The following is a 113,193-nucleotide window of genomic DNA, read 5'->3' as shown; positions in this document are numbered from 1 at the left end:
GTGTCGATTTCGCAGGGCTTCGTGCCGGTGGCGCTGTCCTGGGGGCTGGCAGCCGTGGTCGTCGCGAGCGCCTGCTTTTTTACCGTGCGCCGCCGCCGCAATCGCGCGCGCATGCATATTGCGTCCTCGCCCTTCTGGGCCGACGCGCTGCGCCTGCTGGTCATCGCGGCCGCCGTGATCGGCTTCGTCGCCGAACTGAATCGCGCCAATGGTGTGCCGATTCCCGTGCTGATTCTGCTGATTCTGCTTGCGATCTTCTCGTACATTGCCATGCAGACCGTGTTCGGCCGTCACGTCTATGCCGTGGGCGGCAACCTGGAAGCCACGCGCCTGTCCGGCGTCAACGTCAATCGCGTCAAGCTGGCGGTGTTCGCGCTGATGGGACTGATGTGCGCCTTTGCCGGCATCGTCACGACCGCGCGTTCTGCGGCCGGTTCGCCTTCGGCCGGCGACGGCGGTGAACTCGATGCGATCTCGGCCTGCTTCATCGGCGGCACGTCGATGCGCGGCGGCTCCGGCACGGTCTACGGCGCGCTGATTGGCGCGCTGGTGATGGCCAGTCTGGACAACGGCATGGAACAGATGAACGTCGACAGCTCGTGGCAGATGATCGTCAAAGGTCTCGTGCTGGTGCTGGCGGTCTGGGTCGACGTGCTATCGGGTTCCAGCCGGAACTGAACGGCAGGCCTGCGGTCAGGCTGCGCTGCCGTTTTATGCCGACGGTCTGCGGGTTGAATCGCGGATCACCAGTTCGTATTCCAGTATTTCGCTTACCGGATGGCGCTTCAGGCCGGGGTGCTGGGGGCGCTGCACGGCGACGATCTGTTCGATTGCCGCATAGGCCATGGCCTGAATGGGCTGGCGCACCGTCGTCAGGCTGGGCCATACTTGGCGCGATAGGGGCGTGTCGTCGTAGCCGACCACCGATAGCGCGCCCGGAACGTCCAGGCCTTGTGCATGCGCCGCATAGAGCACGCCGGCCGCCATGTCGTCGTTGCCGGCGAAGATGGCGGTGGGGCGGGGGGGGCGTGCCAGTAGCCGCCGCCCGCACTCGATGCCTGACTCGAAGGCGTGCGTGCCTTGCTCGATCAGGTTCTCGTCCACGGGCAGGCCACTTTGCCGCATCGCTTCGCGGTAGCCCGCCAGGCGTTCGTGCGCGGCGCCGTGATCGGGATGACCGCAGACAAAACCGATGCGACGATGCCCGAGTTCGATCAGGTGCAGCGTCATGTCGCGCGCCGCCGAGCGGTCGTCCATGCTGACGGACATGCCATGGTGTTGGCGGTCGATGGGCGATAGCCGGACATAGTCCACGCCGGTTTCGTCCAATGCCTGCGTCAGTGCCGCCACGTCGCAGACGGGCGGGGTCAGGATCAAGCCGGTCAGGGCGCGCTGGCGCAGGTTTTGCACGATATGCGCGCTAAGGTCGGGCGCGCGGTAATTGCAGGGCAAGAGCAGCAGGCTGTAGCCGTAGAGGCCGCAGGCCTGCAGCGCGCCGCGCTGCAGATTGACGACGTAGTTGTCGCTGGGGTTGTCGTAGACCAAGGCGATGATGTCGGTGCGTTTGCTTGCCAGCCCGCGCGCCGAAGGGTTGGGCTGATAGCCTAGTCTAGCCATCGATTCGGCGACTTTCTGGCGGGTTTTCTCGCTAACGTTGGGCTCGTGGTTGAGCACGCGCGAGACCGTCTTGATCGAAACGCCGGCATCCTCGGCGACGTCGTCGACCGTGATGGATCCCGTGGTGATCCTGCTGTTTTTCATGAGGCGGGTGAAAAAAGAGGGAGTGGGAATTCTAAGGCCAAGAACGAAGCGGCGTCGCACGGCGCCTCGAGTACAAATAGGCATAATTCCTAATTGACAGCGCTGTCAATTTTAGAGATTCTTTCACTTCTACATCAAAGAAGCCACAAGGAATACCGGGTGAGCAAACCTGATTTCGATATGGTGCTGTTCGGCGGCACCGGCGATCTGGCGCGGCGCAAGCTGCTGCCGGCGCTGTTCTGCGCGCATTGCGCGGGGCAGCTGCATCCAGACGCGCGCATCGTCGCCACCGGCAGCCGCGCCGCCAGCACGCAAGACTATGTGGCGCAGCTGGAAGAGGCCATGAGGGAGCAGCGGCACGGCGCGCCGCAAGACTGGGCGAGTTTTGCGAATCGTATTGTCTACATGCAGGTTGATGCGCTCGATCCGGCGCATTTCGATACCTTGGCGCAACGGATCCAGGCGCGTTCGCCGCAGGTGGTGGTGTTCTATCTGGCTACCGCGCCGCATCTTTTCGTGCCGGTCTGCGAGCAACTGGGTCGCGTCGGCCTGAACCATCCGGGCGCGCGGGTCGTGCTGGAAAAGCCGCTGGGGCACGACCTGGATTCGTCCGAGTCGATCAACGACGCGGTCGCGCGCCACTTCGCCGAAGACCAGATTTATCGCATTGATCATTATCTGGGCAAGGAGTCGGTGCAGAATCTCATGGCGATCCGCTTTGGCAACGCGCTGTTCGACCCGCTGTGGCGGCGCGAGTGGGTGCGCGAGGTGCAGATCACTATCGCCGAAGAACTGGGTGTGGAAGCGCGCGGCGATTTCTACGACCGTACGGGGGCGTTGCGCGATATGGTGCAGAACCACCTGCTTCAGCTCGTATGCATGGTGGCGATGGAACCGCCGGCCAGTCTGGCCGAAGACGCTATCCGTGACGAAAAGATCAAGATCCTCAAGGCGCTCAAGCCCATCCTGCATCGAGACGTGGCCGAAAAAACCGTGCGCGGGCAATATCACGCCGGGGCCATCCAGGGCCAGCCCGTGCCGGGCTATTTGCAGGAGCAGGGCATCGTTGCCGGCAGCGGCACGGAGACGTTTGTCGCAATCAAGGCCGAGATCGCCAATTGGCGCTGGGCCGGCGTGCCTTTTTTTCTGCGCACCGGCAAGCGCATGCAGGCGCGCGTGGCCGAGATTGTGATCCATTTTCGCGACGTGCCCCATGCCATTTTTCCGCGTCCCTACGGTCTGACTGCGCCGAACCGGCTGGTGATCCGGCTGCAGCCGCAGGAAAGCATCCGCCTTTACTTTTTGGTCAAGCAGCCGGGAGACACGGTGGCGTTGACGCAGACCTCGCTCGATCTGGATCTGGCTGCGTCTTCCAAAGTGCGCCGCGCCGGCGCCTACGAGCGCCTGTTGCTGGACGTGATCCGCGGCCGGCTGGGTCTGTTCGTGCGGCGCGACGAGCAGGTGCAGGCCTGGCGTTGGGTCGAACCCATTCTCGATACCTGGCGCGATAGCCCCATACCGCCCAAGTCCTATACGTCCGGTACCTGGGGGCCGGCGGCTTCGTCGGCGCTGCTGTCGCGCGACGCCTCCTCCTGGCACGAAGAAAGCTAGTGTTCTATCCCATAAGTTCACGGCCAAGATGAAATTGATGGATACGTCCGCAAGGCTAGGCGCGAACCACAGCGATAGCCCAAGCTATCGCGAGGATTCGCAACAACGCCTTGCGGGCGAAGACGCGATTTCATGGACGCGAACTTATGGGACAGAACACTAGGTGGCAGCCGTCACCGCGATCGATCTGAGTTTTTGTTTTCCTGAAATCCGAATTACGCTATTTCATGCCTTCCTACGGACTTTTCCCTCGTTTGCTCGCCGACGTCGGTGGAACCAATGTGCGCTTCGCATTGGAGCGCGAAACCATGCGGCTCGACCCGGTCGTCACCCTCAAAGTGGCCGATTTTCCCTCGCTGGAGGCCGCCGCGCGGCATTACCTGTCCAGCGTCGGCGAAATGCCTCGCCATGCGGCCATCGGACTGGCCAACCCCGTTACCCGCGATATGGTCAAACTGACCAATCACAGTTGGGCCTTTTCGTTGGAAGGCATGCGCTGCGCGATGGGTCTGGACACGCTCCTGGCGATCAACGATTTCACCGCGCTGGCGCTGGCGCTGCCGCATTTGCCGCCACAGGGGCTGGCGCAGATCCGCCCGGGGCAGGCGCAGGCTTTGATGCCCAGCGTGCTGATCGGCCCGGGAACGGGGCTGGGCGTGTCGGGGTTGATTCCCGGTCACGCGGGGGCGCCCGCCGTCGCTGTGGCGGGAGAGGGCGGGCATATCGAAATCATGCCCGACACCGACGACGAGTGGGTGGCCTGGCGTGCTGCTCAGCGCGAATTCGGCCATGTGTCGGCCGAGCGTTTGCTCTCGGGTGCGGGCTTGTCGCTGATTCACGACGCCTTGGCTGCGCAAGCTGGTGCCGTTGCCTTTGCGCCGCTGGCGCCCGAAGCGGTCACGGCGGGCGCGCTGGAACAGGGCGACCCCCTGTGCCTGCGCAGCATGCGCGTGTTCTTTGGTTTGCTGGGATCGGTCGCTGCCGACGTCGCACTGGTGCTGGGCGCGCGCGCCGGCGTCTACATTGGCGGCGGCATCGTACCGCGGTTCATCGGCGCGCTGCGAGACTCGCCATTTTGCGAACGCTTTCTCGCCAAGGGCCGGATGCGCGCCTATTTGGATGCCGTGCCGATCTTCGTGGTGACGGCCGCGCATCCCGCCTTGCTGGGTTTGTCGGTGGCCTTGTCGCGGGCGGTGTCCAAGCCGGGCTGAGACCCTTCCCGCGGATCCGCGGGAAGGGTCCGATCGATCTACCGCCGCAGGCGCTCCGCGATCCGCCACCCCAGCAGCGAGATCAGCACGCAGGCGTAGATGGCCGGCTCCTGGAAGTTGTTCTTGCCGGCCCGCATCCACCAGAAGTGCAGGATCGCCAGCATGCCAATCACATAGATTACGCGATGCAGACGCTGCCAGTTGCGTCCCATCGCCCGCATCATCGCTTGCGGCGAGGTGATTGCCAAAAGGCTCATCAGCACGAAAGCGGTGAAGCCGACCAGAATGAAGGGCCTCTGGCCTATGTCTTCGATCATCGAAGACAGATTCCAGTTGCGGTCCCACCAGGCCCAGGTCAGAAAGTGCATGCAGGCGTAGAAGAAGGTGAAAAGCCCGCACATGCGGCGCACGCGCACCAGGGCCGGCTGATTGGTCAGGCGGCGCAAGGGCGTGATGCCCAGCGTGACCAGCAGGCACACCAGCGTCCAGGTGCCTGAGGATCGCGTCAGAAACTCGACCGGGTTGACCGTCAGACCATCGTGAAAGCCGAGCCATATCCAGCGCAAAAAGGGCAGCAGGCCGACCACGAACAGGAAAGGCTTGATGCGGCCTACGGCCCGCACGTCAAGCTTGCGGCGCACGATAGGCGCTTGCGTCAACTCGACCATTTCAGAAATTGGCCTTCAAGTCCATGCCCGCGTACATCGACGCGACCTGGTCGCCGTAGCCGTTGAACATCAGCGTTTTGCGCTTGGGCGCGAACAAGCCGTCCGGGTCGCCGATGCGGCGCTCGGTGGCTTGGCTCCAGCGCGGATGCGGCACGTTGGGGTTCACGTTGGCATAGAAGCCGTATTCGTTCGGCGCGGCCTTGACCCAGGCCGTCGCGGGCTGCTTTTCGACCAGGCGTATCTTCACCAGCGACTTGCCCGACTTGAAGCCATACTTCCACGGCACGGCCACGCGCAGCGGCGCGCCGTCCTGATTGGGCAGCATCTTGCCGTACAGGCCGAACACCAGCATCGACAGCGGATGCATGGCTTCGTCCATGCGCAGCCCCTCGATATAGGGCCATTCGAGCACATCCGAAGTCACGCCCGGCATGGTTTCCTTCTGTACCGCGCTGACGAATTCGACGTACTTGGCGTTGCCGGTCGGCTCGACCTGTTTGAGCAGCGCCGACAGCGAGTAACCCACCCAGGGAATCACCATGGACCAGGCCTCGACGCAGCGCAGCCGGTAGACGCGATCTTCCATGGGGGCGAGCTTGAGCAGGTCGTCGATGCCGAAGGTGCGCGGCTTGGCGACCTCGCCTTCGACGCTCACCGTCCAGGGCCGGGTGATGAGCTTGCCTGCATAGTCGGCCGGATCGGACTTGTCCAGACCGAATTCGTAGAAGTTGTTGTAGTGCGTGATGTCCTTGTATGAGGTCTGCGTGTCCATCACCACGTACTTCGGGTTGGGTGTGCCGGGCAGCGGCGCCAAGTCCGGCGCGTCGGCGGCCAGCGCGTCGGGCATGCGTGCCAGTCCCAGCGCGGCGCCGCCCAGGGCGGTTTGCTTGAGCCACCTACGCCGCGATTGCCACACCGATTCGGGCGTTATCTCGGAGGCAGGAACATCTGAAGATTGGCGTATGAGCATGGGACTCACCTTTTTTGCGGGATTTGAGCAGTGTGCGCCTTTGGTAATTCGCTGGGCGGGAAAGAATGGTTACCGTCCGGGCGAAATTAATTACGGCGCTTCTACCATTGAAATAAATACCTGCCCAGCAAGGCGCCGATGCCCGTGGGGATGAGCACGCCGAGCAAATACCAGAACCCCACGAACGGCGCCGCCAGTTCCGGGCAATGCAGGCAATAGACAACCGCGCCCGCGGCGCCGGAAAGCAGGCCTACGGCCGCGCCGGCCAGCCGCAGTCGGGTGGGCGCCAAACCGCGCATGGCCCAGGTCGTGCCGGCAAACACGGGTATGGACAGCATAGCAATGAGGAAGGGGCATACGATCCAGGTCTGGCCGAAGAAGGCTTCAGCGCGTTGCGCGGCATCGTCCGGTACCAACGTTGCCACCGCGATTGCCCATATCGCCAGAATGGGAATGGCCAGGGCCAGGGGTGCGCGGCCCAGCTTGACGCCGGGGCGCGCCAGGCGCAGCACGATGACCAGGCCGATGCAGGCGAGGGCGGCGGCAAACGAGAGCTTCATCCAGAAGTTCGGCAATTCGAGATATCGGCCCAAGGCGGGGTTCAGGCCAAGCGTGGCCAGCATCAGCAGCGCCGAGCACGGCATGCCCGTGCCCAGGGCCAGCGCGAAACGTCTGCCGCCGCGATCGGGTTGTACCGCGCCGGCATCGCGGGCAAGCATGGCGATAAGATCGTCGGTCTTCATGATTGATTCCTGATTCTTGCAGCCAAGGCCTTCAGGCCTCGATGCACGCCTACCTTGACTGCCGCCTCGGACATGCCCGTCATGCCGGCTGTTTCTGCTACGGACCAACCCTCCAGCTTGACGTACACGATAGGCAGGCGCTGCCGGTCGGGCAGCAGGTCCAGCAGCTTGGCCACGTCCCGCCGCGCCTGCATGGCCTCGGAGTCCGAGTTGCAGAGGATGTCCTGCGCATCGTCCAGCGGGTCGGTCAGCAACTCTTGGCGCGATCGCCGGCGCAGCAGATCGACGAGCTTGAACTTCGCGATGGCGTACACCCAGGCAGTCAGGGGCAGCGCCATGTCATAGGTATGGCGCTGGTTGTGGACTGCGATGAGGGCTTCCTGCACGAGGTCTTCCACTTCGTCCGGCAGGCCGCGCAAGCGGTTGCGCAGATAGGCGCGCAGCCGCTTGCCGAGTTCCGACAGAAAGGCGTGGTAGGCCCTGTCGTCGCCCGCAAGGCCGCGAGAGAAAAGACTTTTTAGTCTTTCCTCTATGTCCGACTGCGCCTGGTTGCTATCTCGCTGCGGCATCGATATGTGTTTTCTTGTTTATTCGTTGTACCGGCGTTTCGGGTTACCGGGCTGCGTACTTTTTCAGCCCGGGCTGTAACCGGAGTGGGCTGTGCGTCGAACTGGATTGTACCGGCCGCGATTTCCCGCGGCCCTTACCCCGATAGGAGTCAAGCCATGAAGAAAATTTCGATTTCCGGCGCGGTTGCGTGTGTGATGCTGCTGGGTCTGGCCAGCGCCCATGCGGCGGGCATGGGCCAGGACGACATGAAGAAATCCGGCATGTATGCCAAGAGCGATGCCATGCTGCACAAGGCCATGCGCAAGGCAGGCAAGAACGACGGCATGATGCAAAAGAGCGGCGCCATGCACAAGGGCATGCAGAGCAGCTCCATGGACAAGGGCACCATGCAGAAATAGGGCGTGGGCTGGCGAGCAGCCCACTGTCGGGCATGCTATGGCGCCCAGAACCCAGGGTCCTCGCGCGGCGCCGCGGAGGTTATGCCTGCGCTTGCGCGCTGGCCCCATCCAGAGCCTGGATGTCGGAAGCGTCGAGCTTGAGTCGCACCGCCTGCGCGAAACTGTCCACCTGGGCGGCCGAAGTGGCGCTCACGATGGGCGCCGTGATGCTGGGCCGCGCGATCAGCCAGGCCAGTGCCACGGAGGCCTGCGTGACGCCTTGGCGCTCGGCAACCTGGTCCAGCGCCGCTAGAATGGCCATGCCACGCGGGTTGAGATATTTGGGCACCCCTCGACCGCCGCGCACGCTCTTGGACAGATCGTCGACAGAACGGTACTTGCCTGACAGAAAGCCTGAGGCCAGGCTGTAATACGGCACCACGCCCAGGTGCTCTGCCACAGCGATGGGCTCGAGCTCGGCCTCATAGGCCGCGCGACTGTACAGGTTGTATTCGGGCTGCAGGATCTGATAGCGCGGCAAGCCATTTGCATCGGCCACGCGCAGGGATTCCAGCGTGCGCGCGCCGCTGAAATTGGACGCCCCGATGACCCGCACCTTGCCCGCCTGGATCAGCTTCTGATACGCGCCCAGTGTTTCTTCGATGGGTACGTTGGGATCGTCTTCGTGCGAGAAGTAGATGTCGACATAGTCCGTCTGCAAGCGTCTGAGCGAGTCTTCGATCGCGGCCTGGATGTTGGCCGACGACAGGCCTGGACGCTTGGCGGTGTGCTTGGCCACTTTGGTGGCGATCACGACGCGATCGCGCTTGCCGCTTCCGGTCAGCCATTTGCCGATGAGGGTTTCGGACTCGCCGCCCTGGTTGCCCGGCACCCAGGCCGAATAGACGTCGGCCGTGTCGATGAAGTTCAAGCCTGCGTCGACGAAAGCGTCCAGAATCGAGAACGACGCGGCTTCGTTCGCCGTCCAACCGAAGACGTTGCCGCCCAGCATCAGCGGCGCGACCTGCAGGGTCGACTGGCCTATTGTGCGCGTGGCAATTGCCATATGTGATCCATTATCCAAAGAAATAAGCCGATCTGGCCAGGATAACGCGGCGTGGCCGATATGTCGCTTGCCGGGCAATCCGCCGGGCCTCAAACCCGGGCGAGCAGCCAGGCCTGCAGTTCGGCCATTCTATGCACCACCACCTGCGGCGCGCAGGCCTGCAACTCGTCGGGCGGATGGGCGCCGTAGGCCACGCCCACGCCGTGGACCCCGGCGCTGTTGGCCATTTGCAGGTCGTGCGAGGTGTCGCCCACCATGGCGACATGCTCGGGCGCTGTGTCCAGTTCCTCCATGATCTGCAGCAGCATGGCCGGATGCGGCTTGCTGAAAGTCTCGTCGGCCGTGCGGGTGGCTTCGAAGCGCCCGGCCAGGCCCGTGGCGGCCAGCACCCGGTTCAGTCCCACGCGGCTCTTGCCCGTGGCCACGGCCAGTTTCACGTTGCGCGCAGCCAGGGCATCGAGCATGTCGAGCGCGCCGTCAAAGAGTTTGATGTCGGGATCGCGCTGTAGATAGTGGACGCGGTAGCGCTCCAGAAAGCGCGGCAGCAGGGCCGGCGTAAGCTTGGGCACGGCGCGCAGCAGCGCGCTGTCCAGCGACAGGCCTATCACCCAGCTGGCTTCGGAGGCAGAGGGTTCGGGCAGTTCGAGGTCGCGGCAGGATGCCTGGATGGCGGCCACGATGGTATGGGTGGAATCCATCAAGGTGCCGTCCCAATCGAACACCACCAGGGAATAAGACATATCAGCCTCCGCTCGGCCGCCCGAAGGGGGCTGAAGTCCCCTCGGGGGGCAGCGAACGCGGTGAGCGTGGGGGGTGTTTCATCTTTTCTCCAACTGATTCAGGAGCCGTGTGCAGGCTTCGGGCAGCGGCGCGGCCAGTGCCAGAGTCTCGCCCGTGAGCGGATGGGGCAGCGTCAGGCTGTGCGCGTGCAGGAACATGCGGTTGAATCCTTGCCTGGCCAGCGCGGCGCGGGTTTCGTCGCGGCCGTACTTGTCGTCGCCTGCGATGGGAAAGCCGCTGGCGGCCAGGTGCACCCGGATCTGGTGGGTGCGCCCGGAGCGCAGCTCGGCGTCGACCAGGCTGTAGCCATCGTAGCGTTTCTGCAGCGTGACGATGGTGTGGGCCGACATGCCGTCTTCGCGGTCGACCTTGACGCGGCGCTCGCCGCTGGCGGTGGTCCACTTGGTCAGCGGCAGCTTGATGTGCTGGCGGTCGTTGAGCCAGTGGCCTTCGACCAGGGCGTAATAGTGCTTGTCGCCTCTGCCTTCGCGCAGCATGGCGTGCAGGGCCAGCAGGGCGCTGCGCTTTTTGGCCACCATGAGCAGGCCCGAGGTCTCGCGGTCGAGCCGATGGACCAGTTCCAGGAATTTCGCTTCGGGCCGGGCGGCGCGCAGCTGCTCGATGACGCCGAAGGACACGCCGCTGCCGCCGTGCACCGCCACGCCGGACGGCTTGTCGATCACCAGCAGGGCCTCGTCCTCGAAGATCACCGGGAATTGCGCGCCCGGTACCGGGCGCGCAATTCCCGGATCGGGCAGGCGCATCGGCGGTACACGCAGCACGTCGCCTGCGGCCAGGCGATAGGCGGCATCAATGCGTCCCTTGTTAATGCGCACCTGCCCGCCGCGGATGGCCTTGTAGATATGGCTTTTTGGGACGCCCTTGCACAGCCGAATGAGGAAGTTGTCGATACGCTGGCCGTCGTGTTCAGCGTCGATTTCGACCAGGCGGACGGCGGGGGCGGGTTGGGTCGGAGACGGTTCTTTTTTGCGCATTGCGGAAAGCGGGGATACAATCGTCGGAACCTTAAGGGGTTGATTCCGCCTATGCCGTCATATGGAGAGGGTACGGCTGGACGTAGAGATGTGCGTTTTACATTACAAGAAGTGCGTTCGAGCAAAATCCGAACGCCACGCGCGGTTCCGTCCGGCATGATGCCGCCATTGTACTGCCTGCGGGTTCAGCTCCGGGGTCCCTTGGTCGGCGGCGCCTGGCTTTTTAAGTTGGCAGCCGCACGCGATCTGAAGCACAAGAGAATCGTCGCAATCGTTTTACGCACCAGGTGCGCGCGGCGTGGCCTAGCCCGTCGCCGCATCTGTCGTTCCCAGCAACCCTCCCGTCATCCCCCACTCACGTGAAGTTGACCGTCCTGCTGAAAGAACCTCGTGCCATCTGGCACGACGTGCCCGCCTGACTCGCGGCGGATACGCCCTGGCTGCCAAGCCCGGGTACGGTCCGCATCTTCTCCGCTTCAGTTTGCCGCCCGAGTGATCCGAGGTCGCGCGCCGAACCCGGCGCGTTCCTGACTACGGAGAATCGCACTCATGAAGCGCATGCTGTTTAACGCGACGCACCAGGAAGAACTGCGCGTCGCCATCGTCGATGGGCAAAAGCTCATCGATCTGGACATCGAAACCGCCGGCCGCGAACAGCGCAAAGGCAACATCTACAAAGGCGTCATCACCCGCATCGAGCCCGGCCTCGAAGCCTGTTTCGTCAACTACGGCGAAGACCGCCACGGCTTCCTGCCTTTCAAGGAAGTCGCCCGCACCTATTTCAAGGAAGGCGTCGATGTGCGTACCGCGCGCATCCAGGACGCCCTCAAGGAAGGCCAAGAACTCATCGTCCAGGTCGAAAAGGAAGAGCGTGGCAACAAGGGCGCGGCCCTGACCACCTTCATCTCGCTGGCTGGCCGCTATCTGGTACTGATGCCCAACAATCCGCGTGGCGGCGGCGTTTCGCGCCGCGTCGAGGGCGAGGATCGCCAGGAACTGCGCGATACGATGGACCAGCTGGACGTGCCGCAAGGCATGAGCATCATCGCCCGTACCGCGGGCATCGGCCGCAACGTCGAGGAACTGCAGTGGGACTTGTCCTACCTGATGCAGCTCTGGACGGCTATCGACGGCGCCGCCCGCGACAATGCCGCGCCTATCCTCATCTACCTGGAATCGAGCCTGGTCATCCGGGCCATACGCGACTATTTTTCGCCCGATATTGGCGAGATCCTGATCGATACCGACGAGATCGCCGAGCAGGCCATCGCTTTCATGAGCGTGGTGATGCCGGACAACGTGCAGCGCGTCAAGCGCTACCGCGACGACATTCCCCTGTTTTCGCGCTTCCAAATCGAACACCAGATCGAGACGGCCTATTCGCGCACGGTCAACCTGCCGTCGGGCGGCGCCATCGTCATCGACCACACCGAAGCGCTGGTGGCCGTGGATGTGAACTCGGCGCGTTCGACCAAGGGGTCGGACATCGAAGAGACGGCCCTGCGCACCAATCTGGAAGCCGCCGAGGAAGTGGCCCGCCAGTTGCGTCTGCGCGATCTGGGCGGCCTGATCGTGATCGATTTCATCGACATGGAAGAAGGCAAGAACCAGCGCGCCGTCGAGCAACGCCTGCGCGAGGCCTTGCACTTTGACCGCGCCCGCGTGCAGATGGGCAAGATCTCGCGCTTCGGCCTGATGGAGCTGTCGCGCCAGCGCCTGCGCCCGGCGCTGAACGAAGGCTCGCACATCACCTGCCCGCGCTGCAACGGCACCGGCGTGATCCGCGATGCCGAGTCCAGCGCCCTGCACGTGCTGCGTCTGCTGCAGGAAGAGGCCATGAAGGAAAACACCGCCGCCGTGTATGCCCAGGTGCCGGTCGAAGTGGCCACCTTCCTGCTGAACGAAAAGCGTGCCGACATCTCCAAGATCGAGACGCGCCTGAAGGTCAATCTGGTGCTCATCCCCAACAAGCACCTGGAGACGCCGCATCACCACATCGAGCGCCTGCGCCACGACGATCCGCGCCTGGAAGAAATCCGGACCAGCTTCGAACTGATCGAGGCGCCGTCCACCATCGAGACCTGGTCGCCGCACTCCGAAACCGCTGAAGTCAAGGCCAAGCCCGAAGCGCTGGTCAAGGGCATCACTCCGGCTCAGCCCGCGCCGGTGCACACGCCGGCTCCGGTGCTTGCGGCCGCGGTTGCGGCGCCCGCCTCCGGCGGCCTGCTCAAGCGCGTGTTGAACTGGTTCACTGGCGGCGACGCTGCGCCCGCAGCGTCGGTCCAGGCCAGCGAGGAGCCCCGCGGCGGCAGCGGGCCGAACCGCGGCCGCCGCAACCACGACGGCCAGGAACGCCGCGGCGAACGCCATGGCTCCGATCGTTCGCGCAACAGCCGCCGTGGCGGCAATGAGGCTGCCGCCGAGCAGGAAGGCAATGCAGGCCGCTCGCAGCAAGCTCGCGGCAACCGCCGTAACGAAGAACGCGTGCCGCGCACTGAACGCACCGAGCAGCGTGCCGAGCGCGATGCAGCGGCCCTCCCCGAGCGCGTGCAGGAAGCTGCCGCGGACGAAGAGTCGGCCGTGCCTCGCAACGGCCGTGGCCGCAACCGCCGCGGTCGCGGTCGCCGTGAAGACGGCGCCAATCAGTCGCCGGTCGATCAGGATGTGCTGAGCACGTCCGAGGCTGAGAATCTTGCTGTCACGCCCGAGACGGTTACCCCGGCGCACGCCGCAGTCCAGCCCCTCGTCGATACGGTCGATGACCAGGCCATCGGGGCGTCCGACGCGCCGGCCGACCAGGCCGAAGCCGATCCCGAGCGTAAGCGCCGCCGCCGCCGCAGCCGTCGAGGCCGCCGCAATGGCGAAGAGACGACGGGCATAAGCGCCGAAGGCCAGGACGATGAGGTCCGCGAACAGGACGAAGACCAGGAGACGGCCCAGGCCGAGCCGCTTTCCCCGGCTCCTGTCGAGTCTGCGGACGCTGCGCTGGCCTTGGCGCCTGTCGCACCGGTTGCCCTCGAGCCTGCCCCAGTTGCCGAGCAGCAGGATCCCGAAGGTGCCGTGATCAAGGCCATCGCGGCCGCGCACGCCGAGTCCCGGGAGTTCCAGACGAGCGCCGCGCCGGCCGAACCCGCGGTGACCGAGCCTATCATCGAGGCAGCGCCTGCCGCCGTGGAGGCCGCACCCGTTGTTGCCCCCGCCGCGCCTGCTCCCGTCGTCGCGGTACCCGCTCCGATTGCGGCTGCCCCGGCCGCCGCCGAACCGGTGCAGGCCAGCACGCTGCATGGCATCGTCAATGCCGCCGGACTGACCTGGGTGGAAACCGATCCGAGCCGTCACGTTCAGACCCAGCAGCGTATCGCCGCGAGTCTCGTGCCTGTGGGCTTGGGCCGCGAACGCAAGCCCGTCGCGCCGGTCTCCAGTGTGCCGCTGCAGCAGGTCGAGACGCGCCGTTGAATCGCGGCCCCGCGGTAGCGGGGTTCGGCGATGAAAACCCGCGGGATGCATCGAGCGTCCCGCGGGTTTTTTCTTGCCCGCAATGGGTCGATGGCGTTCAGGTGCCATAATGGCCTATTAAAGTAGGTATTTTTATTTTTTGACTACTTTAATATTCCATTTAATTGACGGAACTGGCCTAATAAAGTAGGGTTTACGTAATAAATCCTGCTTTGTTAGGCCATGAAATCCTTATTCGATCTCGCTGAACTCCTACGTTCGCGGCTCAAAGCTCAAGGCATCTCTCAGCGCGTGCTGAGCACGCGGGCAGGGCTTGCCCGCCGCACCCTGGAAAACATGCTGAGCGGGCGTGTGGATTACAAGGTCACCACGCTGATTGCCGTGCTCGACCGCCTGGGGCTGGAACTGGTGATCGTGCCCCAGGAAGCCGCGCCGGGGCTGGCCGATCTGGCTCCCCATACGCAGGCCCAGGCTGCCGTCAAGACCCGGCTGCAGGCCGCGCGCGAGGCACTGCAGGCACGCTTGGCCGCCGGGCATGCCCCCCGTGCCCTTTCCTCCGCGCTTCTGGCTTCCCAGAAGGGGGCTCCTGTTCTGGAACGCTCCGCCGGCAAGAAAAAATCATGAACGTCAAAGCGCTGGCTATCCACCTGGGCCGGTTTCGCGTCGGCGTGCTGTTCCAATACGCCGCAGCCGCAAGCCATGTCGTCACCCGTTTCGTGGTGGACGACGCCTTTGCTTCCAATCCTGATCAGCCCATGGTTTCGCTCTCCATGCTGGCCGACGATGCCCAGACTCAGCGCGCGCTTTGGGCCGACGTCCGTTCGCCGATTTTCAACGGCCGGTACAGCCCGGAAAATGGCTGGCTGCTGCCCGCTTTCTTCCAGAACCTGCTGCCCGAGGGCGTGTTTCGCGACCGAGTCGCCGAACTGCGCGGCTGCGATCCCAAGGATCACTTCGAGATGCTGGCGGCCTGCGGTCGCGATCTGCCGGGCGACCTTGCCGCGCAGCCCGTGGACCTAACGCGCTCTGCGCTCGCCCGCTATGTGACGCAAGATGCGGATGCCCTGGAAATGACGGTCACCGCCGAACCTCTGGAAGAGGGCATATCGCTCTCCGGCGTGCAGCCCAAGCTCGGCGTGCAGTTCGAGTCGGGCCGCTACGTGGGCCGTACCCGGTTGCGGGATGCACAGATCATCGCCAAGCTTCCGGTGGTCGGCCAGCCCCTGCTGCCGCAGCTGGAGGCCCTGTCGCTGCACCTGGCCGAAGCAGCCGGCGTGGCGGTAGTCCAGGCGCACCTGGAGCCTCTGGAAAAACTCCAGGTCGAGCACGGCTACGATCTCGGCGAGGTCGAGGCGAAAACGCAATTTCTCGCCGTCACCCGCTACGACCGTGACGCAAGCAGCAATCCGGCCGCGCGCGTGCATTGCGAGGATTTTGCCCAGATCCTGGATGTCATGCCCGAGCAGAAAAATACCGGCGGCACCTATCTGGACGTGGCCAACATCATGATGGCTTTTCCATCCCTGGGCGAGCCTGCTGTGCATGAACTGCTGCGCCGCCTGGCGGTCAACGAAATGCTGGGCAATCCGGATATGCACCTGAAGAATATTGGTGTGATCTATCCGGACGGCAGGACGCCGCTGCTGCCGCCTGCCTACGACATCGTGGCCTATGCCGCCTACAACAAGCGGATAGGCCACGCACTGCATATTTTGCCGCCGGATCGCCAGTCGCCGGATCGCCGGCCGCCGGATCGCCGGCCTCCCGATTCCGGCAGATCCGCGGCCAAGCCGAAAATGTCCGCGGCCGCGGCGCAGGCCGGTCAGGCCGCGAAACCGGGACTGAGTCCCGCGGTCGTGCGCGAATTCTGCGCGCTGCTCGATATTGCGGAAAAACCCGCCGCGGCGGCCGTACGTCAGGCCGTTGCCGCCGCTGTGCGCCAGTGGCCGGCCATGATCCACGATTCCGGGCTGACCGTCGCGCAGAAAGAAAAGCTGCTCGCGCACTTTCTGGCTCACCCGCTGGTGGCTTCGCTGATGCGCCGACGCGTCAGGTAGGACCCGGGCTTCGTCTTCCGGAACAATTTATTTCATTGTCATCATGATTGCCGCCGTCTGCGCATCCGGCTCGCCATCGTAGTTCGACGGACGGTAATGCATCTGAAACGCCGCGATCACGCGCCGCGTGGCGGGCGTGAGCAGTCCGTCCTGCGGGCAGTCGTAGCCCAGGCGCCGCAGTTGCTGCTGGAACCATGCCACACCGGGCAGCGGCCCGGCCTGCAACTGCACCCGTGTTGCTGTCTCGGCCGCTTCATCGTACCAGCGTCCCAGGCCTTGCTGCGCCAGCAGGCGCCAGGGAAACAGGGGGCCCGGATCGACCTTGCGCTGTGGCGCGACGTCGCTGTGCGCCACGATATTCTGCGGTTCGATGGCGTTGCGTTGCACGATGTCGCGCAGCAGAGGGATCAGTGTGCGGATCTGACCCCGCGTGAAGGGTTGCCAGGTACCGGTGCTGTTGCCCAGGTTGACGATCTCGATGCCGACCGAGCTGTCATTGAGCGCGATCTCGCCATACCAGGAACTGTCGCCGGCATGCCAGGCCCTGCGTGTCTCGGGCACCAGCTGGTAGACGTGCGGCGGTTTAGAGTCGGTGATCAGGTAGTGGGCGCTGACGTCCTGCGTGGACAGCACGCGCAGCGATTCGGCCGCGGGCAGGGCCGTGTAGTGCAGTACTACGTAGCGTACACGGCTGTCCTGCGCGACGGCGTGTATCGAGTGGTCGATGGGCACAGGGCCGGTGGCACAGCCGGACAGGGTGGCCGCAAGGCAGGCCGCCATGACGGCCGCGGCGCGTGCAACGGCGCGTGGGATAGTGTGTCGTATGCCGTTTGGCATGATTGCTGCGGGTCCAGGGCTGTGCGTCATCACATCAGCGGGCTAGGAACAGAAATAGTGTGGGCTTCCTGTCCAGATCGGGCGCGGGCATCCGCTTCCATTCGGTCACGGTGCGCGTTTGCACCAGTTCGTCCTCGGAAGTGAGCGAGCGGGCGATGCACAGGCGGGTGTCGCCGCGCAGGGCGCTCAGCAGGGTCTTGAACATGGCGGCGTTGCGATAGGGAGTTTCGATCAGCATCTGCGTCTGGTCGTGTTTGGCCGAATGCTGCTCCCAGGTGCGTAACTGCCTGGCGCGCTCGGTCGGGTCCACCGGCGCGTAGCCATGGAAGGCAAAGCGCTGGCCGTCCAGGCCGCTGGCCATGAGGCCCAGCAGAATGGAGGACGGTCCTACCCAGGGCCGCACGGCCAGGCCTTGCCGGTGAGCTTCGGCCACGACGCGCGCGCCGGGGTCGGCCACGGCCGGACAGCCTGCTTCCGATACCAGGCCGACTTCGGCCCCTGCGCGCAGGGGCTTGAGCCATTGCGTGATCTGGTCCGCATCGATGTCGGGCGACAGGGTGTGGATGGTGATTTCCTGCAGGGGGCGGACAGCGCCTACCTGCTTGAGGAAGGCGCGCGCCGTCTTGGCGTTTTCGGCGATATAAGTGTCGAGCCGCGCCGCCAGGACGCGCACATCGTCGGGCAGCCAGCGGGTCGCGGGCGATTCGCCCAGGCCTACGGGTATCAGGTGCAGGGCGCCGCCGTCTGCCGCGCTCATGCCTGTGCTCCAGCATGCTGCAGCGGATCCAGGCCGAACGAAACCAGCATGCCCGTGAGCGCGATCAGCGGCAGGCCGATGATCGCGGTGGGATCGTCGCTGCGCATGCTTTCCATCAGGGCGATGCCCAGACTCTCTGCCTTGGCGCTGCCGGCCGTGTCATAGGGCTGCTCGGCATGCAGGTAGGCTTCGATGGCAGCCTGCGTAAGAATACGGAAACGGCAGTAGGTGACAATATCGGTGCGTTCCACGCGGACGCCGTCGGTTACGGCCAGGGCGCTGTGAAACTGCACCTCCCGTCCCGACAGGCGGGTAAGTTGCTCCAGGGCGCGCTCGAAATTGCCGGGCTTGCCTATGGGTCGACCGTCCACGGTGGCCACCTGGTCCGAACCGATGACGACGGCCCCCGGACGGCCTGCCGCTACGGCCTGGGCTTTTTCCACAGACAGGCGCAGCGCCAGGTCGGCGGGCGTTTCGCTCGGACGGGGGGTTTCGTCGATGTCGGGCGACACGGCGCAAAAGGGCAGGCGCAGGCGGGCGAGCATCTCGCGACGGTAGCGCGAGCTGGAGGCCAGGATCAGAGTTGGCGTATTAGAGGCTACGGACATGCTGTTTTTTGACAATTGGTCGTAAGTCACGGTATTATCTAATGTTTTTACAAGCTTTGTCTGGCTTGGCATTTGGCTGTGCGGAGCAAGAGGGCTGTGCGCAGCAAGAGGGGAAGACCCGGGGAAAGCCCAATGGTGGCTAGAAATTTGGCCGATCCACGCAATATCGATGTCTTTGCCTTGGCAAAAAGTGCCGACCTGGTTTCGGGTGAAATAGCGCTTTCACGCTTTATGCGGCTATGCGCAGGATTGCCGGAGCAAGAGGGTCGGGTGGTCTGGCAGGTGCAAGGCTCGATGGGGCAGGGTACCGGCAAGACTGGCGTGATTTCTGGTCAGCCGCTTTTGCATATGCATGTGCGGGCCGATCTGCTCCTGGATTGTCAGCGCTGCGGGCAGCCTTTGACCTTCGCGGTGGATGCGCAGTCCGCGCTGCAGTTGGTCCAGTCTGATGCGGATCTGGATGATGTGCTTGGCATTTTGCAGGAAGATGAGGGTTCGTTCTTCGATGACGAAGACGAGGAAGATGATGTTGCTGCGGCGGACCCCTCCTCGGGGGGCTACCCCGAAAAAGTAGTGGGTTCGCGGCATTTCGACCTGTTGGCCCAGGTCGAGGACGAGCTGATATTGAACGTCCCCTATGTGCCCCGGCATGATGTATGTCCGGGCGCGCAGGCCAGCGCCGCGGCGGAGCAAGAACCCGCCGAACGTCGCCCGTCACCGTTCGCGGTGCTCGAGCAGCTCAAGCGCAAGTAATTTGTAAACATAGATAGGTATTTTTCACGGACTGCTTCGCGTACAATGCGGCCCGTTTCAAGGAGTCATCATGGCTGTTCAGCAAAACAAGAAGTCCCCGTCCAAGCGTGGCATGCACCGCTCGCACGATTTCCTGGTCAATCCGCCCAGCGCGGTTGAACCCACGACCGGCGAAGCGCATCTGCGCCACCATATCAGCCCCAACGGTTTCTACCGTGGCCGCAAGGTTCTGAAGACCAAGGCCGACGAGTAAATCGTCGCCCACATTTGCGGCTTCGTGCGTAGTGTTTATGCGTACATTCGGCCGAACTGATTGAAGTTTCCCGTGATACGCATCGCCATCGATTGCATGGGCGGCGACGCCGGGCTGCCTGTAACCATACCGGCCGCTGTCGAATTCGCCCGGCAGTTTCCGGATACCCGGCTGTTGCTGGTCGGCTTGGCCGACCAGATTGAGGCTGCCCTGGCCGGGCAGCGCAACGTGCCGCGCGATCGCATCGAGATCGTGCCTGCTTCCGAAGTCGTCGCCATGGACGATTCGGTCGAGATCGCGCTGCGGCGCAAGAAGGATTCCTCCATGCGCCTGGCCGCCCAGGCCGTCAAGGACGGTCGCGCCGACGCCTGCGTCTCGGCCGGTAATACCGGCGCCTGGATGGCCATCTCGCGCTATGTGCTGAAAACCTTGGATGGCATCGACCGCCCGGCCATCGCCACTTCGCTGCCCAACCAGAAGGGAACCGCCACCACGGTGCTCGATCTGGGGGCCAATGTCGACTGTTCGGCCGAGCATCTGTTGCAGTTCGCCATCATGGGTTCGGCCCTGGCTCAGGCGCTGGACCATCGCGAGTCGCCCAGCGTGGGCCTGCTCAATATCGGCGAAGAAGTCATCAAGGGCAACGAGGTCGTCAAGGAAGCCGCCGAACTGCTGCGCGGCAGCCAGCTCAACTTCTACGGCAACGTCGAAGGAAACGATATTTTCAAGGGCACGGTCGACGTGGTCGTTTGCGACGGTTTCGTGGGCAATGTGGTCCTGAAGGCCATCGAAGGCCTGGCCAGGATGCTCTCGGGCGTGATCCGCGAAGAATTCAAGCGCAATTGGCTGACCTTGCTGGCCGGGGCATTTTCCCTGCCGGTGATCGGACGCCTGCGCAAGCGCGTGGATAATCGGCGTTACAACGGCGCGGCCCTGCTGGGCCTGCGCGGTGTAGTCATCAAGAGCCACGGTTCGGCCGACGTCTACGCCTACGGCTTTGCTCTGCAGCGGGCGCGCGAGGCCGTGGTCAGTAAACTCCTGGAGCGCACGGCCCGCGCCGTGGCGCAGATAACCAAACGCCATCAGGCCTGCGGCGAGACCGCGCCCGGCGAAGCAGGGACCCAGGCATGATCAATACTCCCATGACTTATTCCGCGATCGCGGGGTCGGGCGGTTTTCTGCCCGAACGCGTCGTATCCAACGACGCCCTGGCTGCCGATCTGGCTGCGCACGGTGTCGAGACTTCCGACGAATGGATTGTCGAGCGTACCGGCATCCGCCAGCGCCACCTGGCCGAGCGCGGCGTGACGACCAGCCAGTTGGCCACCGAGGCCGCGCGCCTGGCCCTACAGGACGCCGACCTGCAAGCCAGCGACGTCGATCTCATCATCCTGGCGACTTCCACGCCCGATTTTGTGTTTCCCAGCACTGCCTGCCTGGTGCAAGCCAATCTGGGTATATCCGGCGGCGCGGCGTTCGACGTGCAAGCCGTCTGCAGCGGTTTCGTCTACGCGCTTACCATCGCGGATAGCTTTATCCGGACCGGTCGCGCGCGCTGCGCGCTCGTAATAGGCGCCGAAGTCTTTTCGCGCATCCTCGACTGGAACGACCGTAAAACCTGCGTGCTGTTCGGCGACGGTGCCGGCGCGGTGGTGCTCAAGGCTGCTCAGGAGCCAGGCATCATGGCCGCGCAGTTGCATGCCGACGGCAGCCTGGCCAAGATCCTGAACGCATCGGGCAACGTGGCCTACGGGGAAGTGACGGGAGATCCCTTCCTGCGCATGGATGGCCAGGCGGTGTTCAAGCAGGCCGTCACAGTGCTTGAGCGTTCGGCGCGCGCCGTGTGCGACGAAGCGGGTTTACAGGTTTCGGACCTGGACTGGCTGGTGCCGCACCAGGCCAATGTGCGCATCATCAATTTTCTGGGCCGCAAACTCGGCGTGCCTACCGAGCGCGTGGTGGTCACGGTCGACCGGCATGCCAACACCTCGGCCGCCAGCGTGCCGCTGGCGCTGGACGCCGCGCGTCGCGACGGCCGCATCCAGGCTGGCCAGACGGTGTTGATGCAAGGCGTGGGCGGCGGCTTCACCTGGGGCTCCGTGCTGGTCCGCATGTGAGCCGGCACGCAGAGGTAAAACGAGACGGGGCACATTCATGAAAATCGCATTTGTTTTTCCCGGCCAGGGGTCGCAGTCGGTCGGCATGCTTGATGCCTGGGCCGGCAATGCCGCCGTGACCGATGTGCTGGCCCGCGCCAGTGCGGCGCTGGGCCAGGACCTGGGCGCCCTGATCGCTCAGGGGCCTGCCGATCAGCTCAACCTCACCACCCATACGCAGCCCGTCATGCTCGCGGCTGCCTATGCCTGCTACGCCGCCTGGACGGTCGCCGGCGGCCGCAGGCCCGACGTCATGGCCGGCCACAGTCTGGGCGAGTACACCGCCCTGGCGGCCGCGGGTTCCATGGCTCTTGAAGACGCCGTTCGCCTGGTGCGCGTGCGTGCCGATGCCATGCAGACCGCCGTGCCGGTGGGTACGGGTGGCATGGCCGCCATCCTGGGCCTGGACGACGATGCCGTGCGTGCCGCGTGCGCCCAGGCGGCACAGGGCGAAGTAGTCGAAGCAGTCAATTTCAACGCGCCGGCCCAAGTGGTCATCGCCGGCCACAAGACGGCCGTCGAGCGCGCCTGCGAAGCCGCCAAGGCCGCAGGCGCCAAGCGCGCCCTGCCGCTGCCGGTGTCGGCGCCGTTTCACTCGAGCCTGCTCAAGCCCGCCGCCGATGTACTGGCCGGCGCGCTGAGCAAAATCCCAGTGTCCGCGCCGTCCATTCCGGTCATCAACAACGTCGATGTAGCCCAGGCCGGCGACCCTGCCGCAATCCGCGACGCGCTGGTACGCCAGGCCTGGCATCCCGTGCGCTGGGTCGAAACCATCCAAGCCATGAAGGCGCAGGGCGTCACCCACGTGATCGAGTGCGGTCCCGGCAAGGTGCTGACCGGCCTGGTCAAACGCATCGACGGCGACCTCGTGGGCCTGTCCATCGCTGACCCCGCCTCTTTGGAAGCCGCTCTGGCGACCCTGAAAAGCTAAGGAATATATGAGCACTTCCGAACTGCAAGGCAAGATCGCGCTGGTTACCGGCGCCACGCGCGGTATCGGCCGCGCCATCGCGCTGGAGCTGGCCCGCCGCGGCGCCACCGTGGTCGGCACGGCCACTTCCGAGTCGGGTGCCAAAACGGTGCAGGACGCGCTGGCCCCCATGGGCGGCCGCGGCGTCGTGCTGGACGTGACCGATGCGACCGCCTGCGATGCCCTGATCGAGGAACTGACCAGGCAGGGCGGCCCGAATATTCTGGTCAACAACGCCGGCATCACCCGCGACGGCCTGGCCATGCGCATGAAGGATGATGACTGGTCCGCCGTGATCGATACCAACCTGTCGGCGCTGTTCCGCCTTTCGCGTGGGGCGATGCGCCCCATGATGAAGGCCCGCTGGGGCCGCATCATCAACGTGACCTCGGTCGTCGGAGCCAGCGGCAACGCCGGCCAGGCCAACTATGCCGCCGCCAAGGCGGGCGTGGCGGGCATGGCGCGCGCGCTGGCGCGCGAACTGGGCAGCCGGGCCATCACCGTCAACTGCGTGGCCCCGGGTTTCATCGATACCGACATGACGCGCGTGCTGGGCCAAGAGCAAACCGCCTCGCTGATCCAGCAGATTCCGCTGGGTCATCTGGGCCAGCCGGAAGATATCGCTCATGCGGTGGCTTTCCTGGCCAGTCCGCAAGCTGGGTATATTACGGGTACAACGCTGCATGTTAACGGCGGAATGTATATGCAATAACGTCGAAATGTCGCCGGTAAAAGAAATTTAGCGATATTTTGCCCTGATCCCGCAGCCACACCACCGTGCTGGCCGACCGTCAGGCCAGGCGTGCGGGACAACAACTGAGCCAGTGTGATTTATTCCACGCTTGGCTATAATTCGCGGGGTTTTTTCCCGTTACTGGAGATCTGCATGGAAAGCATCGAACAGCGCGTCAAGAAGATCGTCGCTGAACAACTTGGCGTCAACGAAGCCGAGATCAAGAACGAGTCCTCTTTCCTTGACGACCTCGGTGCCGATTCGCTCGACATGGTCGAACTGGTCATGGCGCTCGAGGACGAATTCGAAACCGAGATCCCCGACGAAGAGGCAGAGAAGATCACGACGGTGCAACAGGCCATCGACTACATCAACTCGCACAGCAAGCAATAAGTCTGTCAGCTATCCATCATGCCGCGCGTCCGGAATAATCCCGGACGAGGCGGGTGCGGGGCGGTTTCAGGAGTTTGCCGGGCGGACCTGGTGCCATGCAGAGGCCTAGCGGCCTGCTGCGCGGCCATCCGTTGGGCAAATTCCGAGAGCCGCCTTTGTTTTGTTTTAGGAGTCATCCGTGAAGCGACGCGTCGTCATCACCGGGCTGGGTATCGTATCTCCCGTGGGTAACGATATTCCCACCGCCTGGGACAATATCGTCAACGGACGTTCGGGCATTACCCGCATTACGCGCTTCGATTCTTCGGCGCTGACGGCGCAAATCGCCGGCGAGGTCAAGGGCTTCGACGTTACGCAGTACCTGTCGGCCAAGGATGCTCGCCAGATGGATACGTTTATCCATTACGGCCTGGCCGCGGGCGTGCAGGCTTGGCGCGACAGCGGTCTGGAGGTCACCGATGCCAATGCCGAGCGCATCGGCGTGATCGTGGGTTCGGGCATCGGCGGCCTGCCGCGCATCGAAGAAACCAACGCCGAGATGCTGGCCAAGGGACCGCGCCGCATTTCGCCCTTCTTCGTTCCGGGTTCGCTGATCAACCTGATCTCGGGCCATCTGTCCATCATGTATGGCTTGAAGGGGCCGAGCTATGCGGTGGTGTCGGCCTGCACGACAGGCCTGCACAGCATCGGCGACGCCGCTCGTCTGATCGAGTACGGCGATGCCGACGTGATGGTCGCCGGCGGCGCCGAGGCCACCGTATCGCCCTTGGGCGTCGGCGGCTTTGCCGCCATGCGTGCGCTGTCCACGCGCAACGACGATCCCGCCACGGCTTCGCGTCCTTGGGACCGCGACCGCGACGGCTTCGTGCTAGGCGAAGGCGCGGGCGTGCTGGTGCTGGAAGAATACGAACACGCCAAGAAGCGCGGCGCGCGCATCTACGGCGAATTTGCCGGCTACGGCATGAGTTCCGACGCGCACCACATCACCGCGCCGGACCGGGACGGCCCGCGCCGCGGCATCGTCAATGCCCTCAGGAACGGCGCCATCAACCTCGATCAGGTCGACTACGTCAACGCCCATGGCACCTCTACGCCGCTGGGGGACAAGAACGAAACCGAGGCGCTCAAGCTGGCTTTCGGCGATTACGCCAAAAAGCTGGTGATCAATTCGACCAAGTCCATGACGGGCCACCTGCTGGGGGCTGCCGGCGGCATCGAGGCCGTGTTCACCACTCTGGCGGTGCATCACCAGATTTCGCCGCCCACCATCAATATCTTCAACCAGGACCCGGAATGCGACCTGGATTACTGCGCCAACCAGGCGCGGCCCATGAAGATAGACGTGGCCCTGTCCAACTCCTTCGGCTTCGGCGGCACCAACGGCTCGATGGCCGTACGTCGTATCTGAGCCGGCCGGAGCGTACGGACCCGATGAGTGTGCCGGGCCGCTCGCGGGTGCCCATTCCTCTTCGGGGGAATGGCGTCCAGGGTCAAAAGGGGTAATGAGTGAGCGAGCGCGACGCCGACGCCGAGCTGGTCGCACGCGTGCAACGCGGCGACAAGCAGGCGTTCAACCTGCTGGTCATCAAGTACCAGCGCAAGATCCTGCGGCTGCTGTCCCGCATGATCCGCGACCCCGCCGACATCGAGGACGTCGCCCAGGAGGCCTTCATCAAGGCCTATCGGGCGTTGCCGCAATTTCGCGGCGAAAGCGCCTTCTACACCTGGTTGTACCGCATTGCCATCAATACGGCCCGCAATTGGTTGTCATCTGTCGCCAAGCGCCCCAGTGCGCCCAATGCACTCGAAAGTGAGGACGGTGAAACTTTTAACGAGACGGACAGCCTAAGCGATATTAGTACGCCGGAATCCATGGCCGCCAGCCGCGAGATCGCCGAAACAGTGAATGCGGCAATCGAGGAACTCCCCGAGGATCTGCGCAACGCCATTGTCCTGCGTGAAATCGAAGGTATGAGCTACGAAGACATCGCCCAGACCATGGGCTGCCCCATCGGTACGGTGCGCTCGCGCATTTATCGTGCGCGTGAAGCCATCGCCCGGCGGCTTCGCCCTATCCTGGATACCGATGCCCAACGTCGCTGGTAAGGAGTTTCCCATGCAATCTGTCGCTTCCCCCCCCGTCCCGGAAGACCCCCGCGACGACGCTCTCTATGTCCAGGTTTCGGTCTGGATGGACGGTGAATTCGAAGGCGATCTGCCCGATATCCTGGCCACGCCACAGGGGCGGCAAGCCTGGGATACCTATCATCTGATCGGCGACACGCTGCGCAGCGGCGATCTGGCCTTGCCTGCGGGTGCCGCTTTCCAGGCCCGTGTGCTGCGGGCGCTGGAGGCCGAGCCGGCCATCGTGGCGCCCGCAGTACCCGCTGGCGCCGCCAGCAGGCGCCATCGCCTGCGCATGGCCCTGTCCGGGCTGGCTGTGGCCGCCGCCGTCGCCACCGTGGCCTGGATGATCCAGCCTTATCTGGGGGGCAGCAGCTCCGCAGGCAGCCCGGCCGTGGCCGATGCGACCTCGGCAGGCCAGGGCAATACGGCCACCCTGGACGAAGCCAGCCTGCACGATTACCTCGAAGCGCATCGCCAGCTCGCCGGCCCCACCGCCGTGCGCCAGGTTTCCTTCGACATCGGGACGAGCCATTGAGTGCCCTCGGCCAGTCCGGGCGCACCGTCCGGCCATCGCGCCGGGTCTGGGCCGCAGGCATGCTGGTCTGCGGCGTCCTGGCAGGCGGCGGCGCCCTGGTCAGACCGGCCGCTGCCGCGCCGCAGCCTGCTGCCCATGCGGTCCCGGCCACCTCCGCCGACGATATCGGCCGTCTGGCCGACAGTCCCGCCCAATTGCTGGCCTACATCCAGGCGGCGTCCAGAAACCAGGACTACGAAGGCGTTTTCATGTACCAGCAGGGCGAGAACACGCAGTCGTCTCGCATGGTGCATGTGGTCGATGCCAGCGGCGAGCGCGAGCGCGTCGAGACGTTGGACGGCCAGCCGCGCATCTATCTGCGGCACAATGATGACGTCCAGTATCTGCAGCCCGACCGCAAGATCGTGCGCCGCGACAGCCGGCATACCGTGCGATTTCCGGGGCTGCTGCAGCGCGGCCCCGCCCAGGTGCTGGGCCATTACAAGCTCAAGGTGCTCGACAGGCTGAACCGCGAGGCGGGCCGCGAGTGCCGCGTCGTGCTGCTGGAGCCGCGCGATGCGCTGCGCTACGGCTTGCGGCTGTGCGTCGATACCCAAACCGGTCTGCTGCTCAAGGAGCAGACGCTCGATTCCGCGCGACGCATTGTCGAGCAGGTGAGCTTTTCTTCGGTGCGTCTAGGCAAGGACGTGGACCCCGCGCGCGTCGACTCATCCTGGGATACGGGCGATTGGAAGGTGCTGCAGCCTTCCATGAAGCCGATCGACCTGCTTGCCCAGGGCTGGCGCATCGCCATGCCCGAAGGCTTCAAAGCCATCTTGGAAGTGGCGCGGCAGATAGGGCCGGCCTCGGGCGGTGCCCCGCATGTCGTCAGCCAGATGGTGCTCTCCGACGGACTGGTCGCCATTTCTCTTTTCATCGAACCCTACGATGCCAGCAGACATCGCCATCCGCCGGCCGGCCCCATCCGCCATGGAGCCATCAACATCTATGGCCGGCGCGTGGCCGGCTATTGGCTTACCGCCCTGGGCGAAGTTCCCATCGTTACGCTTGAGCGCCTGGCCAACTCTGCCCGCTACATCGCCAAGCCGCCTGCCGGGGCGGCGCACTGATTGCATTCGCGACGCGCTCAAATGTGAGATGCCAGCATGGCTGGCGGGCATAGAGTCCGAAACCCATATCAGCCGGTGTCGCGGATTTTGTCCCTATCGCTTTCTGCACTAGACTTTGCCGACTGATTTGGCGGCCCGTTGCCGCGCACTTGCGCGCCGCGGGCCATTTCGGAGCCGTTCTGATGTACTTCACTTCTGTATCCATACCGCTGACGCGCCGCGTCGCCGCGTTCGCCGCCGCAACCGTCCTGTCGCTGGCGGGCATCGCGCCCGTGCAAGCTGCCGAGCAGCATGCCGCTGCGGCGACAACCGCCGCCACGCCCGCGCCGCTGGTCAATCTGCCGGACTTCACGCCCATCGTCGAAAAAGCCGACCCGGCGGTGGTCAACATTCGCACCACGGCTACCGTGTCGCTGCATGGCGGCCCCGGCGGAATGGATCCGTCCGATTTGTTCCGCTTCTTTTTCGGCCCGGATTCTCAGGGGCAAGGCGGCGCGCAACCCGGCCAGGGGCAGCGCAAGGCACCCAAGACCCAGCCGGCGCCGCAAGAGCGCGTCGTCCCGCAAGGCGTGGGCTCGGGCTTCTTCATTTCCAGCGACGGCTACGTACTGACCAACTACCACGTCATCGACGATGCTACCGACATCTACGTCACTCTGAATGATGGCCGGGAATTCAAGGCCAAGGTCGTCGGCTCGGACAAGCAAACCGATGTGGCGCTGCTCAAGATCAACGCCAAGGGCATGGCAACCCTGCCCATCGGCGATTCCGACAAGATCAAGAAAGGGCAGTGGGTGCTGGCCATAGGCTCGCCCTTCGGCCTGGACTCCACCGTGACGGCGGGCATCATCAGCGCCATCAATCGCGACACGGGCGACTACCTGCCCTTCATCCAGACCGACGTGGCGGTCAACCCCGGCAACTCGGGCGGCCCGCTTATCAACATGCAGGGCGAGGTCATCGGCATCAATTCTCAGATCATCTCGCGCAGCGGCGGCTTCATGGGCATTTCGCTGGCCATCCCCATCGACGATGTCATGCGGGTCGTCAACCAACTGCGCACGTCGGGCAAGGTTACGCGCAGCCGCATCGGCGTGCAGATCAGCGAGGTGTCCGACGATGTGGCCAAGGCCTTGGGCCTGCCCAAGGCCGAGGGCGCCATGGTGGGCAGTGTCCAACCCAAGAGCCCCGCCGAGACGGCGGGGGTACAGCCGGGCGACGTCATCACGGCCTTCAATGGCGCTCCGGTCAAGCGCTGGTCCGATCTGCCACGCATGGTGGGCGATCTCAAGCCGGGTACGACTGCGGCGCTGCAAGTCTGGCGCAAGGGCAAGAGCATCAAGCTCGAGGTTAAGGTGATCGAGATCCAGGCTGCCAAGCAGTCCGGCGCCGACAGCCAGAGCGGCGATCAGGGCAAGAAAGAGCCCTCGACCGATAACCTGCTGGGTCTGGGGGTGGTTGATGTGCCGGCCGATCAGTTGAACAAACTGAGCATCAAAGGCGGCGCGCTGGTGCGCGAGGTCACGGGCCTGAGCGCCGATGCCGGCATCCAGCCGGGCGACATCGTCCTGGCCATCAACAACACCGACATCGCCGACGCCGCAGCCTTCGCCAAGGTGGTGGCCAAGCTGGACAAGCACAAGGTGGTGGGCGTCCTGGTGCGCCGCGGCGGACAGGTGCAGTGGGTGGCCATCCAACCGGAAAAGTAAGGTCGTCAGGGGATAGGTTTGGCCCATGCGGTAAAATGATGGGTTAATCCCAAAAAGGGACGGGTTGCCTCTTTTACAAGAAAGCAGGCAAGCCGCCTCGCACATCCGTACGGCCTTCATGCAGCACATCCGCAATTTTTCCATCATTGCCCACATCGATCACGGCAAATCGACCCTGGCCGATCGCCTGATCCAGCGCTGTGGTGGATTGGCCGATCGCGAGATGTCCGCCCAGGTGCTCGACTCGATGGACATCGAGCGCGAGCGCGGCATCACCATCAAGGCCCAGACGGCCGCCCTGCAGTACAAGGCGCAGGACGGCAAGGTCTACAACCTCAACCTCATCGACACCCCGGGGCACGTGGACTTCTCGTACGAGGTCAGCCGCTCGCTCTCGGCCTGCGAAGGCGCGCTGCTGGTGGTGGACGCCTCGCAGGGCGTCGAGGCGCAGACGGTGGCCAATTGCTACACCGCCATCGAACTGGGCGTGGAAGTGCTGCCGGTGCTCAACAAGATGGACCTGCCGCAGGCCGATCCGGAAGGCGCGCGCCAGGAGATCGAGGATGTCATCGGCATTGACGCCGCCGATGCCGTGCCCGCCAGCGCCAAGACGGGCATGGGCATCGACGAGATCCTCGAAGCCATCGTGGCCAAGGTGCCCGCGCCCAGGGGGAATCCGGCCCAGCCGTTGCAGGCATTGATCATCGACTCCTGGTTTGACAACTACGTGGGCGTGGTCATGCTGGTGCGCATCGTCAACGGCGTGCTCAAGCCCAAGGACAAGCTTCTTTTCATGGCCTCGGGCGCGACCCACCTGTGCGAACAGACCGGCGTGTTCACGCCCAAGTCGCAGCCGCGCGATCTGCTCTCGGCAGGCGAGGTGGGTTTCGTCATCGCCGGCATCAAGGAGCTGGCCGATGCCAAGGTGGGCGACACCATCACCCTTGCCGGCAAGCCCGCGTCCGCGCCGCTGCCCGGTTTCAAGGAAGTCAAGCCGCAGGTGTTCGCGGGCCTGTATCCGGTGGAAAGCTCCGAATACGACCAACTGCGCGACTCGCTGGAAAAGCTCAAGCTCAACGACGCCGCGCTGCAGTTCGAGCCCGAGGTGTCGCAGGCACTGGGCTTTGGTTTCCGCTGCGGCTTCCTGGGCCTGCTGCACATGGAGATCGTGCAGGAGCGCCTGGAGCGCGAATTCGACATGGACCTCATCACCACCGCGCCGTCGGTGGTGTACGAGGTCGAGCAGCGCGACGGCGAGATCATCCGGGTCGACAGTCCCTCCCGCATGCCCGAAGTGGGCAAGATCCTCGACATCCGCGAGCCCGTCGTCAACGTCACGCTGTTCATGCCGCAGGAATACGTGGGCCCGGTGATGACGCTGTGCAACAACAAGCGCGGCGCCCAAGTGGACATGAACTACTCGGGCCGGCAGGTCATCCTCAAGTATGAGATTCCGCTGGCCGAGATCGTGCTCGACTTCTTCGACAAGCTCAAGTCGGTGTCGCGCGGCTATGCGTCCATGGATTACGAGTTCCTGGAATACCGCTCCGGCGACGTGGTGCGGGTCGACCTGCTCATCAACGGCGACAAGGTCGATGCGCTGGCCATGATCGTGCACCGCTCGAACGCGCGCTACCGCGCGCGCGAGGTGGTGTCCAAGATGCGCGAGCTGATTCCGCGCCAGATGTATGACGTGGCGATCCAGGCCGCCATCGGCGCCGAGGTGATCGCCCGCGAGAACGTCAAGGCGCTACGCAAGAACGTTCTGGCCAAATGCTACGGCGGCGATATCTCCCGCAAGAAAAAGCTGCTGGAAAAGCAGAAGGCCGGCAAGAAACGCATGAAGCAGGTGGGCAGCGTCGAAATCCCGCAGGAGGCCTTCCTGGCCATCCTCCAGGTCGAAGACAAATAAGAACCCGCGCATCAATCACGCTCGCTCATTCCTTTATAGGTTGACCTTATGAGTTGGAATTTCGCCCTGATCCTGTTTGTGCTGCTGGTGATGACCGGCATCGTATGGGTCCTGGATCTGGCCTGGCTGCGCCGCGGCCGGGCCACGCGCGCCCAGGCCGCCGTCGCGGCTTACGACACGGCCGCTGCCTACAACACGCAACTCTCGGACGCCGAGCGCGAGCGCGAGCGCCAGGAGGTGGGCGAGAAAGCCGGCAAGATGCCCTGGTGGGTCGAGTACTCGATCAGCTTCTTTCCGGTGATTCTGTTCGTCTTTGCGCTGCGATCGTTCGTGGTCGAACCCTTTCGCATCCCGTCGGGTTCGATGCTGCCCACCTTGCAAAATGGCGACCTGATCCTGGTCAGCAAGTTCAGTGACGGCATTCGGCTGCCCATCGTGGACCGCAAGATCGTCACAACCGGGGGGATACAGCGCGGCGACGTCATCGTGTTCCGCTACCCGGCCGACCCGAGCCAGGACTACATCAAGCGAGTCGTCGGACTGCCGGGCGACAAGATTGCCTACCTGGATAAGAACCTCTACGTCAATGGAAAACTGGTGACGCATGTTCGCGATGGCGATTATTTCGATCCCGATCAGGGATACGTCTCGAAATACACCGAGCAATTGGGTGGCGTAAAGCACGAAATCCTGCTAAATGACCAACGTTCGGCGCAACTTGGCCCAATCTGGAACTACCCGCACCTGAACGACTGCCAGTACTCCGGCACCGACGAGCGCTGCACGGTGCCCCCGGGCAATTACTTCGCCATGGGTGATAACCGCGACAACAGTGAGGACAGCCGCTATTGGGGCTTTGTTCCTGACGGTAATATCGTGGGCAAGGCCTTCTTCATCTGGATGAATTTCAGCCATCCCAGCCGTATCGGCCGCTTTCATTAAGGGCCCGCCGTCTATCCCGACCTACGTCATGCTGCCTCTCGCCACCCTGGAAACCCGCCTGGACCACCGCTTCCGCGATCAGGCCCTGCTCGAGCAGGCGCTGACGCACCGCAGCCACGGCGCGCGCCACAACGAGCGGCTGGAATTTCTGGGTGATTCGGTGCTCAATTTCGTGATCGCCGCCATGCTGTTCGAAAAATACGGCAAGCTGGACGAAGGCGATCTTTCCCGCCTGCGTGCCAACCTGGTCAAGCAGGCCTCGCTGGTCGACGTGGCGCAGCGCTTGGAGCTGTCGCAGCATCTGCGTCTAGGCGAGGGCGAACTCAAGAGTGGCGGCTTTCGCCGTCCTTCCATCCTGGCCGACGCGGTCGAGGCTATCTTCGGCGCGGTGTTCCAGGACGCCGGGTTCGAGGCGGCGCGCAAAGTCGTGCTCAAGCTCTACCAGCCGGTGATGGCCAACGTCGATCCCAAGACCCTGGGCAAGGACGCCAAGACGCTTTTGCAGGAATTCCTGCAGGGACGCAAGCTGCCGCTGCCTCTGTATACCGTGGTGGCCACCCATGGCGCCGCGCACAGTCAGCAGTTCGAGGTTGAATGCGCCGTCCCGGCCTTCGACATCAAGGTCCTGGCGGCCGGCTCCAGCCGCCGCGCGGCCGAACAGTCCGCCGCCACGCTGGCGCTCGAGGCCGCTCAGGCCGCCAGTCCGTCGCTGCGTGCGCCTCGCAAGACCAGCAAGGCCCGCAAGACCACCCAGCTGTCGCTGCCCGTTGCGGTGGCGCAAGAGGTTAAATGAACCAAGTTTCCGATACGCACGCAGGCGGATTTCGCGCCGGCTTCGTCGCCGTGGTGGGCCGACCCAACGTGGGCAAGTCCACGCTGATGAACGCACTCATCGGCAGCAAGATCTCCATCGTTTCGCGCAAGGCGCAGACCACGCGGCACCGCATTCACGGCGTGCTCACGCGCGAGCGCGAGCAGTTCGTTTTCGTCGACACGCCGGGCTTTCAGAAGCGTCACGGCGGCGCCATGAACCGCATGATGAACCGCGTGGTCACCCAGGCCCTGGCGGATGTGGATGTGGTGGTTCACGTGGTCGAGGCCGGCAAATGGACCGACGGCGACGCGCAACTGCTGCCCCTGCTGCCGGCGAGCGAACGCACCATTCTCGTGGTCAGCAAGATCGACGCGGTCAAAAACCGCGACGAACTCTTTCCCTTCGTGGGTAAGATCATGGCGCAGCACGCCTATGGCGCTGTCGTGCCCGTGAGCGCTGCGAAGGCGCAGCAGCTGGATCAATTGCTGGCCGAGATCGCCACGCGCCTGCCCGAGGGCGAGCCCATGTTCGAGGAGGACACGCTCACCGATCGATCCATGCGCTTTATCGCCGCCGAACTGGTGCGCGAGAAGATTTTTCGCCTGGTCGGTGATGAACTGCCCTACGGCTGTACCGTGGTCATCGAACAGTGGGAGGAAACCGAGGCCACGGCCCGCGTGTCCGCCTGTGTGGTGGTCGAGCGCGACAGTCACCGGCCCATCCTGCTCGGTGCGGGCGGGCAGCACATGAAGCGCATCGCCACCGAGGCGCGCCAGGACATCGCCAAGCTCCTGGACAAGAACGTGCACCTGGAGGTTTACATCAAGGTGCGCAAGGGCTGGTCGGACCGTGAAAGCGCGCTGCGCGACCTCGGTTACGAGTAAGCCGGCGGTCTGAGGCAGGGGACGGCCCAGTGAGCAAGCGCGCCCAGCGCATCACCGATACTCCGGGCTACATGCTTCATGCCTCGGCATGGCGCGAGACATCGCTGGTGGTTCAGGCCTTCTCGCGCGAGCACGGCTGCCTGGCCCTGGTGGCCAAGGGCGCCAAGCGGCCTTACTCCGTTTTGCGGCCCGTGCTCTCGGCCTTCCAGCCGTTGTCGCTGTCGTGGACGGGAGGCGGGGAGGTCAAGACGCTGACCCGCGCCGAACCCGCGGGCGTGCGGCCGCTGGGCGGCGGCGCGCTGATGTCGGCCTGGTACATGAACGAGCTGCTGCTGCGCCTGCTGCCGCGTGAAGACGCGCATCCGGCGCTGTTCGATGCCTATGATGCGGCCCTGGCTCGACTGGCCGGCGGTTCGCGCGCCGCCGGCGCGCTGCGGCGTTTCGAATGGATACTACTACGCGAAACGGGCTACGGCCTGGACGAGGACGACCCCGATTTCGAGGATCCGCGCATCGAACCCGAGCTGCGCCGCAGCCTGCGCGACCGCCTCGAAGCCAATCTGGCCGGCAGGCCGCTGTCCACGCGCAAAGTGCTGATGGCCTTGCAGCGGTATTGAGGCGCTGTCTGCCTGGCCATTGTGGCGTTTGCTGCAATGCGATATCGTGGCGGCACGATGAACTGCCGCCCCGCGATCAGCGCTTTTCCGGCGTTTAGCCGACGAACGACTCGACGCTTGCGTTGAGTGGCTTTGTCGCGGGCTGACGGTTCGCATCCGGTTCAGCGTTCCCCGACGAAGGCCACGATATTTCTCGTGGCCTTCGGCTTTTCAGGGGGGGGCGCATTCATCGGGTCCTATCGGGCTTTCCTGTTTCACTCCCGATCTCCGAGAGGAAAGATGAAGCCGTACGAAATCGAAGTTGTTCCCGGCGAGGCGTCGCTGAATGAATTGAGCAAGGGTGATTACCCCGATGCCGGCGCGCCCTGGCGCGATACCCCGGGCGGTGGGGCGGCCGATTCGGGCCAGCCCGCCGTGCTTTCATTCGACCCAGTCCAGGCCTGCGACTTCGATGCCATGGCCGATCTGCGCGCGCTGGCCATGCAGCCCAGCCTGGAACGGCTTGATCGTTTTGATCCGGAGCGGTCCCGGCGGCGCCTGCGAGCCGGTTTCGTGCCGGCGCGTATGCGCTGGATCTGCCTGAACGGCGAGCGCGTCGGGTTTTATTCGCTCTTTGCACACGAATCTGCCTGGTGCCTGGATCATTTCTATCTGCATCCTTGCGCGCAGGGCCGCGGCGTGGGCAGCGCGGTGATGCGGCTTTTGTGCGCGCAGACGCAGGAGGCGCCCATGCGGGTCGCGGCCCTGCGCGCCAGCGAGTCGAATGCGTTTTACCGACGGCACGGCTTTGTGCGGACCGGCGAATCGGAGTGGGATATCGAATACGAGAGGGCCGCCGGGCCAGTATCTTGATTGCGCGGTTTTTGCCCGCCGGTTCCGGTGATCGGCAGGCGGGCATGCCTGCAATTAAATAGCTTGCTATTTAATTTTGAGCTATTTAAAATGCACGCATCATGAACGCCCGTACTCGTGTCTCGTCCCATCAGGCAGCCAAGCCTGAGATCCAGGCCCCTTTGCAGTTGGACAGCCAGCTTTGTTTCGCGCTGCATTCCACTGCGCTGGCAATGCAGAAGGTCTACCGCAAGCTGCTGGGCGGCCTGGGCCTGACCTATCCGCAGTATCTGGTGATGCTGGTGCTGTGGGAGCGCGATGGACTCATCCTGTCCGAGATCGGCAGGCGCCTGTTTCTGGATTCGGCCACGCTCACGCCGCTGCTCAAGCGCATGGAGGCCGCTGGCCTGATCCGCCGCACCCGCGACGAGCGCGATGAGCGCCAGGTCGTGATCGACCTGACGGCCCAGGGCAGGGCGCTCAAGCGACAAGCGGCCGGCATTCCGCCGCAGATCCTGTGCGCCACGGCTTGTGCGCCCGAAACCTTGCACCGGCTGAAAGACGAACTGGTGCAACTGCGCGGGCATCTGGCGCAGTACGAGTAGAGTAAGCGCATGGGCAGGGTGGAACACTGCCTGCGCTTTGCGGAGAATATTATATAGTGTACTATTTAATAGCTTGATATATATTTAACGCGTTGGAATTTTCATGATGCCGCCATACGGGCGGCATAGCTTGATCCCGGCAGTGCCCACCCGGTGCCCAGCACCTTCATCCTCAAGGAGTTTTGCCATGTCTCTCGAAAAAGTCCTCTATCGTGCCCAAGCCCAGGCTACTGGTGGCCGCGACGGCCACGCCGTGTCATCCGACAAGGTCCTGGATGTCAAGTTGACGGTTCCACGCGAACTGGGCGGTGCCGGCGATGTCGGCACTAATCCCGAGCAGCTCTTCGCGGCAGGCTATTCGGCCTGTTTCATCGGGGCCATGAAGTTCGTGGCCGGCCGCGACAAGTTCGCCATCCCGGCGGAGGTGTCGGTACAGGGCAATGTGGGCATCGGCCCCATTCCCACGGGCTTTGGCATCGAAGTGGAGCTGAAGATATCCCTTCCCGGCATGGATCCGGCGCAGGCCCGGGAACTGGTCGAGCGCGCGCACATCGTCTGCCCGTATTCGAACGCCACGCGCGGCAATATCGATGTGACGCTGACCTTGCTGTAATCAAGGGCCGGACCGATCCGGGACCGTATGGCTGGAACACAGCTGTTCGGCCATACGGCTAATCGACACGGTGTGTCCCGGTAGAATAGCGCCATTACTTTTTATTCTAGGGGGGCGTTGTGCAGCCCGTCATTTCCGTGCAGGGCGTGTCCAAGACTTATGCGTCGGGACACCAGGCTCTCAAGAACGTCGACCTCGACATCCAGCCGGGCGAGATCTTCGCGCTGCTGGGTCCGAACGGCGCCGGCAAAACCACGCTGATCAGCATCATCTGCGGCATCGTCAACGCCAGTTCGGGCCACGTGCGCGCCGACGGGCTGGACATTCTGCGGGATTATCGCGCCGCACGCGCCAAGATTGGCCTGGTCCCGCAGGAACTCACCACCGACGCCTTCGAGACCGTATGGAACACGGTTTCGTTCTCGCGCGGCCTGTTCGGCATGGCGCCCGACCCAGCGCACATCGAGAAGGTGCTGCGCGATCTTTCCCTGTGGGACAAAAAAGACGAACGCATCCGCGCCCTGTCCGGTGGTATGAAGCGCCGCGTGATGATCGCCAAGGCGCTCTCGCACGAGCCGCGCATCCTTTTCCTGGACGAGCCCAGCGCCGGGGTCGACGTGGAGCTGCGCCGGGGCATGTGGGAGATGGTGCGGCATCTGCGCGAAAACGGAGTGACCATCATTCTGACCACGCATTACATCGAGGAAGCCCAGGAGATGGCCGACCGCGTCGGCGTGATCCGCAAGGGCGAGATCATCCTGGTCGAGGAAACCGCCGCGCTGATGCGCAAGCTGGGCCGCAAGCAGCTCGCCCTGAGCCTGGTCGCGCCGCTCGCGGCCATACCCGAGGCGCTGCGCGGCGATCCGCTCGAACTGTCGGCCGACGGCATGAGGCTGGTCTACACCTACGATCAGCATCGGGAAGGCAGCGGCAGCATCGCCGGCCTGCTGGCGCGGGTGGGCGAGGCGGGCATCGCCTTCAACGATCTGCAGTCGTCGGAAAGCTCGCTGGAAGAAATCTTCGTCAGCCTGGTGAGCGAGCGGCAGGGAGGCGCTAAACAATGAATTGGTACGGTATACAAGCGATCTATCGCTTCGAAATGGCCCGCGCCTGGCGCACGCTGATGCAGAGCGTGGCTTCGCCGGTAATCTCCACCGCGCTGTATTTCGTGGTCTTCGGCTCGGCCATCGGCGGGCACATGGGACAGATCGACAACGTGAGCTATGGGGCATTTATCGTGCCGGGCATGGTGATGTTGTCGCTTCTGACGCAGAGCACGTCCAATGCGTCGTTCGGCATCTATATGCCGCGCTTCTCGGGCACCATCTACGAAATCCTCTCGGCGCCGGTGTCCTACATCGAGATCGTCATGGGATATGTAGGTGCGGCGGCCAGCAAGTCCATCCTGCTGGGCGTCATCATCATGGTCACGGCGCGTGCCTTCGTGCCTTTCCACATCGAGCATCCGGTGCTGATGCTGGGCTTTCTGGTGCTCACTTCGCTGTCCTTTAGCCTTTTCGGCTTCATCATCGGCATCTGGGCCGACGGCTTCGAGAAGCTGCAGATCATCCCGCTCATGATCCTCACGCCGCTGACCTTCCTGGGCGGCACCTTCTATTCGATCAGAATGCTGCCGCCGTTCTGGCAGAAGGTCACGCTCTTTAACCCGGTGGTTTACCTGATCAACGGTTTTCGCTGGAGCTTCTATGGCGTGGCCGACGTGGCGGTGGGTGTGAGCCTGGGCATGACGGTGCTGTTCCTGGTGGTCTGCCTGGGCATCATTCGCTGGATATTTCACACGGGCTATCGCATGAAGCAGTAAGTTTCACGGGGTTTCCGGCATACGGGCAGGCCGGTGCGCGAGGCGGCGGGAGTGGCCGCAGCGGGTTATGCTGGCGGCTTTGCACGCGGTTTTTCCTGACCCCGACGCTTAGCCATGACTGAAGAAAGCGAGACCGAACGCCGCCTGACCGAGCTCGAAGTCAAATTGAGCTTTACCGAGGACACGCTCGATCAGCTCAATCACACGATTTTCCGCCAGCAGCAGCAGATGGATCTGCTGCTGCGCGAATTGGCCGAACTGCGCCGCCAGATGCCCGTCGATCCGGGGCGGGGCGGCAATCCGCGCGATGAGCTGCCGCCGCATTATTGATCCGACGTTCATGCAATCGACCGCGCTCGATAATGCAAGGCCCCCCACTGCCTGGGGCCTTTTCCTCATTTTCTCGCGCATCGGCCTGACCAGCTTTGGCGGGGGGCTGAGCGGCTGGCTGCTGCGCGAGTTCGTGCAGGATCGGCACTGGATGCAAGAGGAGGCGTTCCTCAATGGTCTGGCGGTTTCCCAGGCATTGCCCGGCGTGAACGTGACCAATATGGCCATTTGGATCGGCTTTCACCTGGTCGGTCCGCGCGGCGCGGCGGCGGCCTTGGCGGGCATCATTTTGCCTCCCGCAGTCCTGGCGGTGCTGCTCAGCGTGGCGTTTGCGCTGCTGTCGGGTTACCCGCTGGTGCATATCTGGCTCGATGGCGCGGCCGCGGCGGCCATCGGTCTGTCGCTGTCCATGGCGATCCGGGCGGTGCGGCGTGTGCGCCGGCAGGTCCTGCCGCTGTTTCTGGTCGCGCTGGTGTTCGTGATGATCATCGTCCTGCATCAGTCGCTGGTGTGGGTGGTGGTGGCCGTGGCGCCCGTCAGCGTCGCGTTGGAATACGCGCGGCTGCGAATGGCGAGGAAACGGGCGTGATGTCCTTGTTCTGGACCTTGTTCATCACTTTCGTTCCCATTTCGCTGGTGACCGTGGGCGGTGGCCAGACCACGATCGCGGCGATCAACCGCCAGGTGGTCGACGTCCATCATTGGATGACACAGGCGCAGTTCATCGACGCGTTTGCCATTACCCGTATGGCGCCCGGCCCGGGGTCGCTGCTGGTTACCTTGATAGGCTGGCACGTGGCCGGATTCTGGGGGGCGGTGGCGACCACGCTGGCCATGTTCGGCCCTCCGGCCTGTCTGCTCTTTATCATTGCCTATTTCTGGCGCAGGCAAAAAGGCGCGATCTGGCAATTGGCATTGGAAGGGGGCCTGCGGCCCGTTGCAGCCGGCATGATGGCCGCATCGGTCTATGTGCTGGTGCGCGCGCTGGAAGGCGGCTGGGCGGCACAGGCGGTGGCATTGGTCTCGACTGCGCTGGTGATGTTTACGCGTCTCAATGCCTTGCTGCTGGTGCTGCTGGGTGGCGTGGCGCTGATTTTGTGCCAGTTCGCAGGCGTGTTCTGAAAAATTACACAGAGTCCGTTTCCACACAACAGAGGTGATGATTTGGATTGGAACGCACAAGTGAGCGACAGCCTGATATGGCTGGCCAAGACCTTCTGCATTGTCATCGTCGTCTCGGCGATCGCGGCGGCGGTTTTCGCGCGCACCACCCAATGGGGGCGACAGTTCTGGCGCCTGGCCTGGCCTTATTTCACGCCCAGGCGCAGCGGCAAGCCGCTGGCGGTCGTCTGCCTGCTGATCCTGCTGTCGCTCTTCTCGGTGCGCATGGATGTGCTGTTTTCGTTCTGGTACAAGGGCTTCTACGACGCCTTGCAGAAGCTGGACGAACCGGCGTTCTGGCATTTCCTGGGCCTGTTCGCGATACTGGCCGCGATTATCGTGACGCGCGCCTTGATCGCTTACCTGATCAACCAGGCCTTCGACATCCACTGGCGCACCTGGCTCAACGAGCGCCTGCTGCAGGACTGGATGCAGGGACGCTCCTACTATCGCGGGCAATTCGTCGAACCGGTCGTGGACAACCCCGACCAGCGCATCCAGCTGGACGTGTCCTCGTTCACCTCGGGATCCAGGACGCTGGCCCTGGGCGTCATCAGCTCCCTGGTATCGATGTTCGCCTTCACCGGCATCCTGTGGCAGTTGTCGGCACCGCTCATGGTGCTGGGCCTCGAGATCCCGCGTGCCATGGTGTTCATCGTTTATCTGTATGTGCTGGTGGCGACCTGGCTGGCGTTTCGCATCGGCCGTCCTCTGATCCGCCTGAGCTTTCTGAGCGAGCGGCTGGCGGCCAACTACCGCTATGCGTTGATACGCCTGCGCGAGAATGCCGAGAACGTGGCCTTCTACCAGGGTGAGCGCGTCGAGAACGCAAACTTGATTCGGCGATTCCTGGCGTATATCGCCAATTTGTGGGCGCTGATCTACCGGACCCTGAAGTTCGACGGCTTCAATCTGGTGGTAAGCCAGGTGGCGGTGGTGTTTCCGTTTCTGCTGCAGGCGCCGCGTTTTTTCAGCAAGGCCATCCAGCTGGGCGACGTGATCCAGACCGCACAGGCCTTCGGCCAAGTGCAGGATTCGCTGTCCTTCTTCCGTTCTTCCTACGACAGCTTCGCCTCCTATCGTGCCACGCTGGATCGTCTCGAAGGTTTTCTCGATTCCAGCGCGGCCGCCCGCGCACTGCCGGCCGTGCAGAGCGACGAGCGGGACGCGGGCCTGCAGTTGAGCGGGCTGTCGGTGAGCCGGCCGGACGGAAAGTCGTTGCTGCGCGACCTGGACATGACACTGCTGCCGGGCGAATCGGTGCTGATCAAGGGGCCTTCGGGCAGTGGCAAGACCACGCTGCTGCGCGCGGTGGCCGGACTGTGGCCCTATGCGCAAGGCAAGGTGGCACGGCCCCTGGGCGCACAGTCGCTCTTTCTGTCTCAGCGTCCGTATTTGCCGTTGGGTGAGCTGCGCGGCGCGGTGGTGTATCCGGGCCAGGCAGACCCGGCCGACGATGCCCGTCTGCGGGATGTCCTGGGCCAGGTGAGCCTGGGACATCTTGCCGGCAAGTTGGACGAGGCGGCCGACTGGTCGCGCATTCTGTCCATCGGCGAGCAGCAGCGCGTGGCGTTTGCCCGCGTGCTGGTCAATCAGCCCAAGGTCGTGTTCCTGGACGAGGCCACCTCGGCCACCGATGAAGGTCTGGAGCATGCCTTGTACACGTTGCTGCGCGCCCGCCTTCCTGACAGCGTACTGGTCAGCGTCGGGCATCGCAGCTCGCTGGATGCCTTCCACAGCCATCGCTTGATACTCGATGGTGTCGGGGGATGGCAGATGGCGGCGGTTTAGCCGGCGCCGCATTACGCGTTCTCGTATCGAGGCGAAAGCGGGTTACACGAATATTCGACGCTGGAAGCGGCTACCATGCCATTTCCAGCCGTATTTCGAGGCCGCCATGAAGAAATTCCTCCTGCTGATCGCCGCCTGCCTGGCGCTGCCGTGCGCTGCGGCGCCGACCCAGACGACGCAGCACTACCAGTTCCCCGCCGCGCCAGGCAGTCTTTCCCCGCCGTCCACGCTGACCATCACCCAGGACGCGGCGGGCGGCCCGCCCGCCGCGTCCGGCATCGTTCACGATACGCCCGAAAGCCTGGCCCAATATCAGCGCTGCCGCACCGTGTCCGATCGCGCCGCGATCACCAATGCCGACAGGCAGAGCGGAGTCATGCAATGTCTGAAGGCGCTGCAGGAGCGCCGCAAACAGGGAGCGGTACGGCCATGAGCGAAAAATCTTCGCGCGAGGACGCGCACCTGATCGAGACCAAGCTCGACAGTGAACTGGTCTACGATGGCGGCTTCTTGAAGGTGCGCCGCGATGCCGTGCGCCTGCCCAATGGTCGCGATGCCTGGCGCGAGTACATCGTGCACCCCGGCGCGGTGGTGGTGATCGCGCAACTGGACGACGGCCGTGTGCTGGTCGAGCGCCAGCATCGCTACCCGGTGGGTAGGGTGATGACGGAGCTGCCGGCCGGCAAGCTCGACCCCGGCGAAGAACCGCTGGTTTGCGCCCAGCGCGAGCTGTTCGAGGAAACCGGTTATACCGCCTCGCAATGGGCCCATGCGGGCGCCCTGCATATCGCCATTGCTTACTCGACCGAAATCATTCACATTTTCTTCGCGCGCGGCATGAAGGCCGGAGAGCGCCGGCTCGACGAGGACGAGTTCCTGGACGTGGGCGCCATGACCCTTCCCGAACTGCTGGCCGCCAGCCGCGAAGGCCGCATCACCGATGCCAAGACTCTCACCTGCCTGCTCTGGCTGCAGAACGTGGCTGCGGGCACCTGGCAACTGGACTGGCAGGACGCATGACCGATTCGGCCGGCACGGCATACACGGTGGCCTTGCGGCCTTCGGATTGGCGTTTCGAGAGCCGTCCGCAGGCCACCGTGCTGCTCGAGGCGCAGCGGGCGGGTATACGCTTGCCCAGTTCGTGCCGCAACGGCGTTTGCCGCAGCTGCCTGTGCCGCATGCTGCAGGGGCAGGTGGATTATGTCGTGCAATGGCCGGGACTGAGTTCGGACGAGAAGGCCGATGGTTGGATACTGCCCTGCGTGGCGCAGGCCCGCGCGGACTTGCTGATCGAGGCGCCCGATGCGGTCGTGCTGGAAAGGCGCGAGTCCACGCCTTTTCCGCTAACGGGCGCGCGCAGGGACTGACCTCGCCCGGTTATCCGCGAGGCTGGGCCGGCAAGGCTTTGCATGTCGCGCTGGTGGCCCAATCGCCGCTGCCCAGCAGGGCCTTCGCCGCGCAGGCCGATGCGTACATCCCCGCTTCGTTGTGTCCGATTCCCTCGACGGTGAAGCCGTGGCGCGCCGGCTTGGGCGCGTTCCTGCCATGCCCGCGCATTTCATAGCCCCAATATCCCAGGCCGCGCGCCAGCGGCGTGGCGCCCTCCGCCTCGGCGCCGCAGCTTTTGTCCAGGCCGCGGTATTCGGGGTTGTTGTCGGCGCTGCCCAGCAAGTAGGTCACATGGCGCAGGGCGTAGCGCGATGCGAGCTGGGCACGGCCCAGCCTGCCGTCATAGGCCTGCAGCACGGCCGGCATGTCTTCGAGTCCGTAGCGGTAGTGCTCGTAGGTCGGGCATATGCCGCGCTCGTAGCGGGCATAGCCGCGGCCGGTGCGGCTGGGCCGCAGCGGCGACAGGTAGAGATAGGATTCGGCGTTGGCGACGAGGTAACTTATGCCCAAGCCGGTGGCGCGCAGGCTCTCGTCCAGCGGATTGAGCACCGCATAGCGCTGCACCATCTGCGCGCCGGCGCCGTGGCCGGCCAGGACGATGGTCTGCAGCGACGGCAGCCGGTCGGGCGCGGTGAAATGGCGCAGCAGGTCGTCCAGGATGAGGAAGGAACTGCGCGGGAGCGGCCTGCCCCGTACGGCGATGCTGGGCAGGCCCTCCATCCATCCGGTGCGGTGCCAGGCCGGCATGCCGCGCAAGGCGGCATCCACCATGCTTGGAAAGCGGGGCGCGACCACCAGCGTGTCGGCTGCAACACGGGTCTGGCCGGCATACAGGGCGGTAATGTCGCGCAGGCTGCGCTCGGCGTCGCGGCGCTCGTCGTGTACCACGATCACCAGACGCTTTACTTTTCTCAGTCCGGCAGGAGCGTCCAGGGGCAAGCTGGCATAGATCGGGAATGGATACCGGTGGCCGGGTGCGCCCAGCTCCAAGCGCTGCGAAATCAGCGGGCTGGGCCGCGGCGCCGGAGCGGGCGAAGCATAGGGGTCTGAGTAGGGGTTGATGTAGGGCGCATCGCCATCAGGGCCGGAAGGACCCGGCGTCTGGGCCGTCGCGCTTGCCGAAGCGGCAAACAGCAGCAAGGCGCAGACAAAGTAAGAGAGCGGCTTCATGAGCGTTCCGATAAGCGTTCCGATCTATAGCCGACCCAATCATACTCATCCCCCGGCATGTCCCGGGCCGTGCCGCGAAATGCCGGATCGATGGGGTAGTACTGGCAGTCCACCGGCCCATCATCGGTCCGCGCCGTCACCTGCCGGCGCACGAAGCAGCAGGGCGTATCGGGCGTGTATTCCTCGATCTCATCCATCAGCGGGATCAGGCTGGGATCGACTTCGTACAGGTCGCCCAGCACGGTTCCTGGCCCGGGCAACAGCCCGGGCCAGTCGCCGAAATCCACCAGTCGGCCCGGCACCCGCGCTGGACCGAGCAGCCTGGGCGCCGGCAGGCCGGCCCGGCACGCCGCCAGGGACAGGTCATTGATTTCGCCGCTTCGTAGCGTGCCGTAGACAAAAATGGTTATGCTCATGAAACGAATCGGACATATAAACGAATCGGGATCGCATCGAACGGCAAGTGTTGAATTTCGCGGCACGGTCCCCATATGTAGATCATCGAGCCGCGCCTCGCAGTCTGCCTGGCGGTTGGCTCATTAACACTCGCCAACCGACTACCATGCGATTCGACAAACTTACCACCAAGTTCCAACAGGCGCTGGCCGATGCCCAAAGCGTGGCCGCCCGCAACGACAATCCCTATATCGAACCCGTGCACGTGCTGGCTGCCTTGCTGGGCGACGCCGACAGCGGTGCGGCCGGCCTGCTGGCACGCGCTGGCGTGGCCATCAACCGCCTGCAGCCGGCGATCGATACAGCCCTGAAAAACCTGCCCCAGGTGCAGGGGGGCGAGAACGTGCAGGGCAGCCGCGAGTTGCAGGCCGTGCTTACGCGCACCGATAAAGAGGCCGCCAAGCGCGGTGATGCCTACATCGCCAGTGAGCTCTTTCTCCTGGCGCTGGCCGACGACAAGGGCGAGGCCGGCCGCATCCTGCGCGACGCCGGCTTGCAGAGGAAGGCCTTGGAAGCGGCCATCCAAGCCGTGCGCGGCGGCGAGAGCGTATCGGGTGCAGAGGGCGAATCCAACCGCCAGGCCCTGGCCAAATACACCGTCGACCTGACCGAGCGCGCGCGCGAAGGCAAGCTCGACCCGGTCATCGGCCGCGACGACGAGATCCGCCGCGCCATTCAGATCCTGCAGCGGCGCACCAAAAACAACCCCGTGCTGATCGGCGAACCCGGCGTGGGCAAGACCGCCATCGTCGAGGGACTGGCGCAGCGCATCGTCAACGACGAAGTGCCCGAGAGCCTGCGTGGCAAGCGCGTGCTTTCGCTCGATCTGGCGGCGCTCCTGGCAGGCGCCAAGTTCCGCGGCGAATTCGAGGAACGCTTGAAGGCCGTGCTCAAAGAACTGGCCCAGGACGACGGTCAGAACATCGTTTTCATCGACGAGATCCACACTATGGTCGGCGCCGGCAAGGCCGAGGGCGCCATGGACGCCGGCAATATGCTCAAACCCGCGCTGTCGCGCGGCGAACTGCATTGCATCGGCGCAACCACGCTGGACGAATACCGCCGGTACATCGAGAAGGACGCCGCGCTCGAGCGCCGCTTTCAGAAGGTGCTGATCGACGAACCCGACGTCGAATCGACCATTGCCATCCTGCGCGGCCTGCAGGAGCGCTACGAGATTCACCACGGCGTGGAGATCACCGATCCGGCCATCGTGGCCGCGGCCGAACTCTCGCACCGCTACATCACCGATCGCTTCCTGCCCGACAAGGCTATCGACCTCATCGACGAGGCTGCTGCGCGCATCCGCATGGAGATCGACTCCAAGCCGGAGGTGATGGACAAGCTCGATCGCCGCATCATCCAGCTCAAGATCGAGCGCGAGGCCGTCAAGAAGGAAACCGACGACGGCTCCAGGCGCCGCCTGACCGTGATCGAGGAAGAGCTCGAGAAACTGCAGCGCGAGTACAACGACTACGAGGAAATCTGGAAGGCCGAGAAGGCCGCGGTGCAGGGCACGCAGACCATCAAGGAAGAGATCGACCGCGTGCGCGCCGAGATGGCCGAAATGCAGCGCAAGGGCCAGTTCGACAAACTGGCCGAGCTGCAGTACGGCAAGCTGCCCGAACTGGAAGCGCGTCTGAAGGCGGCCGACACGGCCGAGCGCACGGCGGTGAGCAAGGACGGTGAGTCCGGCAAGCCGCGCCTTCTGCGCACGCAGGTCGGCGCCGAGGAAATCGCCGAGGTGGTCTCGCGCGCCACGGGCATCCCCGTGTCCAAGATGATGCAGGGCGAGCGTGACAAGCTGCTGCAGATGGAGGACTTCCTGCACCAGCGGGTGGTGGGCCAGGACGAGGCGGTGCACCTGGTGTCCGATGCCGTCCGGCGTTCGCGCGCCGGCTTGTCCGATCCTGCCCGCCCGCTGGGTTCTTTCCTGTTCCTGGGCCCCACGGGCGTGGGCAAGACCGAACTCACCCGCGCGCTGGCCGAGTTTCTCTTTGACACGCAGGAGCACATGATTCGCATCGATATGAGCGAGTTCATGGAGAAGCACTCGGTTGCGCGCCTGATCGGCGCGCCGCCGGGATATGTGGGATACGAGGAGGGCGGCTACCTGACCGAGGCGGTGCGCCGCCGGCCTTACAGCGTGGTGCTGCTGGACGAGGTCGAGAAGGCCCACCCGGACGTGTTCAACGTGTTGCTGCAGGTGCTGGACGACGGGCGTCTGACCGACGGCCAGGGCCGCACGGTGGATTTCCGCAATACGGTCATCGTGATGACCTCGAATCTGGGTTCGCAGCACATACAGGCCATGGCCGACCAGCCCTACGAGGTCATCAAGGAAGTCGTGTGGGACGAGCTCAGGCATACGCTGCGGCCTGAATTCCTCAACCGGATCGACGAAGTCGTGGTGTTCCACGGGTTGCATGCCGAGCACATCGAGTCCATTGCGCGCATCCAGCTCAAGCGCCTTTCCGATCGGCTGGAGAAGCAGGAGATGCGGCTGGACATCAGCGACGCGGCGCTGGCCGAACTGGCCCGCGCGGGTTTCGACCCGGTGTTCGGAGCGCGGCCCTTAAAGCGCGCGATCCAGCAGAAGGTCGAGAATCCCGTGGCCAAGCTGATCCTGGAGGGCGCCTTCGGTCCGCGTGACGTGGTGCCGGTGGATTGGCGCGACGGCAAGTTCGTGTTCACCCGAACTTTGCAGTAAAGGCGGCAGCCGGACCCGCAGCACCGGACGGCGGCAGGGGCGACAGGGCGCTGTTCCTGCCGTTTCCGCGAATGGCCGCAGGAAGATCAGCCCGATGAACACCGCCATCCGGGGGGTATCTTGCGGTGTGACTGCCCTGCTGTGCTCCTTGGCCTTGACGACCCTGGGCTTGGCTACTACGGCTCGCTTTTTTCAAATGAGACGGGTAACTGCGGCCTGAGCGTCGTGTCTCAAACCACCAGATATTGTTCGACGCGTGGGCGGTCGAATTCGGCGGTCGGCCCGCTCGCAACGATCGAACCGTGGTCGAGTACCAGCAAGATGTCGGCCAATGACAATAGAAAGTCCAGATTTTGCTCGACGATCACGAATGCTGCGCCTTGCGCCTTGCGTTCAGTGATGGTCCGCGCGGTCAGGGCGATATTTTCCTGAGCGACGCCTTCGGTCGGTTCGTCCATCAGCGTAAGAAGCGCGTTTTCGCCGATTGCACGCACGAAGGACAACAGCTTCTTCTCGCCGCCGCTCAGGCGTCCCGCCTTCTGACGCAGGCGTTGGGCAATGCGGGGAAACCGTTCGAAGGTATGGCGATAGCGGGCGAGGTTGCGCGTGGGCCAGCCTATCGTCAGATTGTCGGCGACCGACAAGTCATCGAAGACGACGCGATCCTGGGGGGCGTAGCTGATGCCGCGCGCATGGCGCTGGTGTGGCGTGAGGCCATCGAGAGGCTCGCCCGAGAAGGCGATGCGGCCGGAGAATGGGGTGATAAAGCCAGCCAATGTGTGCATGAGCGTAGTCTTGCCCACGCCGTTGCGGCCGACGACGCCCAATACTTGGCCCGGACCGATACGTCCGCTGATGCCGCGCAACACGGTCGTGTCGCGATAGCCGGCGATGATGTCGTCGAATTCCAAAGAGGCGATGGCACTCATTTTCGTCCTCCAGCATAGACGGCGCGAACTTGCTCGGACGCCTTGATGTGCGTCAGCGGACCCTCTGCCAGCAAGCGGCCTTGGTGCAGAACCAGGATTTGGCCGTTGATCGCTTCGACGGCGCTCATGTCGTGTTCGATCAGCAGTGCGCTGGCATCCAATTGGTCTACCACCCAGATGATGGTGCCGAGCAATTGATGGGTTTCTCCGGGAGACAGTCCTGCGCAGGGTTCGTCGAGCAGAAAAAGGCGCGGCTCCATCAATGCCACCATTACGAACTCCAGCATCTGACGCGCGCCTTGGGAGAGCGTTGCGGCGGGCGCATGCTGATAAGCGCGGAGCATGGGTAGGCGCCCGAGCAAGGCGTGCTTAAGCGGCGTGGCCCACCGCAACGGCCGTCGATCAAGGTAGGCTGCAGCGCCTAGCCGGTTGGCCCAAAGCGCGACAAGCAGGTTTTGCTCGACGGTCAGGGTCATGAAGACAGACGGAATCTGGAATTTGCGGCCGATGCCCAGGCGGGCGACTTGCCAGGCTTTATGCCGCGAGATTTCGTGCGCGTCCAGCGTGATCGAGCCAAGGCTTGGTGCAAGACGGCCCGTCAAGGCGTTGAAAATCGAGGTTTTTCCGGCCCCATTGGGGCCAATCAGGCAAGTGATGCCGCGTTTGGCAATATGCAGCGCCAAGCCATCGAGAATGGCGACGGGACCCCGTTTGACGTGAACTTGATCGAAAACCAGTTTTGGCGCACCCGGAATGGGGTCGCAACGATAGGCCGGAAGCGGCGCCGCGATGTCGGGGCCGCGGCACGCGCGCTTGGGGCGCGTCAGGCCAGATCCGAGCGCAGCCGCGGCGCCGGCCAGTCCGTTCGGAAGCCATAGTACCGAACCGATGAATACCAGCGCAGTCAACGCTTCCCAGAACGGATAACGGTCGCGCAACGCGGCCGACAGCAGTCCTATGGACAGCGCGCCCAATTGCGAACCGACCGGGCTGTGGCGGCCGCCCACGGCGGCCCAGATGACAAATTGCGTCGATAGCAGAATGCCGATTGCGTCAGGCGTGACAATACCCTCCTGCGGCGCGTAGAGCGCACCCGCGAAGCCGGCCGCGGCGGCGCTGACCGCAAAGGCGCAGGCCTTCAGCCGATCGGTCGCGAAGCCGAAGAACTGCAGACGGTCTTCGTTTTGCGCGAGGGCGGTCCACAGCACGCCCAGTGGTTTGTGTCGCAGCCACGAAAATAGCGCGGTCCAGGCGATGGCTCCGGCGGCGATCACGTAATAGAGTGTGGCGTACCGGTCCGTGCCGGGAAGATCCGGGATCCCGGTCAGGCCGTTGAAGCCGCCGGTCATGCCGCTCCAGCTATTGGCGAGGACGGTGGCCAGCATGGCCAGCGCAAGGGTGATCAGGGAAAAGTACGGACCGCTGTCTACGCGTCGGGCGAACACCAGGCGTCCTACGATATACGCAAGCAAAGCTGGCGTAAGCAGGCACAGCGGAAGTAGCGCAAGCCATGACGCATGCTGCGTGGCGGCGCGCAAAATGAGTCCCGACAGATAGGCGCCCGTACCGAAGAAGACGGCTTGTCCCAGGCTCAGGAAACCGGCTTGTCCCCAGCATAGGGCAACGCCTTGCGTGGCGATGCCGTACAGCAGATACAGTCCGATCTGATAGGCGTAGTAGTCGCCGAAAAGCCGCGGCACGGCGAGCAGGATCACCGCGAGCGGGGCCTGCACGGCGAAATCAGCGGCGCGCGACGAGGCCATGAGGACGCAGCCACAGGAAGACGATGGAAACCAGCAGTACGGCCGCATAACCGTAGGTCTGGTCCAGCAGCGAGGCCACCGTGCTTTGCGTGCCCGCAACGATGCCGGTGCCGGCCGCAAGTCCGGCCAAGGTGCCCAAGCCGCCGACGATCAGCACGAAGAACGCGTTCAATAGATAGTTCAGCCCCATGTACGGATCGACCCTGACGAGCGGCGCCAGCAATACGCCCGATACGCCAGCCAGGACCACACCGATGACGAAGCTGGTGCTGGCAAGCCGCACCGTATCGATGCCCATGGCCTGCGCCAGCAGGGGATTGCCCGTCATCGCCCGGATGCGTGCGCCCGCTTGGCTGCGCCGGAACCATAACCCCAGCGCGGTCAGGCCGAGCGCGGTGCAGGCAATCAATGCGAGGCGGTACGCCGGATAGTCTGCGCCGGCGACATGAACCGGCCGAGCCAGCACGAGATCGACATTCTGGTAGCCGGCGCCGAAGATCGCCTTGACCGCCTCGCGCAGCAGAATGGACAGGCCCCACGTCGCCAGCAGGGTATCGAAAGGCCGGCGGTAGAGCGGACGGATCAGCCAGCGTTCCATCACCCATCCGAGCACGCAGCACAGCGCCACGGCAAGCGGCAAGGCTGCCAGCGCCGGCCATCCCTCCTGCTGGACGTAGACCGAGCAGTAGGCGCCCATCATCACGAACTCGCCGTGCGCCATGTTGAGCACGCCCAGCAGGCCGAATATGATGGCCAGGCCGAGCGCGGTGAGGGCAAGGATGGCGCATTCATAGCACAGGTCAAGCGCGAAGATGGCCAGCGTTCCGTCATGCATGGCGTTTCCCGGTGGCCGTGCTCATGATCCGATTGTGCAGGTCTGGCCGGAGCCAACTTGCGGGAAAGTTTTGACGACCTCGAAGCCCGCGGAGCTGACGGAGGCGACGTGGATGTCCTCGATCACATGGCGTGCGTGCATCCTGACCTTGCCGCGCGGCCCGACGTAGTTCGCTCCTTCGCTTGCAGGCTCGAATTTGTCGACGCTGATCGAACCGGCGCGCCGCGCGATCGATTCGAGCATAAGAAAGCCTTCATAGCAGGATTCGGCCAACGCATTCATCAGGGATTTGTCGCCAGCGAAGCGTTTGCGGTAGCGCGCATCGAAAGCACTCGCGTCCGGCGTATCGAGGGCCGCGAAATAGCCGGCCGAAGAATATAGGTTGGCGGCGTTCTGCACGCCTATTCCGGCCAGGGTGTTTTCTTCGATGAGCGTGCCCAGGCGCGTTACCTTGTCGGCCAGGCCGAAGCCCGCGAACGCGCGATTGAAGGTGACGGAGGCGCCACCGACCAGCGTGACGAGTACGGCATCGGCACCGCTGGCGCGTATCTTGGCGAGACTGGCGTCGAAATTGTCGACCGAGAACGGGATGTATTCTTCGCCCACCACGCCGCCTCCAACGGCCGCAATATATTGCTTGGCTGCGGCGTTGGTGTCGCGCGGCCAGCTGTAGTCGTTGCCGATCAGGTACCAGCGCTTGAGATTGCGCTGCGCGGCCAGCCACGGAATCACTGGCGCCAGTTGCTGTTGCGGCGTTTCACCGTTGACATAGACGCCCCGCGCGCATTCTCCGCCTTCGTAGCTCGGCGTATAGAAGTAGGGGACTTGCGCGCGGAACAATGTCACCAAAGCGCCCCGCACCGCGCTATCGTGCATGCCGACAAACACCTCGGCGCCGGATACCTTCCAGAGTTTAAGTGCGGTCTGCGCCGCGGCTTGCGGTCCGGCTCCGGCGTCGCCGTAGAGTACTTGCAGCGGGCGGCCGAGGATGCCGCCTCGCGCGTTGATATCGTCCCGAGCCAGTTCGCAGCAATTGCGACTGGATGGGCCGAATAGCCCCGCCGGACCGCTCATCGGAATGAGTGCTGCGACTTTGAGCGGCTTGGCCGCGCCTGCGGATGCGGGTGTCAGCGCGCTCAGGGCGGCGATGCCGGCCGCAGTACTGCCGAGAAATTGACGACGCTTCATTTGAGGGATCCTCCTGGATGACGGCTCAATGCAGTGGCAACGCAGGCTATCGGGACGGTGGTGCGGACTCAGGTCAAGGCTGCGGCGGGATGCGGGATCGGGCCCAGTATTCTTTCGATGGTGGCCGCGACGGCCAGCAACGCGCGATCTCCGTTGTCGGGGCCGTCCAGTTCGAGGCCGACCGGCATGCCGTCGGCCGTGAGACCGGCCGGCACGCTGACGCCCGGAATGCCCGCGTTGCTGGCCGGATCGGTGTTGCGGATGAAAGTGGCGAAGGTCGGTACGCGCGCGCCGTTCAATTCCACTGATTCGTCGTCTCCGATCGGTCGAGCGGTCAGCGGCGAGGTCGGGAATATCAGTGCGTCCAGCGTGTGCTTGTCGAAGCACGCCTGGTAGGCTCGCTGCAGCTCGCGCCGGGCTTGCAGGGCCTGGTGATAGGCGGCATCCGGAATGCCCTGGGCGAGCAGGCCGCGGACGATCGTGGCCACGTCCGGGCTGCCTATGCCGTCGGCCAGTTCGACAAGCGTCAGGGCGCTGCCGCCTGCATGCAGATAGGCCGGCAAGTCGCGGACCAGTTCGTACAACGCCACAGGAAAGCCGATCGCGGCATTCAGGGCTTGCAGCTTGTCGACCGATACGTCGATCAATGTGATGCCGGCGTCTGCCAGCTTGGCTAACGCTGCTTCGCACACTGCGGCGACACCGGGATCGAGATCTTGCCAGGCGCCGGCGGACAAGACCCCAAGGCGCAGATTTTGCGGGAGGGCCGCGCAAAAGGTGGCGCCGGGTGCGCGTCCGCACAGTATCGTGTCGAGCAGGGCGACGTCGTGCACCGTGCGCGCCATCGGCCCGGCCGTGTCGCGTGTATGCGAGATCGGTGCGATGCCTTGTTGCGGATAGCGGCCCGCCGAGGGGCGCAGACCCACGACGCCGCAGAGCGCCGCGGGCAAACGCACCGACCCCCCGGTATCGGTGCCGATGGCGCCGGGCACGATCCTTGCCGCCAGCGCGGCGGCGCATCCACCGCTGCTGCCGCCAGGCGAGTGCGTGGGAGCATAAGGATTGCGGCAAGCGCCGAAGACGCCATTGTTACTCGTAATGCCCAGTGCAAGTTCGTGCATATTGGCCTTCCCGGCCAGCAATGCCCCAGCCTCGAAGAGGCGCTTGGCGATTTCGGAGTCGGCGGACGCAATGTGGTCGCGCAGTCTGCTCGTGCCGGCCGTCGTCGGCAGGCCGGCTACGTCGATGTTGTCCTTGAGAACGAGCGGTATGCCGGCAAGCGGGCCGCTGCCTGGGTTCGCGTCGAAGGCGCGCGCACTGCGGCGCAGGGCTTCGGTGTCTTGCTGGATAAGGCAATTCAGGCGCTGTTGTCGTTGCGCTTGATTGAGCAAAGCATCGACGTACTCCAGGCAGGAAAAATTGCGTCGCATCAAGTTAAAGCGAGCGTCGATGATGGAGAGTTCTGTCAGGTCCATGGAAATATCCAAAGCTCGGGGTGCGGACGATTCTAGGCATCTCGCGTGCGCGGCGGCCATCGTCATTCTTGAGGATGGCGCGGGAAATTCGAGAGATTTAACCTGACGGCCGATTCAATCGGCTGTTTTCAGATTCGTCGATCAACGCAGGGCGACCGGAGGGTAAGGCATGGCCATTATTCCGAATATGAGGACGCGCATTACGGCAGCTCAGCCGTTTTCCTATGTCGATAATCTTTTCAATTACGGAGCTTTCATACAAGGTGCGACGACTTCAATAGGCACCCTGCCGGCAGCTCAACAAAAAATGCCAATTGCCGTGATCGGATCTGGAATCGCGGGTCTAGTCGCTGCGTATGAATTAATGCGCGCGGGCGCGCTGAGCGTTGATATCTACGAAGCCTCGCCGCGTTTCGGCGGGCGCGCCTACAGCGCCACTTTTCCCGGCGGCCCGGCCGGTTTTCTGGCGGAGTTGGGCGCCATGCGCTTTCCGCCCAGTGAATTCGGCTTATTCACGTATTTGGATCGCTTCGGTATTGCCTATTCGCCCAATTTTCCTGATCCCGGGAAGGTCGACACCAAGATTGGCTACCAGGGGAGGACCTATGATTGGCCGGCAGGGGGGCAGCCACCTGCCATCTTCAATATCGTCAACGCAGGATGGAACGCCTTCGTCAGCGACGGGTACCAAGTGCCCGGCGGGCCAGCGCTGCTTGCGCCGGCAAAAATTACGGCCTTGCTTGAGGCAGGTGATCTGACCGACGCACAAAGCGCTTGGCAGCAATATATCGACGTGTTCGAGAATGTCTCGTTCTACGACGGTCTGGTGCATATGTTTACCGGCGCCAATCCGCCGGGAGGCACGCCCTGGGCGTTCCCTTCGGATTTTCAGTTGTTCGGCGCGCTGGGTTTGGGTTCCGGCGGATTCGGACCACTCTATGCAATAGGCTTTTTGGAGCTGGTGCGCCTGATCGTCAACGAACTGGAGACTAGTCAGCAATTCGTGCCCGGAGGCATTCAGTCGCTTGCTACGGCCTTCTACAAGCAGAACATCAACGGCATCGTGCTCGGTAGCCGCATCCAACTCGGCACGGCGGTTATGTCCGTCATGCCGGGCGCGCAGGGACAGCCTGTGCTGACATTGTCGAACGGCAAACGGGTGCAATACGGCCGCGTCGTCGTCGCTACCAGCAACCGTGCCATGCAGATCGACATGGGTTTGTCATCGAGTCTCGAGATTCTGAATGCGGCCCAGTCCAGCGCGCTCAACGAAGTGCACATGACAAGCTCGTCCAAGGTTTTCGTATTGACCAAGAACAAGTTCTGGCTGGCGAATGCCGGTCTGCCCGCCAATATCCAGACCGACACCTTGGTGCGGGGCGTCTATTGCCTGGATTACACGCCTGGCAATCCGAACGATCCCGGTGTCGTGCTGCTGAGCTATACCTGGGAAGACGATTCGATAAAGCAAATGGCGATCACGGATAAGCAGGCGCGCGTAAAACGGCTAGTAGCCGACGTGGCGCAGACCAGCCCGGCCTTCGCGAGCTTTGTCGTGCCGCTTAACAACGATTATGAAAACAACGTGCAGATGATGGATTGGGACTTGCAGCCCTACTATTACGGAGCCTTCAAGCTGAACTTCCCCGGCGATGACGGGTTGAGCAACCAGCTGTTTTTCCAATATATGTCTTCGAACAATCCGTCGATCGATAAATATGTCTATCTGGCGGGCGATTCCCTTTCGTACACCGGAGGCTGGATCGAGGGTGCGGTGCAAACCGGGGTCAACGGAGCTTGCGCGGTGATCCGCAGCCTGGGTGGGACGTTCTACACGTTTGCCAACCCCATCGACACGCAAAATCCGAAGGCATACAACTATTATCCCTGACGGGGCGGCATATCTGTGCCGATGCAACGGTGGTTCGGTCCCTGCGGGCATTTTGACGCGTGCTTGCGCGGGTACCCCTAGGGCAATACACTGGGTTGGTCATTTGCGTATCGAACAATCATAGTTCGCCCGCTTTAGCGGGCGGACTTGGCGTGGTTTACCCGGGAACGGCAGGAGACGCCGGCATCCCTTGCGATGTTCCGAACTCATGTTTCTGACCAGCCAGCAAACCAACCTGCTGTCGCAAATCGTCGCCTTGCTCGCCGAACCGTTCGACGAAAAGTCCGTGCGCACGCAACTCGGGGAGTTGCTGTTGCGTTTACTGCGCGCCGATTGCTATGCCTCGTACGTGTGGGACGACAAGCAGCGTGTTTTTGTCGATCGGATAGCGCTGAACATGTCCGACGATAATCTCGGAACCTACGAGGCGTATTATCAATTCCACGACCCGATCACACACCGCTTGCGCCAATGCCGTGAGCCGACTCGCGTGACGCAGATCCTGGCGCAGCGTGAGCTGGTCAAGACCGAATTCTTCAACGATTTTCTCCGGCGCGACGGACTGTTTTGGGGCGTCAACCTGTATGCCAGCGTCGACGGCGAAAATACGGCGGACATGCGCATCTGGCGGGGGCGAGGGGGAGAAGACTTCAACGATACCGACCTGACGCTATTGAAGATGATCACGCCGGCTTACGGCGCTGCCTTGCGTCGTTGCCGGCAGCAGTCCTGGCTCGAATGCCCGGCGCGGGGATCTGGTCCGACTGCCCTCGACGACAAACTCACTGCCCGCGAAGCCGAAATCGTCCGGCTTGCCGCCAGCGGTCTACCTGACAAGGAAATCGCCCGTCGCTTGCGGATATCCTTCACCACCGTGCGCACGCACCTGGAACACGCGTTTCGCAAGCTCGATGTGGTCAATCGTGTGCAGCTCGCTGCACTGGTTCGATAATACGCACCCAGCTTCGTGGCGGGTATCCGACCGACGTGGCTTAAATGAATTGAATTCAATTCGAGAGCGATTATTCTCATTTGCAGATATCTAACGTCACTCATGACACCGCAAAGGCGTTGGCGACATAGTCTTACTATGTCATAAGAGTAGCTTTGCGCTTGCTCTGCCGCAACAGGGACACTGCCCGAGTCTGGCGATCAGCGGATAGCTCAGCCGCTGGCGCAGCGTGGTGATCGAAGTTGTCACGTGCCGCTGGGCGCGCAGGACTGCCGCGGGGGATGTAATCCTTGGGAAGGGGAGGCACTTGGCGTGCGGCGAAGTTTTTTTTGCCACCGACAGACTTGTCAGCTTCAAGACGCTCGGCCATCAGGAATCCATAGGCCGCAATACTCAATGCGGCGTGATGGTGAAACCCTCGCCAACCACGCCCCTCGTAGTGACCGAGCCCGAAGTCCTGTTTCAGATCCTGGTAATCGCGCTCGATGCGCCAGCGCTGATAGGCGATGCCGACCAACGCGTGGATCGGTGTTTCCTCGGGCAGCGTGGATAGGATGTACTTGCGCGGCTCGGCCTCATCTGCAGGCCACTCGATGAGCAGCCATTGCTCGGGACGCAGGCGCGCCTTGCCCGTATTGTCGCCTGCATGGCGCACCCGCACGGCTGCGAAGCGGCCAGTCAGGGTCTCATTGGTGCCCTCTCGCCAGCTGATGTTCTGGAACGCCTTGCTCGGCAGGGACTGGGCCAGTGTTTTGACGCTCATAGGCTGAAGTGCTGATGTTCGCCTGGGCATCACGGGCGGGCGGCCCATGCCACTGTAGGGTTCTGGCGGTAGCGGCACGACCCCGGGCGGCCAGACCACGACGGCAGAGGTGACTCCCACGGCATAGGCCAATCCCATGTCAGAGAGCGCCTGGCGAAAGGCGTTGTCCACGCCGTAACCCGCATCGGCCAGCACGCAGTGCTTGGGCGCGCCTGCCACGAGCAAGGCCTGCAGCTGCTGCAGCGCGATCTGTGTCTTCGTGGCAAAGCGCATCTGCTCGGGTACGCCAGCCTTGAGGCGACGCTCGGGGTCTGCTGCCCAGTCCTCGGGCAGGTAAAGCTGCCAAGCCACGGGCAGGCTGGCCTGGGTGCTTGCCAGCGAGACACTCACAGCCACCTGGCAGTTGTCTTGTTTGCCCAGGACGCCACAGTACTGGCGGGCCACGCCCACGGAATGACGGCCTTTCTTGGGAAAACCTGTGTCATCGATGATCCACCAGCCCCCGCCCGTGAAGTCCATCTTCGGGATCACCCACTGGCACACCCGCCTGAGCATCTCGTCGTGGGACCACTCAGCCTTGGCCACAAAGTGGTGCAGCGCCTGGTGCCTTGCGCTGGCATGCGTGGGATCGACCCGGGCAGCCATGGGTTCTACGCTTTTGCGTGATAAGGGGAGCATCAGCCCTGTGCAGTAGCCGCGAAGGCCGGCGCGCCGGTCTGCGTGACCTAAGCCTTCGCTCAGATGTTCAAGGTATTGATCAAAGCGATCGGCTGCATTCATCGATCCCCCCCGCATGAAGTCGAGAAGATCGTAGTATATGACTTATGACATAGTAAGAATAGCGCTGTCTCTAACCAGGATTTGAGTGGTTAAACCCGGTTACTTTTCTTCTTTAACCTCAAGCCTCTGGGGGTTAAATCTCCTCGGGATCGCGATCAATCGAAGCGACAAACCGGCATACCGGCCCAACAAAGAGGAGAAAGTCGTGGAATCCATAACACTGAGCAAGAAGCTCTGGGGTATCGTGGTGCTGCTGTGGCTGGGGATCGTGAGCATCGTGGCGATCAATGCGTGGCTCAATCGCGAGGCGATGATCCACGAGCGGGAGAATTCGCTCAGGCAGCAGGTCGAGATGGCGGCCAGCCTGATCGACAGCTACGTCGCCAAGGTCAACGACAAGACCATGTCGTTGAGCGACGCGCAGAAAGCGGTCATCGCGCAATTGCGGCCCATGCGCTACAACGCGGACAAGAGCGGTTATTTCGCCATTTACCGGATGGCGGACCATATGATGCTGATGCTGCCGCCGAATCCCAAGCGCGAGAACCATAATGTCGATTCCAGGGACATCAATGGTTTGGACATCACCGAGGAGATTATCAAGCACGCACAACTCGACTCGCCCAGCCATATCAGTAAATACTGGTTTCCCAAGCCGGGAAATCCCAAACCGCTGCTGAAGCTGACCTACAGCCTGGCCATCCCTGCCTGGGACTGGTCGATTTCTATCGGCGCCTGGGTTGACGACATCGATCAGGCGTTTTACGCGCAGCTCTGGCGCATCCTGGTATTGACGCTGGTGGTGGGCCTGATCATCACATCCGGCATTTTGTGGGTGATGCGCAGCATCCGCAAGAGTCTGGGCGGCGAGCCCGAGTACGCGGCGGGGATTGCCGGGCGCATTGCTGACGGCGACCTGGCCGGGACGGTCAGGGTCGGGCAGGACGACAGGCGCAGCCTGTTGTATGCGATGCAGCGCATGCAGGACAGCCTGACGCGCACGGTGACGGCGGTGCGCCGCGGGGTGCAAGAGATCAATGTTGGGTCCAGGGAAATCGCCGAAGGCAACGCGGATCTGTCCTCGCGCACGGAGGAGCAGGCGGCTTCGCTGGAGCAGACGGCTGCCTCGATGGAGCAGTTGGCTGCGACGGTCAAGCAAAATGCCGAGAACGCGCGCCAGGCCAATCAGCTGGCGGCCAGCGCCTCGGAGGTGGCGGTGCGCGGGGGTTCGGCGGTGTCCGAGGTGGTGGACACCATGCAGGCGATCTCGGCCAGTTCGAACAAGATCTCGGAGATTGTGTCGGTGATTGACGGCATTGCGTTCCAGACCAATATTTTGGCGCTGAACGCGGCGGTGGAGGCGGCGCGCGCGGGCGAGCAGGGCAAGGGTTTTGCGGTGGTGGCGGGCGAGGTGCGCACGCTGGCTCAGCGCAGCGCGCAGGCGGCCAAGGAGATCAAGCAGTTGATCGAGGACTCGGTGGGCAAGGTGGCGGTCGGATCGAACCAGGTCGAGCGCGCGGGTGCGACGATGCAGGAGATTGTGGCCTCGGTCAAGCGGGTGACTGACATCATGGGCGAGATTTCGGCGGCATCTCAGGAGCAGTCCAGCGGCATTGACCAGGTGAACCTGGCGGTGACGCAGATGGATGAGACCACGCAGCAAAACGCGGCGCTGGTGGAGCAGGCGGCCGCGGCCGCGGGTTCGCTGGAGGAGCAGGCCAGGCAACTGGCGCAGGCGGTGTCTGTCTTCAAGTTGCGCGAGGGCGCGGATGTGATCGAGGTGACGGCAAGGCCGGTGGTCGAGCGGGCGGCGCGCAGTCCCGAGCCCAAGCTGGAAGCCAAGTCGGCGCAGGCGGTCAAGGCGGTTTCGGTCAAGCAAGCCAGGCCGGCCAGGGCGCCGGTCAAGCTGGCGGCCCCGGCCAAGCCTGCGGCTCCCAAGTCCAGGGCGCCCGCGCCGGCCGACGACAAGAGCGAGTGGGAGTCGTTCTGAGCTAAGGTCCAGTCCGGTTTGCGTGGTTTGCTGGCTGGCAGGGCAGTCTGACAAGCATGGCCGTTGGCGGCTACGTAGGTCTATTGGTTGCACTGATTGCGGCGCTCCCCCTGCCTGGCCGAGTTGGATACGCCTGACCGCCATTACCGGTTTTCTCGGTGGCCTGACGACGTTCTCGACGTTTTCGGCCGAGACGGTGGCGATGCTCGAGCGCAGCCACTTTGGCATGGCATGGCATTGGCCTACGCCGGCACGAGCCTGCCGGACTCGCTGGCGCTGACCGCGCTGGGCTTGGCCACGTTCCATTTCTTCAAATAGGGCAATGCGCGCGGGCCAGGGCAGCGCCCGCCGCCGCCCGATTCGCGCTTGGCAAGAAGCCCGCACCGGCTCCAGCGCGGACTCGTTACATTACAGGCCCATGATTTAAGCGATAGAAAACGGCTACTTCTATTCTTTGCCGGCGTTTTAGGGCAGTTAAATTTCCAGCATTTCCGTCAACGAAATCGGTCGGCAGAAATACTGGCTGTATCTTGGGAGAAAGTCGTGGAATCCATAACACTTAGCAAGAAGCTCTGGGGCATCGTGGTGCTGCTGTGGCTGGGCATCGTGGGTCTGGTCGTGGTCAACGCTTGGCTGAGCCGTACGGCAATGATCCATGAGCGCGAGCAGGCCCTGGCCGAGCACGTCGAGATGGCCATCAGCCTGATCGACAGCTACAAGGCCAGGGCCGAGAGCGGCGACATGCCATTGCAGCAAGCCCAGCACATGGCCTTGGAACAGATCCGCCCCATGCGCTATGGCGCGGATAAGAGCGGCTACATTGCCATCTACAACACCCATGAGGTTGCTCTCCTGGTTCCGCCGTTGCCGAAAGTTGAGGGTACCAAGCCCAACTTTAAGGATCCGAACGGGGTGAATATCTCCCAGATGCTCGTCGAGCGTGGCTTGCCCGGTGTGACCGATCACGTCAGCCATTTTATGTTCCCCAAACCGGGTCAAGCCAAGCCCATCCCGAAGATGGGTTATAGCCTGGGCGTGCCGGGTTGGAACTGGGTGGTTTTTGCCGGTGCCTATATCGACGACATCAATCAGGCCTTCTATGCTCAGCTCTGGCGCATTTTGGCGCTGACGCTGGTGGTGGGTCTGATCGTGACATCCGGCATTTTGTGGGTGATGCGCAGCATCCGCAAGAGTCTGGGCGGCGAGCCCGAGTACGCGGCGGGGATTGCCGGGCGCATTGCTGACGGCGACCTGGCCGGGACGGTCAGGGTCGGGCAGGACGACAGGCGCAGCCTGTTGTATGCGATGCAGCGCATGCAGGACAGCCTGACGCGCACGGTGACGGCGGTGCGCCGCGGGGTGCAAGAGATCAATGTTGGGTCCAGGGAAATCGCCGAAGGCAACGCGGATCTGTCCTCGCGCACGGAGGAGCAGGCGGCTTCGCTGGAGCAGACGGCTGCCTCGATGGAGCAGTTGGCTGCGACGGTCAAGCAAAATGCCGAGAACGCGCGCCAGGCCAATCAGCTGGCGGCCAGCGCCTCGGAGGTGGCGGTGCGCGGGGGTTCGGCGGTGTCCGAGGTGGTGGACACCATGCAGGCGATCTCGGCCAGTTCGAACAAGATCTCGGAGATTGTGTCGGTGATTGACGGCATTGCGTTCCAGACCAATATTTTGGCGCTGAACGCGGCGGTGGAGGCGGCGCGCGCGGGCGAGCAGGGCAAGGGTTTTGCGGTGGTGGCGGGCGAGGTGCGCACGCTGGCTCAGCGCAGCGCGCAGGCGGCCAAGGAGATCAAGCAGTTGATCGAGGACTCGGTGGGCAAGGTGGCGGTCGGATCGAACCAGGTCGAGCGCGCGGGTGCGACGATGCAGGAGATTGTGGCCTCGGTCAAGCGGGTGACTGACATCATGGGCGAGATTTCGGCGGCATCTCAGGAGCAGTCCAGCGGCATTGACCAGGTGAACCTGGCGGTGACGCAGATGGATGAGACCACGCAGCAAAACGCGGCGCTGGTGGAGCAGGCGGCCGCGGCCGCGGGTTCGCTGGAGGAGCAGGCCAGGCAACTGGCGCAGGCGGTGTCTGTCTTCAAGTTGCGCGAGGGCGCGGATGTGATCGAGGTGACGGCAAGGCCGGTGGTCGAGCGGGCGGCGCGCAGTCCCGAGCCCAAGCTGGAAGCCAAGTCGGCGCAGGCGGTCAAGGCGGTTTCGGTCAAGCAAGCCAGGCCGGCCAGGGCGCCGGTCAAGCTGGCGGCCCCGGCCAAGCCTGCGGCTCCCAAGTCCAGGGCGCCCGCGCCGGCCGACGACAAGAGCGAGTGGGAGTCGTTCTGAATCCGCCCCTACGGGCTTGATCGGCGTGCCAGCAAGGCGTCGGCGGCCTGCAGACCGCTGCGCACCGCGCCTTCGAGCACGCCGGGATAGCCGGTGTCGGTCCAGTCGCCCGCCAGCGCCAGCCTGGGCCAGGGCGTGGCATTGCTCGGCCTGGGCTGTCTGGGGCGGGCCGAGAACGTGGCGCGCTTTTCGACATAGAGTTCGGCTTGCTCGACGGCGGGCATGGCGGTCAGCCCGCCGACCGAGGCCTGACCGCGTATCTGCTCGATCAGCGCTGCGATGGCGGCCGTCTTGGGCATGTCCGCCAGGGCGCTTGCCGCGCTGGCGACCACGGCCAGTTCGGCGCCGCGCCCGGTCAGCCTGGAACGATCGAAAAGCCATTGCCCCCAATGATTGCGCGTGCGGTCTTCGCGCAGCATCAGCATGGGTTCGGGCAGGAGCCAGGGCTGGGCCAGCTTCAGGTTCAGCGTGGCGATGGGCTGGTAGCCGAAGCTTTGCAGATTCCGCAACAGCTCTGTCATGCCAGGCGCCCGCGGCGCGTCCTCCAGCAGGCGCGCGGCGATCTGGGGCGGCACGGCCAGCACCGCGGCATCAAAGCGCTCCCCCGCAATTTCCACGGAATCCGCATCGATCTGCATGTGACGCACCGTGCTGTGGTAACGCATGGTCAGGCGCAGTGCCGCCGCGTCCGGCCACAGGGAAGACAGGTCCACGCAGGGAAGCAGCATATCGCTGTCGCGCAGGTGCCCGGTCAGCGTATCGCGAAGAACGCTGGCGAAGAGTTCGGCGCTGGCCTCTTCAGGCGGCGTGTTCAGAGCTGCCAGGCACAGCGGAGTCCAGAGCCGGTCGACGACGGCGGGAGGCTGGTGTCGATGGTGCAGCAGCTCGGCCACGGTCCATACGGACACCGGTTTCCAGCCGCAGGCCTGCAAGCTGCGCACGAAACGAGCCGCCGCGAGCTTGTCGCGCCAGCTCAGCCCGCGCGCGCTCAGGAGCGCGACTGCGCCGTGCCAGGGCGGCGCCAGAGTGGGGGCCGATAGCCGGAAGCGGCCGTCCAGGCTGGCCAACCGCATCGGGCGGCGCAGCAGCAGTGTGTCCGGATTGCGCCCCAGGCGCCGCATCAGTGCCAGCGTTTCCGAGTAGGCTCCCAGCAGAATGTGCTGGCCGTTGTCCAGCATGGTGTCAAAGCCCGGCTGGGCCACGCGGCGCGCGCGGCCGCCAGGTGTGCGGCCCGCCTCGAACACCGTGACATGGGCGCCGGCTTCGCGCAGGGATGTGGCAGCGGCCAGGCCAGACCAGCCGGCGCCGACAACGGCGATTTTCATGCGCTGTTTTTCGCCTGGCCGTGCGCCAGGCGGCGTAGCAGGCCGCGGCCACCGCCCACCCAGGTCTTCCAGGCCAGCCACAGCTTGCGCAGGGGGGTGAGCGAGATGCGCTGATGCAGCACCCGCCATTCATCGCGTTCGATTTCGGCCAACAGGTCGTAATAGATGGCCGCCATCATCAGGCCCGGACGTTGCGCGCGTCGGTCCGCCTCGGGCAGCGCTAGCGCGGCCTCGCGGTAGAGCTCGCGCGCACGCTGCGTCTGAAAGCGCATTAGCGCCGTGAAACGGTCGGAATACACGCCGTTCAGAATGTCCGCGGCCTTGACCTGGAACTGCTGCAGGTCGTCGACAGGCAGGTAGATGCGGCCGCGGCGGGCGTCGTCGCCCACGTCGCGGATGATGTTGGTGAGCTGAAAGGCCAACCCCAGCTTGCCGGCATAGTCCAGCGTGCTCGCCTCGCTATGGCCGAACACGCCTGCCGACATTTCGCCCACTACGCCGGCCGCGAGCCAGCAGTATTTGCGCAGACCGGGCCAGTCCAGGTAGCGGCTCTGGTCAAGATCCATTTCCATGCCGTCGATCACGGCCAGCAGGCGCTCGCGCGTGATGTCGCAGGCCTGAAGGTGCGGCTGCAGGGCGCGGGTAACCGGATGCTCGGGTGTGCCGTCGAACATCTTGTCGACCTGCGTGCGCCACCAGGTCAGCTTGATGCGGGCCACGGATTCATCGCCGGCGTTGTCCACCACGTCGTCCACTTCGCGGCAGAAGGCATACAGCGCATTGATCGCGCGGCGCCGTTCAGGCGGCAAAAAGAGAAAGGCGTAGTAGAAGCTCGAACCGCTCTTGGCGGCCTTGTCCTGGCAGTAGTCGTCAGGGGTCATGCGTAGGTCATATCAGGTTTTAAAAATCGCGCGTCCGAACATCGCGGCCCAATCGCGCGCGCGCAGTTCGGGCCGGTTCATGAAGACGTCGTAATCGGCTTGCTCGATGCGCTGCAGGATGCGCAGGCCGCCTTCGACGACCAGGCGCAGTTCCAGTGCAATGCGCACCGGCAGGCGGCCGGCGAGTGATGCGCCAGAGTTTAGCAGCGCGGCGGCGCGCTGCGTTTCGAACGCCATCAGAGCGCGCCATTGCGGCGTGATCCGGCCAGCAGTCAGATTTTCTTCGTTTACACCGTAGTGCCGCAGATCCTCGAGCGGCAGGTAGATGCGGCCGCGGCGTTGGTCCTGGCGGACGTCCTGCCAGAAATTGACCAGTTGCAGTCCGGTGCAGATCGCATCGGCGTCACGCAGGTTGTCCGGTGTCGCCGCGTCATATAAGGCGAGCATCAGACGGCCTACTGGATTGGCCGAGCGCGCGCAGTAATCGAGTAGGGCGGCATAGCTGTCATAGCGTTTGACGGTCACGTCCTGTTCGAAAGCCGAGAGCAGGTCGAAGAAGGGCACCAGTGGCAGTTGGTGTTGCGCGATGGTCTCAGCCAGCGGCGCGAAGACCGGCGCCAACTCTGCGTCGGGTGTCTGCCCGGTGCCTATGCGCTGCAGCGCGAGGCGATAGCGCGCCAGGCCGTCCAGGCGCTCGCGGTCGGGAAAATCGCCTTCGTCGGCGATGTCGTCGGCGCTGCGTGCGTAGCGATAGATGGCATGTACTGCGGGGCGTAGCCGGCGCGGCAGCAGCAGCGATGCGACAGGGAAGTTTTCGTAGTGGTTTACAGCCATGTGGAAATCATATGTCAGGTAGACTAGAGGTTGAGGAATTCCCCCATGCCGCGTCCCATTTCAGCCTCGATTTCCGTCCCGGCCCTGCGCCATAATCTGTCCGTCGTTCGCCGCCATCTCGATCAGGCCGCGCAGTTGGCAGGAGGCGAAGCCGCGTCCATCTGGGCCGTCATCAAGGCCAATGCCTACGGACACGGCATCGAGCGGGCCGTGTCCGGTTTTTCCGCCGCACAAGGTCTGGCCATGCTTGATCTGGACGAAGCCGTGCGCTGCCGCGAAGCCGGCTGGGGCGGCCCCATCCTGTTGCTCGAAGGCTTCTTCCATCCAGCCGATCTGGAAATCGTCGATCGCTACCATCTCACGGTCACCGTGCATGACGATGCCCAGTTCGACATGATCGAGGCGGCGCACCTGAGCCGTCGCCTGAATATCCAGCTCAAGCTCAACAGCGGAATGAACCGGCTGGGCTACGCTCCCGCGACCTATGCGGCCGCGCACGCCCGCGCCGAGCAGCTGCAGCAGCGTGGCGTGGTGGGGTCGCTCACCAAGATGACGCACTTTGCCACAGCCGACGGCCCGCAAGGCATCGCCCAGGCCATGGATATCTTCACGCGTGCGACCGAAGGGCTGGCAGGCGCAAGCAGCGTCTGCAATTCGGCAGCAACGCTGCGCTATCCCGAGATTTCAGTCAGCCGCGACGGCGCGCCGCAGTGGGTGCGTCCAGGCGTATGCTTATACGGCGCAACGCCTTTCTCGGACGTGGCCGCATCGTCCTACGGCCTGCGGCCGGCCATGACCTTGAGTTCTGAGATCATCGGCGTGCAGTCTGTGCCCGCGGGCGGCTCCGTCGGCTATGGTGCCGCCTTCCGCGCCGATCGGCGCATGCGCGTGGGCGTGGTGGCCTGCGGCTATGCCGACGGCTATCCGCGGCATGCGCCCACGGGCACACCTGTTACGGTGGCCGGGGTGGCCACGCGCTTGGTCGGCCGGGTATCCATGGACATGATCACTGTCGATCTCGATCCTGTGCCCGATGCTGGCATCGGCGCCTCCGTCGTGCTTTGGGGCGAGGGCGGCCCTTCGGTCGACGAAGTGGCCCAGACCGCCGGCACACTGGGCTACGAGCTCATGTGCGCGCTCGCCCCGCGGGTGCGGGTGCAGGCACTGAGCTGAACTCATCCATATCGAGGTTCAATCCATGAAAGACAAATGCGTGTTGATCACGGGCGCCACCAAGGGCATAGGCTGGGCGCTGACGCAGCGTCTGGCAGATCAGGGTTGCCACGTGGTGGGCGTTGCCCGCAATACCGAGGACGTGGATTTCCCCGGCTATCTCTATGCCTGCGACCTGTCGGACGCGGGCCGCACCGAAGAGGTGCTGCGCGAGATCCGCGAAAAATACCCTGTCGATGCCGTGGTCAACAACGTCGGCGTCGTGGCGCCGCAGCCGCTTGGGTCGATCGACCTGGCCACGCTCTACCGCGTTTTCGACCTTAACGTGCGTGCGGCGGTGCAGGTGACGCAGATCTTCATTGAATCGATGAAGGCCCGGCGCACCGGGCGCATCGTCAACATAGTCAGCCGCGCCATCCACGGAGGCCAGGACCGCACCGCGTATTCTGCGGCCAAGAGCGCGCTGGTGGGCTGCACCAACACCTGGGCGCTGGAATTGGCCGAATACGGCATCACTGCCAACGCCGTCGCACCGGGTCCGATCGAGACCGAGCTGTTTCGCCAAAACCACCCGGCGGGCAGCGACGCCGAAAAGGCATCGCTGGCATCCATTCCCATGCGGCGCTTCGGCACGCCGGCCGATGTGGCCGCAGCCGCGGCCTTCCTGCTCTCGGACGAGGCCGGCTACATCACCGGGCAGGTGCTGGGCGTGGACGGCGGCGGGTCGCTGGGCGGGCGCCGCTAGCGGCCTGGCGCCACGGTTCGCACGGCATGGCCAAATCCCGCACCCTTTTCGTCTGCAGCGAATGCGGCGGCACCAGCCTCAAATGGCAGGGCAAATGCCCGCATTGCAATGCCTGGAACACGCTCGATGAAACCATCGAGCCAGCCGCCGCGGCTGGCGGCGCGCACCGCTATGCGCCGCTGGCGGCGTCTGCGCCGGTGCGCAGTCTGGCCGACATCGAAGCGCGCGAAACCCCGCGCCAGCCCACCGGACTGGACGAGTTCGACCGCGTCCTGGGCGGCGGGCTGGTGCCGGGCGCGGTGGTGCTCATCGGCGGCGATCCCGGCATAGGCAAGTCTACGCTGCTGCTGCAGGCGCTGGCCTCGTTGTCCGAGGCGGTGCCGGTGCTTTACGTCACGGGCGAAGAGTCTGCCGAGCAGGTGGCCCTGCGCGCCCGCCGCCTGGGCCTGGCGACGACCGACAAGGTCGACCTGCTGGCCGAGATCCGCCTCGATGCCATTCAGGCTGCAGTGGCCGAGCGCAAGCCGGCCGTGGCGGTGATCGATTCCATCCAGACGCTTTATAGCGGCGAACTCACCGCGGCGCCGGGTTCGGTGTCGCAGGTGCGCGAGTGCGCGGCCCAGCTCACCCGCTTGGCCAAGCAGACCGGCATCGCCATCGTCATGATCGGCCACGTCACCAAGGACGGCGCCCTGGCCGGCCCGCGCGTGCTCGAGCACATTGTCGACACCGTGCTGTACTTCGAGGGCGATACCCATTCGTCATTTCGCCTGGTGCGCGCCTTCAAGAACCGCTTCGGCGCGGTCAACGAACTGGGCGTGTTCGCCATGACCGACCGCGGCCTGCGCGGCGTGGCCAATCCATCGGCCCTGTTCCTGTCGCAGCATCCGCAGCAGGTGGCCGGTTCGTGCGTCATGGCGACGCAGGAGGGCACCCGGCCGCTGCTGGTCGAGGTCCAGGCCCTGGTCGACGCTTCGCACGCACCCAACCCGCGCCGCCTAAGCGTGGGGCTGGAGGGCAACCGGCTGGCCATGCTGCTGGCGGTGCTGCACCGCCACGCGGGCGTCAGCACGTACGACCAGGATGTCTTCGTCAATGCCGTGGGCGGGGTGCGCATCACCGAGCCTGCGGCCGACCTGCCGGTGCTGCTGGCCATCATGTCGTCGCTGCGGGACAAGCCTTTGCCGCGCGGTCTGGTGGCTTTCGGCGAAGTAGGCCTTGCTGGCGAGATCCGCCCGGCGCCGCGCGGCCAGGAGCGCCTGCGCGAAGCAGCCAAGCTGGGTTTCTCCACGGCCCTGGTTCCCAAGGCCAACGCGCCCAGGCAAGCCATCGAAGGGCTGGAAATCTGGGCGGTCGACCGCTTGGATGCTGCGCTGGAAAAATTGAGGTAGGTAAGTCGTCTACCCGCCACGCGCCTGCGGTTTGTTGCAAGCCAGGGGGCGTTTTTTCTGGAAGCGGCCTGGCGCCAAAAAAAATTTGGCGCGACTGTGAACCTTTATCAAAGTGCCCACTCCAAAGCCCTGTATGCATGAGGTATCCGGCAGTCGAGCCGGGTCTCAGGCAGCCGGGCCGGCGGGCCCGTCACTATCCTAGGAGTTCTCGCCATGACCAAATCGCGTATCGCCCTGATCCTGTCCGCTTCGGCTCTGTGCATGGGCCTGGCTGCTGCCCCGGCCGCTTCGTTCGCTGCTACCCATTCGGCTCACGCCACCAAGGTCGCTGCCAAGAAGACCGTCAAGAAGCCCGTCAAGAAGGCCCCGAAAAAGGCCCACAAGAAGGCTGCTGCCAAGAAGTAATCGGTCAAGCGCAGGTTTTCTGCGATCGTAATAAGGCGAGCCGGCGGTTCGTCCTGGGTTGCACGGTTATCCGTGTCCAGGCGAACCGCCGGATTGCCAAGATCCCGCCGAAAGCCGCCGCAGCGTGCGCCAGTACCACGCGTGCAAAAGCAGGGCCGACAGGCCCAGGCCTATCATGGCCATCAGCCACAGGCTTCCAGCTCCCGTGTACGCGCCCGGCATGAGCAGGGCGATGATCCGGTCCAGTCCCCCGCGGCCCGGGCCGAAGCCAAACCACCATCCTCCCAGCAGTCCCACCACAGCCAACGCCACCACCTGGATCAGCAGGGGCATAAGTGCGATCTTGTAGGCGCGCAGCAAATAGGCATTGGTGCACTGGAAGGCGTCGAACAGATGGAAGACGGGCATCAGCATCACCAGGCTGCTCGCCGCCGCGGCGACCCGGGCGTCGCTGGTGTAGGCTTCGATGATGAGAGGCCGGCCCGCCAGGACCGCGATGGATGTCAGCAGGGCGCCCAGCATCGCCAGGGCCAGACTGGCCAGGCCGGTGCGCCGTGCCAGGGGCTGGTTGTCCGCGCCGATCGCCTGTGCCGTCACCGCCGCGCCTGCCACGCCGATGGACATGGGCATCATGTAGCACAGAGCCGCCAGGTTGGACATGATCTGGTGCCCGTCCAGCACGTAGGTACCTTCGCGCGCCACCAGCAGTGCCATGAAGGTGAACGATGACACTTCGATCAAGTACGAGCCGCCCATGGGCAGGCCCAGGCGCAGCAGTTCCTTGAGCGGTTGCCATTGCGGCCGGCCCAGCCGCAGGTGAAACGGCGCGAAGCTGCGGTTGCGCAGCACATACCAGAGGCCTGCGAGCAGGCCGATCCAGGAAACCAGTGCGGTCGACAGTCCCGCCCCTGCCGCGCCCATCTCGGGCAGGTCCAGGTGACCGTAGATGAACAGCCAGTTGAAGAACGCCTTGAGCACGATCGTGGACAGGTTGATCAGCATCGCCACGCGCGGGCGCGACACGGCGCTGCCCAGCGCATAGACAGTGCGGAATATCAGCGCTGCGGGCAGGGCCAGTGTCAGCGCGTCCAGGTAGGCGATCATGCGCTCGCGCACGCCGGGATCGACATGTCCCGACATGGCCAGCCAGGCGTCGGGAAACTGCATGAGCGCGCCGCCCAGTACCGACAGGACCAGTGCCAGCCAGACCCCCTGGCCCCACAGGCGTCCCACTTCGTGGTGGCGCTTGGCGCCGTAGTGCTGGGCCAGAATGGGAATAAGCGCGTGCAGCACGCCCATCAGGCCTACGAATACGGTGATGTAGATCGAAGCCGACAGCGACATGGCGGCCAGGTCGTCCGGGCTGGAGTGTCCCGTCATGGCAGTGTCGAGCACGCCGAAAGCGACACTGGCCCACTGGCCTATCAACACCGGCCAGGCCTGGCGCATGATATTTATCATGGTCGCGCCCAGGCTTTGCACGGGTACTCGGGACAGCGCGGTCATTGATAGCCGGACGGCATGCGCAGCAGACGGAAGATTTCGTTGGGGTCGGCGCGGCGGCCGCCGCGCCAGATTTCCCGCACGTTGTTGTCGTTGGTGTAGTCGGCCGTGCCGTTGGCCAGCGCCTGCCGGGTAGTTTGCTGCAATACCAGCGTGCAGGCCGAGTCGTAAGGGAAGTTCAGATTCTGGAACACGAGGAAGGAGGCGCGCTGGCCGGCGCCCAGGCCGTCGCCGCGAACGCATTCACCAGGCTTCATATTGGCCTTGAGCACCGCTGCCAGTTCGGCCGAAGCGGTCCGGTAGCTGCGCGCATAGTTCACCACCGGTTGCCACAGCAGTACCAGCAGGCCCCAGGTGGCGGCCAGGCCGCTGGCCGAGAGTATCGTGCCGCGCCATAGCGCGGTAGGCTGCACGCGAAAGCGCCAGACGATGAGCGCGATCCAGGCAGCCGTGATGCCGGCCGCGAGCAGCAGCGCGATCCAGGAGATGGGCGGCACGTAGCCGGCCGTATGGCGGGCGATATTGTGGGATATTCCCGTAGGCACGCCAAAGAGCACCGCCACCCAGGCCAGCCATGCGGTGACTGCGGTGAGCGAAAAGCACATCACCGCAAACCAGTCCAGCGTGTTGATGACGCCGCGGCGCAGGGTGGGCAGCGACATCGCGGCCAGCGAGGCACAGGGCACGGCCAGCATGATGTAGACGCCGTCGTCCGGATCGGCCACAAAGAACAGCTGCAGCAGCGCGCAGATGAGCAGCGCCAACGCTGGCCAGATATGCGAGGCGAACAGCCAGGTGCGCCATTGCCAGACAGCCACCAGCACCAGCGGCCAGGTCGGCCACAGGAACCAGGCCAGGTCGCGCAGCGCGCGGCCGCTGGGATTGAATTCGGGCCAGGTGTAGAACCCCAGATTCCAGGCCTTCCAGCTACGGATCCAGTAGCTGCTTTGATGGGTGGCCGGTATCCACCAGGCCAGGATGAGCGCTGCGGCCACCAGCGCGGCCAGGGGCAGCCAGCCCAGGCGCTTGCGCAGCGCGCCGGGCGGCATGAACGCCACCAGTGTGCCTGCCATCACCGGGATGCCGCCCGGCCAGCCGCGCGTGAGAAAACTGCCGGCGATTGCCACGCCCAGGGTCAGCGCGCCCGTGAAGGGTTTGTCGGGAATGCGGGTCAGGGCATAGAACACCAGCGCCTGCCAGGCCATGACGGCGGGCAGAGCCGAGGTTTCGTGCATGTGCTGCAATATGCCGACGGTGGCCAGCAGCAGCAGCAGAGCCGCGTCGGCCAGCATGCGGCCGTAGGCGCGCGGCGGCGGCTCGCCGCCGAAGGGCAGAGCCAGGGGCTGGGCCTCGGCCCGCCGGCCCACCAGATACGTGCCGTACCAGACGCTGCCCGCGCTCATGGCGAACCAGAGCAGATTGGGCAGGCGGCTGGCCGTGAGTTCGCCCAGGAGCGAACCGAACAACCTGATCGCAATAGCGCCGACCCATGTGATCATCGGGCCGTCCTGCGCATAGGCCAGATGGCCGATCTGCGGCTGCAGCCATGCGCCTTCGCGCAGCGCAGTCATCATGGTGGCCAGGCCCACCACGTCGTCCGTCTTCCAAGGGTCCCGCATGAAGAGCCCGGCCACCACATAAGCAAGCGCCAGCCCGATGAGGGCTAGTCGCGGCAGTTTCGTGGTGCCCAACTCGGTCAGGCGGGCAGGAGTGGAGCGCGTCATGGAAGGCACGGGATGAAGGGCAGGATCAACAATCTTGCTATCGTCTCATGAGAGGAAAAAAAAGCAGCCCGGTCGGGCTGCTTTTTGCTGCCGGGTGCCCCAAGGCAAACAAGCCGAAGAAGCAGCACGGGGGCCTTTTTCCTTGCAGCATACGGCAACGCTGCGCGGCCGGTATGGGCGGTCAGGCCTTGGCGGTGCCAGTGGTGCGGGCGAAGCGGGCGCGGAATTTCTCGACGCGGCCGGTTTCGACGATGCGCGTTTGTGCGCCGGTGTAGAAGGGGTGAGACTTGGAGGTCACATCGCACTTAAAGAGCGGATAGGTCTGCCCGTCCAGCTCCACTTTTTCGCGGGTGGAGACGGTGGAGCGGGTCACGAACTTGTCGCCCGTCTGAACGTCCATGAACACCACTTCGCGGTATTCGGGGTGTATGCCTTCTTTCATGGGGATTTCCTGGCTAGGAGTTAGGGTCGCCAACCGGGGGCTCGTACATGACCCGCGCACATGCGGCCATGCTCCATCCCCAATCACGTATCCGAAAAAACTGAACTCAAGATTCTAACTCGGCGCGCAAGGTAAGCACAAGTCATGGTTTTTATTGAACTTCTTGGGAATCTACGGTGCGATCAGCCCCAGCTGCGCCATGGACACCACTTCCCCTGCGGCGACGATCAGGTGGTCCAGCAGCCGCACGTCCACCAGCGCCAGGGCCCGCCGCAGATGCAGGGTCAGATCCAGGTCGGCCTGGCTGGGCTGGGCCAGGCCTGAAGGGTGGTTATGCGCCAGGATGAGGGCCGCGGCGTGATGGCGCAGCGCTTCCCGGACTACCTCCCTGGGGTAGACGCAGGCCTGCGCCAGGGTTCCGCGCGCCAGTTCGCCGGTGGCGATCAGGTTGAGCTGGTTGTCCAGATAGAGGGCGATGCAGTGCTCCACCGTGCAATGGCTCAGGGCGGTGCGGCAATACTGCTTGACCCGGTCGGGATGGGAGAGGGCGTCCAGGCGCTGTAGATCCTCTTCGCCGGCACGGCGCGCCAGTTCCAGCACGGCCGCCAGGGTGCAGGCCTTGGCGGCGCCCAGCCCGGTCACGGCGCGAAGTTCTTCCGGCGCGGCGCCGAACAGGCCGCGCAGGCCGCCGAAACGCTGCAGCAGCTGGCTGCCCAATTCGATGGCGTTCAGGCCCCGGGTGCCGGTGCGCAGCGCCACCGCCAGCAGTTCGGCGTCGCTGAGCGCTGCGGCGCCATGACGCAGCAGCCGTTCGCGGGGAAGCTGGCGGCCGGGCAGGCTTTCGGCCAGGTTCATGTTTGTGGCTCCGGGGACGGGGAAACGGAAGGGGTGTGCGGGGGCTGCATCATTACGCTCTAAAATCAAAGTTTGCGAACAATTGATCAAGGTGGCAGAACTTGAACGCCCCGAGTGCCGAAATGAACAATTTGATCCGTGCGGATTCCTACCTGACCTTGCATTACCGCATCGTGCTGGCATCGGGCCCGGCCGAAGGCGAAGTCTTCATCGACACCTTCGACGGTCGTCCAGCCACTTTGCAGATGGGCAGTGGCCAGTGGTCTCCCGATATGGAGGCTGCGCTGGTTGGCCATGGCGAAGGCGAGCGCTTGAGCGTCACGCTGCCGCCCACGGCCGCCTACGGTCAGCGCAATCCCGAACTCGTCCAGCGTGTCTCGCGCGCCATGCTGAGCGAGCATGCGGGCGAGGATGCCGCGTTCGATCCGGGCGACATGGTCGAGTTCGCCGCGCCCAACGGCGGCCGCTACTCGGGCATCCTCAAAGAGATCAACGACGAGTGGGCGCTGTTCGACTTCAACCATCCGCTGGCCGGCAATGCCTTGACGCTGGATGTCGCCATTCTGGGAGTGCTGTGATGAGCCATGCCGCATCGACGGTCACGCAGCCGGGCGCCGAGGTCGTGCTGGCCCAGCCGCGCGGCTTTTGCGCCGGCGTGGATCGCGCCATCGAGATCGTCGAGCGCGCGCTCGCGCTGCACGGCGCCCCCATCTATGTGCGTCACGAGATCGTGCACAACCGCTATGTGGTGTCCGATTTGCGCGCCAAGGGTGCGGTGTTCATCGACGAGCTGGACCAGGCGCCCGCCGGTTCCATCGTGGTGTTCTCGGCGCACGGCGTGTCCAAGGCCGTGCGCGCCGAGGCCGAAAGCCGCGGCCTGCGCGTCTTCGACGCCACCTGCCCGCTGGTCACAAAGGTACACATCGAGGTCGCTCGCATGCGCGCGGCCGGCCGCGAGATCATCATGATCGGCCACAAGGGCCACCCCGAGGTCGAGGGCACGCTGGGCCAGTCCGAAGGCGGCATGCACCTGGTCGAGACAGTCCAAGATGTGGCACAGCTGCAGATCCGCGATCCGGACAACCTGGCCTTTGTCACGCAGACCACGCTTTCGGTCGATGACGCCGCGGCGGTGTCGGCTGCGCTCAAGACGCGTTTTCCGCAGATCGTCGAACCCAAGAAAAGCGACATCTGCTATGCCACCCAGAACCGCCAGGACGCTGTCAAGGTCATGGCGCCAGACTGCGATGTGGTGCTGGTCGTGGGCAGCGTCAACAGTTCCAACTCCAACCGCCTGCGCGAAGTGGCCGAGCGCAAGGGCGCGTCGGCCTATCTGATCGACGGCGCGGATGCCATCGATCCGGCCTGGCTGGCGGGCAGCCGCCGGGTGGGCATCACGGCCGGCGCCTCCGCGCCCGAGCTGCTGGTGCAGCAGGTGGTGGCCCGCGTCAAGGAACTGGGTGCGGTGTCGGTGCGCACCATGCAAGGGTTGGAGGAGAGTGTTTCCTTTCCCTTGCCCAAGGGTTTGTCGCATAAATCGGCACAGGTCGAAAACCTGGATTGAACGCTCAAGCCCGGCCGCTTCGCACACGCTCTTGCGCGCGCATGCGGCCTCCACCATACGGGCGGCAGTGTGCCGCGTCGGGACAGCATTGATAGTGGGTGGCCGGTCTGTTGCAACTGCGTGGCACAGTCATCCACACTTTTCGGCGGTGCAATGGCGCGATGTCGGATAGCAGGCCATTGCCCAGAGCCGGTCGGCGGTGGTGGGACTGTATGCCTACGGCGAGTCGATGCGCCGCAATCTGCTGATCGACGCGGGCCGGCCACGCAATCGCTTCGCCTCTCACGCGCACGGATTTTTCGGCCAGGATGGCGTGGCCCCCGCTCAGATCATCGCTGCAGCCGCTGCGCAACTACTCAAATATCCGACGGTGACCCTGGTCAAGGGGGAAGCGCAAAGGGTTTGCGGCGAGATCAGCGATTTTCATGTCGAGCTGACTGATGGCTTTCATGCCAGGGCGAGACGGCTGATCCTTGCGACCGGCATTCGGGACAAACTGCCGGATCTTCCGGGGCTCGAAGCGCGATGGGGCACCAGTGTGCTGCATTGTCCTTATTGCCACCGCTATGAAGTAGGCGGACGGCGCCTTGGCGTTTTAGCCACCCATGAACTCTCGGTGCACCAGGCCATATTGATTCCCGATTGGGGATCTACGACATGGTTTACACAGGGGATTGTCGAGCCGGATGAAGAGCAGGCCGCTCTCTTGCAGGCGCGCCAGGTGAGCATTGAACGCACACCGGTGGCGCAAGTATTGGGAGACGCCCCGGACCTCGACGCACTGCGCCTGGTCGACGGCCGGGTCATTTCAATTGACGCATTGTTCATCGGCGCGCGGACGGAACTGGCCAGCAATCTCGCCTGTCAGCTCGGCTGCGCCTTGGACGAAGGGCCGCTTGGTCCCTTGATTCGCGCCGACGGATTCAAGGAGACAAGCGTGCCCGGCGTCTTTGCAGCGGGCGATGCATCGACCGCCATGACCAACGCGACTTTTGCGTCGGCGTCGGGCGTCGCGGCGGGCATCGGCGCGCACCGTTCGCTTGTTTTCATGGCGTAGATTCCGGGACGGGCCCGGCAGAAAAAAGGCCAACCCCGAGAGATTGGCCTATGTGCTTTGGGTGTATTGGTGCCGGCAATGACAGCGTCCTGCGGCATGTTTCCCGACCGTAGCGCTCGCTCAGAAACTTTCCCAGTCATCGCTTGCGCTGCCAGCATTGGGCGGCGCTGCTTTCGCTGCGCGCGCGGCGGACTTCAACAAGGCAGGATCAGTCCTAATTTTTGTGGAGGTAGGTTTCGAATTCGCTGATGCAGCCGGTGTGGCGATCGCCCGTTTGGCTGGCGAAGACGCGGGCGCGGGCTTGGCTTGAGTCGTTGATTTGACGAGCATGGCGTCAACATCGATGACCTGCGATCCATCCAGCTTGAACATTGACACAACTTTGCTCAACTCCGCGGACTGATCCTGCAGTGAAAGGGCTGCCGCGGCCGATTGCTCGACCAATGCCGCGTTTTGCTGCGTCGTCGTGTCCATTTGCGACACCGCAAGATTGACTTGATCAATGCCGCTGGACTGTTCTTGGGACGCCGCTGAAATCTCGCCCATGATATCGGTCACGCGCTTGACCGAGGCCACGATCTCTTGCATCGTATACCCGGCGCGCGCCACTTGATCCGAACCGATGGATACCTTGCTGACCGAGTCCTCGATCAACTGCTTGATTTCCTTGGCGGCCTGAGCGCTACGCTGAGCCAATGTCCGCACTTCGCCGGCCACCACGGCAAAGCCCTTGCCCTGTTCCCCGGCGCGGGCCGCTTCCACCGCTGCGTTCAAGGCCAGAATATTCGTTTGGAACGCAATGCCGTCAATCACCGACACAATCTCGGCAATCTTGCTGGAGCTGCCCGAAATGGCCTGCATCGTATCCACGACATCCGCGACGGCGGAGCCGCCGCGCTCGGCCACTTCCGAGGCGCTGGCCGCCAATTGATTGGCTTGGTGCGCGTTTTCGGTATTTTGTTTGACCGTTGCTGCCAGCTCTTCCATCGAAGCAGCCGTTTCTTCCAGCGAAGCTGCCTGCTGCTCGGTGCGCGAGGACAGATCGGTGTTGCCAGCCGCGATTTCGCTGGATGCGGTGCGCACTGATTCGGAGGCATCGCGAATACGCAGAAGCACGGTATTAAGCTTGTCGGCAAAGCGGTTGAAGGCGCTGGCAATCTGCGTCAGTTCATCACGGCCCGAGACATCCATGCGCCTCGTCAGGTCGCCTTCACCCGAAGCGATGTCGTCCAGCGCGTTGCGCACTACGACCAGGCGACGCAGTTGCCGGCTGACAAACGCCCACATCAATGCTGCTGCTACAAGCACGCACAGCAAGGTAACGAGGGAGGCCGTATGCTTGAGCGTAGCCAGGGAAGCGGTGGCATCGGCGCGATCGACTGCTGTCAACAGAATCCACGGCGTGCCTTCGACCTTGGCGGCATATACCATTTGCGTGGCGCCGTTGATGGGTACTTCGGCATGGCCTGCGTTGGCTACCAAGCGCTTTAGCAGCGCGGCGTTCAAGCCGGCGGCCAGGTCCGTCACCGGCTTGGCAATCAACTCCTTGCGTGCGTAGGCCAGGATGGTGTCGTTCGCACCGTCGACTAATACGGCGAAACTCTTGCCCGTGGGATGGATGCCGTTGACCTTCTTGGCGACCGAGGTGAGTTGCGTGTCGGCTGTGGTGACTCCGATGATCTTGCCGCCATCCACGATGGGATCTACGAAGCTCACCCAGACAACGCCGTTCATATCGGCATAGGGCGGTGTAATGGCGGGACGTCCTGTCTCAGCCGCAAGCTTGTACCAGGGGCGCGTTGTGGGGTCATAGCCCGCTGGGGCTGTCCACCCGCTGTAGGCAAAGCGTTTGTCTGCCAAGCCAAGACCGACCGAATCCACTCCCCCCGCCAGCCTTGCTGTGTCGAGGGCAGGCATGGGGTTGGCCAACTTCGCCGCCTGCTTGGCGGCGCTGGCGATGCGCTGGTTGTTCTGCACCCACTCCGCCAGCTCCCGGGCGTACTGGCGTGTGGTGCCGTTTATGTTTTCGTCCAATTTGGCCAGGGTGTTATCACGCACAATCACGAAGGCCGCAATCGATAGCACGATCAAAGCTAGTGTTGCGATGATGGTGGAAATGGCAATCAGGCGTGCGCGCAGTGTGTGAAACACGATAACCTCGGTCAATGGCCATGTAACTGGTTGTCCGGAATATGCAACCAGTTGTTTAGCATATTGCAAAGGCGGCGACGCAATGCACCCTGGAAGGCTTGAAATTCCTCCGAGTTTAGTAGATAGCGCTAAAGATAAGGCCCATAAATAGTCAGAATTATTTGCTGAGGCTGTAGTCAGATAGTGCATGGAAACCGAAGACCCCCGCCGGCTCAGCCTGACGGACCGTATGGAAGTGATGGGGGCGAATCTTGGAGAGCCGCACACCAAGGCCTTTGGTGATGGGCTGCTTGAACTGCGATTGAAGGGGCCGAGGGATTTGCGCGCGTGTTTTTATTGCACATTAGTGGGGCAGCGCATCGTGATGCTTCACAGCTTTGTGAAGAAGTCCGCCAAGACACCGCCCAGACAGCGGCAAATTGCAGAAGTCCGTATGAGAGAGGTGAAAAATGCTGACGCATAAAGAATTGAAGGCGAAGGCCTTGTCCAATCCCAAGGTGCGGGCAGAGTACGCGCGCATCGAGCGTGAGGAAATGCCCATGCTGGACGCCATCCTTCACGCACGCACGGATGCGGGTCTGACTCAGGCCCAGGTGGCTGAACGCATGGGCACCAAGGCCCCTGCTGTCGCTCGCCTGGAAAATGCACTGGTGACAGGCAAGCCGTCGCCGTCCCTGGCTACGCTGCGTAAGTACGCGGCAGCCGTGGGCAAGCGCCTTGAATTACGGCTTGTCTGACACCATGAATACCGCGCGCGATACCAAGTGGGACGAGCACATGGACCAGGCCATAAAGGACCCCGCCGAGGCCGCAGCATACTTGGATGCCGTACTGGAGATGGAAGACCCTGCAAGCGCTGCTGGTGGCGCTTCGCCACGTCGCCAAGGCGCATGGCATGGCCGAAGTGACCCGCCGTGCCGGGCTGGGTGAAAAGGTGCTGTTCCGCGCCCTGAGCGAACAGGGCAATCCCACTGTCGACACCTTGACCAAAGTGCCGCATGCCATGGGCCTGCGTCTGAGCGTAGAGCCGCTGGCGGCCTGACCTCTTTCGCCAGCGCCTAGCCCGATGGGGCGAAAAGCCGGAACGCCTAGCCTCGGCGCGCCTCATTGCGTTCACTTCCGCGCGAATAACCTCGCAGATACGGGTCCGCATAGTTGCGAAGCTGAACACCGCGCTGCCCGCAGCACCTGAACGAGTCGCAGCGGGTGACCATGGCGGCGGGATGCAAAAGCCGCCCTCCATCCTCGACACTCGAGAGCACCGCAAGGGGGTAGCGAAACGCTACCCCCTTAGATGTCCGAGGGGTTGGTGAAATACCACCCCATCTTGCCAAATCGCGCAGCTTGGCGAGCAAGTTACCTTCACCCAGCCTATACCGATTGGAGATGGCTACAGAGGGAAAATCCGAAATCTCGTTAAGGTAGGCCGACCATCGACTCTGACCTTAGAAGAGCCTTGTAGCCCTGGGGGCGTGTTTGACGTGTGAGCCGTAAGCACCAAGGCGGCATGCACCATTCGCGGTGATCTAAGAATCTAGCGGGCCTCAGTGTACGATCACCGTGCAAAGATTCTGCGGGGCAGTAGTTTTTATAAATGAGGAAATCATGGCGAGCTACGTTGAAAAAAATCTAACTCCCGGCGAGGAAATCGTCTATTGGGGCAGGCCAAGCCTATGGCGATACGCATTAGGGATAGTGGTCGGGGTCATCCTAATTCTGGCGCTTGGTCTTGGGCTTCTTGTGCTTTTAATTATCGCTATCGATTACAACTCGATCGAGCTTGCGGTAACCAATAAGCGCGCCATCGTTAAGCGAGGATTTATTCGGCGAAGCACGATGGAGATGAATATTCAGAGGATTGAGAGCGTGCAAGTCCGCCAGGGCATTCTTGGGCGCATCTTCAATTTCGGCTCAATCATCATCTCTGGCGCAGGCAATCCAATTGAACCGATCATTGGCGTATCGTCGCCGTTGCAATTTCGGCAGGCAATCCTGCAGGAGCAAGAAGCCGCGGTTTCGGCGCAACAGCCGTCATCTGGTCTCACTTCGCCCTCCTTGGGTCATGACGTTGAGGGATCTACTAAGGTTTGCCCGCGATGTGCAGAAACAGTGAAGAGTGCCGCACTTGTGTGCCGTTTTTGTCAGCATGAGTTTTTCGCTGCAGATCAGCGTTCATAGCCCGGGCAGAGATAGATCACCAGTAAGGCAACGTAGACGCTCGGAGGCGAGAAAACAATATCTTGCGAATAGAAGAGGGGAGGCCGATAACGATTGAACTGCCGCACCAACGGCAGTCAGGATTGGCGTCCTGAAACTGACAAAGGCGGACAACCGCCTACCGGTGGTATTTTTTCGTCCGCAGCCGATGCGCGTCCTTTGGGCGGGCCTGGCGGAGGTGCCCTTGTGCACGCCGGTTTCCTTTGTCACCGGTACGCCAACCCTGCGTGTGCTCGCCCACCCTATTGGCGTAGGGAGGGGGTCTAACCCGACAAAGGAGGCCATTCATGGCTAACCATCCCTCGCGCACGTCTGCGCAAATCAATCACATTGCTCTCCAGCTTGAAAATGGCGCTATCGAACGGATGCGCCATGCGGGCGAGACGCTTTGCGCATTGGCGGAACTGTTCCGTGCCATAGGGTCCAGAACTGAAGAAAAACAAACTAGCGAATTTGCGTTGCTGGAGTCGATCAAGCACTCGGCCAGCCTAGGCTGTGGCATGGCAGAGATTCGTGCGGATCATCTGCTCTCCGACAGCGATGACTTCAAAGAAAAAAAAGTGAAGCCCGTCATACGGGCCGCGTTGCAAGGAGGCGACCCTGCATAAGGGCGCTCACTACCAATCTGCCTTCGACGCCGGCCGCAAGCCTGCCGCGTCTTGGTTCGCCCAGCACGGCTACACACTGGCTGTGTACTGCGACCAGCAACGCGCGGCATACATTACTGGCCTGCCGGCCGCCCCCACGGCTGGTTATTCCGAGTCCTGCGGCGGCTTCGATGCGGGCTTTGCTGCCGGCATGGCTGATCTGATCGCGGGGGTGTGCCATGAATAATCGCACCGGCTCCAGCGATCTGGAAATGCGCGCCGCCCAACTATCGTCCCTGCTGGTGTTGTTGTACGGACAAGGGCACGAGGCATTCGAGGGATTATTCCCCCCGCGATCGAGGCAACATCCTTTGGCTGGCTTCCGAACTGGCCTGTGCTATTGATGCAGAGATCAACTGGAAAGGAGCCGCGCAATGAGCTGGCGCCCTTGCCGGTAAATTGGTCGCTGCGGGGTACACAGAGGGTACATGATCGCAGAAAAGCAAAAGGCCAACCCCGCGAGGTTGGCCTAAGTGCTTGATATTTCTGGTGCCGGCAATAGGAGTCGAACCTACGACCTTCGCATTACGAATGCGCTGCTCTACCAACTGAGCTATGCCGGCAAAATCTTTCCAGTAAAAAGCCGATCAACCTGCTTCGAAAGGCTTCGCTGAAAAAACCCCGCTTAAGAACACCTAAGCGGGGCTTTTGATTTTGGCTCCCCGAACTGGGTTCGAACCAGTGACCTGCGGATTAACAGTCCGTCGCTCTACCGACTGAGCTATCGGGGATCAGAGAAGCGAGATTATGCACAGTTTTCAGAACCTGTGCAAGCCGCGCGCCCCAGCCGTTGGCGTTGAGCAGCGCGTGCGCGCGACAATGGCGCATTGCATCGGAGAAGACTTGATCGACACCAGAATCCCCCTTACTGTGCTGACCGGTTTTTTGGGTAGCGGCAAGACGACACTGCTCAACCGCATGGTCCGAGATCCCGCCTACGTGGACGCGGCTGTGGTCATCAACGAGTTCGGCGAAATCGGCGTGGACCATCATCTTGTGCGCGGGGTGCAGGGGCGCATCGCTTTGGTCGAGGGCGGGTGCATCTGCTGCACGGCCAGCGGCGGGGTGGCCGATGCCTTGCGCGACTTGTTCATGGCTGCCGTGCGCCGCCAGCTCCGGCCTTTCCGGCATGTGTTGGTCGAAACCACAGGCCTGGCCGGTCCGGCGCCCTTGATGTTTACCTTGAGGCATGACGCTTTCCTGGCTGAGCGCTATGTCTACCGCGGCACGATAGCGGTAGCCGACGCGCAGCATTTTCCCGGGCAGATGCAGGTGCAGCCCGAGGCCGTTCAGCAGGTGGCGTTGGCCGATGTCGTAGCCATCAGCAAAGCCGATCTATGTTCTTGCGAGCAGGTCGAGCGTGCGCGCGCAGCGGTGCTGGGCATCAATCCGGGGGCGATCGTGTCGGTGCTGCAGTCCGGCGCAGGGCTGGATGCCAGCCTGCTCGATGCGCGGCGGGAAGGGGGGCAGGATGCGCCAGGGCAGCAGGCGCGCTGGTTGGGAGCCTATGCGAAGCGTAGCAGCGCAGCGCATGCCGGGGTCTCCCATGCCGTGCTGGATCTGTCGCGGCGGATGGCCAGGCCGGTCTTCCTGGCGGGGATCGATGCCTTGCAGGCCCGCTACGGCGAAGCGCTCTTGCGGGTCAAGGGCGTGGTGCAGTTCGCGGGAGAGGCCGAGCCTTGTGCGGTGCACGGCGTGCATCGGCAGCTTTACCCGCTGGAGCCGTTGCCGCAGGCCGACGGCCTGGACGCGCCGCCGTCGCGTCTGGTGTTCATCTTGCGGGGCGTGCAGGCGCAGGATTTTCTGCCGCAGGCTGCCCGCCTGCTCGGGCAGGACTGATGGCAGCGCGTGTCCATCGCGATAAGTCCTGGGGGAACTCTTGGGAATGGGGCGTTACAGGTATATAATGGTTGTCAATTCATGCCGCCTGCCCGTTCCTCGGCGTTGTTTCGAGGAATAAAAAGGCGCCGGCAAGCTGCCACAGGCGCTGCGTGCACCTGGCTTTAGGCAGGTATGTGACAACCCGCCGCCCGCAAATATCCCAAAACGCTGCGGCGCATTGTTGTCTACGTACGACACGTTCAATCGTTCTTGATTTTGCGTCCTTGGTCAGGCCGAGGGCATGCCGATGCGGCCAGACAGGGCCGCATGTTGCGGCGGGCGTAAAGCCAGGTCGCGCGGGCAGGTTTGAGCCTATGTTCGGGTTTTTGTATATCGATGAGTGACAACGAGGCGCTATTGGTCCTGGAAACCGCATTGCTGTGCGCGTCCCAGCCAATGCAGGTGGCCGAACTGCGCAAGCTGTTCGGCGAAGAGTCGGAAATCGACAATGCGGCATTGGTCCGGTCGCTGGAGGCGCTTCAGCTGCAATGGGTCGATCGCGGCCTGGAGTTGGTGCAACTGGCTTCCGGATGGCGTTTCCAGAGCCGCCCGCAAATGCAGCGCTACCTGGAAAGGCTCAATCCGGAAAAGCCGCCCAAGTACTCGCGCGCGGTACTCGAAACCCTGGCCATCATCGCCTGGCGCCAGCCCGTGACACGCGGCGACATCGAGGACATACGCGGTGTGACGGTGTCGTCGCAGATCGTCAAGACTTTGGAAGACCGTGGCTGGATCGAAGTCATCGGCCATCGCGATGCGCCGGGCCGTCCTGCGCTATTTGGTACGACGCGCCAGTTTCTCGATGATCTGGGCCTGCGCGCGCTGGACGAGCTGCCCGCACTGGAATCCGCCGATCCGGCGGTCGTGCTGGCTGGGCTGGACTTGGGCGAAGCGGCCGGCGCGGGTGTGCAAGCGGCTGGTGAAAATCTGAACGAAAAGTCTGCGGCCGATGACGCAAAGGTCGACGTTGCCGAAGGACTCGAAGCAATGCATGCCGAAGAAGACGCCGCCGCGCGAGAAGCGGCAATAGATGCCGCCGCAGAGGCCCTTGCCTCTGCGGCGAACCCTGAACAAGACCACGAGCCCGTCGAAGACGACGAGGCCTCTCAAGTTTGACCTGCGGAGCTGTCTGAGTGACAACCGATTCCGATACACAAAAAGAAAATTCCCTGCCTGAACCTCCCGACACGGGCGCTTCCCAGGTCGCCGCGGCGGCCGATTCCGAGGTTCGCGGCCGCGGGCGCAAACTGCGCACTCCCTTCCGCCGCCGCCGTGGCGATGCCGCGACGGCGCAGGGCGGCGAGCGCGCCGAAAAAGCCGAGAGCAGTCCGGTCGAGGGTGCGCAGGCCGAGGCGAGTCCGCCCGAAGTCAGGCAGGCCGAGCGCAAGCCCAGGCGCGCTCCGCGCAAGACCGCCAACAAAAAAGCCTTCGGACAGGGTGCTTCCGGGCAGGCGGCCCAAGCTGCGTCGCCCGAAGTCGGAATGGACACGGCCGATACGCGCGAACTCGAACGCGAGGCCGAGCAGGCGCTGGCCTATCTTGAAGCCAACGAACGCACTGAACAGCGCCTGGGCAAGTACCTGAACAGCGACGCGGTCAGCCCCAAGTTGCACAAGGTGCTGGCCGAGGCCGGCATTGGCTCGCGCCGCGAAATGGAAGAGCTTATCGTGGCCGGCCGCGTGTCGGTCAACGGTGAACCGGCCCACATAGGCCAGCGCGTCTCGCCCAACGACCAGGTGCGTGTCAACGGCAAGCCCATCCATCGCCCAAACGCCAAGAAGCCGCCGCGCGTCATTCTCTATCACAAGCCGTCCGGAGAAATCGTCAGCCATGACGACCCGGGAGGGCGGGCCAGCGTGTTCGCGCGCCTGCCCAAGCTGCGTACCGGCAAGTGGCTGTCGGTGGGGCGCCTGGATCTGAACACCGAAGGCCTGCTGATCTTCACCACCTCGGGTGACATGGCCAACCGCATCATGCATCCGCGCTACGGTACTGAACGTGAATACGCGGTGCGCGTGCTGGGCGAGATGGACGAAGCCCAGCGCAAGTCGCTGGTCGAAGGCATCGATCTCGAGGACGGCAAGGCCGCCTTCGGCGCGCTCGACTACCTGGGCGGCGACGGCAGCAATCGCTGGTACCGCGTTACCCTGCAGGAAGGACGTAACCGCGAAGTGCGCCGTATGTTCGAGGCGGTGGGCGTCACCGTCAGTCGCCTGATCCGCACGCGCTTCGGCGACATCGTGCTGCCGCGCAATCTGCGCCGCGGCCGTTGGGAGGAGGTCGACGCGCAATTGGTCAACGCCCTGATGGTGCAATTGGGCCTGCTGCGCGACGACGATGGCGAAGGGCGGCGCGAAAAGCAGCCCAAGTCGCATGAGAACGCGCTGCCGCCGGGCTTTGGCACGATGGAGCACAACGGCATGAACGGCGCGCGTTTCAGCCGCCGCGGCAATCTGCAAGGCGGCGGCAAGGGCAGTGCGGGCGCGGTGCGCTCCACGCCGTCTGATCCTTTCGGTACCGGCCTGATGATTACCGGCGGCTATGCCAACGGCCACCCCATGGGCGGCAGCGACAAGCCCGCCGGCGGCAAGCGCGGCCAGGGTAAGGCGCGAGGCCAAGGCAAGCCCCAGGGCTTAGGGCAGGGGCCGGGGCCGGTGCAGGGCGGTGGCCAAGGCAAGGGCAAGCGCCCCGCCAAGGCGGGCGGGCCCAAATTCGCGGCCGGCAACGGCGGCGTCAGCAGCAACGCGGCCGCCAAGAAGCACGCCGGCGGCGCCAACAAGAGCAAGCCGCGCAAGCCGGGCGCCCGGGGTGACGATTGGCAGCCTAGCGGGGCCTCGGCGCACGAGTCGCGCCTGGGCTTTATGGGTGGACGGGGACGCAACGACAGGTAAATCCTGCCGAAGTGGTGCCCGAACCGGGTAAACCCCGGATTATCCGGGTGTTTTTTACGTTTATCTGGTAGACTCTTGGGTTTATCAGCGATGTTTTCGGGCGCTGTCCGCTTTTGAGGGTGCGAAAGCGGGTGTCCAGAAGCAGCGGTTGTACTGCGCAATCGCTGAAAGCAAAGAACAACTGAAGCCGGGCCTGGTGCGTGTTTCATGCGTGTCGGGCCTTCGGCAATACGGTGGGCTGTGCGAAAACAGCCCTTTTTTTTTGAATGTTAAGGATGTGTATGGCAAAGCGGTGGCGGCAAGGTCCGACACGGCAGTGCCCGCAATGAAACTTAAGTGGCTGATCTATTTGCAATGACCCGGGAAGCCTTGGCAGGCATGGACGTCGAACTGATCGACGTAGAACGCGCCGCCATGGGTTTGCTGCGTGTGACCATCGACAAGGAAGATGGCGTGCGTGTCGAGGATTGCGAGCAGGTTTCGCGCCAGCTCTCGCGCGTGTTCGAGGTCGAGAACGTCGACTACCGACGTCTCGAAGTGGGGTCGCCCGGCGTGGATCGGCCGCTGCGTGGCGAGGCGGATTTTCTGCGCGTTGCCGGCGCTCGCGTCGAGATCAAGCTGCGCGAGGCGATCGACAGCCGCAAGGTATATACCGGCATTCTGCGCATGCCGGAAGCCACGGGCGACGCCGCGGGGCGTTCCGTGTTCGGTTTGGAATTTGAGGCAAAGAAGAACGAGATCCAAGTGCTGAGCTTCACGCTCGATGACATCGAGCGCGCCAAGCTGGATCCCGTTCTGGATTTCAAGGGCAAAAAGCGATGAGTCGCGAAATTCTTCTGTTGGTCGATGCGTTGGCGCGCGAAAAGAACGTCACGCGCGACACCGTGTTCACGGCGCTCGAAAGCGCGCTGGCTTCGGCCATGAAAAAGCGCTTCAAGGACGACGCCGACATCCGTGTCGCCATCGACCGCGACAGCGGCAGCCACGAGGGCTTTCGTCGCTGGTTGGTCGTGCCCGACGAGGCCGGCCTGCAGGAACCCGACAAGCAGGAATTGCTGTCCGACGCGCTCGAAATTGTGCCCGGTATCGAAGTGGGCGAGTACATCGAAGAGCCACTTGAACCGGTCGAATTCGGCCGCATCGGCGCGCAAGCCGCCAAGCAGGCCATTCTGCAGAAAATCCGCGACGCCGAGCGCGAGCAGGTCCTGAACGATTTCCTGGACCGTGGCGAGACCATCGTTTCCGGTACCGTCAAACGCATGGACAAGGGCGATGTCATCATCGAAACCGGCAAAGTCGAGGCCCGCCTTCCACGCAGCGAGATGATCCCCAAGGAAAACCTGCGCATCAGCGACCGTGTCCGCGCCTTTGTGCTGCGCGTGGACAGCACCCTGCGTGGCCAGCAGGTCATTCTGTCGCGCACTTCGCCTGACTTTATCCGCCAGCTTTTCGAAAACGAAGTGCCTGAGATCGAACAGGGCCTGCTCGAGATCAAGGCGGCCGCCCGCGATCCCGGCGTGCGTGCCAAGATCGCCGTGGTGGCCTATGACAAGCGCATCGACCCCATTGGCACTTGCGTGGGCATGCGCGGTTCGCGCGTCACCGCCGTGCGTAACGAGCTGGGCGGCGAGCAGGTCGACATCGTGCTGTGGTCGGAAGATCCTGCCCAGTTCGTGATCGGCGCGCTGGCCCCGGCCAACGTCGAGTCGATCCTGGTCGACGAGGACAAGCATGCCATGGACGTGGTGGTCGACGAGGAAAACCTGCCCAAGGCCATCGGCGCCAAGGGCCAGAACGTGCGCCTGGCTTCCGAGCTTACCGGCTGGCAGATCAACATCATGTCGCCGGAAGAAAGCCAGAACCGCCAGGAAACTGAGCGCTCCGCGCTACGTGCCGCTTTCATGAACAAGCTGGACGTCGACGAGGAAGTGGCCGATATCCTGATCGACGAAGGTTTCACCGGCCTGGAAGAAATCGCCTACGTGCCCATGCAGGAACTGCTGGAAATCGACGCTTTCGACGAAGACACCATCAACGCGTTGCGCGCCCGTGCCCGCAATGCGCTGCTGACCGAAGCCATCGCCCAGGAAGAACGCCTGGAAACCGCGCAGGACCTGCTCGAGCTCGAAGGCATGACGCCCGATCTGGCGACCCGGCTGGCCGAGCACAAGGTACACACGCGCGACGATCTGGCCGAGCTGGCCACCGATGAGCTTGCCGAGATCGGCGGCCTGGACGAGAAAGCGGCCAGTGATCTGATCATGCGCGCCCGCGCCCATTGGTTCGAAGAAGAGTGACGACCATGGTGCGTTGAAGAGAACACGCCGTACCGCGCCCAGCGCGCACGGCATACAGAAGATAGCTGCAAAGGAAAATAGCCTAATGTCGAGCAATACCGTCGCCCAGTTCGCCACCGAACTGAAAATGCCTGCCAACGTGCTGCTGGAGCAGCTACGTTCGGCCGGCGTCGACCTCAAGTCGGTGGACGATGCCGTCACCGACAGCGACAAGGCGAAGTTGCTCGATTCGCTGCGTCGCGCCCATGGCGGCAGCGAGGGCAAGAAGATCACGCTGACCCGTCGCCAGACCTCGGAAATCCGCCAGGCCGATGCGACAGGCCGTTCGCGCACCATCCAGGTCGAAGTGCGCAAAAAGCGCGTCTTCGTCAAGCGCGATCCTTCCGAACTGGCGGCAGAACAGTCTGCGGTGGAAGAAAAAGTTGCCGACGAGGCAGTGGCTGACGCCGCCGTGACCGACGCTATCGTCGACGCAGTCCAGGCCCAGCAGGCCGTGGCGCCCGTGCCGCAGGCTGAACCGGTGGTGGCTGTCGCCGAGCCTGAAGTGCGCGCCGAAGAGCTGGCTGCGCCCGTTGCCGAGCCTGTGGCCGAAGAGCCCAAGGCCGAACCCGAGCCTACTCCCGAGCCTGAACCCGAGGTGGACGAGCCTGTCGCTGAACCCGTGGCGGTTCAGGCCGAGCCCGAACCCGAACCCGTCGAGCCCGTCGCTCAGGTGCCGGCCGCTGAACCGGTTCGTGCGCCCAGGCGCGGCGCCAGCAAGGCCCCAGTTCAAGCGCCTCGCGCGGTTGCCGCTGAAGGCGTTAATCGCGACGCGGCTCGCCGCGCCTCAGAGGCTGAGGCGGCCGCCCTGCGCGAAATGCTGAATCGTCCGCGCAAGGTGCTGCGCGCGCCCGAACCCGAGCAGGCTGCCGCCTTGTCCGGTACGCTGCACAAGCCCGCAGGCAAGACCGCAGCCAAGAAAGACGCCAAGCCCGGCGCTGTCGTCGGTGCCAAGAAAACCATCAAGACCGCCGAGGTGGCCTCCACCTGGACGGACGACGCCTCGCGCAAGAAACCGGCGGACAAGCCGGCGGCCAACACCCGTGACAGCGGCTGGCGCGCGGGCGGTAAGGGCGGCGGCGGCAAGGGCGGCAGGGGGGGGCGCAACGGTCGCAACCAGCAGGCCGACCATCGCGCCGAATCCGCCGCGCAGGAATTCATCGCGCGCGAAGTCCATGTGCCCGAGACCATCAGTGTGGCCGATCTGGCGCACAAGATGTCCGTCAAGGCTGCCGAGGTCATCAAGGTGCTGATGAAACTGGGCCAGATGGTCACCATCAACCAGGTGCTCGACCAAGAGACCGGCATGATTGTGGTCGAGGAACTCGGTCACACCGCCATTGCGGCCAAGCTGGATGACCCGGAGGCCTTCCTGGACGAAGCGCCCGTCGCCGAAGAGGCCGAGCTGCTGCCGCGCGCGCCCGTCGTTACCGTTATGGGCCACGTCGACCACGGCAAGACCTCGCTGCTGGACTACATCCGCCGCGCCAAGGTGGCTGCAGGCGAAGCGGGCGGCATCACGCAGCACATCGGTGCCTACCACGTGGAAACCGATCGTGGTATGGTGACCTTCCTCGACACCCCGGGCCATGAGGCGTTCACCGCCATGCGTGCCCGCGGCGCGCAGGCCACCGACATCGTCATCCTGGTGGTGGCGGCCGACGACGGCGTCATGCCGCAGACGCGCGAGGCCATCAGCCATGCCAAGGCGGCTGGCGTGCCCCTGGTCGTGGCCGTCAACAAGGTCGACAAGTACGATGCCAACCCCGACCGCGTCAAGCAGGAACTGGTGACCGAGGAAGTCGTGCCTGAAGAATACGGCGGCGACGTACCCTTCGTGTCCGTGTCGGCCAAGACCGGGCAGGGTATCGACGACCTGCTCGAGCAGGTACTGCTGCAGGCCGAGATCCTCGAGCTCAAGGCGCCGGTGGACGCGCCCGCCAAGGGCCTGGTCATCGAAGCGCGCCTGGACAAGGGCCGCGGCCCGGTTGCGACCATCCTGGTCCAGAGCGGCACCCTGCACCGCGGCGATGTGGTGCTGGCAGGCGCCAGCTTCGGCCGCGTGCGCGCCATGCTCGACGAGAATGGCAAGCCCATCCAGGAAGCCGGTCCTTCGATTCCGGTGGAAATCCAGGGCCTGACCGAAGTGCCCGCCGCCGGCGACGAGATCATGGTTCTGTCCGACGAGCGCAAGGCGCGCGAAATCGCGCTGTTCCGCCAGGGCAAGTTCCGCGACGTCAAGCTGGCCCGCCAACAGGCCGCCAAGCTCGAGTCCATGTTCGACAACCTGGGCGAGGGCTCACAGACCCTGCCGCTCATCGTCAAGACCGACGTGCAGGGTTCGCAGGAGGCCCTGGTCGCTTCTCTTACCAAGCTCTCCACCAATGAGGTACGGGTGCAGGTGGTGCATGCGGCCGTGGGCGGTATCTCGGAGTCCGACGTCAACCTGGCGATCGCCTCGAACGCGGTGGTCATCGGATTTAACGTCCGCGCCGACCAGAGCGTCAAGAAGCTGGCCGAGAGCAACGGCATCGATCTGCGCTACTACAACATCATCTACGACGCCGTGGACGATGTTAAGGCAGCCATGTCGGGCATGCTGGCCCCCGAGAAGAAGGAAGAGATCATCGGCCTGGTCGAGGTTCGCGAAATCTTCTCGGTGTCCAAGATTGGCAACATCGCCGGCTGCATGGTGCTCGACGGCGTGGTCAAGCGCGACTCCCAGGTACGTCTGCTGCGCAACAACGTCGTTTCTTGGACCGGCCAGCTCGATTCGCTGCGTCGCTTCAAGGACGACGTCAAGGAAGTCAAGTCCGGCTTCGATTGCGGCCTGACCCTGCGCGGCAACAACGACATTCAGGTGGGCGACCAGCTGGAAGTCTTCGAGATCAAGGAAGTCGCCCGCACGCTGTAAGGCGCTGCGCTTTCCAGGTCCATCATGAGCCGTCATAAATCCAAGTCCATCCCCGGCCGCAACCTGCGGCTGGCCGACCAGATCCAGAAGGACCTGGCCGAGATCGTCCAGCGCGAGGTCGATGTCTCGCGCTCGGGCCTGATCACCATTTCGGGCGTGGAGCTGTCGGCCGACTACGCACACGCCAAGGTTTATTTCACCGTGCTGGGCGCCGAGTCCGATGCGACCGCGGCGCTGCTCAACGAAAAGGCCGGCTGGTTGCATTCCCTGCTGTACAAGCTGCTGCACATCCACACCGTGCCCACACTGCGCTTCTATCACGATCCGCAGATTGAGCGCGCCATCGAGATGTCGTCGCTGATAGACCGCGCCACCCGCTCCGATTCCGGCGCGGCTTCCGGCATCCCTGACGAGCCCGAAGAACAGTCCTGAGGGCTGTCGGCGATTTTTTTTCCGGATTGCGACGATGGCTAGGAAACGCGGGCAGCCGCTCGATGGAGTGCTATTGCTGGACAAACCCGTTGGTTTGTCCAGCAATCACGCCCTGCAGCGCGCCAAGCGCACGTTGGATGCGGCCAAGGCCGGCCACACCGGCACGCTGGATCCGTTCGCCACGGGCCTGTTGGTGTGCTGCATGGGCCGCGCGACCAAGATTTCCGGCGCCATGCTCGACGCCGACAAGACGTACTTGGCCACGCTGCAGTTCGGCGAAGAGACCGACAGCGGCGACCTGACGGGCATTGTCACGGTGCGCGCGCAAGAGGGCTTTGCCGGCGTAGCCGAGCAGGCATTGCGCGAAGTATTGTCACGTTTTACGGGTGAAATCGAGCAGATTCCACCTATGTATTCGGCGCTCAAGCGCGACGGCAAGCCGCTGTACGAATACGCGCGCAAGGGCATAGAGCTCGAACGCGCGCCGCGGCGGGTCACGATTTACCGCAACGAGCTGCTGTCCTGTACGGGGTTGCAGGCAGTGATCGAAGTGGATTGCAGTAAAGGGACTTACATCCGGACGTTGGCTCAGGACATAGGCCGCGAGCTCGGTTGCCATGCCCACCTGACCGCGCTGCGGCGCACGCGCGTCGGCCCGTTCATGCTGGACTGCGCCGTTACGTTAGATGCATTGCAGGCCGCCGACGACCCCAAGTCGTCGCTGGTGGCCTTGAATGAATTGCCGGCGGGGCTTTTGCCGCCGGGCCGCTCTCAAGGCGAAAAAGCCGCCTTGGGGGGCTGCGAACTGAAGGCGAGCGTGGGGGCTTCTCCCTCGCTTGCCAAAACAAACTCTTAGGAAGGATCTGATCATGTCCCGCGCCTTGCGCAACATCGCCATCATCGCCCACGTCGACCACGGCAAGACCACGCTGGTCGACCAACTGCTGCGCCAGTCCGGTACCTTTCGCGAAAACCAGGCGATGACCGAGCGGGTCATGGACTCCAACGACCTGGAAAAAGAACGCGGCATCACCATCCTGGCCAAGAACTGCGCCGTCGAATACGGCGACACGCACATCAACATCGTCGACACCCCGGGACACGCCGACTTCGGCGGCGAGGTCGAGCGCGTGTTGTCCATGGTCGATGGTGTGCTGTTGCTGGTCGACGCGGTCGAAGGCCCCATGCCCCAAACCATTTTCGTTACGCGCAAGGCGCTGGCCCTGGGTCTGAAGCCCATCGTTGTGGTCAACAAGATCGATCGTCCGGGCGCCCGCCCCGACTTCGTCATCAACGCCACCTTCGAACTGTTCGACAAACTGGGCGCCACCGAAGAGCAGCTCGATTTCCCCGTGGTCTACGCGTCGGGGCTGTCCGGCTATGCCGGCCTGACTGACGACGTGCGCGAAGGGGACATGCGTCCGCTGTTCGAAACCGTGCTCAAGCACGTGCCGCAGCGTAACGATGATATTAACGGTCCGCTGCAGATGCAGGTCATCTCGCTGGACTACAACAGCTACGTCGGCAAGATCGGCGTGGGCCGCATCAATCGCGGCCGCATGAAGCCCGGCGTGGACGTGGCCTTTCGCGATGGTCCGGATGGTGCGATCAAGCGCGGCCGCATCAATCAGGTGCTGATGTTCAAGGGTCTTGAGCGCGAGCAGGTGCAAGAAGCCGAAGCCGGCGACATCGTGCTGATCAACGGTATCGAAGACCTCAACATCGGCACCACCATCACGGCGGTGGACACGCCCGAAGCATTCCCCTTGCTGAAGGTCGACGAGCCGACCCTGACCATGAACTTCATGGTCAACACCTCGCCCCTGGCCGGCCGCGAAGGCAAGTTCGTCACCAGCCGCCAGCTGCGCGACCGTCTGGATCGCGAATTGAAGTCCAACGTGGCCCTGCGCGTGCGCGAAACGGGCGACGATACGGTCTTCGAAGTGGCGGGCCGCGGTGAACTGCATCTGACCATCCTGCTGGAAAACATGCGCCGCGAAGGCTACGAGTTGGCCGTCTCGCGTCCGCGCGTGGTGTTCAAGGAAATCGACGGCGCCAAGTGCGAGCCGTTCGAAGCGCTGACCGTCGATGTCGAGGACGAGCATCAAGGCGGTGTGATGGAAGAGCTGGGCCGCCGCAAAGGCGACCTGCAGGATATGCAGCCCGACGGCCGTGGCCGTACCCGCCTGGAATACATCATCCCGGCGCGCGGCCTGATCGGCTTCCAGAATGAGTTCCTTACGCTGACGCGCGGTACCGGCCTGATGAGCCATACCTTCCACGAGTATGCCCCTCTCAGGGAAGGTTCGATCGGCGAACGCCGCAATGGCGTGCTCATCAGCCAGGACAACGGCGATGCCGTGGCCTACGCACTGTGGAAGCTGCAGGATCGTGGTCGTATGTTTGTCAGCCCCGGCGAGGCGCTGTACGAAGGCATGGTCATCGGTATCCACAGCCGAGACAACGACCTGGTGGTCAACCCCATCAAGGGCAAGCAGCTCACCAACGTGCGCGCCTCCGGCACGGACGAAGCCGTGCGCCTGGTGCCGCCCATCCAGATTACGCTGGAATATGCAGTGGAATTCATCGACGACGATGAACTGGTCGAACTTACGCCCAAGTCGATACGCTTGCGCAAGCGCTATCTGCAAGAGCACGAGCGCCGCAAGGCGGCGCGCGAAGGCGTTTAATACCGCGCCTTGTCTTTAGTCCGATAGCGTGTAAGGCCTGTTCGCTGTATGCGGGCAGGCTTTTTTTTGAGTTCTTGATGCGTTCGTCGTGTTTGGGCTGGGTGTGTGCAGAGAGGGCAGGCCTCTCTTCCCACACCCAGCCCAAACACGACGAACTCGCCGATCCGTCAACCTCCCAGGATACTTTGATCCACCTCGGCATCCGCGCATAGCCGCGGCGCATCCATCTCCCCATACTGCTTTCCACCTTCACGACGTTCAGGGGAAGCATGATGCGGGCAAGCAGGAAAAAGCAGAGCGGCCAGGGTATGACCGAGTACATCATCGTGGTGGCCCTCATCGCGGTGGCGGCCATCGCGGTCTATCAATTGTTTGGGCAGGTCGTGCGTTCGCAGACGGCGGCCATGGCCAAGGAGCTGGCGGGCGAGGACGGCTCCTCGCAGTCCAGGCAGGCCGGCATGGCGGCCAAGACGGCAGCCGAACAGACCAAGTCGCGTTCGCTGCAGTCGTTCACCGGTAACGCCAAGGCGGCCAACTAATGCTTGCACACCCTGCGTACCGCGCGCGGACGGTTTATGGCGGGCAGGCGCTGATTCCCGCCTTGCTGCTGCTGTCGCTCTGCGGGGTGGCCTGGGTTGCTTTGTACAACCTCGGTCAGGTGGCCGCCGCGCGTGCACGCCTGACTCATGCCGCCGATGCCGCGGTATACAGTGCCGCTCTGGAGCAGACCCGGACGCTGAATCTGCTGGCCTACATCAACCGTGCGCAGATCGCGCACCAGGTGGCCATGGCACATCTGGTCACGCTGGCGACCTGGGCGAAATTCTCGGACACGGAGGCGCAGCGCCGCGCCATGGGCAATCCGCCTACCTATCTGATCGGTTCTCTGTTCGGAACCAAGGCGCAGCGGTCCTATTCGGCGGGCAGGCCGAGCGGCGGCGCGGCGCACGAAGCTGCCAGGGCCTATCAGGCGCACGACGACCTGGTGTACGGCACTTTGCTGCATGCGGCGCAACAGGCTGTGGCGACCCTGCCCAGGCAGAGGGAGGCCATGATCCAGGCGATCCTGCGCGCCAACTACCCCGAACTCCAAGGGCAGCCTCAATCGCTGCAATGGCGCGTGTTGTCCGACGGCTGGCCGGGTTATGTGCGCAGCCGGTCAGGGCAGGCACTGCGCCCTCTGGCCTATGCCGCCGTGGGGCGCTACGACTTTCTGCAGCCGCGCAATTTCACCCGCACCAACAACTGGATTGTCCAGAAGGCCTGTCCGCAAAAGCGGCACGAATTGCGCCGCCGCGGCGAGACCCGGATGGACGGCGACGGCAACTGGTCTTCGTTCGATTCCTTGTCTTACCACTCGCTGCGCTGGAACAAGTGGATAGGCTGCTACTACCGCGAATATCCCATGGGCTGGGGCCTGGCGGGAGACCGCTTGGGCGGCGATACCGTGCAGCGCGCGCCCGAGGATTTCTCTTCGCAGGATTTCTGGCGCTGGGTATCGGCCAACACATCATGGAATATCTTCTCGGGCGTTTCGAATCCGCTGGCGGACGCCTATGCCTGGATGGAAAGCGTGTCGCCTCGGGGACGCGGGCTGCCGGACAGCCACGAGGTGTCGTCTGCCGGCGAGACCGCGCCGCTGCGCTTTGCCATCGCCGTGCGCCAGCAGGCTGCGAGCCTGCCCGTTTCAGGCGGTGCCAGCCGCATCGCCTGGGCCGGCGCCTACGCCTTGCGGGTATTCCAGCCAGGCGATGGCCTTACGGTGAACGCGGCAGCCGAAACCTATTTCGTGCGTCCTCAACCCCGTGGCGACGGAAAGAACGAGAAGCCGACTCTGTTCCGTCCATACTGGCAGGCGCACAGGGTGGCGGCCAATGCTGGCGAACAATTCATGGCGCATGGAGCAACGCGATGAGGCGCCAGCAAGGACAAGCGCTGGTCGAGTCCGTTTTCGCGCTGGCCGCGCTGCTGGCCTGCGCCTGTGCCATTGCCTGGACAGGCTCGGCATGGCATCGGGTCATGCAGGCCGCGCAGGCGAGCCGCGCCGCGGCGTTTTTGGCAGCGCGCGGCGGTTCTCCGGCCGCGCGCCAGGATGATGTTGGCTTGGGGCTGCTTCGGAACCAGGCCGGGCCGGTTCCGGCGGACGCAAAGCAGGCGCAGCTGCAACAAGACTGGTTGCGCGCCGATGCGCGCCTGGTGACGGTACAAGCCGAACGCAAGATTCATCCTCCCGTTGGTTGGACGTATTTGTCCGTCGGCGATGTGACTGTCCATCGCCATACCTCGGTGGCGCAGGCGGGCGGCCATGCCGTTTCGGACATGGACGGGCAGCGGCGCATTATCGACAGCCGCGTGGGTTGGCAGGCTGCCGCGGGGTTATCGCAGTCCTTGGCGCATCGGCTGCGCTCGGGCATCTCGGGCGTGGACGGGGCCTGGGGCGGGCGCAAGCCGGACACCGACTGGGTATCGGCCTGGTCGCAATTGATGCCGGTCGACAGGCTCGCCAGCGGGAGGCGGCCATGAGCCTATATCGGCTTCTCTTGGCCGCGGTCTGCCTGGCGCCCACAGCCGGCCACGCCGCGTCATCCTGGATTTTGCCCAAGAACAGCATCATGACCGAGGTCGTTTCCGCGGCAAAGGTATATGGCGCCCGAGCCCAGGTGCTGTCGTATCGAACCTCTTTGGATGCGCCCACATTGATCGCCTTCATGGCCCGGCAGCATCCCGGCCTGCGCGATATGGCGGTCTATCCGGGCATGGCTGTGCTGTCGGATACCAGCGGACCGTGCCCGCGCATGGTGACAGTGTCCGGGCAGGCTGGACAAGGTAGCAGCGGAACCCTGTCTACCTTATGTTGGGAGCAGGCCACGAGTAAGTCGGCCTTGCCCGATGCCTGGTTGCCGGCAGGCGCGGAACTGGTCTTCGAGTTTGCCGAGCCGGCGGGCCGGGCCGGCGCCACGCAACAGATCTGGCAATACGCCGTGCCGCCCGGCGACATTGCGCAGCAGGCGCACGACAACCTGGCGCGCCTGGGATGGCTGCCCATCCGCGAACAGGATGAGGCCGGCGCATCGTGGCAGAGTTGGCAGCGCGGAACGGAAACCCTGGTCATCGATATCCTGGGCAGGGCCGAAGGCAGCGTGCTGGCGGCGCTGCGTTTTGCTTTCGGTCCTGCCGATATCGCGCAGGCGCCGGCATCGGGAGGTCGGCCATGAAACCTTCACGGTGGCTACCCATGGCGCGCGCGATGGGAGCTTATGCGTTCGCCGCCGCTGCGGGCTTGGCCGCAGCGTGGGCCGTGCGCGAAACCATACAGCAGCGCACCCAGGCCATTGAAGCGCAAGCGCGCGTGCCCACCGTGTCCAGGCTGGTCGCGGCCCGGGATCTGCCCGCAGGCGCAGCGCTGGACATGGCCAGCCTGGCTGTGCGGGACGTGCCCCAGGACTGGGCATCGTCCGACTCCCTGGCGCCCGAGGCGCTGAATCAGGTCGAAGGCGGCACGCTGGCCGTGGCTGTCCGATCCGGCGAACCCATCTTGCTGCATCAGGTCCAGCGCAACCGGCGCGAATCCGTAGCGGGGCTGTTGGCCGCCGGCCGGCGCGCCTTCAGCCTGCCCGCGCAGGAAATCCGCGATCTTCCGCAGCATGTGCAGCCTGGCGACCGCATCGATTTGTATGTCTCGTTCCCGCATGGCGGTCGCGATCTTACGGTTCCGCTATTGCAAGGAGGCAAGGTCTTGTCCGTCGATGGAGATCCGGGGCAGCTCGCCCACATCACACTGGAGGCCGCTGCCGGCGACGCGGTCAAGGTCATCGCGGCGCGGCAGGGCGGCGTGTTGACGGCCTTGCTGCGTCCCGCGTCCGATACCCAAACCGGAAGCGATGTGCTGCCGCGCGACTTGCCGGGCCTGCTCGGGATGGCGCAGCCTGCATCCCGCCGCCGCGCCGTGGACATCATCTACGGCGATCGAATCGAAACCGACCACGATGCCTTCGTCGCCGTTGCCGCGCCGGCCGTTGCCGCGCCGGCCGCTGCCGCGCCGGCTCACGCCGCCAAACGAGGCGCGCCGTGATGCCGCGCGCAGGCATTGCCCTCGGCAGATTGGCTTGCCCGAATCTGCTGAGATGGATTCTGGCCAGCCAACTTCTGTTTTGCAGTCCGGCCTACGGTGGCGATGTCGTGCCGCAGGGTCAGGAACTCGACCTGGAAGTGGGCGAGAGTCGGGTCTTGCACATTCCGGGCGTGCGCCGGGTCGCCGTGGGCAACGGCCAGGTGCTCAGCGCCCTGGCCGCGGACGAACGCGAAGTCGTGTTGTTCGCGCGGCAGGAGGGGATGTCTTCCGTGCATGCCTGGACGGGGGCTGCGGCTCCCATGGCCTATGCCGTACGAGTCCTACCCGCGGGATTGCGACGCATGCGCGCCGAGGTCGACAAGCTGCTCGAGAGCATTCCGGCGGCACGCAGCAGTCAGGTGGGCGGCAACCTGGTCATCGAGGGCAACGACCTGTCGGACGAGGATAGGGCACGCATCGCTGCGCTGGCGCAGCGCTATCCGGGCATCCTGGATTTCACGGGACAGGTGGGCTGGGACCGCATGGTGCTGCTCGATGTACAGGTGGTCGAGCTGCCGCGTTCGCGCCTGACCGATTTCGGCGTACGCTGGGACGGCGCCACGCAGGGCGGCTTGCAGGCCGGCATGGTGTGGGACGGCGGCAACGCGGCAGGCCTGTTGTCCGAGCGCCCCGGTGCGGCGCCGCTGGCCGCGGCCTTGCCGGTCTCGCGCGCCGCCGGCTATTTCGGTGCCAACGCCGTGCTGTCTTCCAACCTCGCCGCCCTGGCGCAGCGCGGCCAAGCCGTGATGCTCGCACAGCCGCAACTGCTGGCCCGCAGCGGCAGTACGGCCTCCTTCCTGGCGGGCGGCGAAGTGCCCTATACCTCTTCCGACCGCAATGGCGTACCGACGACCTTGTTCAAGCCCTATGGCGTGTCGCTGCACATCACGCCGCGCATCGACCGCAATGGCGCAATCCGCTCCCGTATCGAAGTGGAAGCCAGTTCGGTGGATGCTTCCATGAGCCTGCCCTCCGGTCCGGCCTTGCGCACCCGGCGCGCCGTTACCGAATTCAACGTCCGCTCGGGCCAGACCCTGGTGCTGGGCGGCTTTCTCTCGCGTGAGCAATCGACCGAACGCGGCGGCCTGCCGCTGCTCTCCGACATCCCTGTGCTGGGCAGCCTGTTCGGTGCGAAAAAATCGTCTAGGCGCGACACGGAGCTGGCCATTTTCGTGACTCCCAGCATCGTCTCGAACGATTATGCCGGCTTTGCGCAGAGCGTCGCGCAAGGCCGCCATGTGCTGCAGCAGGCCTTCCCCGATCCCACGCAGCTGCGTTTGCTGCCGCCCGTGGGTACCACAACGGAGGGATGGAGCACGCCACAAGGCGACGGGTCGCAGTGGCAGGTCGGCAATGAATCCGCCGAATCCGGCAAGGAACCTTGAGCATGCTCGAAATCACCTTGACCTTCGAGGACGGCACGCGCCAGATGCAAACGGCCGTGCCGCCGGTGTCCATAGGGCGCGCGCCCCAGTGTGCGGTGCGCATCGCCAATTGGCGGGTGGGCAGGCAGCACGCCAGGTTGCTGCGCCAGGACGGTGGCATCGTGCTCGAAGACCTGGGCACGCTGGGTGGAACGCTAGTCAATGGCGAGCGCGTAGCGACCCACGGTCCTCTGCAGGCCCAGGACCGTATTCTCATCGGCCCGTGTCAGCTCCAGGTGCGCGACTTGCCGGACCCGACGCAGGCGCTGGCCGCGACGGACGGTTCCGAGGTTCTCCCACATACCGAACCCGCGCCCGCGCCTGCCCAGGCTCCTGCCGCGCTGGTCTGGCTGCCTTACCGGCGCAGCCTGCATGCCGCCTTGCTTCAGGCGCTGGACCTGCGCCGCCGCGACGTGGCGGGCATGAGCGACCAGGCCTTGCGCGAAGAGGCCCGGCGCCTGCTGGATGAACTGGTTGGCCAGGAGCCGGATCTGCCCCAGCACTTGGATCGCGCCTTGCTGTGTCGCATGGTCCTGGACGAAGCTGTGGGGCTCGGTCCACTCGAGACTCTGCTGGCCGATCCCGGCATTACGGAAATCATGGTCAACCGCCATGACGAGGTCTATGTAGAACGCGCGGGGCAGCTGTCGCGGCACGATACGGCGTTCAGCAGCGAACAGGCGGTGCGCGGCGTGATCGACCGCATCGTCGCGCCGTTGGGACGTCGCATCGACGAGAGTTCGCCGATGGTGGATGCGCGCCTGCCGGACGGCTCGCGCGTGAACGCCGTGATCCCGCCGATTGCCCTGCGCGGCGCCAGCCTGACCATACGCAAGTTTCCGTTGCGGCGGCTGCATATGTCCGACCTGGTCGGCATAGGCAGTCTGAGCGAGGCCATGGCCCAATTGCTGGCCCTGTGCGTGCGTCGCCGCAAGAGCATCATCGTGTCCGGCGGCACGGGCTCGGGCAAGACGACCTTGCTCAACATCTTGTCCAACGCCATTCCGGAAGGAGAGCGCATCGTCACCATCGAGGATGCCGCCGAACTGCGGCTGGGACATGCGCACTTGGTCTCGCTCGAAGCGCGGCCGCCCAATCTGGAGGGCCGGGGGCGCATCGAGATACGCGACCTGGTGCGCAATGCCCTGCGTATGCGGCCCGACCGCATCGTGGTGGGCGAATGTCGCGGCGCGGAAGCCTTCGATATGTTGACCGCCATGAATACCGGACACGAGGGCTCACTGACCACGCTGCATGCCAATTCGCCGCGCGATGCCTTGTCGCGGCTGGAGGCCATGACCTTAATGGCCGGCCTGGACCTGCCGCTGGCGGTGGTGCGCGAACACATCGCCTCCAGCGTCGACATCGTGGTGCAGCAGGCCCGCCTCGCGCAAGGCCAACGGGTCGTGACGGACATCATCGAGATCACGGGAATGGAGAGCGGCCGCATTCAGCTGCAGGATCTGTTCCGCTATGAACCCGGGCGGGGCTTTGTCGACTCGGGTATGCGTCCCGTCTTCATGGAAGGGGACATGCCGTGATCTGGCTGGCCTTCGTGCTGACGGGTTTGAGCGCAGCCATCCTGGCCTGGAGCGCCCAGTCCTGGATAGGTCCTGCCTTGCAGCGCTACCGGCAGATCTACACCCAGGAAACCGGCGTCAAGCTGAGCGAGCTGTTTCTGTTCATCGATCCCGCACAGCTGTGGCTGGCCGCCCTGGTCTGCGCCGCACTGGGCGGGCTGTTGGCATGGGCGCTTTCGGGGAGTTGGCTGGTCGGCCTGCTGGCGGGGCTGGCGGCAACGCGTGTGCCCGGCGGGCTGGTCGAGAATCTGCGCCGGCGCCGGCTGCTGCGGTTCGAGCGGCAACTGCCCGCGGCGCTGATGTCCCTAGCCGGGGGGCTGTCGGCGGGAGCCAGTCTGGCCGTGGCCTTAAAGCACATCGTCGAGCAGAGCGAGGCGCCCCTGTCGCAGGAGTTTGGCCTGATGCTGCGCGAACAGCGACTGGGCGTGGCTTTTTCCACGGCCTTGGAACATCTGCATGAACGCGTGCCGTCAGAGGCCACGGTCCTGGTGACGGCGGCGCTGCGGGTGGCCGCGCAGACCGGCGGCAACCTGGCCGAGGCGTTGGAGCGTATCGCCGACACCCTGCGCTCGCGCTTGCTGCTGCAGGGCAAGATCCGCGCCTTGACGGCGCAGGGACGCATGCAGGCCTGGATCGTGGGAGCCTTGCCCGTGCTGCTGGCCCTGGTATTGAACCGGCTCGAACCCCAGGCCATGGCGGTGCTCTGGAGCACGCCTATGGGCTGGATGGTACTGGCCGTGGTTCTGCTTCTGGAAACGACGGGCGTGTTGATGATCCGCCGCATCGTCAATATCGACATCTAGCGACATGCGATGAACAGCCTGGCGATCGTTCTGTCCGGTCTGTGTGCGGCGGGCTTGGCTTTCCTGTTGTCCGCGCCGCTGCGCGGCGTGGTGGCGGCCTCTGCGCCCGCGGCCTCGGCGATGCCCTGGTGGTGGCGTTGCGCCTGGCCGTGGGTGCGCGCGCTGACGCCGCTGGCCGAGCCTTTTATGCCTTGGCGCTCGCGTGAGAAAAGCAGCCAGGCCCTGGCGCGGGCAGGCGTGCCGCCGCAAGTGGAGCCGCGCCATTGGCTGGCCATGACCTGGCTGATGGGCGGCGTGGGCGCGGGGGCGGCGTTCGGCCTGGCGCTCGCACTCGATGGCCATCCGGCCATGCCCGCGGCGCTGGCCGCTCTGGCGGGAGCAGGCTGGCCGCGTCTGTGGTTGCGCGGTCAGGCGCAGCGGCGCAAGCGGCGCATCGATCGCGACATGCCTTTCGTGCTGGACATGATGACCTTGTGCGTCGAAGCCGGACTGGGCCTGCATGGCGCCTTGCTGCAGTCGGCACAGTGCTGCGCGCCTGGCCCCTTGCGCGATGCGCTGGACGGCGCGCTGGCCGACATGCGCACGGGCATGTCGCGCATGGCTGCGCTCAAGGCCATGGCCGCGCGCAGCGGCAGCGCCGCCCTGCAGGCGTGGGCGGCGTCGATGGCGCAGGCTGATGCGCTGGGCATGAGCCTGGGGCCCTTGATGCGGGGCCAGGCCGGACAGTGCCGGGCCGACCGCTTCCAGCATGCCGAGCGCCTGGCCATGGAGGCGCCGGTGAAGATGCTGCTGCCCTTGATAGGCTGCATTTTTCCCTGCACCTTCATTGTGTTGGGTTTTCCCATCGCCTGGCAGCTGCTGCCGGCGTTGCAATAGCGCCAATGGATACGATGCCTCGATCGCTGCGCCTGGTGCGCCTTCATACGTCCTGGGCGCGTTTCTGGGGCTTGCTGTGCCGTCGCCGGCCTCCCGGCTGGCGATGCGGCGTGTGGCTGGCGCCTTGCCGTGCTGTTCATACCCTGGGTATGGCCTATGCGATCGACGTGGCCTTCGTCGACAGGCAGGGGCGGGTGTTGCGGGCGCTGCGGCTCGCGCCCTGGCGCGCGGCCTTATGCGTGCGCGCTGTCGCGGTGGTCGAGGCCCGCGTGGGCGTCATTGTCGATGCCGAAAACCGAGGTATAGGCCGGGTAGAAGCTGCAATACAGCACGCCACCCGCGAAGATGTTCACGGGCGCCTGCAGACTGTCGACCACAGTCCCGGACAGGCCAGCCGTCATCAAGAGGCCCGAGATCAGGTTGATGAACATGAAGATCAGGGCCCAGGCCGCGCCGTAGACCAGGAAGGCCCATTTGCAGCGCCAGCAGGCGATGAGGGAAAAGAACAGTGATTTCATTATGCGCACGCCGTGCCAAGCCACCAGGATGGGGGCGTGCCAGAACAGTGCGGCGACGGGTATATACAGCATGGCGAACAGCAGCATGGGTTTGCGCATGGCCATCAGCAGCGGAGTCAGGTCCTGCGCGGTGGTCGCCACGTTCATGGCATCGATCACGTCGTTGGCGAAGGGCAGCACGGCGATCATTTCGACTGCGATGCAGCACAGGGTGTAGAGCAGTCCCATGAGCATAAGCTTTTTGAACACGCCGGGCTGCGTCAAGGGCTTGGCCCACATCGAGGGCAGCATCACCCGTCCGGCCTCGACATGCTTGCAGGCCGAGATCGTCATGACAGTGATGACGGGCATCAGCAGCGGTAGCAGCAGGGCACCGATGGGCAGAGTCAGCGCTGCGAATACCACGAACAGGCTGATCACCATGGCCCAGGTGAACATGGCCAGAGGCTGCTTGCAGAACAGCCGCAGGCCGGTACGTATCCATTGCCAGCCGGAGATTGCGGGAAGCGATGCTGCTTGCATGACGTTATGAGCCAAAAAGAGGAATCAGGATGCGGTGCATCAATTATCGGGCGCCGCCGATTTGGGGCAAGGCCGGCACCTCGCCCAGGTGGCGTGCTCGCAACACCCGCTCGAAATGCGTCGGGTCGTGCGGCTTGAGCGTCTGGGCCGTGCGCGGCAAGTAAAAGTCGTATAACCGCGACAGCCAGAAGCGCAGGGCGGCGGCGCGCAGCATCAGCGGCCAGGCCTGCATCTCGGCCTGGGTGAAGGCGCGTACGCCGGCATAGGCGGCTAGCCAGGCCTGGGCAAGCTCGGGGATGAATTCGCCGCTTTCCCGCACCACGCACCAATCGTTCAAGCTTACCGCCACGTCGAACAGCCAGGTATCACAGCCGGCGAAGTAGAAATCGATGAAGCCGCCCATCAGCGGTTGTTCGCGAGAGCCGGCGAACAGCACGTTGTCGCGAAACAGGTCGCAGTGGGCAGGGCCTGAAGGCAGCGTGGGCCATGCCGCGGCGGCCTCGGTTTGCACGGCGATCTCCGCGTCCAGTAGCTTAGCCTGGGCGGGTTCGAGAAAGGGCATGACCTTGGGCGCGGTCTGGCGCCACCAGTCCAGGCCGCGCAGATTGGGCTGCCGGATCCCCAAGTCACGGCCGGCCAGATGGGCGCGCGCGAGCGTCGCGCCGGCCAGGGCACAGTGCGACACATCGGGGTCGGGCACGTAGGCGCCAGGCAGGCGCGTGACGATGGCGCAGGGTTTGCCGTTCAGTTCAGCCAGGCGCGTGCCGTCGTCCAGGGTCTGGGGTTCGGGCACGGGAATGCCGCGCTGCGCCAGGTGATGCATGAGTTCTATGTAGAACGGCAGTTGTTCGCGCGTCAGCACCTCGAACAGGGTCAGCACATACTGGCCGCGATCAGTTTCGAGAAAATAGTTGGTGTTTTCGATGCCGGCCGTGATGCCGCGCAGCGACACCAGGACTCCCAGTTGGTAGCGCGCCAGCAGCGCGCGCGCGTCGTCGTCTGATACAGGGGTGAAAACAGCCATTGGGTGCGAGCAGGTTGCTTGGAAATCCGGCGCTGCGACGGGCTGCCGCGCGTTTCAGGATTTTAGACTACCTGCAACGGCGCCCGATCTTGGGAGCCGCCGAGCCGCCATTGCACACGCCAGGTTGCGGTTGATGCGCGGCGGGTTGTTGTATTTGCGCGTCAACGCCGGGCCATGCTAGAATTTTCTTCTTCGCTTTTTGCTCAGGCAAAAACGAGAGCGTGGCGCATTAGCTCAGCCGGTTAGAGCGACGGAATCATAATCCGCAGGTCCCCTGTTCGAATCAGGGATGCGCCACCAAGAATTCATTGAGAATCAAGACTTTACGCCGCCCTAACCAGCGGCGTTTTTTCTTGCTCCGAAGAACTTGACCAAAACTTGACCGTATTCGCGTGGCCGGCCATGTGGCTCGGGGCCAGGTGCGCGTACTTCTGCACCATTTCGATGGTTTACCCACCACCCGCCCAGCTCTTTGAGAACTAAGAGGGGCGTTCCTCGCTGGACGTGCCAGCTCGCCCAAGTGTGGCGCGGATCGCCATGCGGGACTCAAGGGCTATTGCACGGGTTTGATGCTGACGCTGGCACGCAAGAGCGTTGAGCCCATGGCCGCGCGGGTGGATCCGCTTCATGCCAGCGCCAGGCACCAGGCTCTGCATCACTTTGTCGCCAAGGCCGACTGGTCCGATGCCCAAGTTCTGCGCCGGGTGTGTCAGTGGGTCGTGCCACACATGGATTTCAGCCGAGGGGGCTGGTGGATCATTGACGACACCGGCTTTCCCAAGAAGGGCGTGCACTTGGTGGGCGTGGCCCGTCAATACTGCGGCATGCTGGGCAAAGCAGGACAACTGCCAGGTGGCGGTGAGCGTCTCGCTGGCTTGCGACCAGGGCAGCATTCCTGTGGCGTGGCAGCTCTATCTGCCCGAGGACTGGGCGCAAGACGCTGAGCGACGCAAGCGCGCTGGCGTGCCAGAGTCGGTTCGCTTTGCCACCAAGACACAGATCGCCCTGAAGCAGTTGCATAACCTCCTGAGCGAGGGCGCGCCCCGGCACTGTGTGCTGGCCGATGCCGGCTACGGCGTGGACACCGCATTCCGACATGGGTTCAACGCTCTTGCGTGCCAGCGGCAGCATCAAACCCGTGCAATAGCCCTTGAGCCCCGCATGGCGATCCGCGTGTCCAAGCCCCTGCGATAAATGCACCATGTACTGGTCAAACCGTTCACTCGCACTCATCATCCCTCCCAAAAACCATGGAGAGGAACTCATAATGCCATATTTATGACATAGTAAGACTAAGCATTGCGCGGATTAGTATTGGAAGGACATCGATTCGGTGGCCACGCCGAGGATCAAACCGATACCCAATCTTCAATCCGAAGTCCGGGGATACGTTGATATTCACGCGTATTGTTGGTGACGACGACGAGTCCTAAAGAGCGAGCATGGCCAGCAATCTGGGCATCGTAAGGACCGACCGGCGAGCCTTGCTTTGCTAGTTCAGCTCGAATCTGCCCTGTATGCGCGGCAGCAGCTGAGTTGTAATCCAGTACTTCAAGTCTTGCTGCCAGACCTTCGACAATAGCGAGATTGGCCTCAGGCTCGGCTGACTTCTCGGCGCCGTAGATGAGCTCCATCAGCGTGATCGTGCTGATGCTGATTTGTCCGGTATGTCGCATGAACATCTCACGGACTTGCTGAGGTTTGTTCTTGCTGGTGAAGATGCAGATGTTGGTGTCCAACATGTACTTCAGCACTAGAACGACTCCCGAGTTTGTTCAGCAGGTTGATCGCGCTCGGCCATGAAATCCGACGAGACAGAAGGACCGTCAAACCAAATATCCCAGCTTGACCCCGCCGGGGTGATGATGCGCGAATTGCGGACAACCACTACCTCGACCTGCTTTACCCCTTCGGGGAAGGCTGTCGCTTTCGGAAGCCTGACTGCCTGGCTGCGGTTGTTCATGAATAGGGAAGAGATGGTCATGGAATGGACTCCTGACATATACGAACTGTATCTTCAATGCTAGGGGTAATATTTGTATATGTCAATGGGATATGCAAAGTGCCTCAATGATCTGGGCATCCGTAAATTTTGATCGCTTCATCTGTAGAACCCTCGTAGGGAGAAAATTCTACTTCTGAAGACCCCGTTTTTACGGGGGCATTACCCTACAACGGGACCCAAAAAACCATGCGTTCGGGGGGGGGGGCGAAGTGCGCGTAGATTTTAATATTTTAATCGGCGCTCACCATGGGAAAAAACGAAGATAAAATATGGGGGAATAGTTTCCGAGAACGCCGTTGATAATCATCGGCCGCGTGCTGCGCTGGGTGAAATATAATATGCCTTGGCAAAGTCCCGCGAAAAAGCGCTCAAACTCGAATAGCCGCAATTTGCCGCGATGGTCGTAATCGATACCGAGCCGTTTGTATTGGCCAAAAAATCCTTGGCGCGCATTAAACGGATTTTTCTGGCGAAATCCATAGGCGTATACCCACGGAATTTTTTGAAACTCCGAAACAAGGAACGGACACTCGCGCCGGATACCGTGGCGAGGGTTTCGTAATCCAAAGCCTCGTCCCAGTGGGCTTCGATATATTCCTCGGCAGCCCTGACTTGGCGCGGCGCCAATGTCGGCGGCTTCGTCTCGAACAATCGGGTGCTGTCCCGCAGCGGGCCGTCCAAGAGTATGGTGATTATCGCCTGTTCGATTTCACTGCGTAGCAGAGCGGCCGAGGGTAGGCTCGTCGTGTTGGCGAAACTCTCCGTCAGATTTAGTATCAGGCGCCCGTGCCTGCTCGAGAGGTCTAATTCGGGGCTGAATTTCAGTTTTGCTGTCACTGGGCTATCTGTCAGCGCGGCCAGTTTGCGCAATATTGCACCTTGAGGAATTCGCCACACAAGTTGGCAATAATCCGGATGGAAACGAAAACTGTCAGTTGCTATCGAAACACAGGCTGTGTCTCTGGTCACAATGGTTTTCGTCTTGCCGACAGTGGTTGTCGCGGCGCCTTTTAGCGGGATTTGAACGCGAAGATGGTCGGATTCTGAGAAGGACAGTTCAACCAGAGTGCCGTAGTCACATAACCAGAGCTCGGAGGCCGTTGCTTTTGCCATGCTCACATGAGAGGCGATCCCGCTGGGTGGGGCGTGTACATCGAGTAATCGGGCCCGGAGTTGTACGCGCACGGCATTGTCCAGTTCGTCCACGGAACGAACCTCGAACACGGTTGGCATGGAGTTCTGTAACACCGGACGTACCTTTAAGGTCTTATTCAACTAACTTGACAATACGCTGGTGAATAGTGGCACGGGATGTCAAAAGTGGCAACTTGAGTCAAACCCTCGTCGTCATTAACAGCTGAAATAGGCTATCTCTTTTTCAGTGGCATTTGGCTTGGCGCGCAAAATTGTTAACCGCGCTTAGATTGGTGGTCAAAAAGGCGAAATAGTTAAAAGCGCTGTTTGTGATGCCAAAGTTGTGGGTGGATATACGCGTCAGTTCGATGCAATCCGTTCGACTGAAGTATTAATCGAACTATTTTTAATGAAGAATAGAGAGTGAGTTGAAAATGAGCTTCAAAAATCTGTCCGTAAAGACGAAGCTGACAGCTAGCTTCGGCATGCTTGCAATAATCGTATTCGTCATATCGGGCATTGCGCTGATGGCGTTGAGCGATACCAATAATCGATTCCGCGATTATGTAAACGGCATCGACGCGCGGGCTACCGCGGCGGCATCTATTCGCGCGGCTGTTGACGACCGCGCTATGGCGGTACGTAATCTTGTTCTCGTAACGACGCCCGCCGATATTGAGATTGAAAAGAAAGCCGTCATCGATTCAGAAAAAAGGGTGCAGGAAAACCTGGCAAAATTTAATGCCATGGTCGCTCACGCCCAGGACATGAGTCCCGCAGCGCGCAATGCTGCGGCAGAGATCGGACGCGTCGAGGAAAAATACCGGCCGGTCGCCCTGGACATTGATCGGCTTGCCTTGAACAATTAACGTGATGCGGCAATTGCTGAGATCGTCACAAAATGCCGACCTTTGCTGGTAGAGCTGATTAAGGCAGCCAATAACTACGCGGACATTACGCATCAGCGCCAAATGCAGATGGAGCAAGCATCCCAGGACCAATTCGCCCGTGAGCGCAGTTTGCTGATCATTATTTGCTTGGCTACCCTTGCAATGGCTGTGTTGGCAGGTGTTTGGGTCACGCGCGATCTGCTGCGTGCCTTGGGTGCCGAGCCCGTTATCCTTGGCGAGGTCTCACAGCGTGTCGCCTCGGGCGATCTGAGTCCGGTGCCCGGTGCGAAAAATGCGCCGGCCGGGAGTGTGTTGGCCTCCATGGGCGAAATGCAAGGCAATTTGGTCAAGCTGATTAGCCAGATTCGCATTTCGGTCGACAGTATTGCGACGGGATCTAGCCAAATCGCGTCGGGAAACACGGATTTGTCGTCCCGCACTGAAGAGCAGGCCGCCTCATTGGAACAAACCTCGGCGTCGATGCAGGAGTTGTCCACGACAGTCAAGCAGAACTCCGATAACGCGCGCCAGGCCAATCAGCTCGCGACCAGCGCCTCGGAAGTGGCGGTGCGAGGCGGTTCGGCGGTGTCGGAAGTGGTGGACACGATGAAGGCAATTTCGGCCAGTTCAACCAAGATATCTGAGATCGTATCGGTTATTGATGGGATCGCGTTTCAGACCAATATTTTGGCGCTGAACGCGGCAGTAGAAGCTGCGCGGGCGGGAGAGCAAGGCAAGGGCTTCGCCGTGGTGGCCGGTGAAGTGCGAACGCTGGCGCAGCGCAGCGCGCAAGCGGCCAAAGAGATCAAGCAGTTGATCGAGGATTCGGTGGGCAAGGTGGCGATCGGTTCGAGCCAGGTGGAACGAGCGGGTGCGACGATGCAGGAGATCGTGAGCTCGGTCAGGCGCGTGACCGATATCATGGGCGAGATCTCGGCGGCGTCAGAAGAGCAAGCCACCGGTATTGATCAGGTCAATCGTGCGGTATCGCAGATGGACGAGGTGACGCAGCAGAACGCGGCGCTGGTGGAAGAAGCTGCGGCGGCGGCAGGTTCGCTGGAAGAGCAGGCTAGTCAACTGGCGCAAGCGGTGTCCGTATTCAAGCTGCGAGACGGAGCGGACGTAATTGATGTGGCGGCGCGGCAGGTGCCGAACCGTCCGCAACGCTCGGCCAATTCGAGGTTAAGCACAAAATCAGCGGGCAAACCCACGGGGAAAAATGAGAGCGCCGCCGCCAAAGCATTGGCCAAGTTGTCTGCGCCCGGAACCAAGCCCAAAACGGTTGCGGTCGCTGGCGATCAGGAAGCTTGGGAGTCGTTCTGAGCGCTTGCCGCCAGTCTTGCGAAGCATTTTCAGGGATTGTGGCTAGGTCGGTCTAGCCCATTTTTTCAGAACTTTGCTCATGCTTCGCCTGCGCGCTTTCGCACTAAATTGTTCCCTTTCAAAGAATCTCTGTTTTGTGAACTAGGCATAAAGCCGATCTGGCTACAAAAGACTTCTATCCTCATGTCCGAACTCGACCTCAGTCAGTTTTACGAGACCTTCTTCGATGAAGCCGATGAATTGCTGGCTCAGATGGAGCAGCTATTGCTGCAGCTCGATGTCCAGGCGCCGGACATCGAGCAGCTCAATGCCATTTTCCGCGCGGCGCACTCGATCAAGGGGGGGGCGGCGACGTTCGGCACGTTTCAAAAGCTGGCCGAAACCACGCATTTGCTGGAAAACCTGCTGGATGCCATTCGTCGCCAAGACATGGTGCTGCGTGCCGACATGGTGGATATTTTTCTGGAAACCAAGGACGTGTTAAAGAGCCAGCTCGATGCCTACCGCGCCTCGCAGGAGCCTGAGGAGGCTGTATACGAACGTATCTGCGCCGTGCTGCGGCAGTTGGCCCAGGAGGACGGCGCGCCCGCTGGCGGCGCAGGGCCTGCGGCCGCGCCTGTCGCTGTGGCCGCGCCTGTTGTTGCGCAGCAGCCCATGTACATGCCCGCGGCATCGGCCAGCGGCACGAGCGAGAAGCCGACTTGCGTGCGCATCCGCGACGTGGGCGGCAAGGATGCGCAAGCGCTGCTCGATGAGATGGGCAACCTGGGCCAGGTGCTGCATAGCCAGAGCAAGGGTGGTGGTCTGGCGGTATGGGTGCAGACCACGTGTTCGGTGGCCGATATTGAAGCGGTGTGCTGCTTTATCGTCAATGCCGATCAGTTGCGCGTGACCCACGAAGCGGTGCCGGCGTCGGCCGGGCCGGATGTGGTGTCGCAATTTGAGGCGGCCGCTTCGAGCTTTACGCCTCAGGACGGGCCGGCGCCCACGTCTGCGACGGCGCTGGCCAGCCCGGCCCGTGCCGCGGCGCCCACGCCGCCCAAGGCGGCTGCCCCGGCTGCCGCGCCGCATGCGGACAAGGAGTCGACCTCCATTCGCGTCGGCGTGGAGAAGGTCGACCAGATCATCAACCTGGTGGGCGAACTGGTCATCACCCAGGCCATGCTGACGCAGACGGCCTCGACGCTGGATCCGGTGGTGCACGATCGCCTGCTCAACGGTCTGGAGCAGCTCGAGCGCAACGCGCGCGATTTGCAGGAATCGGTCATGTCCATCCGCATGATGCCGATGGATTACGTATTCAGCCGTTTCCCGCGCGTGGTGCGCGATCTGGCCGGCAAGATGGGCAAGCAGATCGAGCTGGAGACGCACGGGCGCGCCACGGAGCTGGACAAGAGCCTGATCGAGCGCATCATCGATCCGCTCACGCATTTGGTGCGCAATAGCCTGGATCACGGCATCGAGACGCCCGACAAGCGTATTGCCGCCGACAAGGATCCGGTGGGCAAGCTGACCTTGTCGGCCCAGCACCATGGCGGCAACATTGTCATTCAGGTGACCGACGATGGCGCGGGCTTGAACCGCGAGCGCATTCTGAAGAAGGCCCTGGAGCAGGGCATTGCGGTCAGCGAGAGCATGCCCGACGAAGAGGTCTGGCAGTTGATTTTCGCGCCGGGTTTTTCCACGGCCGAGAAGATCACCGATGTGTCCGGGCGCGGTGTGGGCATGGACGTGGTGCGCCGCAATATCCAGGACATGGGCGGCCATGTCCAGCTCTCCAGCCGCGCGGGGCAGGGCACGACCACGCGCATCGTGCTGCCGCTGACGCTGGCCATTTTGGATGGGATGTCGGTGCGGGTGGGCACCGAGACGTTCATTCTGCCGCTCAATCACGTGACCGAATCGATGCAGCCCACGCAGGACCAGATTTATACCGTGGCGGGCGATGAGCGCGTGCTGCATGTGCGCGGAGAGTACCTGCCTTTGGTGGAGATGCATCGCGCATTTTCTGTCGGCCATGCGCAGCAAGATCCCACGCAGGCCATCGCGGTGATCATGCAGGCCGAGGACAAGCGCTTTGCCTTGCTGGTGGACCATTTGGTGGGGCAGCACCAGGTTGTGGTCAAGAACCTGGAGGCCAACTATCGCAAGGTGCCCGGCATTTCCGCGGCCACCATCATGGGCGACGGCAGCGTGGCGCTGATCGTCGATGTGTTTGCGTTGGCTCGGGCCAATCGTGAAAAATGGTCTCACACATCGCGGCCTGTCCTGGCCCAAGCTGCCTAAACCCCGAAAATCAATAGGATTAAGACAATATGGTATCTGCGACTCGAATTGACTCGGCGTCCATCCAAGCTTTGGGTAATGAGTTTTTGATCTTCACTCTGGCGGATGAGGAGTACGGCATCGACATCCTGAAGGTGCAGGAAATCCGCGGCTACGATGCCGACGTGGTGACCCGCATCGCCAATGTGCCGCCTTTCATCAAGGGTGTGACCAATCTGCGCGGCATCATCGTGCCCATCGTCGACCTGCGCATCAAATTCAACCTGGGCAAGGTGGAATACACCGAGCAGACGGTGGTGATCATTCTCAATTTGAGCACCCGGGTGGTAGGCATAGTCGTTGACGGCGTATCGGACGTACTCATGCTGCATGCCGCACAGATTCGTCCCGCACCGGAGTTCGGCCAGACCTTGTCGACCGAATACCTGACTGGCCTGGGCACGATCGACGACCGCATGCTGATCCTGGTCGACATCGAGAAACTGATGACCAGCGA

At 63.5% G+C, this 113,193-nt stretch carries 104 protein-coding genes, 3 tRNA genes and 6 pseudogenes (1 of these 113 only partly in view); 77 read left to right on the top strand and 36 right to left on the bottom strand.

The window, feature by feature from the left end:
• Positions 1-678: the 3' portion of a sugar ABC transporter permease gene (locus H143_RS0100560; RefSeq protein WP_019936275.1), read on the top strand. The gene continues 525 nt to the left of window position 1, outside the view; the window shows 678 of its 1,203 coding nt (coding positions 526-1,203); the start codon falls outside the window, past its left edge; it ends in the stop codon at positions 676-678.
• Between the two features lie 33 nt (positions 679-711).
• On the opposite strand, the gene H143_RS0100555 is transcribed toward H143_RS0100560, so the two are convergent.
• Entirely contained in the window at positions 712-1,761 is a 1,050-nt protein-coding gene (locus H143_RS0100555) for a LacI family DNA-binding transcriptional regulator (protein WP_019936274.1), read from the bottom strand.
• A gap of 180 nt (positions 1,762-1,941) precedes the next feature.
• On the opposite strand from H143_RS0100555, the gene zwf reads away from it, so the two are divergent.
• Together zwf and glk are read left to right on the top strand one after the other, a co-directional pair.
• Positions 1,942-3,372, top strand: coding sequence for a glucose-6-phosphate dehydrogenase (zwf, locus tag H143_RS0100550; RefSeq protein ID WP_019936273.1), 1,431 nt, complete (start codon positions 1,942-1,944; stop codon positions 3,370-3,372).
• 227 nt (positions 3,373-3,599) lie between these two features.
• A complete protein-coding gene (gene glk, locus H143_RS0100545) occupies positions 3,600-4,583 on the top strand; it encodes a glucokinase (protein WP_019936272.1) in 984 nt (327 codons plus the stop codon).
• Between the two features lie 38 nt (positions 4,584-4,621).
• Here glk and msrQ read toward each other — a convergent pair whose 3' ends face one another.
• From msrQ to H143_RS0100525, 4 genes are all read right to left on the bottom strand, one after another.
• Positions 4,622-5,251: a protein-methionine-sulfoxide reductase heme-binding subunit MsrQ gene (gene msrQ, locus H143_RS0100540; protein WP_019936271.1), complete on the bottom strand. Its 630-nt coding sequence runs from the start codon at positions 5,249-5,251 to the stop codon at positions 4,622-4,624.
• 1 nt (position 5,252) lies between these two features.
• Positions 5,253-6,221 (bottom strand): protein-methionine-sulfoxide reductase catalytic subunit MsrP, encoded by a 969-nt coding sequence (gene msrP, locus H143_RS0100535; RefSeq protein WP_019936270.1) that lies wholly within the window; start codon positions 6,219-6,221, stop codon positions 5,253-5,255.
• A gap of 101 nt (positions 6,222-6,322) precedes the next feature.
• On the bottom strand, positions 6,323-6,964 hold the full coding sequence (locus H143_RS0100530; protein ID WP_019936269.1) for an NrsF family protein: 642 nt from the start codon (positions 6,962-6,964) through the stop codon (positions 6,323-6,325).
• Positions 6,961-7,533: a sigma-70 family RNA polymerase sigma factor gene (locus tag H143_RS0100525; protein WP_019936268.1), complete on the bottom strand. Its 573-nt coding sequence runs from the start codon at positions 7,531-7,533 to the stop codon at positions 6,961-6,963. Before H143_RS0100525 ends, H143_RS0100530 begins: the two co-directional genes overlap by 4 nt.
• Before the next feature lie 156 nt (positions 7,534-7,689).
• On the opposite strand from H143_RS0100525, the gene H143_RS0100520 reads away from it, so the two are divergent.
• Complete coding sequence (locus tag H143_RS0100520; protein WP_019936267.1) at positions 7,690-7,932, top strand: hypothetical protein; 243 nt, start codon at positions 7,690-7,692, stop codon at positions 7,930-7,932.
• Between the two features lie 79 nt (positions 7,933-8,011).
• Here the strand turns inward: H143_RS0100520 and H143_RS0100515 are convergent, their stop codons facing one another.
• From H143_RS0100515 to H143_RS0100505, 3 genes are all read right to left on the bottom strand, one after another.
• On the bottom strand, positions 8,012-8,971 hold the full coding sequence (locus H143_RS0100515) for an aldo/keto reductase (RefSeq protein WP_155803465.1): 960 nt from the start codon (positions 8,969-8,971) through the stop codon (positions 8,012-8,014).
• 95 nt (positions 8,972-9,066) lie between these two features.
• Positions 9,067-9,717 carry an HAD family hydrolase gene (locus H143_RS0100510; RefSeq protein WP_019936265.1) on the bottom strand — a complete coding sequence of 217 codons (651 nt, stop codon included), beginning with the start codon at positions 9,715-9,717 and terminating at the stop codon, positions 9,067-9,069.
• A 78-nt stretch (positions 9,718-9,795) separates the two neighbouring features.
• Complete coding sequence (locus H143_RS0100505) at positions 9,796-10,752, bottom strand: RluA family pseudouridine synthase (protein ID WP_019936264.1); 957 nt, start codon at positions 10,750-10,752, stop codon at positions 9,796-9,798.
• 549 nt (positions 10,753-11,301) lie between these two features.
• On the opposite strand from H143_RS0100505, the gene H143_RS0100500 reads away from it, so the two are divergent.
• From H143_RS0100500 to H143_RS0100490, 3 genes are all read left to right on the top strand, one after another.
• Positions 11,302-14,208: an Rne/Rng family ribonuclease gene (locus tag H143_RS0100500; protein WP_019936263.1), complete on the top strand. Its 2,907-nt coding sequence runs from the start codon at positions 11,302-11,304 to the stop codon at positions 14,206-14,208.
• Positions 14,209-14,430: 222 nt separating this feature from the next.
• Entirely contained in the window at positions 14,431-14,832 is a 402-nt protein-coding gene (locus H143_RS0100495; protein WP_155803274.1) for a helix-turn-helix domain-containing protein, read from the top strand.
• Positions 14,829-16,265: a type II toxin-antitoxin system HipA family toxin gene (locus H143_RS0100490; protein ID WP_019936261.1), complete on the top strand. Its 1,437-nt coding sequence runs from the start codon at positions 14,829-14,831 to the stop codon at positions 16,263-16,265. The genes H143_RS0100495 and H143_RS0100490 overlap by 4 nt, the downstream gene beginning before the upstream one ends.
• A 27-nt stretch (positions 16,266-16,292) precedes the next feature.
• On the opposite strand, the gene H143_RS0100485 is transcribed toward H143_RS0100490, so the two are convergent.
• From H143_RS0100485 to H143_RS0100475, 3 genes are read right to left on the bottom strand one after another with little or no spacing between them, the layout of a single operon-like run.
• A complete protein-coding gene (locus H143_RS0100485) occupies positions 16,293-17,102 on the bottom strand; it encodes an N-acetylmuramoyl-L-alanine amidase (RefSeq protein WP_155803272.1) in 810 nt (269 codons plus the stop codon).
• A 34-nt stretch (positions 17,103-17,136) separates the two neighbouring features.
• The gene (locus H143_RS0100480; protein WP_019936259.1) at positions 17,137-17,859 is read right to left on the bottom strand and encodes an SAM-dependent methyltransferase; all 723 of its coding nucleotides are present in this window, start codon (positions 17,857-17,859) and stop codon (positions 17,137-17,139) included.
• Entirely contained in the window at positions 17,856-18,467 is a 612-nt protein-coding gene (locus H143_RS0100475; protein WP_033365292.1) for a Maf-like protein, read from the bottom strand. The genes H143_RS0100480 and H143_RS0100475 overlap by 4 nt, the downstream gene beginning before the upstream one ends.
• 132 nt (positions 18,468-18,599) lie before the next feature.
• Here H143_RS0100475 and H143_RS0100470 point away from each other — a divergent pair, with 132 nt between their 5' ends.
• The 29 genes from H143_RS0100470 to H143_RS0100330 all read left to right on the top strand — a co-directional run bounded on the left by H143_RS0100470 (position 18,600) and on the right by H143_RS0100330 (position 42,894).
• Positions 18,600-19,220, top strand: a complete 621-nt coding sequence (locus H143_RS0100470) for a YceD family protein (RefSeq protein ID WP_019936257.1) — start codon at positions 18,600-18,602, stop codon at positions 19,218-19,220.
• 70 nt (positions 19,221-19,290) lie between these two features.
• On the top strand, positions 19,291-19,473 hold the full coding sequence (rpmF, locus tag H143_RS0100465) for a 50S ribosomal protein L32 (protein WP_019936256.1): 183 nt from the start codon (positions 19,291-19,293) through the stop codon (positions 19,471-19,473).
• A 72-nt stretch (positions 19,474-19,545) separates the two neighbouring features.
• A complete protein-coding gene (plsX, locus tag H143_RS0100460) occupies positions 19,546-20,604 on the top strand; it encodes a phosphate acyltransferase PlsX (RefSeq protein WP_026349588.1) in 1,059 nt (352 codons plus the stop codon).
• An 11-nt stretch (positions 20,605-20,615) separates the two neighbouring features.
• Positions 20,616-21,590, top strand: coding sequence for a beta-ketoacyl-ACP synthase III (locus H143_RS0100455; protein ID WP_033365750.1), 975 nt, complete (start codon positions 20,616-20,618; stop codon positions 21,588-21,590).
• Positions 21,591-21,627: 37 nt separating this feature from the next.
• A complete protein-coding gene (gene fabD / locus H143_RS0100450; protein ID WP_019936253.1) occupies positions 21,628-22,560 on the top strand; it encodes an ACP S-malonyltransferase in 933 nt (310 codons plus the stop codon).
• Between the two features lie 7 nt (positions 22,561-22,567).
• Positions 22,568-23,311: a 3-oxoacyl-ACP reductase FabG gene (fabG, locus tag H143_RS0100445; protein ID WP_019936252.1), complete on the top strand. Its 744-nt coding sequence runs from the start codon at positions 22,568-22,570 to the stop codon at positions 23,309-23,311.
• A gap of 174 nt (positions 23,312-23,485) precedes the next feature.
• The gene (gene acpP, locus H143_RS0100440; RefSeq protein WP_019936251.1) at positions 23,486-23,725 is read left to right on the top strand and encodes an acyl carrier protein; all 240 of its coding nucleotides are present in this window, start codon (positions 23,486-23,488) and stop codon (positions 23,723-23,725) included.
• 178 nt (positions 23,726-23,903) lie between these two features.
• The gene (gene fabF, locus H143_RS0100435; protein WP_019936250.1) at positions 23,904-25,133 is read left to right on the top strand and encodes a beta-ketoacyl-ACP synthase II; all 1,230 of its coding nucleotides are present in this window, start codon (positions 23,904-23,906) and stop codon (positions 25,131-25,133) included.
• Between the two features lie 98 nt (positions 25,134-25,231).
• Positions 25,232-25,831, top strand: coding sequence for an RNA polymerase sigma factor RpoE (gene rpoE, locus H143_RS0100430; protein WP_019936249.1), 600 nt, complete (start codon positions 25,232-25,234; stop codon positions 25,829-25,831).
• Positions 25,832-25,841: 10 nt separating this feature from the next.
• Positions 25,842-26,387, top strand: coding sequence for a sigma-E factor negative regulatory protein (locus tag H143_RS0100425; protein WP_019936248.1), 546 nt, complete (start codon positions 25,842-25,844; stop codon positions 26,385-26,387).
• Positions 26,388-26,446: 59 nt separating this feature from the next.
• Positions 26,447-27,496, top strand: coding sequence for a MucB/RseB C-terminal domain-containing protein (locus H143_RS0100420; protein WP_019936247.1), 1,050 nt, complete (start codon positions 26,447-26,449; stop codon positions 27,494-27,496).
• A 182-nt stretch (positions 27,497-27,678) separates the two neighbouring features.
• Positions 27,679-29,205, top strand: a complete 1,527-nt coding sequence (locus H143_RS0100415) for a DegQ family serine endoprotease (RefSeq protein ID WP_019936246.1) — start codon at positions 27,679-27,681, stop codon at positions 29,203-29,205.
• Between the two features lie 118 nt (positions 29,206-29,323).
• On the top strand, positions 29,324-31,117 hold the full coding sequence (lepA, locus tag H143_RS0100410) for a translation elongation factor 4 (RefSeq protein ID WP_019936245.1): 1,794 nt from the start codon (positions 29,324-29,326) through the stop codon (positions 31,115-31,117).
• Between the two features lie 48 nt (positions 31,118-31,165).
• Positions 31,166-32,059: a signal peptidase I gene (gene lepB / locus H143_RS0100405; RefSeq protein ID WP_019936244.1), complete on the top strand. Its 894-nt coding sequence runs from the start codon at positions 31,166-31,168 to the stop codon at positions 32,057-32,059.
• Between the two features lie 31 nt (positions 32,060-32,090).
• A complete protein-coding gene (gene rnc, locus H143_RS0100400; RefSeq protein ID WP_026349587.1) occupies positions 32,091-32,852 on the top strand; it encodes a ribonuclease III in 762 nt (253 codons plus the stop codon).
• Complete coding sequence (gene era, locus H143_RS0100395; protein WP_019936242.1) at positions 32,849-33,757, top strand: GTPase Era; 909 nt, start codon at positions 32,849-32,851, stop codon at positions 33,755-33,757. Before rnc ends, era begins: the two co-directional genes overlap by 4 nt.
• Positions 33,758-33,786: 29 nt before the next feature.
• Positions 33,787-34,374, top strand: coding sequence for a DNA repair protein RecO (gene recO / locus H143_RS0100390; RefSeq protein ID WP_019936241.1), 588 nt, complete (start codon positions 33,787-33,789; stop codon positions 34,372-34,374).
• A gap of 279 nt (positions 34,375-34,653) precedes the next feature.
• Positions 34,654-35,226, top strand: coding sequence for a GNAT family N-acetyltransferase (locus tag H143_RS0100385; protein ID WP_019936240.1), 573 nt, complete (start codon positions 34,654-34,656; stop codon positions 35,224-35,226).
• A 101-nt stretch (positions 35,227-35,327) separates the two neighbouring features.
• Positions 35,328-35,810 carry a MarR family winged helix-turn-helix transcriptional regulator gene (locus H143_RS0100380; protein ID WP_019936239.1) on the top strand — a complete coding sequence of 161 codons (483 nt, stop codon included), beginning with the start codon at positions 35,328-35,330 and terminating at the stop codon, positions 35,808-35,810.
• 187 nt (positions 35,811-35,997) lie between these two features.
• A complete protein-coding gene (locus H143_RS0100375; RefSeq protein ID WP_019936238.1) occupies positions 35,998-36,423 on the top strand; it encodes an organic hydroperoxide resistance protein in 426 nt (141 codons plus the stop codon).
• 119 nt (positions 36,424-36,542) lie between these two features.
• The gene (locus H143_RS0100370; RefSeq protein WP_019936237.1) at positions 36,543-37,487 is read left to right on the top strand and encodes an ABC transporter ATP-binding protein; all 945 of its coding nucleotides are present in this window, start codon (positions 36,543-36,545) and stop codon (positions 37,485-37,487) included.
• Complete coding sequence (locus tag H143_RS0100365) at positions 37,484-38,245, top strand: ABC transporter permease (protein ID WP_019936236.1); 762 nt, start codon at positions 37,484-37,486, stop codon at positions 38,243-38,245. The genes H143_RS0100370 and H143_RS0100365 overlap by 4 nt, the downstream gene beginning before the upstream one ends.
• A gap of 114 nt (positions 38,246-38,359) precedes the next feature.
• The gene (locus H143_RS0100360) at positions 38,360-38,575 is read left to right on the top strand and encodes a SlyX family protein (protein ID WP_019936235.1); all 216 of its coding nucleotides are present in this window, start codon (positions 38,360-38,362) and stop codon (positions 38,573-38,575) included.
• Between the two features lie 10 nt (positions 38,576-38,585).
• Positions 38,586-39,164, top strand: a complete 579-nt coding sequence (locus H143_RS0100355) for a chromate transporter (RefSeq protein WP_019936234.1) — start codon at positions 38,586-38,588, stop codon at positions 39,162-39,164.
• Positions 39,164-39,697 (top strand): chromate transporter, encoded by a 534-nt coding sequence (locus H143_RS0100350; RefSeq protein ID WP_019936233.1) that lies wholly within the window; start codon positions 39,164-39,166, stop codon positions 39,695-39,697. Before H143_RS0100355 ends, H143_RS0100350 begins: the two co-directional genes overlap by 1 nt.
• 42 nt (positions 39,698-39,739) lie before the next feature.
• Positions 39,740-41,527 carry an ABC transporter ATP-binding protein/permease gene (locus H143_RS0100345; RefSeq protein ID WP_033365286.1) on the top strand — a complete coding sequence of 596 codons (1,788 nt, stop codon included), beginning with the start codon at positions 39,740-39,742 and terminating at the stop codon, positions 41,525-41,527.
• 106 nt (positions 41,528-41,633) lie between these two features.
• A complete protein-coding gene (locus H143_RS0100340; RefSeq protein WP_019936231.1) occupies positions 41,634-41,960 on the top strand; it encodes a hypothetical protein in 327 nt (108 codons plus the stop codon).
• Complete coding sequence (locus tag H143_RS0100335) at positions 41,957-42,547, top strand: NUDIX domain-containing protein (RefSeq protein WP_019936230.1); 591 nt, start codon at positions 41,957-41,959, stop codon at positions 42,545-42,547. The genes H143_RS0100340 and H143_RS0100335 overlap by 4 nt, the downstream gene beginning before the upstream one ends.
• Entirely contained in the window at positions 42,544-42,894 is a 351-nt protein-coding gene (locus tag H143_RS0100330; protein ID WP_019936229.1) for a 2Fe-2S iron-sulfur cluster-binding protein, read from the top strand. The genes H143_RS0100335 and H143_RS0100330 overlap by 4 nt, the downstream gene beginning before the upstream one ends.
• A gap of 10 nt (positions 42,895-42,904) precedes the next feature.
• Here the strand turns inward: H143_RS0100330 and H143_RS0100325 are convergent, their stop codons facing one another.
• Positions 42,905-44,086, bottom strand: a complete 1,182-nt coding sequence (locus H143_RS0100325) for a hypothetical protein (protein ID WP_019936228.1) — start codon at positions 44,084-44,086, stop codon at positions 42,905-42,907.
• Positions 44,083-44,502 (bottom strand): gamma-glutamylcyclotransferase, encoded by a 420-nt coding sequence (locus tag H143_RS0100320; protein WP_019936227.1) that lies wholly within the window; start codon positions 44,500-44,502, stop codon positions 44,083-44,085. Before H143_RS0100320 ends, H143_RS0100325 begins: the two co-directional genes overlap by 4 nt.
• A gap of 146 nt (positions 44,503-44,648) precedes the next feature.
• Between H143_RS0100320 and clpB the strand changes: the two genes are divergently transcribed.
• Complete coding sequence (gene clpB / locus H143_RS0100315; RefSeq protein WP_019936226.1) at positions 44,649-47,252, top strand: ATP-dependent chaperone ClpB; 2,604 nt, start codon at positions 44,649-44,651, stop codon at positions 47,250-47,252.
• Between the two features lie 230 nt (positions 47,253-47,482).
• On the opposite strand, the gene H143_RS0100310 is transcribed toward clpB, so the two are convergent.
• From H143_RS0100310 to iaaH, 5 genes are all read right to left on the bottom strand, one after another.
• A complete protein-coding gene (locus H143_RS0100310) occupies positions 47,483-48,181 on the bottom strand; it encodes an ABC transporter ATP-binding protein (RefSeq protein WP_019936225.1) in 699 nt (232 codons plus the stop codon).
• Positions 48,178-49,944 carry an ATP-binding cassette domain-containing protein gene (locus H143_RS0100305; RefSeq protein ID WP_019936224.1) on the bottom strand — a complete coding sequence of 589 codons (1,767 nt, stop codon included), beginning with the start codon at positions 49,942-49,944 and terminating at the stop codon, positions 48,178-48,180. Before H143_RS0100305 ends, H143_RS0100310 begins: the two co-directional genes overlap by 4 nt.
• Positions 49,922-50,779, bottom strand: coding sequence for a branched-chain amino acid ABC transporter permease (locus tag H143_RS0100300; protein WP_019936223.1), 858 nt, complete (start codon positions 50,777-50,779; stop codon positions 49,922-49,924). The genes H143_RS0100305 and H143_RS0100300 overlap by 23 nt, the downstream gene beginning before the upstream one ends.
• Positions 50,780-50,800: 21 nt before the next feature.
• The gene (locus H143_RS0100295) at positions 50,801-51,967 is read right to left on the bottom strand and encodes a substrate-binding domain-containing protein (RefSeq protein ID WP_019936222.1); all 1,167 of its coding nucleotides are present in this window, start codon (positions 51,965-51,967) and stop codon (positions 50,801-50,803) included.
• Between the two features lie 68 nt (positions 51,968-52,035).
• Complete coding sequence (gene iaaH, locus H143_RS0100290) at positions 52,036-53,442, bottom strand: indoleacetamide hydrolase (RefSeq protein WP_019936221.1); 1,407 nt, start codon at positions 53,440-53,442, stop codon at positions 52,036-52,038.
• Positions 53,443-53,611: 169 nt separating this feature from the next.
• Here iaaH and H143_RS0100285 point away from each other — a divergent pair, with 169 nt between their 5' ends.
• Both H143_RS0100285 and H143_RS0100280 read left to right on the top strand, forming a co-directional pair.
• Entirely contained in the window at positions 53,612-55,333 is a 1,722-nt protein-coding gene (locus tag H143_RS0100285) for an NAD(P)/FAD-dependent oxidoreductase (protein ID WP_081626978.1), read from the top strand.
• 208 nt (positions 55,334-55,541) lie between these two features.
• Positions 55,542-56,285, top strand: a complete 744-nt coding sequence (locus tag H143_RS0100280; protein WP_019936219.1) for a helix-turn-helix transcriptional regulator — start codon at positions 55,542-55,544, stop codon at positions 56,283-56,285.
• 136 nt (positions 56,286-56,421) lie between these two features.
• Here H143_RS0100280 and H143_RS19630 read toward each other — a convergent pair whose 3' ends face one another.
• Complete coding sequence (locus tag H143_RS19630) at positions 56,422-57,828, bottom strand: IS701 family transposase (RefSeq protein ID WP_033365284.1); 1,407 nt, start codon at positions 57,826-57,828, stop codon at positions 56,422-56,424.
• A gap of 205 nt (positions 57,829-58,033) precedes the next feature.
• Between H143_RS19630 and H143_RS0100270 the strand changes: the two genes are divergently transcribed.
• From H143_RS0100270 to H143_RS0100260, 3 genes and pseudogenes are all read left to right on the top strand, one after another.
• Positions 58,034-59,818, top strand: a complete 1,785-nt coding sequence (locus H143_RS0100270) for a methyl-accepting chemotaxis protein (RefSeq protein WP_019936217.1) — start codon at positions 58,034-58,036, stop codon at positions 59,816-59,818.
• A 29-nt stretch (positions 59,819-59,847) separates the two neighbouring features.
• A pseudogene (locus H143_RS21840) lies at positions 59,848-60,136 on the top strand (CrcB family protein); the annotation flags it as partial.
• A 225-nt stretch (positions 60,137-60,361) separates the two neighbouring features.
• Positions 60,362-62,143, top strand: a complete 1,782-nt coding sequence (locus H143_RS0100260; protein ID WP_019936216.1) for a methyl-accepting chemotaxis protein — start codon at positions 60,362-60,364, stop codon at positions 62,141-62,143.
• A gap of 8 nt (positions 62,144-62,151) precedes the next feature.
• Here H143_RS0100260 and hpnE read toward each other — a convergent pair whose 3' ends face one another.
• From hpnE to hpnC, 3 genes are read right to left on the bottom strand one after another with little or no spacing between them, the layout of a single operon-like run.
• Positions 62,152-63,468, bottom strand: coding sequence for a hydroxysqualene dehydroxylase HpnE (hpnE, locus tag H143_RS0100255; protein ID WP_019936215.1), 1,317 nt, complete (start codon positions 63,466-63,468; stop codon positions 62,152-62,154).
• Positions 63,465-64,349, bottom strand: coding sequence for a presqualene diphosphate synthase HpnD (gene hpnD, locus H143_RS0100250; RefSeq protein ID WP_019936214.1), 885 nt, complete (start codon positions 64,347-64,349; stop codon positions 63,465-63,467). Before hpnD ends, hpnE begins: the two co-directional genes overlap by 4 nt.
• 12 nt (positions 64,350-64,361) lie before the next feature.
• Positions 64,362-65,183: a squalene synthase HpnC gene (hpnC, locus tag H143_RS0100245; RefSeq protein ID WP_019936213.1), complete on the bottom strand. Its 822-nt coding sequence runs from the start codon at positions 65,181-65,183 to the stop codon at positions 64,362-64,364.
• Positions 65,184-65,228: 45 nt separating this feature from the next.
• Between hpnC and alr the strand changes: the two genes are divergently transcribed.
• From alr to H143_RS22625, 4 genes are all read left to right on the top strand, one after another.
• Positions 65,229-66,356 (top strand): alanine racemase, encoded by a 1,128-nt coding sequence (gene alr, locus H143_RS0100240; protein ID WP_019936212.1) that lies wholly within the window; start codon positions 65,229-65,231, stop codon positions 66,354-66,356.
• Between the two features lie 25 nt (positions 66,357-66,381).
• Positions 66,382-67,101, top strand: coding sequence for an SDR family oxidoreductase (locus tag H143_RS0100235; protein WP_019936211.1), 720 nt, complete (start codon positions 66,382-66,384; stop codon positions 67,099-67,101).
• 26 nt (positions 67,102-67,127) lie between these two features.
• Entirely contained in the window at positions 67,128-68,492 is a 1,365-nt protein-coding gene (radA, locus tag H143_RS0100230; RefSeq protein ID WP_019936210.1) for a DNA repair protein RadA, read from the top strand.
• Positions 68,493-68,705: 213 nt separating this feature from the next.
• Entirely contained in the window at positions 68,706-68,897 is a 192-nt protein-coding gene (locus tag H143_RS22625; RefSeq protein WP_019936209.1) for a hypothetical protein, read from the top strand.
• A gap of 66 nt (positions 68,898-68,963) precedes the next feature.
• Here the strand turns inward: H143_RS22625 and H143_RS0100220 are convergent, their stop codons facing one another.
• The 4 genes from H143_RS0100220 to radC all read right to left on the bottom strand — a co-directional run bounded on the left by H143_RS0100220 (position 68,964) and on the right by radC (position 73,421).
• The gene (locus tag H143_RS0100220) at positions 68,964-70,403 is read right to left on the bottom strand and encodes an MATE family efflux transporter (protein WP_019936208.1); all 1,440 of its coding nucleotides are present in this window, start codon (positions 70,401-70,403) and stop codon (positions 68,964-68,966) included.
• Positions 70,400-72,133: a glycosyltransferase family 39 protein gene (locus H143_RS0100215; protein WP_155803270.1), complete on the bottom strand. Its 1,734-nt coding sequence runs from the start codon at positions 72,131-72,133 to the stop codon at positions 70,400-70,402. Before H143_RS0100215 ends, H143_RS0100220 begins: the two co-directional genes overlap by 4 nt.
• 172 nt (positions 72,134-72,305) lie before the next feature.
• Positions 72,306-72,566 carry a type B 50S ribosomal protein L31 gene (locus H143_RS0100210; RefSeq protein ID WP_019936206.1) on the bottom strand — a complete coding sequence of 87 codons (261 nt, stop codon included), beginning with the start codon at positions 72,564-72,566 and terminating at the stop codon, positions 72,306-72,308.
• Positions 72,567-72,737: 171 nt separating this feature from the next.
• The gene (gene radC, locus H143_RS0100205; protein ID WP_019936205.1) at positions 72,738-73,421 is read right to left on the bottom strand and encodes a DNA repair protein RadC; all 684 of its coding nucleotides are present in this window, start codon (positions 73,419-73,421) and stop codon (positions 72,738-72,740) included.
• Between the two features lie 122 nt (positions 73,422-73,543).
• On the opposite strand from radC, the gene H143_RS0100200 reads away from it, so the two are divergent.
• From H143_RS0100200 to H143_RS0100190, 3 genes are all read left to right on the top strand, one after another.
• Complete coding sequence (locus H143_RS0100200; protein WP_019936204.1) at positions 73,544-73,999, top strand: FKBP-type peptidyl-prolyl cis-trans isomerase; 456 nt, start codon at positions 73,544-73,546, stop codon at positions 73,997-73,999.
• Positions 73,999-74,985 carry a 4-hydroxy-3-methylbut-2-enyl diphosphate reductase gene (gene ispH, locus H143_RS0100195; protein ID WP_019936203.1) on the top strand — a complete coding sequence of 329 codons (987 nt, stop codon included), beginning with the start codon at positions 73,999-74,001 and terminating at the stop codon, positions 74,983-74,985. The genes H143_RS0100200 and ispH overlap by 1 nt, the downstream gene beginning before the upstream one ends.
• A gap of 229 nt (positions 74,986-75,214) precedes the next feature.
• Positions 75,215-76,042 carry an NAD(P)/FAD-dependent oxidoreductase gene (locus H143_RS0100190; protein WP_369751049.1) on the top strand — a complete coding sequence of 276 codons (828 nt, stop codon included), beginning with the start codon at positions 75,215-75,217 and terminating at the stop codon, positions 76,040-76,042.
• A 120-nt stretch (positions 76,043-76,162) separates the two neighbouring features.
• On the opposite strand, the gene H143_RS19620 is transcribed toward H143_RS0100190, so the two are convergent.
• Complete coding sequence (locus H143_RS19620; protein ID WP_033365742.1) at positions 76,163-78,193, bottom strand: methyl-accepting chemotaxis protein; 2,031 nt, start codon at positions 78,191-78,193, stop codon at positions 76,163-76,165.
• Positions 78,194-78,380: 187 nt separating this feature from the next.
• Here H143_RS19620 and H143_RS19615 point away from each other — a divergent pair, with 187 nt between their 5' ends.
• The 5 genes from H143_RS19615 (at position 78,381) to H143_RS0100160 (ending at position 81,018) form a co-directional block, all read left to right on the top strand.
• Positions 78,381-78,656 (top strand): type II toxin-antitoxin system RelE/ParE family toxin, encoded by a 276-nt coding sequence (locus H143_RS19615; protein ID WP_019936200.1) that lies wholly within the window; start codon positions 78,381-78,383, stop codon positions 78,654-78,656.
• A complete protein-coding gene (locus tag H143_RS0100175; RefSeq protein ID WP_019936199.1) occupies positions 78,643-78,930 on the top strand; it encodes a helix-turn-helix domain-containing protein in 288 nt (95 codons plus the stop codon). Before H143_RS19615 ends, H143_RS0100175 begins: the two co-directional genes overlap by 14 nt.
• Before the next feature lie 86 nt (positions 78,931-79,016).
• Positions 79,017-79,235 carry an addiction module antidote protein gene (locus H143_RS21310; protein ID WP_019936198.1) on the top strand — a complete coding sequence of 73 codons (219 nt, stop codon included), beginning with the start codon at positions 79,017-79,019 and terminating at the stop codon, positions 79,233-79,235.
• A gap of 563 nt (positions 79,236-79,798) precedes the next feature.
• Complete coding sequence (locus tag H143_RS19605) at positions 79,799-80,371, top strand: PH domain-containing protein (protein ID WP_019936197.1); 573 nt, start codon at positions 79,799-79,801, stop codon at positions 80,369-80,371.
• Between the two features lie 326 nt (positions 80,372-80,697).
• Entirely contained in the window at positions 80,698-81,018 is a 321-nt protein-coding gene (locus H143_RS0100160; RefSeq protein ID WP_019936196.1) for a hypothetical protein, read from the top strand.
• A gap of 526 nt (positions 81,019-81,544) precedes the next feature.
• On the opposite strand, the gene H143_RS0100150 is transcribed toward H143_RS0100160, so the two are convergent.
• A tRNA-Thr gene (locus H143_RS0100150) sits at positions 81,545-81,620 on the bottom strand.
• Positions 81,621-81,712: 92 nt separating this feature from the next.
• A tRNA-Asn gene (locus tag H143_RS0100145) sits at positions 81,713-81,788 on the bottom strand.
• Positions 81,789-81,876: 88 nt separating this feature from the next.
• Here H143_RS0100145 and H143_RS0100140 point away from each other — a divergent pair.
• The 18 genes and pseudogenes from H143_RS0100140 (at position 81,877) to H143_RS0100055 (ending at position 102,995) form a co-directional block, all read left to right on the top strand.
• A complete protein-coding gene (locus H143_RS0100140) occupies positions 81,877-82,896 on the top strand; it encodes a GTP-binding protein (protein WP_196801338.1) in 1,020 nt (339 codons plus the stop codon).
• Between the two features lie 378 nt (positions 82,897-83,274).
• Positions 83,275-83,830: pseudogene (gene scpB, locus H143_RS19600) on the top strand (SMC-Scp complex subunit ScpB); the annotation flags it as partial.
• Between the two features lie 241 nt (positions 83,831-84,071).
• Positions 84,072-85,829, top strand: a complete 1,758-nt coding sequence (gene rluB / locus H143_RS0100130; RefSeq protein WP_019936192.1) for a 23S rRNA pseudouridine(2605) synthase RluB — start codon at positions 84,072-84,074, stop codon at positions 85,827-85,829.
• Positions 85,830-86,165: 336 nt separating this feature from the next.
• Positions 86,166-86,651, top strand: a complete 486-nt coding sequence (rimP, locus tag H143_RS0100125) for a ribosome maturation factor RimP (RefSeq protein WP_026349583.1) — start codon at positions 86,166-86,168, stop codon at positions 86,649-86,651.
• Positions 86,648-88,126 carry a transcription termination factor NusA gene (gene nusA / locus H143_RS0100120; protein ID WP_019936190.1) on the top strand — a complete coding sequence of 493 codons (1,479 nt, stop codon included), beginning with the start codon at positions 86,648-86,650 and terminating at the stop codon, positions 88,124-88,126. Before rimP ends, nusA begins: the two co-directional genes overlap by 4 nt.
• Before the next feature lie 85 nt (positions 88,127-88,211).
• Positions 88,212-91,079, top strand: coding sequence for a translation initiation factor IF-2 (gene infB, locus H143_RS0100115; RefSeq protein ID WP_019936189.1), 2,868 nt, complete (start codon positions 88,212-88,214; stop codon positions 91,077-91,079).
• Positions 91,080-91,103: 24 nt separating this feature from the next.
• Positions 91,104-91,511 (top strand): 30S ribosome-binding factor RbfA, encoded by a 408-nt coding sequence (gene rbfA / locus H143_RS0100110; protein ID WP_019936188.1) that lies wholly within the window; start codon positions 91,104-91,106, stop codon positions 91,509-91,511.
• Positions 91,512-91,545: 34 nt separating this feature from the next.
• Positions 91,546-92,367, top strand: coding sequence for a tRNA pseudouridine(55) synthase TruB (truB, locus tag H143_RS19595; protein WP_081626977.1), 822 nt, complete (start codon positions 91,546-91,548; stop codon positions 92,365-92,367).
• 13 nt (positions 92,368-92,380) lie between these two features.
• On the top strand, positions 92,381-94,201 hold the full coding sequence (typA, locus tag H143_RS0100100; RefSeq protein WP_019936186.1) for a translational GTPase TypA: 1,821 nt from the start codon (positions 92,381-92,383) through the stop codon (positions 94,199-94,201).
• 272 nt (positions 94,202-94,473) lie between these two features.
• Positions 94,474-94,740 carry a hypothetical protein gene (locus H143_RS0100095; protein WP_026349582.1) on the top strand — a complete coding sequence of 89 codons (267 nt, stop codon included), beginning with the start codon at positions 94,474-94,476 and terminating at the stop codon, positions 94,738-94,740.
• Entirely contained in the window at positions 94,740-96,116 is a 1,377-nt protein-coding gene (locus H143_RS0100090) for a pilus assembly protein TadG-related protein (protein WP_019936184.1), read from the top strand. Before H143_RS0100095 ends, H143_RS0100090 begins: the two co-directional genes overlap by 1 nt.
• Entirely contained in the window at positions 96,113-96,724 is a 612-nt protein-coding gene (locus tag H143_RS0100085; protein ID WP_019936183.1) for a hypothetical protein, read from the top strand. The genes H143_RS0100090 and H143_RS0100085 overlap by 4 nt, the downstream gene beginning before the upstream one ends.
• Positions 96,721-97,416 carry a hypothetical protein gene (locus H143_RS0100080; RefSeq protein WP_019936182.1) on the top strand — a complete coding sequence of 232 codons (696 nt, stop codon included), beginning with the start codon at positions 96,721-96,723 and terminating at the stop codon, positions 97,414-97,416. The genes H143_RS0100085 and H143_RS0100080 overlap by 4 nt, the downstream gene beginning before the upstream one ends.
• Positions 97,413-98,273 (top strand): Flp pilus assembly protein CpaB, encoded by an 861-nt coding sequence (gene cpaB / locus H143_RS19590; protein ID WP_081626976.1) that lies wholly within the window; start codon positions 97,413-97,415, stop codon positions 98,271-98,273. The genes H143_RS0100080 and cpaB overlap by 4 nt, the downstream gene beginning before the upstream one ends.
• Positions 98,273-99,697 carry a pilus assembly protein N-terminal domain-containing protein gene (locus H143_RS0100070; protein WP_019936180.1) on the top strand — a complete coding sequence of 475 codons (1,425 nt, stop codon included), beginning with the start codon at positions 98,273-98,275 and terminating at the stop codon, positions 99,695-99,697. The genes cpaB and H143_RS0100070 overlap by 1 nt, the downstream gene beginning before the upstream one ends.
• A 2-nt stretch (positions 99,698-99,699) precedes the next feature.
• Complete coding sequence (locus H143_RS0100065; protein WP_019936179.1) at positions 99,700-101,277, top strand: ATPase, T2SS/T4P/T4SS family; 1,578 nt, start codon at positions 99,700-99,702, stop codon at positions 101,275-101,277.
• Positions 101,274-102,119, top strand: a complete 846-nt coding sequence (locus tag H143_RS0100060; RefSeq protein WP_019936178.1) for a type II secretion system F family protein — start codon at positions 101,274-101,276, stop codon at positions 102,117-102,119. Before H143_RS0100065 ends, H143_RS0100060 begins: the two co-directional genes overlap by 4 nt.
• Positions 102,120-102,128: 9 nt before the next feature.
• Complete coding sequence (locus H143_RS0100055) at positions 102,129-102,995, top strand: type II secretion system F family protein (RefSeq protein ID WP_019936177.1); 867 nt, start codon at positions 102,129-102,131, stop codon at positions 102,993-102,995.
• A gap of 233 nt (positions 102,996-103,228) precedes the next feature.
• On the opposite strand, the gene H143_RS22730 is transcribed toward H143_RS0100055, so the two are convergent.
• The gene (locus H143_RS22730) at positions 103,229-104,035 is read right to left on the bottom strand and encodes a BPSS1780 family membrane protein (protein ID WP_019936176.1); all 807 of its coding nucleotides are present in this window, start codon (positions 104,033-104,035) and stop codon (positions 103,229-103,231) included.
• A 43-nt stretch (positions 104,036-104,078) separates the two neighbouring features.
• Positions 104,079-105,059, bottom strand: coding sequence for a homoserine kinase (locus tag H143_RS0100045; protein ID WP_019936175.1), 981 nt, complete (start codon positions 105,057-105,059; stop codon positions 104,079-104,081).
• Positions 105,060-105,282: 223 nt separating this feature from the next.
• Between H143_RS0100045 and H143_RS0100040 the strand changes: the two genes are divergently transcribed.
• A tRNA-Met gene (locus tag H143_RS0100040) sits at positions 105,283-105,359 on the top strand.
• Positions 105,360-105,382: 23 nt separating this feature from the next.
• Here the strand turns inward: H143_RS0100040 and H143_RS21825 are convergent.
• A pseudogene (locus H143_RS21825) lies at positions 105,383-105,593 on the bottom strand (site-specific integrase); the annotation flags it as partial.
• Here H143_RS21825 and H143_RS21305 point away from each other — a divergent pair.
• Positions 105,587-106,172, top strand: a pseudogene (locus H143_RS21305) (IS701 family transposase); the annotation flags it as partial. The pseudogenes H143_RS21825 and H143_RS21305 overlap by 7 nt on opposite strands.
• On the opposite strand, the pseudogene H143_RS22290 reads toward H143_RS21305, so the two are convergent.
• The 4 genes and pseudogenes from H143_RS22290 to H143_RS21475 form a co-directional block, all read right to left on the bottom strand.
• Positions 106,152-106,292, bottom strand: a pseudogene (locus tag H143_RS22290) (transposase); the annotation flags it as partial. The pseudogenes H143_RS21305 and H143_RS22290 overlap by 21 nt on opposite strands.
• Positions 106,293-106,408: 116 nt before the next feature.
• On the bottom strand, positions 106,409-106,813 hold the full coding sequence (gene vapC, locus H143_RS0100030) for a tRNA(fMet)-specific endonuclease VapC (protein ID WP_019936172.1): 405 nt from the start codon (positions 106,811-106,813) through the stop codon (positions 106,409-106,411).
• Positions 106,813-107,043, bottom strand: coding sequence for a type II toxin-antitoxin system VapB family antitoxin (gene vapB / locus H143_RS0100025; RefSeq protein ID WP_019936171.1), 231 nt, complete (start codon positions 107,041-107,043; stop codon positions 106,813-106,815). The genes vapC and vapB overlap by 1 nt, the downstream gene beginning before the upstream one ends.
• Before the next feature lie 324 nt (positions 107,044-107,367).
• Positions 107,368-108,270: an AraC family transcriptional regulator gene (locus H143_RS21475; RefSeq protein WP_231378435.1), complete on the bottom strand. Its 903-nt coding sequence runs from the start codon at positions 108,268-108,270 to the stop codon at positions 107,368-107,370.
• A gap of 362 nt (positions 108,271-108,632) precedes the next feature.
• Here H143_RS21475 and H143_RS23170 point away from each other — a divergent pair.
• From H143_RS23170 to H143_RS0100005, 3 genes and pseudogenes are all read left to right on the top strand, one after another.
• Positions 108,633-110,411: pseudogene (locus H143_RS23170) on the top strand (methyl-accepting chemotaxis protein).
• A gap of 183 nt (positions 110,412-110,594) precedes the next feature.
• Positions 110,595-112,697 (top strand): chemotaxis protein CheA, encoded by a 2,103-nt coding sequence (cheA, locus tag H143_RS0100010; RefSeq protein WP_019936167.1) that lies wholly within the window; start codon positions 110,595-110,597, stop codon positions 112,695-112,697.
• Between the two features lie 29 nt (positions 112,698-112,726).
• Positions 112,727-113,193 (top strand): chemotaxis protein CheW (locus H143_RS0100005; RefSeq protein ID WP_026349579.1); only part of this gene is annotated, 467 nt, incomplete at its 3' end.

The organism is Bordetella sp. FB-8 (genome assembly GCF_000382185.1).
Lineage (GTDB): Bacteria > Pseudomonadota > Gammaproteobacteria > Burkholderiales > Burkholderiaceae_B > Bordetella.
Note: the sequence above shows the minus strand (reverse complement) of the source record. Positions and strands in the feature narration are given on the sequence as shown.

What these genes read in the sequence shown, in the direction of transcription:
- H143_RS0100555 (WP_019936274.1), bottom strand. Translation starts at nt 1,761, where the DNA reads ATGAAAAACAGCAGGATCACCACGGGATCCATCACGGTCGACGACGTC.
- zwf (WP_019936273.1), top strand. Translation starts at nt 1,942, where the DNA reads ATGGTGCTGTTCGGCGGCACCGGCGATCTGGCGCGGCGCAAGCTGCTG.
- glk (WP_019936272.1), top strand. Translation starts at nt 3,600, where the DNA reads ATGCCTTCCTACGGACTTTTCCCTCGTTTGCTCGCCGACGTCGGTGGA.
- msrQ (WP_019936271.1), bottom strand. Translation starts at nt 5,251, where the DNA reads ATGGTCGAGTTGACGCAAGCGCCTATCGTGCGCCGCAAGCTTGACGTG.
- msrP (WP_019936270.1), bottom strand. Translation starts at nt 6,221, where the DNA reads ATGCTCATACGCCAATCTTCAGATGTTCCTGCCTCCGAGATAACGCCC.
- H143_RS0100530 (WP_019936269.1), bottom strand. Translation starts at nt 6,964, where the DNA reads ATGAAGACCGACGATCTTATCGCCATGCTTGCCCGCGATGCCGGCGCG.
- H143_RS0100525 (WP_019936268.1), bottom strand. Translation starts at nt 7,533, where the DNA reads ATGCCGCAGCGAGATAGCAACCAGGCGCAGTCGGACATAGAGGAAAGA.
- H143_RS0100520 (WP_019936267.1), top strand. Translation starts at nt 7,690, where the DNA reads ATGAAGAAAATTTCGATTTCCGGCGCGGTTGCGTGTGTGATGCTGCTG.
- H143_RS0100510 (WP_019936265.1), bottom strand. Translation starts at nt 9,717, where the DNA reads ATGTCTTATTCCCTGGTGGTGTTCGATTGGGACGGCACCTTGATGGAT.
- H143_RS0100505 (WP_019936264.1), bottom strand. Translation starts at nt 10,752, where the DNA reads ATGCGCAAAAAAGAACCGTCTCCGACCCAACCCGCCCCCGCCGTCCGC.
- H143_RS0100500 (WP_019936263.1), top strand. Translation starts at nt 11,302, where the DNA reads ATGAAGCGCATGCTGTTTAACGCGACGCACCAGGAAGAACTGCGCGTC.
- H143_RS0100495 (WP_155803274.1), top strand. Translation starts at nt 14,431, where the DNA reads ATGAAATCCTTATTCGATCTCGCTGAACTCCTACGTTCGCGGCTCAAA.
- H143_RS0100490 (WP_019936261.1), top strand. Translation starts at nt 14,829, where the DNA reads ATGAACGTCAAAGCGCTGGCTATCCACCTGGGCCGGTTTCGCGTCGGC.
- H143_RS0100485 (WP_155803272.1), bottom strand. Translation starts at nt 17,102, where the DNA reads ATGCCAAACGGCATACGACACACTATCCCACGCGCCGTTGCACGCGCC.
- H143_RS0100480 (WP_019936259.1), bottom strand. Translation starts at nt 17,859, where the DNA reads ATGAGCGCGGCAGACGGCGGCGCCCTGCACCTGATACCCGTAGGCCTG.
- H143_RS0100475 (WP_033365292.1), bottom strand. Translation starts at nt 18,467, where the DNA reads ATGTCCGTAGCCTCTAATACGCCAACTCTGATCCTGGCCTCCAGCTCG.
- H143_RS0100470 (WP_019936257.1), top strand. Translation starts at nt 18,600, where the DNA reads ATGGTGGCTAGAAATTTGGCCGATCCACGCAATATCGATGTCTTTGCC.
- rpmF (WP_019936256.1), top strand. Translation starts at nt 19,291, where the DNA reads ATGGCTGTTCAGCAAAACAAGAAGTCCCCGTCCAAGCGTGGCATGCAC.
- H143_RS0100455 (WP_033365750.1), top strand. Translation starts at nt 20,616, where the DNA reads ATGACTTATTCCGCGATCGCGGGGTCGGGCGGTTTTCTGCCCGAACGC.
- fabD (WP_019936253.1), top strand. Translation starts at nt 21,628, where the DNA reads ATGAAAATCGCATTTGTTTTTCCCGGCCAGGGGTCGCAGTCGGTCGGC.
- fabG (WP_019936252.1), top strand. Translation starts at nt 22,568, where the DNA reads ATGAGCACTTCCGAACTGCAAGGCAAGATCGCGCTGGTTACCGGCGCC.
- acpP (WP_019936251.1), top strand. Translation starts at nt 23,486, where the DNA reads ATGGAAAGCATCGAACAGCGCGTCAAGAAGATCGTCGCTGAACAACTT.
- H143_RS0100425 (WP_019936248.1), top strand. Translation starts at nt 25,842, where the DNA reads ATGCAATCTGTCGCTTCCCCCCCCGTCCCGGAAGACCCCCGCGACGAC.
- H143_RS0100420 (WP_019936247.1), top strand. Translation starts at nt 26,447, where the DNA reads ATGCTGGTCTGCGGCGTCCTGGCAGGCGGCGGCGCCCTGGTCAGACCG.
- H143_RS0100415 (WP_019936246.1), top strand. Translation starts at nt 27,679, where the DNA reads ATGTACTTCACTTCTGTATCCATACCGCTGACGCGCCGCGTCGCCGCG.
- lepA (WP_019936245.1), top strand. Translation starts at nt 29,324, where the DNA reads ATGCAGCACATCCGCAATTTTTCCATCATTGCCCACATCGATCACGGC.
- lepB (WP_019936244.1), top strand. Translation starts at nt 31,166, where the DNA reads ATGAGTTGGAATTTCGCCCTGATCCTGTTTGTGCTGCTGGTGATGACC.
- era (WP_019936242.1), top strand. Translation starts at nt 32,849, where the DNA reads ATGAACCAAGTTTCCGATACGCACGCAGGCGGATTTCGCGCCGGCTTC.
- H143_RS0100385 (WP_019936240.1), top strand. Translation starts at nt 34,654, where the DNA reads ATGAAGCCGTACGAAATCGAAGTTGTTCCCGGCGAGGCGTCGCTGAAT.
- H143_RS0100380 (WP_019936239.1), top strand. Translation starts at nt 35,328, where the DNA reads ATGAACGCCCGTACTCGTGTCTCGTCCCATCAGGCAGCCAAGCCTGAG.
- H143_RS0100375 (WP_019936238.1), top strand. Translation starts at nt 35,998, where the DNA reads ATGTCTCTCGAAAAAGTCCTCTATCGTGCCCAAGCCCAGGCTACTGGT.
- H143_RS0100365 (WP_019936236.1), top strand. Translation starts at nt 37,484, where the DNA reads ATGAATTGGTACGGTATACAAGCGATCTATCGCTTCGAAATGGCCCGC.
- H143_RS0100360 (WP_019936235.1), top strand. Translation starts at nt 38,360, where the DNA reads ATGACTGAAGAAAGCGAGACCGAACGCCGCCTGACCGAGCTCGAAGTC.
- H143_RS0100355 (WP_019936234.1), top strand. Translation starts at nt 38,586, where the DNA reads ATGCAATCGACCGCGCTCGATAATGCAAGGCCCCCCACTGCCTGGGGC.
- H143_RS0100350 (WP_019936233.1), top strand. Translation starts at nt 39,164, where the DNA reads ATGTCCTTGTTCTGGACCTTGTTCATCACTTTCGTTCCCATTTCGCTG.
- H143_RS0100340 (WP_019936231.1), top strand. Translation starts at nt 41,634, where the DNA reads ATGAAGAAATTCCTCCTGCTGATCGCCGCCTGCCTGGCGCTGCCGTGC.
- H143_RS0100335 (WP_019936230.1), top strand. Translation starts at nt 41,957, where the DNA reads ATGAGCGAAAAATCTTCGCGCGAGGACGCGCACCTGATCGAGACCAAG.
- H143_RS0100330 (WP_019936229.1), top strand. Translation starts at nt 42,544, where the DNA reads ATGACCGATTCGGCCGGCACGGCATACACGGTGGCCTTGCGGCCTTCG.
- H143_RS0100325 (WP_019936228.1), bottom strand. Translation starts at nt 44,086, where the DNA reads ATGAAGCCGCTCTCTTACTTTGTCTGCGCCTTGCTGCTGTTTGCCGCT.
- H143_RS0100320 (WP_019936227.1), bottom strand. Translation starts at nt 44,502, where the DNA reads ATGAGCATAACCATTTTTGTCTACGGCACGCTACGAAGCGGCGAAATC.
- clpB (WP_019936226.1), top strand. Translation starts at nt 44,649, where the DNA reads ATGCGATTCGACAAACTTACCACCAAGTTCCAACAGGCGCTGGCCGAT.
- H143_RS0100310 (WP_019936225.1), bottom strand. Translation starts at nt 48,181, where the DNA reads ATGAGTGCCATCGCCTCTTTGGAATTCGACGACATCATCGCCGGCTAT.
- H143_RS0100305 (WP_019936224.1), bottom strand. Translation starts at nt 49,944, where the DNA reads ATGGCCTCGTCGCGCGCCGCTGATTTCGCCGTGCAGGCCCCGCTCGCG.
- H143_RS0100300 (WP_019936223.1), bottom strand. Translation starts at nt 50,779, where the DNA reads ATGCATGACGGAACGCTGGCCATCTTCGCGCTTGACCTGTGCTATGAA.
- H143_RS0100295 (WP_019936222.1), bottom strand. Translation starts at nt 51,967, where the DNA reads ATGAAGCGTCGTCAATTTCTCGGCAGTACTGCGGCCGGCATCGCCGCC.
- iaaH (WP_019936221.1), bottom strand. Translation starts at nt 53,442, where the DNA reads ATGGACCTGACAGAACTCTCCATCATCGACGCTCGCTTTAACTTGATG.
- H143_RS0100285 (WP_081626978.1), top strand. Translation starts at nt 53,612, where the DNA reads ATGGCCATTATTCCGAATATGAGGACGCGCATTACGGCAGCTCAGCCG.
- H143_RS0100280 (WP_019936219.1), top strand. Translation starts at nt 55,542, where the DNA reads ATGTTTCTGACCAGCCAGCAAACCAACCTGCTGTCGCAAATCGTCGCC.
- H143_RS19630 (WP_033365284.1), bottom strand. Translation starts at nt 57,828, where the DNA reads ATGAATGCAGCCGATCGCTTTGATCAATACCTTGAACATCTGAGCGAA.
- hpnE (WP_019936215.1), bottom strand. Translation starts at nt 63,468, where the DNA reads ATGAAAATCGCCGTTGTCGGCGCCGGCTGGTCTGGCCTGGCCGCTGCC.
- hpnD (WP_019936214.1), bottom strand. Translation starts at nt 64,349, where the DNA reads ATGACCCCTGACGACTACTGCCAGGACAAGGCCGCCAAGAGCGGTTCG.
- hpnC (WP_019936213.1), bottom strand. Translation starts at nt 65,183, where the DNA reads ATGGCTGTAAACCACTACGAAAACTTCCCTGTCGCATCGCTGCTGCTG.
- alr (WP_019936212.1), top strand. Translation starts at nt 65,229, where the DNA reads ATGCCGCGTCCCATTTCAGCCTCGATTTCCGTCCCGGCCCTGCGCCAT.
- H143_RS0100235 (WP_019936211.1), top strand. Translation starts at nt 66,382, where the DNA reads ATGAAAGACAAATGCGTGTTGATCACGGGCGCCACCAAGGGCATAGGC.
- radA (WP_019936210.1), top strand. Translation starts at nt 67,128, where the DNA reads ATGGCCAAATCCCGCACCCTTTTCGTCTGCAGCGAATGCGGCGGCACC.
- H143_RS22625 (WP_019936209.1), top strand. Translation starts at nt 68,706, where the DNA reads ATGACCAAATCGCGTATCGCCCTGATCCTGTCCGCTTCGGCTCTGTGC.
- H143_RS0100220 (WP_019936208.1), bottom strand. Translation starts at nt 70,403, where the DNA reads ATGACCGCGCTGTCCCGAGTACCCGTGCAAAGCCTGGGCGCGACCATG.
- H143_RS0100210 (WP_019936206.1), bottom strand. Translation starts at nt 72,566, where the DNA reads ATGAAAGAAGGCATACACCCCGAATACCGCGAAGTGGTGTTCATGGAC.
- radC (WP_019936205.1), bottom strand. Translation starts at nt 73,421, where the DNA reads ATGAACCTGGCCGAAAGCCTGCCCGGCCGCCAGCTTCCCCGCGAACGG.
- H143_RS0100200 (WP_019936204.1), top strand. Translation starts at nt 73,544, where the DNA reads ATGAACAATTTGATCCGTGCGGATTCCTACCTGACCTTGCATTACCGC.
- ispH (WP_019936203.1), top strand. Translation starts at nt 73,999, where the DNA reads ATGAGCCATGCCGCATCGACGGTCACGCAGCCGGGCGCCGAGGTCGTG.
- H143_RS0100190 (WP_369751049.1), top strand. Translation starts at nt 75,215, where the DNA reads ATGCGCCGCAATCTGCTGATCGACGCGGGCCGGCCACGCAATCGCTTC.
- H143_RS19615 (WP_019936200.1), top strand. Translation starts at nt 78,381, where the DNA reads ATGGAAACCGAAGACCCCCGCCGGCTCAGCCTGACGGACCGTATGGAA.
- H143_RS0100175 (WP_019936199.1), top strand. Translation starts at nt 78,643, where the DNA reads ATGCTGACGCATAAAGAATTGAAGGCGAAGGCCTTGTCCAATCCCAAG.
- H143_RS21310 (WP_019936198.1), top strand. Translation starts at nt 79,017, where the DNA reads ATGCCGTACTGGAGATGGAAGACCCTGCAAGCGCTGCTGGTGGCGCTT.
- H143_RS19605 (WP_019936197.1), top strand. Translation starts at nt 79,799, where the DNA reads ATGGCGAGCTACGTTGAAAAAAATCTAACTCCCGGCGAGGAAATCGTC.
- H143_RS0100160 (WP_019936196.1), top strand. Translation starts at nt 80,698, where the DNA reads ATGGCTAACCATCCCTCGCGCACGTCTGCGCAAATCAATCACATTGCT.
- H143_RS0100140 (WP_196801338.1), top strand. Translation starts at nt 81,877, where the DNA reads ATGGCGCATTGCATCGGAGAAGACTTGATCGACACCAGAATCCCCCTT.
- nusA (WP_019936190.1), top strand. Translation starts at nt 86,648, where the DNA reads ATGAGTCGCGAAATTCTTCTGTTGGTCGATGCGTTGGCGCGCGAAAAG.
- infB (WP_019936189.1), top strand. Translation starts at nt 88,212, where the DNA reads ATGTCGAGCAATACCGTCGCCCAGTTCGCCACCGAACTGAAAATGCCT.
- rbfA (WP_019936188.1), top strand. Translation starts at nt 91,104, where the DNA reads ATGAGCCGTCATAAATCCAAGTCCATCCCCGGCCGCAACCTGCGGCTG.
- truB (WP_081626977.1), top strand. Translation starts at nt 91,546, where the DNA reads ATGGCTAGGAAACGCGGGCAGCCGCTCGATGGAGTGCTATTGCTGGAC.
- typA (WP_019936186.1), top strand. Translation starts at nt 92,381, where the DNA reads ATGTCCCGCGCCTTGCGCAACATCGCCATCATCGCCCACGTCGACCAC.
- H143_RS0100095 (WP_026349582.1), top strand. Translation starts at nt 94,474, where the DNA reads ATGCGGGCAAGCAGGAAAAAGCAGAGCGGCCAGGGTATGACCGAGTAC.
- H143_RS0100090 (WP_019936184.1), top strand. Translation starts at nt 94,740, where the DNA reads ATGCTTGCACACCCTGCGTACCGCGCGCGGACGGTTTATGGCGGGCAG.
- H143_RS0100085 (WP_019936183.1), top strand. Translation starts at nt 96,113, where the DNA reads ATGAGGCGCCAGCAAGGACAAGCGCTGGTCGAGTCCGTTTTCGCGCTG.
- H143_RS0100080 (WP_019936182.1), top strand. Translation starts at nt 96,721, where the DNA reads ATGAGCCTATATCGGCTTCTCTTGGCCGCGGTCTGCCTGGCGCCCACA.
- cpaB (WP_081626976.1), top strand. Translation starts at nt 97,413, where the DNA reads ATGAAACCTTCACGGTGGCTACCCATGGCGCGCGCGATGGGAGCTTAT.
- H143_RS0100070 (WP_019936180.1), top strand. Translation starts at nt 98,273, where the DNA reads ATGCCGCGCGCAGGCATTGCCCTCGGCAGATTGGCTTGCCCGAATCTG.
- H143_RS0100065 (WP_019936179.1), top strand. Translation starts at nt 99,700, where the DNA reads ATGCTCGAAATCACCTTGACCTTCGAGGACGGCACGCGCCAGATGCAA.
- H143_RS0100055 (WP_019936177.1), top strand. Translation starts at nt 102,129, where the DNA reads ATGAACAGCCTGGCGATCGTTCTGTCCGGTCTGTGTGCGGCGGGCTTG.
- H143_RS22730 (WP_019936176.1), bottom strand. Translation starts at nt 104,035, where the DNA reads ATGCAAGCAGCATCGCTTCCCGCAATCTCCGGCTGGCAATGGATACGT.
- H143_RS0100045 (WP_019936175.1), bottom strand. Translation starts at nt 105,059, where the DNA reads ATGGCTGTTTTCACCCCTGTATCAGACGACGACGCGCGCGCGCTGCTG.
- vapB (WP_019936171.1), bottom strand. Translation starts at nt 107,043, where the DNA reads ATGACCATCTCTTCCCTATTCATGAACAACCGCAGCCAGGCAGTCAGG.
- cheA (WP_019936167.1), top strand. Translation starts at nt 110,595, where the DNA reads ATGTCCGAACTCGACCTCAGTCAGTTTTACGAGACCTTCTTCGATGAA.